The sequence below is a fragment of the Sphingobium agri genome (assembly GCF_023051225.1).
GTDB classification, from domain to species: Bacteria; Pseudomonadota; Alphaproteobacteria; order Sphingomonadales; family Sphingomonadaceae; genus Sphingobium; species Sphingobium agri.
The window spans coordinates 53906-164769 of the sequence record NZ_JALKHS010000021.1 but is presented as its reverse complement, the minus strand read 5'-3'; the positions used below and the strand labels follow the sequence as shown (position 1 = coordinate 164769).

At 63.8% G+C, this 110864-nt stretch carries 120 protein-coding genes, 1 other RNA gene and 1 riboswitch (2 of these 122 running past the window's edge); of the genes, 68 read left to right on the top strand and 53 right to left on the bottom strand.

Annotated elements, in window-relative coordinates:
* The 5 genes from MU848_RS18465 to MU848_RS18445 all read left to right on the top strand — a co-directional run.
* Positions 1-136 carry the 3' end of a CheR family methyltransferase gene (locus MU848_RS18465; RefSeq protein ID WP_247234764.1) on the top strand. The gene continues 731 nt to the left of window position 1, outside the view, so 136 of the gene's 867 nt are visible here — the last part of the coding sequence; its start codon lies off the left edge, out of view; the stop codon is at positions 134-136.
* A 146-nt stretch (positions 137-282) separates the two neighbouring features.
* Positions 283-981 carry an N-acetylmuramoyl-L-alanine amidase gene (locus tag MU848_RS18460; RefSeq protein ID WP_201514992.1) on the top strand — a complete coding sequence of 233 codons (699 nt, stop codon included), beginning with the start codon at positions 283-285 and terminating at the stop codon, positions 979-981.
* Positions 982-1023: 42 nt separating this feature from the next.
* Positions 1024-1411, top strand: an RNA gene (gene rnpB, locus MU848_RS18455) — RNase P RNA component class A.
* Between the two features lie 166 nt (positions 1412-1577).
* Entirely contained in the window at positions 1578-2126 is a 549-nt protein-coding gene (locus MU848_RS18450; protein WP_247234762.1) for a J domain-containing protein, read from the top strand.
* A complete protein-coding gene (locus tag MU848_RS18445) occupies positions 2099-2452 on the top strand; it encodes a (2Fe-2S) ferredoxin domain-containing protein (protein ID WP_247234760.1) in 354 nt (117 codons plus the stop codon). The genes MU848_RS18450 and MU848_RS18445 overlap by 28 nt, the downstream gene beginning before the upstream one ends.
* Here MU848_RS18445 and MU848_RS18440 read toward each other — a convergent pair.
* Positions 2435-2866: a hemerythrin domain-containing protein gene (locus MU848_RS18440; protein ID WP_247234758.1), complete on the bottom strand. Its 432-nt coding sequence runs from the start codon at positions 2864-2866 to the stop codon at positions 2435-2437. The two genes, MU848_RS18445 and MU848_RS18440, sit on opposite strands and share 18 nt — an antisense overlap.
* Before the next feature lie 122 nt (positions 2867-2988).
* The gene (locus tag MU848_RS18435; protein WP_097090989.1) at positions 2989-3600 is read right to left on the bottom strand and encodes a superoxide dismutase; all 612 of its coding nucleotides are present in this window, start codon (positions 3598-3600) and stop codon (positions 2989-2991) included.
* A gap of 210 nt (positions 3601-3810) precedes the next feature.
* On the opposite strand from MU848_RS18435, the gene MU848_RS18430 reads away from it, so the two are divergent.
* Entirely contained in the window at positions 3811-4374 is a 564-nt protein-coding gene (locus MU848_RS18430) for a urate hydroxylase PuuD (RefSeq protein WP_247234756.1), read from the top strand.
* A gap of 163 nt (positions 4375-4537) precedes the next feature.
* Here MU848_RS18430 and ispZ read toward each other — a convergent pair whose 3' ends face one another.
* From ispZ to dapF, 4 genes are all read right to left on the bottom strand, one after another.
* Positions 4538-5185 (bottom strand): septation protein IspZ, encoded by a 648-nt coding sequence (gene ispZ, locus MU848_RS18425; RefSeq protein ID WP_247234754.1) that lies wholly within the window; start codon positions 5183-5185, stop codon positions 4538-4540.
* 102 nt (positions 5186-5287) lie between these two features.
* Positions 5288-6226: a signal recognition particle-docking protein FtsY gene (gene ftsY, locus MU848_RS18420; protein ID WP_097090992.1), complete on the bottom strand. Its 939-nt coding sequence runs from the start codon at positions 6224-6226 to the stop codon at positions 5288-5290.
* Positions 6223-7554, bottom strand: coding sequence for a tRNA (N(6)-L-threonylcarbamoyladenosine(37)-C(2))-methylthiotransferase MtaB (gene mtaB, locus MU848_RS18415; RefSeq protein ID WP_247234752.1), 1332 nt, complete (start codon positions 7552-7554; stop codon positions 6223-6225). Before mtaB ends, ftsY begins: the two co-directional genes overlap by 4 nt.
* A 3-nt stretch (positions 7555-7557) precedes the next feature.
* Complete coding sequence (gene dapF, locus MU848_RS18410) at positions 7558-8358, bottom strand: diaminopimelate epimerase (RefSeq protein ID WP_097090994.1); 801 nt, start codon at positions 8356-8358, stop codon at positions 7558-7560.
* A 380-nt stretch (positions 8359-8738) separates the two neighbouring features.
* Between dapF and ffh the strand changes: the two genes are divergently transcribed.
* The 6 genes from ffh to rplS all read left to right on the top strand — a co-directional run bounded on the left by ffh (position 8739) and on the right by rplS (position 12842).
* On the top strand, positions 8739-10211 hold the full coding sequence (ffh, locus tag MU848_RS18405) for a signal recognition particle protein (RefSeq protein ID WP_247234750.1): 1473 nt from the start codon (positions 8739-8741) through the stop codon (positions 10209-10211).
* 103 nt (positions 10212-10314) lie between these two features.
* The gene (gene rpsP / locus MU848_RS18400) at positions 10315-10779 is read left to right on the top strand and encodes a 30S ribosomal protein S16 (RefSeq protein ID WP_097090996.1); all 465 of its coding nucleotides are present in this window, start codon (positions 10315-10317) and stop codon (positions 10777-10779) included.
* A 153-nt stretch (positions 10780-10932) separates the two neighbouring features.
* A complete protein-coding gene (gene rimM / locus MU848_RS18395; RefSeq protein WP_247234836.1) occupies positions 10933-11391 on the top strand; it encodes a ribosome maturation factor RimM in 459 nt (152 codons plus the stop codon).
* 69 nt (positions 11392-11460) lie between these two features.
* On the top strand, positions 11461-11733 hold the full coding sequence (locus MU848_RS18390; protein WP_247234748.1) for a hypothetical protein: 273 nt from the start codon (positions 11461-11463) through the stop codon (positions 11731-11733).
* Complete coding sequence (gene trmD, locus MU848_RS18385; protein ID WP_247234747.1) at positions 11730-12461, top strand: tRNA (guanosine(37)-N1)-methyltransferase TrmD; 732 nt, start codon at positions 11730-11732, stop codon at positions 12459-12461. Before MU848_RS18390 ends, trmD begins: the two co-directional genes overlap by 4 nt.
* Before the next feature lie 12 nt (positions 12462-12473).
* On the top strand, positions 12474-12842 hold the full coding sequence (rplS, locus tag MU848_RS18380; protein WP_022681436.1) for a 50S ribosomal protein L19: 369 nt from the start codon (positions 12474-12476) through the stop codon (positions 12840-12842).
* Positions 12843-13061: 219 nt separating this feature from the next.
* Here rplS and MU848_RS18375 read toward each other — a convergent pair whose 3' ends face one another.
* The 8 genes from MU848_RS18375 to MU848_RS18340 all read right to left on the bottom strand — a co-directional run bounded on the left by MU848_RS18375 (position 13062) and on the right by MU848_RS18340 (position 19711).
* Positions 13062-14351 carry an MFS transporter gene (locus MU848_RS18375; RefSeq protein ID WP_247234745.1) on the bottom strand — a complete coding sequence of 430 codons (1290 nt, stop codon included), beginning with the start codon at positions 14349-14351 and terminating at the stop codon, positions 13062-13064.
* 65 nt (positions 14352-14416) lie between these two features.
* Positions 14417-15217 (bottom strand): TrmH family RNA methyltransferase, encoded by an 801-nt coding sequence (locus MU848_RS18370; RefSeq protein WP_097091001.1) that lies wholly within the window; start codon positions 15215-15217, stop codon positions 14417-14419.
* A 65-nt stretch (positions 15218-15282) separates the two neighbouring features.
* Positions 15283-15555 (bottom strand): HPr family phosphocarrier protein, encoded by a 273-nt coding sequence (locus MU848_RS18365; RefSeq protein WP_097091002.1) that lies wholly within the window; start codon positions 15553-15555, stop codon positions 15283-15285.
* Positions 15552-15956 carry a PTS sugar transporter subunit IIA gene (locus tag MU848_RS18360; RefSeq protein WP_097091003.1) on the bottom strand — a complete coding sequence of 135 codons (405 nt, stop codon included), beginning with the start codon at positions 15954-15956 and terminating at the stop codon, positions 15552-15554. Before MU848_RS18360 ends, MU848_RS18365 begins: the two co-directional genes overlap by 4 nt.
* A gap of 23 nt (positions 15957-15979) precedes the next feature.
* Positions 15980-16918 (bottom strand): RNase adapter RapZ, encoded by a 939-nt coding sequence (rapZ, locus tag MU848_RS18355; protein ID WP_247234743.1) that lies wholly within the window; start codon positions 16916-16918, stop codon positions 15980-15982.
* Positions 16915-17349, bottom strand: a complete 435-nt coding sequence (locus tag MU848_RS18350) for an HPr kinase/phosphorylase (RefSeq protein ID WP_201514978.1) — start codon at positions 17347-17349, stop codon at positions 16915-16917. Before MU848_RS18350 ends, rapZ begins: the two co-directional genes overlap by 4 nt.
* 93 nt (positions 17350-17442) lie before the next feature.
* Entirely contained in the window at positions 17443-19038 is a 1596-nt protein-coding gene (locus tag MU848_RS18345) for a sensor histidine kinase (protein WP_247234741.1), read from the bottom strand.
* Entirely contained in the window at positions 19007-19711 is a 705-nt protein-coding gene (locus MU848_RS18340) for a response regulator transcription factor (protein ID WP_097091007.1), read from the bottom strand. Before MU848_RS18340 ends, MU848_RS18345 begins: the two co-directional genes overlap by 32 nt.
* 283 nt (positions 19712-19994) lie before the next feature.
* Between MU848_RS18340 and MU848_RS18335 the strand changes: the two genes are divergently transcribed.
* The 3 genes from MU848_RS18335 (at position 19995) to MU848_RS18325 (ending at position 23026) form a co-directional block, all read left to right on the top strand.
* Complete coding sequence (locus MU848_RS18335) at positions 19995-21590, top strand: phosphoenolpyruvate carboxykinase (RefSeq protein ID WP_247234739.1); 1596 nt, start codon at positions 19995-19997, stop codon at positions 21588-21590.
* Positions 21591-21719: 129 nt separating this feature from the next.
* Positions 21720-22037, top strand: coding sequence for a hypothetical protein (locus tag MU848_RS18330; protein ID WP_247234737.1), 318 nt, complete (start codon positions 21720-21722; stop codon positions 22035-22037).
* Between the two features lie 173 nt (positions 22038-22210).
* Complete coding sequence (locus MU848_RS18325; RefSeq protein WP_247234735.1) at positions 22211-23026, top strand: ferredoxin--NADP reductase; 816 nt, start codon at positions 22211-22213, stop codon at positions 23024-23026.
* A gap of 80 nt (positions 23027-23106) precedes the next feature.
* On the opposite strand, the gene MU848_RS18320 is transcribed toward MU848_RS18325, so the two are convergent.
* From MU848_RS18320 to MU848_RS18310, 3 genes are all read right to left on the bottom strand, one after another.
* Positions 23107-24015, bottom strand: coding sequence for a phosphotransferase (locus tag MU848_RS18320; RefSeq protein WP_247234733.1), 909 nt, complete (start codon positions 24013-24015; stop codon positions 23107-23109).
* Positions 24016-24176: 161 nt separating this feature from the next.
* Positions 24177-24620, bottom strand: coding sequence for an NfeD family protein (locus MU848_RS18315; protein WP_247234730.1), 444 nt, complete (start codon positions 24618-24620; stop codon positions 24177-24179).
* The gene (locus tag MU848_RS18310) at positions 24620-25591 is read right to left on the bottom strand and encodes an SPFH domain-containing protein (RefSeq protein WP_097091010.1); all 972 of its coding nucleotides are present in this window, start codon (positions 25589-25591) and stop codon (positions 24620-24622) included. The genes MU848_RS18315 and MU848_RS18310 overlap by 1 nt, the downstream gene beginning before the upstream one ends.
* Positions 25592-25691: 100 nt before the next feature.
* Between MU848_RS18310 and MU848_RS18305 the strand changes: the two genes are divergently transcribed.
* The gene (locus MU848_RS18305) at positions 25692-26507 is read left to right on the top strand and encodes an HpcH/HpaI aldolase/citrate lyase family protein (RefSeq protein WP_247234728.1); all 816 of its coding nucleotides are present in this window, start codon (positions 25692-25694) and stop codon (positions 26505-26507) included.
* Positions 26508-26670: 163 nt separating this feature from the next.
* Here MU848_RS18305 and MU848_RS18300 read toward each other — a convergent pair whose 3' ends face one another.
* Positions 26671-27291 carry a hypothetical protein gene (locus MU848_RS18300; RefSeq protein ID WP_097092684.1) on the bottom strand — a complete coding sequence of 207 codons (621 nt, stop codon included), beginning with the start codon at positions 27289-27291 and terminating at the stop codon, positions 26671-26673.
* A gap of 88 nt (positions 27292-27379) precedes the next feature.
* Positions 27380-28828 carry a sigma-54-dependent transcriptional regulator gene (locus MU848_RS18295; RefSeq protein WP_097091012.1) on the bottom strand — a complete coding sequence of 483 codons (1449 nt, stop codon included), beginning with the start codon at positions 28826-28828 and terminating at the stop codon, positions 27380-27382.
* A 156-nt stretch (positions 28829-28984) separates the two neighbouring features.
* Here MU848_RS18295 and MU848_RS18290 point away from each other — a divergent pair, with 156 nt between their 5' ends.
* The 5 genes from MU848_RS18290 (at position 28985) to MU848_RS18270 (ending at position 32046) form a co-directional block, all read left to right on the top strand.
* Positions 28985-29110: an aa3-type cytochrome c oxidase subunit IV gene (locus MU848_RS18290; RefSeq protein ID WP_176502167.1), complete on the top strand. Its 126-nt coding sequence runs from the start codon at positions 28985-28987 to the stop codon at positions 29108-29110.
* Between the two features lie 26 nt (positions 29111-29136).
* On the top strand, positions 29137-30255 hold the full coding sequence (locus MU848_RS18285; RefSeq protein WP_247234726.1) for an NAD(P) transhydrogenase subunit alpha: 1119 nt from the start codon (positions 29137-29139) through the stop codon (positions 30253-30255).
* A 152-nt stretch (positions 30256-30407) separates the two neighbouring features.
* Positions 30408-30644, top strand: a complete 237-nt coding sequence (locus MU848_RS18280) for a hypothetical protein (RefSeq protein WP_247234724.1) — start codon at positions 30408-30410, stop codon at positions 30642-30644.
* A complete protein-coding gene (locus MU848_RS18275) occupies positions 30641-31294 on the top strand; it encodes a hypothetical protein (RefSeq protein WP_247234722.1) in 654 nt (217 codons plus the stop codon). Before MU848_RS18280 ends, MU848_RS18275 begins: the two co-directional genes overlap by 4 nt.
* 59 nt (positions 31295-31353) lie before the next feature.
* Positions 31354-32046, top strand: a complete 693-nt coding sequence (locus tag MU848_RS18270; protein WP_097091016.1) for an aspartate/glutamate racemase family protein — start codon at positions 31354-31356, stop codon at positions 32044-32046.
* Between the two features lie 55 nt (positions 32047-32101).
* On the opposite strand, the gene MU848_RS18265 is transcribed toward MU848_RS18270, so the two are convergent.
* Genes MU848_RS18265 through MU848_RS18235 form a run of 7 tightly spaced genes read right to left on the bottom strand, consistent with a single transcriptional unit; the run spans position 32102 to position 39159 of the window.
* Complete coding sequence (locus MU848_RS18265) at positions 32102-33091, bottom strand: type II secretion system F family protein (protein ID WP_247234720.1); 990 nt, start codon at positions 33089-33091, stop codon at positions 32102-32104.
* A gap of 15 nt (positions 33092-33106) precedes the next feature.
* Positions 33107-34102, bottom strand: a complete 996-nt coding sequence (locus tag MU848_RS18260; RefSeq protein ID WP_097091018.1) for a type II secretion system F family protein — start codon at positions 34100-34102, stop codon at positions 33107-33109.
* Positions 34103-34160: 58 nt separating this feature from the next.
* Positions 34161-35444, bottom strand: a complete 1284-nt coding sequence (locus MU848_RS18255; protein WP_247234718.1) for a pilus assembly protein CpaE — start codon at positions 35442-35444, stop codon at positions 34161-34163.
* A 2-nt stretch (positions 35445-35446) separates the two neighbouring features.
* Positions 35447-36094 (bottom strand): CpaD family pilus assembly protein, encoded by a 648-nt coding sequence (locus tag MU848_RS18250; RefSeq protein ID WP_097091020.1) that lies wholly within the window; start codon positions 36092-36094, stop codon positions 35447-35449.
* A gap of 17 nt (positions 36095-36111) precedes the next feature.
* The gene (locus MU848_RS18245; protein ID WP_247234716.1) at positions 36112-37617 is read right to left on the bottom strand and encodes a type II and III secretion system protein family protein; all 1506 of its coding nucleotides are present in this window, start codon (positions 37615-37617) and stop codon (positions 36112-36114) included.
* Position 37618: 1 nt separating this feature from the next.
* A complete protein-coding gene (cpaB, locus tag MU848_RS18240) occupies positions 37619-38635 on the bottom strand; it encodes a Flp pilus assembly protein CpaB (protein ID WP_247234714.1) in 1017 nt (338 codons plus the stop codon).
* Between the two features lie 50 nt (positions 38636-38685).
* The gene (locus tag MU848_RS18235) at positions 38686-39159 is read right to left on the bottom strand and encodes an A24 family peptidase (protein WP_247234712.1); all 474 of its coding nucleotides are present in this window, start codon (positions 39157-39159) and stop codon (positions 38686-38688) included.
* 50 nt (positions 39160-39209) lie between these two features.
* On the opposite strand from MU848_RS18235, the gene MU848_RS18230 reads away from it, so the two are divergent.
* The 3 genes from MU848_RS18230 to MU848_RS18220 all read left to right on the top strand — a co-directional run bounded on the left by MU848_RS18230 (position 39210) and on the right by MU848_RS18220 (position 41835).
* On the top strand, positions 39210-40166 hold the full coding sequence (locus MU848_RS18230) for an alpha/beta fold hydrolase (RefSeq protein ID WP_247234710.1): 957 nt from the start codon (positions 39210-39212) through the stop codon (positions 40164-40166).
* Entirely contained in the window at positions 40163-41266 is a 1104-nt protein-coding gene (locus MU848_RS18225; protein ID WP_247234708.1) for an NAD(P)/FAD-dependent oxidoreductase, read from the top strand. Before MU848_RS18230 ends, MU848_RS18225 begins: the two co-directional genes overlap by 4 nt.
* Positions 41267-41427: 161 nt before the next feature.
* A complete protein-coding gene (locus tag MU848_RS18220; protein WP_097091025.1) occupies positions 41428-41835 on the top strand; it encodes a UrcA family protein in 408 nt (135 codons plus the stop codon).
* Positions 41836-41868: 33 nt separating this feature from the next.
* Here the strand turns inward: MU848_RS18220 and rnhA are convergent, their stop codons facing one another.
* From rnhA to ispH, 3 genes are read right to left on the bottom strand one after another with little or no spacing between them, the layout of a single operon-like run.
* Entirely contained in the window at positions 41869-42315 is a 447-nt protein-coding gene (gene rnhA, locus MU848_RS18215) for a ribonuclease HI (RefSeq protein ID WP_247234706.1), read from the bottom strand.
* Positions 42312-43289: a homoserine kinase gene (thrB, locus tag MU848_RS18210; RefSeq protein ID WP_247234704.1), complete on the bottom strand. Its 978-nt coding sequence runs from the start codon at positions 43287-43289 to the stop codon at positions 42312-42314. The genes rnhA and thrB overlap by 4 nt, the downstream gene beginning before the upstream one ends.
* A gap of 4 nt (positions 43290-43293) precedes the next feature.
* A complete protein-coding gene (ispH, locus tag MU848_RS18205; protein ID WP_201514959.1) occupies positions 43294-44241 on the bottom strand; it encodes a 4-hydroxy-3-methylbut-2-enyl diphosphate reductase in 948 nt (315 codons plus the stop codon).
* 154 nt (positions 44242-44395) lie between these two features.
* On the opposite strand from ispH, the gene MU848_RS18200 reads away from it, so the two are divergent.
* From MU848_RS18200 to tatC, 10 genes are all read left to right on the top strand, one after another.
* Entirely contained in the window at positions 44396-45004 is a 609-nt protein-coding gene (locus tag MU848_RS18200) for a hypothetical protein (RefSeq protein ID WP_201515469.1), read from the top strand.
* 122 nt (positions 45005-45126) lie between these two features.
* Positions 45127-46854: an arginine--tRNA ligase gene (gene argS, locus MU848_RS18195; RefSeq protein WP_247234702.1), complete on the top strand. Its 1728-nt coding sequence runs from the start codon at positions 45127-45129 to the stop codon at positions 46852-46854.
* Positions 46855-46874: 20 nt separating this feature from the next.
* Positions 46875-47585: an SPOR domain-containing protein gene (locus tag MU848_RS18190; protein WP_247234700.1), complete on the top strand. Its 711-nt coding sequence runs from the start codon at positions 46875-46877 to the stop codon at positions 47583-47585.
* A 94-nt stretch (positions 47586-47679) separates the two neighbouring features.
* A complete protein-coding gene (locus tag MU848_RS18185) occupies positions 47680-48090 on the top strand; it encodes an endonuclease domain-containing protein (protein WP_247234698.1) in 411 nt (136 codons plus the stop codon).
* A gap of 51 nt (positions 48091-48141) precedes the next feature.
* Positions 48142-49155, top strand: a complete 1014-nt coding sequence (gene nagZ, locus MU848_RS18180) for a beta-N-acetylhexosaminidase (RefSeq protein ID WP_247234696.1) — start codon at positions 48142-48144, stop codon at positions 49153-49155.
* Between the two features lie 235 nt (positions 49156-49390).
* Positions 49391-50188 carry a segregation and condensation protein A gene (locus tag MU848_RS18175; protein WP_201514954.1) on the top strand — a complete coding sequence of 266 codons (798 nt, stop codon included), beginning with the start codon at positions 49391-49393 and terminating at the stop codon, positions 50186-50188.
* Positions 50185-50778, top strand: coding sequence for an SMC-Scp complex subunit ScpB (gene scpB / locus MU848_RS18170; protein WP_247234694.1), 594 nt, complete (start codon positions 50185-50187; stop codon positions 50776-50778). Before MU848_RS18175 ends, scpB begins: the two co-directional genes overlap by 4 nt.
* A gap of 29 nt (positions 50779-50807) precedes the next feature.
* Positions 50808-51050: a twin-arginine translocase TatA/TatE family subunit gene (locus MU848_RS18165; RefSeq protein WP_097091035.1), complete on the top strand. Its 243-nt coding sequence runs from the start codon at positions 50808-50810 to the stop codon at positions 51048-51050.
* Positions 51051-51079: 29 nt separating this feature from the next.
* A complete protein-coding gene (gene tatB, locus MU848_RS18160) occupies positions 51080-51505 on the top strand; it encodes a Sec-independent protein translocase protein TatB (RefSeq protein WP_247234692.1) in 426 nt (141 codons plus the stop codon).
* Entirely contained in the window at positions 51502-52290 is a 789-nt protein-coding gene (gene tatC / locus MU848_RS18155) for a twin-arginine translocase subunit TatC (protein WP_097091037.1), read from the top strand. Before tatB ends, tatC begins: the two co-directional genes overlap by 4 nt.
* A gap of 52 nt (positions 52291-52342) precedes the next feature.
* Here the strand turns inward: tatC and MU848_RS18150 are convergent, their stop codons facing one another.
* Both MU848_RS18150 and MU848_RS18145 read right to left on the bottom strand, forming a co-directional pair.
* Entirely contained in the window at positions 52343-52471 is a 129-nt protein-coding gene (locus MU848_RS18150; RefSeq protein ID WP_247234690.1) for an entericidin A/B family lipoprotein, read from the bottom strand.
* A gap of 343 nt (positions 52472-52814) precedes the next feature.
* Positions 52815-53750, bottom strand: coding sequence for a cell wall hydrolase (locus tag MU848_RS18145; protein WP_247234688.1), 936 nt, complete (start codon positions 53748-53750; stop codon positions 52815-52817).
* A gap of 165 nt (positions 53751-53915) precedes the next feature.
* On the opposite strand from MU848_RS18145, the gene MU848_RS18140 reads away from it, so the two are divergent.
* The 28 genes from MU848_RS18140 to MU848_RS18005 all read left to right on the top strand — a co-directional run bounded on the left by MU848_RS18140 (position 53916) and on the right by MU848_RS18005 (position 85356).
* Complete coding sequence (locus MU848_RS18140; RefSeq protein ID WP_097092688.1) at positions 53916-54911, top strand: cysteine synthase A; 996 nt, start codon at positions 53916-53918, stop codon at positions 54909-54911.
* Between the two features lie 40 nt (positions 54912-54951).
* Positions 54952-55257 (top strand): hypothetical protein, encoded by a 306-nt coding sequence (locus MU848_RS18135; RefSeq protein ID WP_097092689.1) that lies wholly within the window; start codon positions 54952-54954, stop codon positions 55255-55257.
* Positions 55258-55282: 25 nt separating this feature from the next.
* Positions 55283-56521, top strand: a complete 1239-nt coding sequence (locus tag MU848_RS18130) for a Gldg family protein (protein ID WP_247234686.1) — start codon at positions 55283-55285, stop codon at positions 56519-56521.
* 182 nt (positions 56522-56703) lie between these two features.
* Positions 56704-57201 (top strand): division/cell wall cluster transcriptional repressor MraZ, encoded by a 498-nt coding sequence (locus tag MU848_RS18125; protein ID WP_315862483.1) that lies wholly within the window; start codon positions 56704-56706, stop codon positions 57199-57201.
* Entirely contained in the window at positions 57198-58166 is a 969-nt protein-coding gene (gene rsmH, locus MU848_RS18120) for a 16S rRNA (cytosine(1402)-N(4))-methyltransferase RsmH (protein ID WP_247234682.1), read from the top strand. The genes MU848_RS18125 and rsmH overlap by 4 nt, the downstream gene beginning before the upstream one ends.
* Complete coding sequence (locus tag MU848_RS18115) at positions 58163-58813, top strand: colicin transporter (protein WP_097091042.1); 651 nt, start codon at positions 58163-58165, stop codon at positions 58811-58813. The genes rsmH and MU848_RS18115 overlap by 4 nt, the downstream gene beginning before the upstream one ends.
* Positions 58813-60522, top strand: a complete 1710-nt coding sequence (locus MU848_RS18110) for a peptidoglycan D,D-transpeptidase FtsI family protein (RefSeq protein WP_247234680.1) — start codon at positions 58813-58815, stop codon at positions 60520-60522. Before MU848_RS18115 ends, MU848_RS18110 begins: the two co-directional genes overlap by 1 nt.
* A 1-nt stretch (position 60523) precedes the next feature.
* Entirely contained in the window at positions 60524-61966 is a 1443-nt protein-coding gene (locus MU848_RS18105) for a UDP-N-acetylmuramoyl-L-alanyl-D-glutamate--2,6-diaminopimelate ligase (RefSeq protein WP_247234678.1), read from the top strand.
* Positions 61963-63342, top strand: a complete 1380-nt coding sequence (locus tag MU848_RS18100; RefSeq protein ID WP_247234676.1) for a UDP-N-acetylmuramoyl-tripeptide--D-alanyl-D-alanine ligase — start codon at positions 61963-61965, stop codon at positions 63340-63342. Before MU848_RS18105 ends, MU848_RS18100 begins: the two co-directional genes overlap by 4 nt.
* A complete protein-coding gene (mraY, locus tag MU848_RS18095) occupies positions 63342-64415 on the top strand; it encodes a phospho-N-acetylmuramoyl-pentapeptide-transferase (RefSeq protein WP_097091045.1) in 1074 nt (357 codons plus the stop codon). Before MU848_RS18100 ends, mraY begins: the two co-directional genes overlap by 1 nt.
* 5 nt (positions 64416-64420) lie before the next feature.
* Positions 64421-65743, top strand: a complete 1323-nt coding sequence (murD, locus tag MU848_RS18090; protein WP_247234674.1) for a UDP-N-acetylmuramoyl-L-alanine--D-glutamate ligase — start codon at positions 64421-64423, stop codon at positions 65741-65743.
* Between the two features lie 35 nt (positions 65744-65778).
* The gene (locus MU848_RS18085) at positions 65779-66981 is read left to right on the top strand and encodes an FtsW/RodA/SpoVE family cell cycle protein (RefSeq protein ID WP_247234672.1); all 1203 of its coding nucleotides are present in this window, start codon (positions 65779-65781) and stop codon (positions 66979-66981) included.
* A complete protein-coding gene (gene murG, locus MU848_RS18080; RefSeq protein ID WP_247234670.1) occupies positions 66978-68144 on the top strand; it encodes an undecaprenyldiphospho-muramoylpentapeptide beta-N-acetylglucosaminyltransferase in 1167 nt (388 codons plus the stop codon). The genes MU848_RS18085 and murG overlap by 4 nt, the downstream gene beginning before the upstream one ends.
* Positions 68145-68253: 109 nt before the next feature.
* Positions 68254-69675 (top strand): UDP-N-acetylmuramate--L-alanine ligase, encoded by a 1422-nt coding sequence (gene murC / locus MU848_RS18075; protein ID WP_097091049.1) that lies wholly within the window; start codon positions 68254-68256, stop codon positions 69673-69675.
* Positions 69676-69700: 25 nt separating this feature from the next.
* Positions 69701-70618 carry a UDP-N-acetylmuramate dehydrogenase gene (gene murB, locus MU848_RS18070; RefSeq protein ID WP_247234668.1) on the top strand — a complete coding sequence of 306 codons (918 nt, stop codon included), beginning with the start codon at positions 69701-69703 and terminating at the stop codon, positions 70616-70618.
* Positions 70619-70718: 100 nt separating this feature from the next.
* The gene (locus tag MU848_RS18065; protein ID WP_247234666.1) at positions 70719-71678 is read left to right on the top strand and encodes a D-alanine--D-alanine ligase; all 960 of its coding nucleotides are present in this window, start codon (positions 70719-70721) and stop codon (positions 71676-71678) included.
* Entirely contained in the window at positions 71671-72609 is a 939-nt protein-coding gene (locus tag MU848_RS18060) for a cell division protein FtsQ/DivIB (RefSeq protein WP_201514939.1), read from the top strand. Before MU848_RS18065 ends, MU848_RS18060 begins: the two co-directional genes overlap by 8 nt.
* A gap of 5 nt (positions 72610-72614) precedes the next feature.
* Positions 72615-73901, top strand: coding sequence for a cell division protein FtsA (gene ftsA / locus MU848_RS18055; protein ID WP_201514938.1), 1287 nt, complete (start codon positions 72615-72617; stop codon positions 73899-73901).
* Positions 73902-74010: 109 nt separating this feature from the next.
* Positions 74011-75471 carry a cell division protein FtsZ gene (gene ftsZ / locus MU848_RS18050; protein ID WP_097091053.1) on the top strand — a complete coding sequence of 487 codons (1461 nt, stop codon included), beginning with the start codon at positions 74011-74013 and terminating at the stop codon, positions 75469-75471.
* Positions 75472-75590: 119 nt separating this feature from the next.
* Positions 75591-77312 carry an SPOR domain-containing protein gene (locus MU848_RS18045; protein ID WP_201514937.1) on the top strand — a complete coding sequence of 574 codons (1722 nt, stop codon included), beginning with the start codon at positions 75591-75593 and terminating at the stop codon, positions 77310-77312.
* A gap of 10 nt (positions 77313-77322) precedes the next feature.
* Positions 77323-78480, top strand: a complete 1158-nt coding sequence (locus MU848_RS18040) for a deoxyguanosinetriphosphate triphosphohydrolase (RefSeq protein ID WP_201514936.1) — start codon at positions 77323-77325, stop codon at positions 78478-78480.
* A 44-nt stretch (positions 78481-78524) separates the two neighbouring features.
* Positions 78525-78818, top strand: a complete 294-nt coding sequence (locus tag MU848_RS18035; protein ID WP_201514935.1) for a hypothetical protein — start codon at positions 78525-78527, stop codon at positions 78816-78818.
* 67 nt (positions 78819-78885) lie between these two features.
* Positions 78886-78985, top strand: a riboswitch (glycine riboswitch).
* 175 nt (positions 78986-79160) lie between these two features.
* Positions 79161-80312 (top strand): glycine cleavage system aminomethyltransferase GcvT, encoded by a 1152-nt coding sequence (gcvT, locus tag MU848_RS18030; protein ID WP_247234664.1) that lies wholly within the window; start codon positions 79161-79163, stop codon positions 80310-80312.
* Between the two features lie 46 nt (positions 80313-80358).
* Complete coding sequence (gene gcvH, locus MU848_RS18025; protein ID WP_097091058.1) at positions 80359-80730, top strand: glycine cleavage system protein GcvH; 372 nt, start codon at positions 80359-80361, stop codon at positions 80728-80730.
* A gap of 135 nt (positions 80731-80865) precedes the next feature.
* Positions 80866-82224, top strand: a complete 1359-nt coding sequence (gcvPA, locus tag MU848_RS18020; RefSeq protein ID WP_247234662.1) for an aminomethyl-transferring glycine dehydrogenase subunit GcvPA — start codon at positions 80866-80868, stop codon at positions 82222-82224.
* Entirely contained in the window at positions 82221-83792 is a 1572-nt protein-coding gene (gene gcvPB / locus MU848_RS18015; RefSeq protein WP_247234660.1) for an aminomethyl-transferring glycine dehydrogenase subunit GcvPB, read from the top strand. The genes gcvPA and gcvPB overlap by 4 nt, the downstream gene beginning before the upstream one ends.
* Positions 83789-84433 carry a DUF938 domain-containing protein gene (locus MU848_RS18010; protein ID WP_201514931.1) on the top strand — a complete coding sequence of 215 codons (645 nt, stop codon included), beginning with the start codon at positions 83789-83791 and terminating at the stop codon, positions 84431-84433. The genes gcvPB and MU848_RS18010 overlap by 4 nt, the downstream gene beginning before the upstream one ends.
* Before the next feature lie 47 nt (positions 84434-84480).
* Positions 84481-85356 (top strand): hypothetical protein, encoded by an 876-nt coding sequence (locus MU848_RS18005; protein WP_247234658.1) that lies wholly within the window; start codon positions 84481-84483, stop codon positions 85354-85356.
* Here MU848_RS18005 and MU848_RS18000 read toward each other — a convergent pair.
* The 7 genes from MU848_RS18000 to MU848_RS17970 form a co-directional block, all read right to left on the bottom strand.
* A complete protein-coding gene (locus MU848_RS18000) occupies positions 85313-87286 on the bottom strand; it encodes an ATP-binding protein (protein ID WP_380801217.1) in 1974 nt (657 codons plus the stop codon). The genes MU848_RS18005 and MU848_RS18000 overlap by 44 nt on opposite strands.
* A 138-nt stretch (positions 87287-87424) precedes the next feature.
* Positions 87425-88687 carry a serine palmitoyltransferase gene (spt, locus tag MU848_RS17995; RefSeq protein WP_097091063.1) on the bottom strand — a complete coding sequence of 421 codons (1263 nt, stop codon included), beginning with the start codon at positions 88685-88687 and terminating at the stop codon, positions 87425-87427.
* Positions 88688-88818: 131 nt separating this feature from the next.
* Positions 88819-89061, bottom strand: coding sequence for an acyl carrier protein (locus MU848_RS17990; RefSeq protein ID WP_247234654.1), 243 nt, complete (start codon positions 89059-89061; stop codon positions 88819-88821).
* Positions 89062-89181: 120 nt separating this feature from the next.
* A complete protein-coding gene (locus MU848_RS17985; protein ID WP_201514928.1) occupies positions 89182-89460 on the bottom strand; it encodes an ETC complex I subunit in 279 nt (92 codons plus the stop codon).
* A gap of 59 nt (positions 89461-89519) precedes the next feature.
* Positions 89520-91967 (bottom strand): ATP-dependent helicase HrpB, encoded by a 2448-nt coding sequence (gene hrpB / locus MU848_RS17980; RefSeq protein WP_247234653.1) that lies wholly within the window; start codon positions 91965-91967, stop codon positions 89520-89522.
* A 57-nt stretch (positions 91968-92024) separates the two neighbouring features.
* Positions 92025-92804: a TSUP family transporter gene (locus tag MU848_RS17975; RefSeq protein ID WP_097092695.1), complete on the bottom strand. Its 780-nt coding sequence runs from the start codon at positions 92802-92804 to the stop codon at positions 92025-92027.
* A gap of 90 nt (positions 92805-92894) precedes the next feature.
* Positions 92895-93935 (bottom strand): polyprenyl synthetase family protein, encoded by a 1041-nt coding sequence (locus MU848_RS17970; RefSeq protein WP_201514926.1) that lies wholly within the window; start codon positions 93933-93935, stop codon positions 92895-92897.
* Between the two features lie 104 nt (positions 93936-94039).
* On the opposite strand from MU848_RS17970, the gene MU848_RS17965 reads away from it, so the two are divergent.
* Positions 94040-94318: a chorismate mutase gene (locus MU848_RS17965; RefSeq protein ID WP_097092697.1), complete on the top strand. Its 279-nt coding sequence runs from the start codon at positions 94040-94042 to the stop codon at positions 94316-94318.
* Positions 94319-94475: 157 nt separating this feature from the next.
* Here MU848_RS17965 and MU848_RS17960 read toward each other — a convergent pair whose 3' ends face one another.
* From MU848_RS17960 to MU848_RS17945, 4 genes are read right to left on the bottom strand one after another with little or no spacing between them, the layout of a single operon-like run.
* Entirely contained in the window at positions 94476-95366 is an 891-nt protein-coding gene (locus MU848_RS17960) for a DMT family transporter (RefSeq protein WP_247234651.1), read from the bottom strand.
* The gene (locus tag MU848_RS17955) at positions 95360-96001 is read right to left on the bottom strand and encodes a heme exporter protein CcmB (protein WP_281494550.1); all 642 of its coding nucleotides are present in this window, start codon (positions 95999-96001) and stop codon (positions 95360-95362) included. Before MU848_RS17955 ends, MU848_RS17960 begins: the two co-directional genes overlap by 7 nt.
* Before the next feature lie 5 nt (positions 96002-96006).
* The gene (ccmA, locus tag MU848_RS17950) at positions 96007-96609 is read right to left on the bottom strand and encodes a heme ABC exporter ATP-binding protein CcmA (protein WP_247234649.1); all 603 of its coding nucleotides are present in this window, start codon (positions 96607-96609) and stop codon (positions 96007-96009) included.
* On the bottom strand, positions 96606-97013 hold the full coding sequence (locus MU848_RS17945) for a metallopeptidase family protein (RefSeq protein ID WP_201514922.1): 408 nt from the start codon (positions 97011-97013) through the stop codon (positions 96606-96608). The genes ccmA and MU848_RS17945 overlap by 4 nt, the downstream gene beginning before the upstream one ends.
* Before the next feature lie 40 nt (positions 97014-97053).
* Here MU848_RS17945 and MU848_RS17940 point away from each other — a divergent pair, with 40 nt between their 5' ends.
* Positions 97054-97347, top strand: a complete 294-nt coding sequence (locus MU848_RS17940) for a 4a-hydroxytetrahydrobiopterin dehydratase (RefSeq protein WP_247234648.1) — start codon at positions 97054-97056, stop codon at positions 97345-97347.
* An 8-nt stretch (positions 97348-97355) separates the two neighbouring features.
* Here MU848_RS17940 and MU848_RS17935 read toward each other — a convergent pair whose 3' ends face one another.
* The 3 genes from MU848_RS17935 to MU848_RS17925 all read right to left on the bottom strand — a co-directional run bounded on the left by MU848_RS17935 (position 97356) and on the right by MU848_RS17925 (position 100996).
* Positions 97356-97835 carry a hypothetical protein gene (locus MU848_RS17935; protein ID WP_315862482.1) on the bottom strand — a complete coding sequence of 160 codons (480 nt, stop codon included), beginning with the start codon at positions 97833-97835 and terminating at the stop codon, positions 97356-97358.
* Positions 97783-100176, bottom strand: coding sequence for a patatin-like protein (locus MU848_RS17930; RefSeq protein WP_247234647.1), 2394 nt, complete (start codon positions 100174-100176; stop codon positions 97783-97785). The genes MU848_RS17935 and MU848_RS17930 overlap by 53 nt, the downstream gene beginning before the upstream one ends.
* A 124-nt stretch (positions 100177-100300) precedes the next feature.
* Positions 100301-100996 carry an endonuclease/exonuclease/phosphatase family protein gene (locus MU848_RS17925; protein ID WP_247234646.1) on the bottom strand — a complete coding sequence of 232 codons (696 nt, stop codon included), beginning with the start codon at positions 100994-100996 and terminating at the stop codon, positions 100301-100303.
* Positions 100997-101142: 146 nt separating this feature from the next.
* Between MU848_RS17925 and radA the strand changes: the two genes are divergently transcribed.
* On the top strand, positions 101143-102510 hold the full coding sequence (radA, locus tag MU848_RS17920) for a DNA repair protein RadA (RefSeq protein ID WP_201514918.1): 1368 nt from the start codon (positions 101143-101145) through the stop codon (positions 102508-102510).
* A gap of 10 nt (positions 102511-102520) precedes the next feature.
* A complete protein-coding gene (locus tag MU848_RS17915) occupies positions 102521-103042 on the top strand; it encodes a CvpA family protein (RefSeq protein WP_247234645.1) in 522 nt (173 codons plus the stop codon).
* A gap of 4 nt (positions 103043-103046) precedes the next feature.
* Here MU848_RS17915 and MU848_RS17910 read toward each other — a convergent pair whose 3' ends face one another.
* From MU848_RS17910 to rplU, 6 genes are all read right to left on the bottom strand, one after another.
* Complete coding sequence (locus MU848_RS17910; protein ID WP_247234643.1) at positions 103047-103961, bottom strand: NAD-dependent epimerase/dehydratase family protein; 915 nt, start codon at positions 103959-103961, stop codon at positions 103047-103049.
* A gap of 6 nt (positions 103962-103967) precedes the next feature.
* Positions 103968-105098: a glutamate 5-kinase gene (proB, locus tag MU848_RS17905; protein ID WP_247234641.1), complete on the bottom strand. Its 1131-nt coding sequence runs from the start codon at positions 105096-105098 to the stop codon at positions 103968-103970.
* Positions 105099-105149: 51 nt separating this feature from the next.
* Entirely contained in the window at positions 105150-106244 is a 1095-nt protein-coding gene (gene obgE, locus MU848_RS17900; RefSeq protein ID WP_247234639.1) for a GTPase ObgE, read from the bottom strand.
* Positions 106245-106359: 115 nt separating this feature from the next.
* The gene (locus MU848_RS17895) at positions 106360-106935 is read right to left on the bottom strand and encodes a GNAT family N-acetyltransferase (RefSeq protein WP_247234637.1); all 576 of its coding nucleotides are present in this window, start codon (positions 106933-106935) and stop codon (positions 106360-106362) included.
* Between the two features lie 272 nt (positions 106936-107207).
* Positions 107208-107477, bottom strand: a complete 270-nt coding sequence (gene rpmA / locus MU848_RS17890) for a 50S ribosomal protein L27 (RefSeq protein WP_007683600.1) — start codon at positions 107475-107477, stop codon at positions 107208-107210.
* Positions 107478-107507: 30 nt separating this feature from the next.
* Positions 107508-107804 carry a 50S ribosomal protein L21 gene (gene rplU, locus MU848_RS17885; RefSeq protein WP_097091078.1) on the bottom strand — a complete coding sequence of 99 codons (297 nt, stop codon included), beginning with the start codon at positions 107802-107804 and terminating at the stop codon, positions 107508-107510.
* A 218-nt stretch (positions 107805-108022) separates the two neighbouring features.
* On the opposite strand from rplU, the gene MU848_RS17880 reads away from it, so the two are divergent.
* Positions 108023-108394: a hypothetical protein gene (locus tag MU848_RS17880; RefSeq protein WP_201515525.1), complete on the top strand. Its 372-nt coding sequence runs from the start codon at positions 108023-108025 to the stop codon at positions 108392-108394.
* An 11-nt stretch (positions 108395-108405) separates the two neighbouring features.
* Here MU848_RS17880 and MU848_RS17875 read toward each other — a convergent pair whose 3' ends face one another.
* Complete coding sequence (locus MU848_RS17875) at positions 108406-108699, bottom strand: hypothetical protein (protein WP_236575092.1); 294 nt, start codon at positions 108697-108699, stop codon at positions 108406-108408.
* On the opposite strand from MU848_RS17875, the gene ybaL reads away from it, so the two are divergent.
* Complete coding sequence (ybaL, locus tag MU848_RS17870; protein WP_247234635.1) at positions 108622-110262, top strand: YbaL family putative K(+) efflux transporter; 1641 nt, start codon at positions 108622-108624, stop codon at positions 110260-110262. The genes MU848_RS17875 and ybaL overlap by 78 nt on opposite strands.
* Before the next feature lie 3 nt (positions 110263-110265).
* Here ybaL and MU848_RS17865 read toward each other — a convergent pair whose 3' ends face one another.
* Positions 110266-110864 carry the end of a cryptochrome/photolyase family protein gene (locus MU848_RS17865; protein ID WP_247234633.1) on the bottom strand. 937 nt of this gene lie beyond the right edge of the window, so only the last 599 of its 1536 coding nucleotides appear in the window; its start codon lies off the right edge, out of view — the gene reads right to left on this strand; the stop codon is at positions 110266-110268.

Here is a 110864-nt window from a genome sequence, read left to right as displayed (position 1 = left end):
GGTCCTGCTGCTGGGGGCGGGCGAAACCGTCATCGGCCATAGTGACGATTTCATCCCTCATCCGGAATTTCGCGGCGGCTATGGCAGGCGTCCGGAAGCGGCGCAGAGCAGCGAAGGCATCCGCCGGGCCGTCTGACGGCGGGACTTCGCTCATCGGTTCGCTGGGTCCAGGATCAGCGCCAAGCGCTTGTGCTTGATCGGCCCTGTTCTCTCCGCCATGGTTGGCGGAAGCTGCGCATCTTTTTGGATGCGGTCAGGACAGGTGGTGGTTACGGTTTTCCGATGAGCGACATTCCGATGATCGAGACTCCGTCGCCCAATTTCGACGATCGCAAGCTCCCCATATCGATGCTGGTGCTGCATTATACGGGGATGCACGACGCCCAGAGCGCGATCAACTGGCTGGCGAGCCCGGAATCCAAGGTGTCGGCCCATTATGTCGTGACCGAAGAGGGCGAAATCGTCCGCATGGTCGATGAAGCCAAACGGGCGTGGCATGCGGGCCGATCGCACTGGCGCGGCATGGATGACGTCAATTCGGCCAGCATCGGAATAGAGATCGTCAATCCGGGGCATGAATGGGGTTATCGCGCATTTCCGGATGCGCAGATCGGCGCGCTCATCCCGCTGATGCACGACATCGTAAAGCGGCACGGCATCACGCGCGGCAATATCGTGGGCCACAGCGACGTGGCCCCCGCACGCAAGCAGGACCCGGGCGAGCTTTTTCCATGGGGGCAACTCGCCCGGCTGCGGCTTGCGCTGCCACGGCCGACCCGCAACCTCATGGACCCGCTCTGGTCGGACAGTGCCTTCATGCTGGCGCTGGAACGGTTCGGCTATGACATCGCCGAGCCACAAGCAGCGGTCGTCGCTTTCCAGCGCCGATTTCGCCCCGAACTGATCGACGGCGTCATCGATGGCGAATGTCGTGCGATCCTGCTCGCCCTGCTGCTGCCAAAGCCGAGGGGTGACGAATAAGCGGGGATGACGGACGGCGGCGAGCCGTGTATAGCGCCCCTGCCAGAGGGCCGGGCGGCCGCGGCGTGGCGGGTAACTTCCACGGCGAGGAAAGTCCGGGCTCCACGAAATGACGGTGCCGGCTAACGGCCGGCTGGAGTGATCCAAGGGACAGTGCAACAGAAAGCAGGTCGCTAACGCTTCGGCGCAGCGAAATTGAAAGGGTGCGGTAAGAGCGCACCGCGTCTCCGGCAACGGAAGGCGGCACGGTAAACCCCACCGGGAGCAAGACCGAATAGGGGCGGCGCGCAGCTTTGACTGCTAGGCCAGTTTCGGCTGAGACCGCCCGGGTTGGTTGCTTGAGGGACGGAGCAATCCGTCTCCTAGAGGAATGGCCGCCCATCCATGGTGACATGGTGGACAGAACCCGGCTTACAGGCCCTCTGGCATCGGATCGGGAGAAAGCGTCGTCCGGAGAGGGCGGGGATCGCAGGCCATGCCGCGCATATTATCCTGAGATGCCCAGCCTGCGCTGGCATAGCGGCAAGGGCTTTCAACCGATCGAATTTTAACTCGCCGGGGTGGCGTTCCGCCTGCGGCTTACCTAATTTGGACCGATGGCAAGAAGCAGCCGATCAAATGACTGGGGCTTTCCCCGCTGGCGCAGCTATGGCGCATCGCGTGAGGCGCAGCAGGTGCGCATGTGCGACCGCTATGGCTGCGACAAGCCGGGCGATTGTCCCGCGCCCAAATCGCCCAATAGCCGCGAGCGCTGGTATTTCTGTAGTGATCATGCGGCGGAATATAACCGCAATTGGGACTATTTTCAGGGGCTCGACCAGGAAGAGCGGGAGCAGCGAGAGCGCGCGGAACGGCGCGACGCGGGCGGTTATCAGAGCAGCGCCTATCATGGCTGGGGCGGCCCCGGCGACGGCAGCCGATCGCGCGACGAACTACATGCTCTGAAAGCCCTCGATCTGGAAGATGACGCCGATTTCGAGGCGGTGAAGAAGAGCTGGCGGCGGCTGGCCAAGGAAAACCATCCCGACGTCAAGCCGGGAGATGCGGATGCTGCCGTCCGTTTCCAGACGATCCAGGCCGCTTATGAGGTGCTGCGATCGGCGGAAGAGCGGCGGACATGGAAGCCACGGGAGACCGTGGATTGAAGGATCATATCCGGTCCAACTGGCAGAATGCGGTGCTGGTCTGCCGCAAATGTTCAAAAAAGCTCGACGGCGGCTTTGGCGCTCAAGGGGACGAGCGGCTGGCCAAGGCGCTCCGCAAGCAGCTTTCGCTGAAGAAGGGGCGGAAAGCCGCGGCTGGTATCATCGAGGTGAATTGCCTTGGTGTATGTCCCAAGGGAGCTGTGACGGTCGTGAATGGCGCCCAATCGCGTGATTGGCTGCTTGTGCGGCGCGGCGCGGATCTGGATGAACTGGCACAGACGCTGGGCCTTGCGGCGGAGAATGACGGGTCAGCCAGCGTGCCTTAGCGGCTGCTCCAGCCCTGCTTCCGCCAGAAGCGGCATCAGCAGCTGTTCCTCCTTGCGCATCCTGTTGAGGATGGTTTCCATCATATAACGGCTTTCCCGGCAAAATTCCGGCCACTCTCGGGCGATGCGATCGTCGCTCCAGCGTGCCATATAGTGGGAGAAGCTCAGGGCCAACGGGGCCATCTCGGTCTGTAGACGTGCGGCCATCTCTTGTAGCGGAACATGAGGCTGCCGCTGCATGGCCGGATAGAAGAACTGATCTTCCAAGGCCAAGTGCGCCATCAGTTCGCGGGCAAATTGCCAGCGCAGTGTGCCCAGCGGACGAGCAACGCCATCATCATCGACCAGCGTCAAGAACCGCCCGGCGAGCAGATCAAGCGCATCATGCTGGCTTTGTAGCTGTTGCAGGTCCATCGGCCAATTCCATGCATCGCCTTATGATGCTTGTGGCAGAATGGCGTTAAGAAACTGTTCTGGCAGGGTTTTCACCCGTCGGCACCATCCGCCGCCCGATGAGCGGCGGATGGCATAACGGATCAGCCCGGCTGGTCAGCGCGGCTGGCGCCTTCGCCGTCGAGATTCTGGGCGACGAAGTCCCAGTTGATCGCTTCCTTCAGCACGCGCTCGGCATAGTTGGGACGCAGATTGCGATAGTCGATATAATAGGCATGCTCCCACACATCGAGGATCAGCAGCGGCGTGTGGCCATGCGCGACGGGGGTGTCGGCGTCATGATAGCTGGTCACTTCGAGCTTGCCGTCCTTCAGGATCAGCGCAGCCCAACCGCTGGCGAAATGGCCGACGGCCTCCGCCTTCAGCTTGTCGAGCAGGGCATCGACCGAACCAAAGCCTTCGTTGATGAGGTCGAGAAGCTGGCCCGAAGGCTGCTTCTTTTCCGGGGAAAGCGAATGCCAGTAGAAGGTGTGGTTCCAGATCTGGCCAACCTGGTTGAACAGCGCGCCCTTGCTGCTCTTGATCAATTCGACGAGCGACTTGCCCTGAAGCGCGGGATCGGCCGCGATCAGCTCATTGGCCTTCACGACATAGGCATTGTGGTGCTTGCCATGGTGATAGTCGAAGGTTTCGGCTGACAGAATGTCGCCAAAGGCATCCTTGGAATAGGGCAGGTCAGGCAGAACAAAGGCCATGTCGGAACTCCTCGGGTTCATGGATGGATGGCGGCATAACGGTCATGCCACCGGAAGTGTCCCGGCCCCGTAGCAGCCTTATTGCACTGCGGAAAACAGGATATTTTCGTTTAGCTGCATGGAAATATCCGTGTGACAGCAGCGTAACGATGCCTTAGAATCGCCGGTTAGGCCGTGCAAAAGCAGCGGCTGATAATAGGGGACGGATCAATGGCAAAATTCTTCGGCAATTTGCATCTTGTGCTGGTGGTGGGGCTTGTCCTCGCGCTCGCCATCATCTTCGCTATTCCCGCCAATACCGTGCCGGAACAGGCTATATTGCGGTGGCTTCACTTGTTCTTCGGCATCACCTGGATCGGCCTGCTTTACTATTTCAACTTCGTCCAGATCCCGACGATGCCGAAGGTTCCGGCGGAATTGAAGCCCGGCGTGTCCAAGTTCATCGCGCCTTCGGCCCTGTTCTTCTTTCGCTGGGGCGCGGCGCTGACGGTGCTGACCGGGGCGATCATCGCCTGGCGCAGCGGCTATCTGGTGGAAGCACTGACGTTGACGCCCGGTTTCGTGCTGATCGGCATTGGCATGTGGCTGGCGCTGATCATGGCGTTCAACGTGTGGTTCATCATTTGGCCGAACCAGAAGAAGGCGCTGGGCATCGTTCCCGCCGAGGATGCGGTGAAGGCGAAAGCGGCGACGACGGCGATGATCTTCTCGCGCACCAATACGCTGCTGTCTTTGCCGATGCTGTATTGCATGGTGAACTTCAACGGCGGTTGAATCGAGGTTTGGGCGGGGCTGGCCAAGGCTGGCTCCGCCTGCGTTTTCCGACTGACTTCTCCTCCGTTCGCCCCGAGCTTTTCGAAGGGCTATCTTGGAAGAAGGGAAGGGCTTCGACAGGCTCAGCCCGAACGAAAATAATATGCGTGGCGCCAGATCCGCATCACCCCTGGGGTGGCGTAGTCTCGCCGACTTCCTCGCTGTCGAGATTGTTGCCCAATGTTAGTCCGTGACGCGTGAGCATCGGGATGTTGGCGAGGGCGAAGAGCAATGAAACCACTGTCACGCCCCAGACCTTCACCGAAAGCCAAGCGTCGAAGCTCATCGAATGGCGCATCACTTCATTGGCGACGGCCATGGCGGCGAAGAAGATGCCCCAGTTGCGCGACAGCTTGCGCCAGCCTTCGTCGGTCAGGCCGTCATAGGCGGCCTGCAGCAGATATTTGAGCAGCGCCCTGCCACGCAGAAGCCCGCCGAACAGCATCAGGGCGAAGAAGCTGTAGATGATCGTCGGCTTCACCTGGATGAAGCTTTGATCCTGGAAATAGATGGTGAGGCCGCCGAAAAAGAGCACGAGCATCGCCGACAGCCACAGCATGGGCGACACGCGGCCGAGCTTCACCTTCGAGATGATGACCGCGATGACGATGGCGGCCATGAAGGCGGCCGTGCTTAAGCTCATCGCGGTGATCGGGTTGCCCGGGCCCCAGATCCAGCCCACGCCCTTGTAGGTCAGGAAGAAGACGAGCAGCGGGCCGAAGTCGAGCGCGAGGCTGAGGTTGCCGCCATGGGCTGGTTTGGAGTCAGTCATTGGGCACCTGCGTCATGCCAGCGGAAGCTGGCATCTTGTAAGGTTGGGCCGTTCTGTGCCCGCATGATTCCAGCTTCCGCCGGGATGACTAAGATGGTGATCTCAACGCGCATAGGCCGTTCCCGCGATCGCGCGCGCCATGTCGCCGGGGTCGAAGGGGCGCAGATCCTCGATCTTCTCTCCCACTCCGATCGCATGGATGGGCAGGCGATATTTCTCGGCCGCCGCGACCAGTACGCCGCCACGCGCGGTGCCGTCCAGCTTCGTCATGACGAGGCCGGTGACTTGCGCGACTTCCTTGAAAACTTCGATCTGGCTCAACGCATTCTGTCCGGTGGTGGCATCCAGCACCAGCACAACGTCATGGGGTGCAGCCGGGTTCAACCGGCCGAGCACGCGGCGGATCTTGGCCAGTTCATCCATCAGCTCGGTCTTGTTCTGCAGGCGGCCGGCGGTGTCGACGATCAGCACGTCGATACCGGTGGCGGTCGCCTGCTTGACCGCATCGAACACGATGCCCGCTGCGTCGCCGCCTTCCTTGCCCGCGACGATGGGGATGCCAAGCCGGTCGGCCCAGACCTTGAGCTGTCCGATGGCGGCGGCGCGGAAGGTGTCGCCCGCCGCCAGCATCACGCCATAATCCTGCTCCAGGAAATTATTCGCGAGCTTGGCGATGGTGGTGGTCTTGCCGGAACCATTGACGCCGATGACCAGGATGACTTGAGGACGGGGAAAGGCTTCGATCTCCAGCGGGCGGGCGACCGGAGCGAGGACCTTCTCGATCTCTTCCGCGATGATCTCGCGCAGATAATCTTCGGTCAGTTCGCGATTGTAGCGGCCTTCGGACAGACGATCGCGCACGCGGGCGGCCATGGCGGGCCCTAAGTCGCTGACGATCAGCGCTTCCTCGATCTCGTCGAGCGTCTGGTCGTCAAGCGCGGCCTTCGTGAAGAGGCCGGTGAGGTTCTCGCCAAGCTTGTCGGAGGTGCGCTTCAAGCCGCCGAAGAGGCGGTCGCGCCAGCTGGTGCCGGGTTCAGTCATTGACGAGCCTCTTGCGCGATCAGCACGCCATTCTCAAGGCCCGTGATCGTTGCGGACGTGACGGAGGAGGGGGATTGAGGCGCCTCGAAGCGAACCGGGGCGAAATTTTCGGCGTGGCCCGAGAGGGCGTTGCGCTCGACCAGCACGGACTGGGTGCTGCCGATGAGGCTTTGCAGCCATTCCCGGCGTTGCGCCTCGCAGGCCGAACGGAGGCGGGCGGCGCGCGCCTTGATGATGGCGCGGTCGACTTGCGGCATACGGGAGGCGGGCGTGCCTGCGCGCGGGGAGTAGGGGAAGATATGGCCGTGGACGATGGCGCATTGCTCGACCAGCCTCAGGCTGTTTTCAAACATCGCTTCATCCTCTGTCGGGAAACCGGCGATGATATCCGCGCCGATGCTGATGGCAGGGCGGGCGGCCTTGATGCGCTCCACGATACGGATGGCGTCGGTGCGCATGTGGCGGCGCTTCATGCGCTTCAGGATCATGTCGTCGCCCGCCTGGAGCGAGAGGTGCAGGTGCGGCATCATGCGCGGTTCATGAGCGAGAAGCTCGAAGAGCCGGTCGTCGATTTCCACGCTGTCGATCGACGAGAGCCGCAGGCGGAGGAGGGCTGGCACGGCTTTCAATATGCGTTCGACCAGCAGGCCGAGGGAGGGCGATCCGGGGAGGTCGGGGCCGTAGCTGGTGACGTCCACGCCCGTCAGCACGATCTCCTGATAGCCTGCATCGACCAGCTCGCGCGCCTTGTCGATGACGGCGCCTGCGGGGACGGATCGGCTATTTCCCCGGCCATAAGGGATGATGCAAAAGGTGCACCGATGGTCGCAGCCATTTTGCACTTCGAGGAAGGCGCGGGCATGCTCCGCGAAGGCGCTGGCCATGTGCGGCGCTGTGTCGCGGACGGCCATGATGTCGGAGACTTGGACTTTCTCCGCTGCCTTCAACACTTCCGTCACCCCAGCGGAGGCTGGGGTCTCATGCGGTGGCGCACGGCGTTGGGCCTGAGATCCCAGCTTCCGCTGGGATGACGGGTAGTGGGCGGGGTCGAGCTTCTCCCGATTGCCTATTACCGCGTCGACTTCCGCCATTTGGGCGAAGGTTTCCGGTTCCGTCTGTGCCGCGCAGCCGGTGACCATGATCCTCGCTTCTGGCCGTTCGCGGCGGGCGCGGCGGATGGCCTGACGGGTGTGGCGCACGGCTTCGGCGGTTACCGCGCAGCTGTTGACGACGATAAGGTCGTCCTGTTCGCCCGCTATTTCGCGGATGGCTTCGCTTTCCGCGATGTTGAGGCGGCAGCCGAGGGTGATGATCTGCGGCCCGCTCATGCTCTAAAAGCGCGTCCAGTCAGCCTCGCCATCGAAGACGTGGGTGGCGGGGCCGGTCATCATGATGTGACCGCCGGGCTGCCAGTCGATGACGAGATCGCCGCCGGGCAGCGTGACGCGCGTCGGCCCGCTGACGAGCTTGCGACGGACCGCTGCGACGGCTGTCGCGCAGGCTCCTGTGCCGCAGGCGCGGGTGAGGCCAGCGCCGCGCTCCCATACGACCAAGCGGATATGATTGTCGCCGATGACCTGCGCGAAGTTCACGTTGACGCGGGCAGGGAAGAGCGGATCGGTCTCGATCATCGGCCCCAAATGGTCGAAGTTCACACCGTTCATATCGTCAAGGAAGAAGACGACATGCGGATTGCCGACATTGGCGGCGGCGGGGGCGGGAAGGTCTTCCCAGCTGACGGGCATGGTGAGCGTGTCCATCGCATAGGCGAGCGGAATGGCGTCCCAGTCCAGCCGGGGCGCGCCCATGTCGACGCTGGCGCCACCGTCGACGGCCTTCGCATCAAGCAGGCCCGCCTTGGTTTCGATCAGGACGTCGCGGCCGACGAAAAGGGGCACGCAGCGGGTGGCGTTGCCGCAGGCTTCGACTTCGCTGCCATCGCTGTTGAAGATGCGCATCGATACGTCCGCGCGATCGGATTGCCCGATGAGGATGAGCTGATCGCAGCCGATGCCGGCGTGGCGGTCGGCAATGGCCTGAGCCCGCGTGGATGTCATATCGACCGCGTCCTCGCGCGCGTCGATCACGACGAAATCATTGCCCAGTCCGTGCATTTTGGAGAAGCGTCCCATAGGCGGGCGCATGTAGGGGCTGCGCGGGGAAAAGGCCAGAGTTGCCGTTTTATCCCAGACCCGGGCAAATCATCCGTCATCCCAGCGAAGGCTGGGATCTCGGGCTGCCTCGGGCGACGTCTCCTGAGATGCCAGCCTTCGCTGGCATGACGTTGGGGCGCAGGCTGACGGAGGGAGTTGGCGCGCCGGTTGCATCGCTGCACCCTTTCCGCTAAGGGCCACATCGCAATTGGACGGTTCGCCGTTCGATACCCTGACAGATCCATGGCGCTCACAAGGGAGTACCGGATGGACGCTGGCCGGCGAGGTTTCGCCCGCCGGCGATTTTGTCGTTTGGCGGGGTGGCGCAGTTTTCCGGGCTTTTACGCCCAAATGAGGTGATGATGTTCGATTCGCTAAGCGATCGTCTGAGCGGGGTATTCGACAAGCTGCGTGGGCGCGGTGCGCTGACGGAGGACGATGTCCGCGCCGCGATGCGCGAGGTGCGAATCGCGCTGCTGGAGGCCGACGTCGCGCTTCCCGTAGTGCGCCAGTTCGTTGATCAGGCGACCGAACGCGCCGTGGGCAGCGACGTGCTGCGATCGGTTACGCCGGGCCAGATGGTCGTCAAGATCGTCTCGGACACGCTCACCGAAACGCTGGGCGCCGAAACCAGCGACCTTCTGATCGATGTCAGCCCGCCCGCCGTCATCATGATGGTCGGTCTGCAGGGTTCGGGCAAGACCACCTCTACCGCGAAGATCGCCAAGCGCCTGAAGGAAAAAGAGCGCAAGAAGGTTCTGATGGCGTCGCTCGACGTTCAGCGTCCGGCGGCGCAGGAACAGCTGGCGGTGCTGGGCACGCAGACCGATGTCGCGACCCTGCCGATCGTGCCGGGCCAGCAGCCGGTCGATATCGCCAAGCGCGCGCTTCAGGCGGCGAAGCTCCAGGGCTTCGACGTGGTGATGCTCGATACCGCGGGCCGTCTGCACGTCGATCAGGTGCTGATGGACGAGATGAAGGCGGTGGCGCAAGTCTCCGACCCGGCGGAAATCCTGCTCGTCGTCGACTCGCTGACCGGCCAGGACGCGGTGAACGTCGCGACCAGCTTTACCGCTCAGGTGCCGCTGACCGGCGTGGTGCTGACCCGCATGGACGGCGATGCGCGCGGTGGTGCGGCGCTGTCGATGCGCGCCGTTACGGGCCGTCCGATCAAGTTCGCGGGCACGGGCGAAAAGCTGGACGCGATCGAGCCTTTCCATCCCGCGCGCGTGGCGCAGCGTATCCTGGGCATGGGCGACGTCGTCAGTCTTGTCGAGAAGGCGGCAGAGGCGGTCGATGCCGAGGAAGCCGAGAAGCTCGCCAAGAAGATGGCCAAGGGTCAGTTCGACATGAACGACCTGCGCGCCCAGCTCAATCAGATGCGCCGCATGGGCGGCCTTGGCGCGCTCGCGGGCATGCTGCCGGGCCTCAAGAAGGCGCAGGCCGCGATGGCGGCGAGCGGCGCCAATGACAAGACGCTGATCCATCTCGACGCGATGATCGGCTCCATGACCCCCAAGGAGCGGGAGAAGCCCGGCCTGATCAACGCCAAGCGCAAGATCCGCATCGCCAAGGGTTCCGGCCGCACTGTGCAGGAAGTCAACAAGCTCCTGAAAATGCATCAGGAGATGGAAACGGCGATGAAGAAGATCCGCAAGATGGGCGGATTGAAGGGCCTCGCCAAGATGTTCACCGGCGGCGGCATGGACAAGCTGATGGGCGGCGCGGGCGGCGCGCCGGACCTTGGCGGGCTCGGTGGATTGGGTGGCCTGGGCGGGGGTGGCAACATGCCGAACCTGCCGCCGGGCTTTCAGAATTTCATGAAGAAATAGTCTGTCATCCCAGCGAGGCTGGGATCTCAGGCACAAGATCCCAGCTTCCGCTGGGATGACGAATTGAAGCTAAGTAGATTAGAGTAGAAAGGTCAAAAACAGCATGGCAACGTCCATTCGTCTTTCGCGCGGTGGTTCCAAGAAGCGTCCTTATTACCGCATCGTCGTGGCCGACAGCCGCGCCCCGCGTGACGGCAAGTTCATCGAGCGCATCGGCAGCTACAACCCCGTCCTGCCCAAGGGCGACGAGAAGCGCGTCGTGATCGACGTCGAGCGCGCGAAGCACTGGGTTGCCGCTGGCGCGCAGCCGACCGATCGCGTTGCCCGCTTCCTGGACGCGGCTGGCGTGAAGGAACGCGCTGCCCGCAACAACCCGAAGAAGGCTGAGCCGGGCCAGAAGGCCAAGGATCGCGCCGAAGACCGCGCAGCCAAGGCTGCCGAAGCCGCTGAAGCTGCCGAAGCTGCCAAGGCTGCCGCTGCTGAGGCTGCTGCTGCTCCGGCCGCTGAAGAAGCGCCTGCGGAAGAAGCTGCTCCCGAAGCGGCTGCTGAAGAGCAGGCGGAAGGCTAAATGGGTATTCTCCCCTCCCCTTCAGGGGAGGGGCCGGGGGTGGGGGCTGACAATGGCTCCGCGCCCGGCACCCCCCAGCCCAACCCTTCAACCGAGGCACGTCACTCGGTTGAACCTGAAGGGGAGGGGCCAGCCTCTTCGCGCGCTGTCACTCTGGCCGTCATCATTGGCGCGCATGGGGTGGCGGGCGAGGTTCGTCTGAAGCTCTTCGGGGAGGGGGTGGAAACCCTCAAATCCTACAAGAGCTTCGACGCTGCGGGCGGCACGCTGACGTTGAAGTCGGTGCGCCCCGGGCCCAATGGCGCGGTGGCGCGCTTCGCCGAGATCGGCGACCGCACGCAAGCGGAAGCCTTGCGCGGCACGGAACTCACCGTGCCTCGATCGGCCCTGCCTCCGCTGGAGGAGGGTGAATATTATCATGCTGACCTGTTAGGGCTGCCTTGCTTTTCCAGCGATGGCGATGGGCTGGGCAATATCGTCGCGGTCGAGAATTTCGGCGCTGGCGACATCATCGAGGTCGAGCGGCCGACCGGCAAGCGCTTCATGGCGCCGATGCATGCGGTGACGATCGCAGACGATCGCGCGGTGATTGAGGCGGCTTTTGCGGTTTGAGGGATGGGATACCTCTCCTCAAGCGTCATGCTAACAAGTTCAGCATGACGAAGAACTATCAGGTCCATCATGCCCAAAGCCCTCATCGCCTTCTACATGCTGCTGACGGTCGCCGCTGGATGGCGGCTGTTCGGCATGGGCTGGACGCGGGGGCGGAAAGTCGCGGCGGCCTTGGCATTGGTCGCCCCTTTTCCGATGCTGTTCCTGCTGCCATCGCTGCTGCACCCTGAGCGGCCCTTTGCCGATCTTCAGCGGGGCATCGGCCTATCGCTGATCGCCGGGGGTGCGTTGTCGCTATTGGGCGGCATGGCGGTGGCGTGGATGAGGGCACGTCGCGCATGAGCTTTGCAGCGCAGATCCTGACGCTCTATCCGGAGATGTTTCCCGGGCCCTTGGGCGTGTCGCTGGCCGGGCGAGCGCTCAGCGAGGGGAAGTGGTCGTGCGATCCGATCCACATCCGCGACTTTGCGACCGACAAGCACAGAACCGTGGACGATACGCCCGCGGGCGGCGGGGCGGGCATGGTGCTGCGCGCCGACATACTTGGCCTTGCCATCGACCATGCGGTGGAAAAGCGGCCCGATCTGCCGGTGATCGCCATGACGCCGCGTGGCAGGCCGATCACGCAAGGCCGCGTGCGGGAACTGGCAGGGGGGCCGGGCGCAACGATCCTTTGCGGCAGGTTCGAAGGCTTTGACGAGCGCATTTTCGAGGCGCGGCCCATTGAGCAGATCAGCATGGGCGACATCATCCTGTCGGGTGGAGAGATGGGCGCGTTGATGCTGCTGGACGCTTGCATTCGGTTGCTTCCCGGAGTAATGGGCGCGGCTTCCAGTGGGGATGAAGAGAGCTTCGAAAGCGGCCTTCTCGAATATCCACACTATACCCGGCCCGCTTTGTGGGAAGGGCGCGCGATCCCTGAAGTGTTGCGATCGGGGGATCATGCGAAGATCGCCGCCTGGCGGAAACAAAGGGCGGAAGATGACACACGGCTAAGGCGGCCGGACCTTTGGGAACGTCATATCGGCGTTCGGGACCAGCCGCCCTCTGGTGCGCAACGCGAAAAGTAGGACCTAAGTCAAATGAACTTGATCCAGCAGATCGAGGCCGAGAACATCGCGGCTCTCGCCAAGGATATCCCGGAATTCCGCCCCGGTGACACGCTGCGCGTCGGCGTGAAGGTCATCGAAGGTGACCGCAGCCGCGTCCAGAACTACGAAGGCGTCTGCATCGCCCGCTCCAACAAGGGCATGGGCAGCAACTTCACCGTGCGCAAGATTTCGTTCGGTGAAGGCGTGGAGCGCGTATTCCCGCTCTATTCGCCGAACATCGATTCGATCACTGTCGTCCGCCGTGGCGTGGTGCGTCGTGCGAAGCTCTACTATCTGCGCGGCCGTACCGGCAAGCGCGCTCGCATCGCCGAGCGCCGCGACGTCCGCAGCGAGGATTGATCTTCCTCGCGGCTTGATGGCCGGCGAAAGATTAGCAGGCGGTGCTCGAAAGAGCGCCGCCTGTTTCTGTTTGGAGCAGGCGACGGCGAGTTCCGGCAGGCCGGAGGTTAGGGGTGGAGGCGACGGTGCACTTGCCCACCCCGCTGCGACTAACGCGCTTTGCGCGCAAGTCTCGCTGCCCCTCCCGCCTGCGGGAGGGGAGAAGAGGTTTTATCCCCCTCAGCGGACAGCGTCGCGTTCGTTGGTCCGGCTCGTGAACCACAAGCCGACAAGGCTGACCAGCGCCACGGCGGTCATGTAGAGGCCGACCAGTTCCACCCCCCGCGCAGCAATCAGCCAGGTCGCGACGATCGGCGCCAGCGCGCCGCCGATGATGCCGCCCAGGTTGAAGGCGAAGGACGCGCCGGTATAGCGCAGCTGCACCGGGAACAAGTGCGGAAGATAAGCGCCGAGCGGCCCATATACGAAGCCCATCAGAAACAGCGCGAGGCTGAGTATCAGGAAGATCGGCAACAAGGCTCCCGTGCCCATTGCCGGACCGAAGATCACGCCCATCGCCACCGTGCCCAAGCAACCCCATGCCAGCACGCGGGTCGGGCTGCTGCGGTCGGCCCACCATCCTGCCAATATGATGCTGAACGCCATGAACAGGATCGCGCCCAACTGGATGGCAAGGAATGTCTCGCGGTCGATCTTCAGCGCGGTCGTGCCATAGCCCAGCGCCCATGCGGTCGCGATATAGTAGACGGCAAAGCAGGCCGCGCACGCGAACGTCCCCGCGATCGCCGCGCCAAGATGGTTCTGGAACAATGTAGCCAGCGGGACGGCGGGCGGCGGCGCTTCGGCCTTGGCCGCGGCGAATTCCGGCGTTTCAGTGAGCTTCAGCCGTATCCAGAGGCCGAGGATGACCAGCACCGCGCTGCCGAGGAAGGGCAGGCGCCAGCCCCAGGCGAAGAAATCCTCATCGGTGAGGAACATGCCGAGGATCAGGAACAGGCCGTTGGCGGCGATGAAGCCGACCGGCGCGCCCAGTTGCGGGAACATGCCGAAGCGCGCTCGCCAGCCGGGAGGGGCATTTTCGACCGCCAGCAGCGCCGCGCCGCCCCATTCGCCGCCAAGTCCCAAACCTTGCCCGAAGCGCAGGATGCAGAGGATGAGCGGCGCCCACCAGCCGATCATCTGGTAAGTCGGCAGGAAGCCGATAGCGAGCGTCGATCCGCCCATCAGCATGAGAGAGGTAACGAGCGTCGCCTTCCGGCCGATACGGTCGCCATAATGGCCGAACACTGCTGCGCCCAAAGGCCGGGCGAAGAAGGCGAGGGCGAGGGAGCCGTATGACGCCATCAACTGCGCCGTGGGCGAGGATGAGGGGAAGAAGAGCGAGGGAAAGATGAGGCTTGCGGCGGTGGCGTAGATGTAGAAGTCGTAGAATTCGACCGCCGTGCCGATGAGGCTAGCCGCCAGCACCCGTTTGTGGCGCAGCATTGCGCCTATTCCCTCGCTTGCCATCTTTCTCTCTATCCCCCGCATTCTGGATCACCTCGCCCCCGTTGAGGGGAATGGTTTGCTTATCGTTATCGTTTCGCTCGCCTCTGGTTCAGCAGTTCATAGGCCATCACGGCGCAGGCGACGGCAGCGTTGAGGCTGTCGGCTTTGCCAAGCATCGGCATCTTCACCAGCTGATCGCATTCCGCCTCATACGCCTCGGGAAGGCCCTGCGCTTCGTTGCCGACCAGCAGGAAGGAGGGGCTGGCATAGCGCGGTTCCTGATAATCCTGCGTCGCTTTGAGGCTGGTGCCGATCAGTTCGCCCGGCCCTTGCCGCAGCCAGTGCATGAATTCGCCCCAGCGCGCCTGGGTGATCGACTGGGTGAAGAGCGCGCCCATCGATGCGCGGACGGATTCGACCGAAAAGGGATCGACGCAATCGTCGATCAGGATGAGGCCGCCAGCCCCCACCGCATCGCCAGTACGCAATATGGTGCCGAGGTTGCCGGGATCGCGGAGCGACTGGGCGACGATCCAGATGTCGGCCTTGCTCCGGTCGAGCTTCGCCAAGGGGGTCAGCCGGTCGCGATAGACGCCGACGACCGCTTGGGCATTATCCTTGCCGGAAATCTTGGACAGGATGTCGGGCGTGGTTTCGATGACGTCGCCGCCTGACGCCTCCATCGCGGCGATCAGCTCTGCGGCGAGCGGGTGGGTGGACCCGGCGTGGAAGAGCATTTCCGGCAGCACGCCTTCCTCGCGCGCTTCGGTGAGGATGCGGAGGCCTTCTGCCAGGAACAGCCCCTCGGCCTTGCGGAACTTCTTTTCGCGCAAGGAGCGGACGCGCTTGACCAGCGGGTTGGAAAATCCGGTGATCTCGCGTGCCACTGCGCCTGCTTTCCTCCTGAGGATGAGGCGGCCTCTCTATCGGGCCGGGGCGGAGCGCGGAAGAGCTATTCTTCGCCGAACTTGTCTTCGACCAGCGTCACCAGCTTGCCGAGCGATTCTTCGGCATCGGGCCCCTGGGCGCTGATGGTGATGGAATCGCCCAGCGCCGCGCCCAGCATCATGAGGCCCATGATCGACGTGCCGGTCACTTCGCTGCCGTCCTTGCGCACGGTGATCTGGGCGGGAAGGCCGCTTGCCAGCGTCACGAACTTGGCGCTGGCGCGCGCGTGCAGGCCGCGCTTGTTGCTGATCAGAACTTGCCTGCTGATTTCGCTCATGTGGTGCTGCCCAACAATTCGGATGCGACGCTGATATATTTCTGGCCCGCTTCGCGCGCGGCGGCGACGGCCTGGCGCACGTCCATGACCTTGCGCGCGCTTTCCAGGCGGATGAGCATGGGCAGGTTGATGCCCGCAATCACCTCGATCTCGCCTGCCTTCAGCAAAGAGATGGCGAGGTTGGACGGGGTGCCGCCGAACAGGTCGGTGAGCAGGATGACGCCCGAACCGTCATTCACCCGCTCCACCGCCGATGCAATATCGGCGCGGCGAACCTCCATGTCGTCTTCCGGGCCGATGCAGATGGTCGCGATCTGCTGCTGCGGACCGACCACATGCTCCATCGCCACGACGAATTCCGTCGCCAGCGATCCATGCGTGACGAGAACAAGTCCTATCATCTACCTACCCGGCCCAGATTGTTTCATGATTTAGCTTTCGGGCCTCCCGGTTCGCGCTTCTCCAGACTGTCCTGGGGCGCTGATTCCATATTGCGGTGCGAGACCGTGGGCGAAAAGCCCGCGTCTTGCAAGTATTTGGCGACCCGCTCGGCGACATGGACCGACCTGTGCCGTCCCCCGGTGCAGCCGAAGGCGACGGTCACATAGGATTTGCCGCTTTCCTCATAGCGCGGGATCAGGAGCGCGAGCAGTTCCTCTATGCGGTGGACGGTGTCCTCATAGGCGGGATCTTCGATGATATAGGCAGCGACCCCAGGATCGAGCCCGGTATGGGGGCGCAAATCCGCTTCCCAATGCGGATTGCGCAGGAAGCGCATGTCGAACACCAGATCGGCATTCAGGGGCACGCCGCGCGAAAAGCCGAAGGACATGATCGTCAGCGTCGGGGCGGACAGGCCGTCACGCGAAAAACGGTTGCGGATTTCCTGCTGCAGCCCGTTGCTGGTCAGGCTGGTCGTGTCGATGACATGGGTCGCCCAGCGGCGTAAGGGATCGGTAAGCTCGCGCTCCCGCGCCAGCCCGTGCGCGGCCGGACGGTCGGACGCCAGCGGGTGGCGGCGGCGCGTTTCGGCAAAGCGGCGTTCCAGTTCCATGTCGGAACAGTCGAGGAAGAGCGTTTCGACATCATGGCCGCGCCGGGTGCGCAGCGCCTTGATCCGCTGGACGATCGCCTGCGCGTCGAAGCCACGGGTGCGCGCGTCGATGCCGAGCGCCAAAGGCCGGTCGTCCAGTTCCTCGTGGCCCGCAGGCACGGGCGTGTCGAGCAGCCGCTCCAGCAGGAGGAGCGGGAGGTTGTCGACGACTTCCCACCCCATGTCCTCCAGCGTCTTGAGCGCGGTCGTCTTGCCCGCCCCGGACAGGCCCGACACCAGGAGGATGGTCTTGGGCGTGGGCGCGCTCATGCCAGCCTCACCGCGCCCAGCGCCAGTTCGACCTTGATCGGGGCGGACGCTTCGAAAGGCGAAAGCTTGATGACGGGCAGCGGCGCGCCGGCGATGATCCATTCGTCCGGATCACCCGGCATGCGGTCGACATGCTGCGCAAGGTCGACGACCAGCGCCAGCGGTGCCTCGCTGGCAAAGGGCATGTCCACGACTCCCAACCCGCGCACCTCCATCTTTCCAGCGATGGTGGCGGGTGCGGACGCGGTCAGTTGCCCCCCGTTACGCTCCACGATCGTATAGTCGTCGCTGATGAGCATGGCGCCACGATCGATCAGGCGCAGCGCCAGATCGGATTTCCCTGCGCCGCTTGCGCCACATAGCAGAATGCCGCGCCCACCTATCGCGACGCTCGTTGCGTGCACTGTTTCGGTTGAGTCTTGCGCCGCCATGTCCCTGACCTCTTCTTAGACCTTGCGGCGGTGCGTGTGAATCGAATTGACGAAGGAAATTAACGCAAACGTCAAAAACTTAAGCGCTTTGTCCTATTCCGAGACAATGCCGGGATCACGCTCAACCCCCATGGGCAGGCGCAGCATGAAACAGGCGCCACGCTGGTTGTCCTCGCGGTCGGCGATGCTGATCTTGCCTTGATGGCCTTCGACGATCGACCGGGCGATGGCAAGGCCAAGGCCCGAATGCTTGCCGAAGCTTTCCGTTTCCGGACGGACACTGTGAAAGCGGCGGAAGACATGTTCGCGCTGGGACTCGGGCACGCCGGGCCCTTCATCCTCCACGCTGACCAGCACTTCATGATCGGCCACGGTCGCGACGATCTGCACGAGCCCGCCGTCGGGCGAGAAGGAGATGGCGTTGTCGATCAGGTTGTCGAGCACGCGGAGCAGGCGCTGCTCTTCGCCGAGCACGACGGCGACATCCTTGCGCGGGCGGGCGAAGGCGAGCCGGACGCCCCGTGGAACGCCCCGTGCCTCGCGCGCCACGACCATGCGCTCGATCAACAAGCCAAGGTCGATGGGTTCGAACCGCGTGCGGGAAAGCTGGGCATCGATGCGGGACGCTTCGGCGATGTCGGTGACCAGCCGGTCGAGCCGCCGCACGTCGTCCTGCGCAATCGCCATCAGCTGATCACGCAACTCCGGCTTGTCGATCCGTTCCATAGCGTCGAGGGCAGAGCGGAGCGAGGCGATGGGGTTCTTGAGCTCATGGCTGACATCGGCCGCGAAGGCGTCGGTGGCGTCGATCCGCTGCCTCAATGCGTGGCTCATGTCGGAAAGCGCGCGGGCGAGCATGCCGATCTCGTCGCGCCGCTCCGGCAGGCGTGGCACCGTCACCTCGCGCGCGCGGCCAAGGCGGACGCGCACGGCGGCGCGGGCCAGGCGTTGCAGCGGCTGGACGATGGTCCGGGCGAGGAACAGCGAGAGCAGAACCGACGCCAGCACGGCGGCGGCGATGACGATGCCTAGCCTCAGCCGCTCCGCCCGCACCGTTCGGGTGATGTCGCGCGCATTTTCGGTCGCAAGCAGGCTGCCGCCATCCTTCATGCCCGTCGCCGCCGAGATCATGAAGGTGCGATCGGGGGCATAGCGGTTCGTCGCCTGCGGCTGGCCTGTCTTGCGCGCGAGCAGCACCTCCGGCCAGGCATCCGCCCGGTCCACGGCAGGTTCTTCGAAATTGGGCGGGCGATCGGCGAAGACGACGCGGTCCACCGCCTTGTCGAGGAAACGCGCGGCATGCCGCCGCCAGCCTTCTTCCGAAGGCAGGCGCAGCCGGTAGCGGGGCGCATCCATGGCGAAACTGTCCGCGATCAGCCGCCCGTCCGGTCCATAGCGGCGAACGCGATCGTGCGTTTGCCGGGCGTAGGCGGCGATCAGGGCGTTATGTTGTTCGGCCGGGGCCGTCTCCAGCCCGATGGCGAGCAGCTTCAATTCGCGCGCGGACTGCTCCAGCCGCGCGTCCACGATGCGGGTTCGATAGCTGTCCAGATAGAAGAAGCCGCCCGCCAGCAAGGCGAGCGCGAACACGTTGACCGCCAGGATGCGCGGCGTCAGGCTGATGCGGCCCGACCAGCGCAACCCGCCGTCCCGCGGATCATTCTTCGGAGAATCGATATCCGGCGCCATAGAGCGTGTCGATTGCGTTGAATTCAGGATCAACCTCGCGGAATTTGCGGCGGAGCCGCTTGATGTGGCTGTCGATGGTGCGGTCGTCGACATAGACGTCATCCTGATACGCAGCATCCATCAACTGGTTGCGGTTCTTGACGACGCCGGGCCGCGACGCGAGCGTTTCGAGGATCAGGAACTCCGTGACCGTCAGCGTGACGTCCTGCCCCATCCATTTGACGCGATGGCGGGCCGGATCCATTTCCAGGCGGCCGCGTATGATCGGTTCGGCGGCGGGCTCGTCACTCGCATCGGTCGCCCGTCCGACTTCCGAGCGGCGCAGGATGGCGCGGATGCGGGCGATCAACAGGCGCTGGGAAAAGGGCTTGGCGATATAATCGTCCGCACCCATGGCAAGGCCCAGCGCCTCGTCCAGCTCATCGGTCTTGGACGTCAGGAAGATCACCGGCATCTGGCTCTTTTCCCGCAGCCGCCGCAGCAGTTCCAGGCCGTCCATGCCCGGCATCTTGATGTCGAACACAGCAAGGTCGGCGGGATTGTCGAGCAGCGCCTTCAGCGCCGCCTCCGGATCCGAATAGAGGCGCGTCAGGAAGCCTTCGGCCTGCAGCGCGATGGACACGGAAGTCAGGATATTCTTGTCATCATCCACAAGGGCGATGGTTGGAGTCATGCTTGTTCCCAAAGATCGTGGCCGCCCTGCTCAGGCCTTCCCATCCAGCGTTAGACGATGCCTGCCCCGCTCGCAAGAAAGGGGTAGGCGGGCGATTATGCGGTTTACCCGTGTTAATCTGGGATAAAGTGCGTGCGGGCGGGATTTGACGCTGGGGGTGCAAAGGCTTATTGCCCCCCCATCTGCAGGAATGTTGCCGCCCATATGAGGCCGGCGACGCTAGGAGCGGATCGGTCGCGAGCGCGAGTTGGCGGGCCGGAGTAATCACATCAGGAGCTAAGGCGTGCAGGCCAAATCCTCAATTACCCTGGATCAGCAGGGCATTTCCACGACCGCTGAATTGCATTGGAATCTCGGCACCGCGCCGCTCGTCGAAGCTGCCATCGCAAATGGCGAAGGCATGCTGTCCAAGGATGGCCCGCTGGTCGTCAAGACCGGCAAGCACACCGGCCGTTCGGCCAACGACAAGTTCATCGTCAAGGACGCCGAGACCGAATCCACGGTGTGGTGGGGCAAGACCAATGTCCCGATGACGCCCGAACATTTCGCCGCGCTCAAGGAAGATTTTTTCAAGGCGCTGGGCCAGAAGGAAAAGCTCTACGTCGCAGATCTGTTCGGCGGTTCGCAGCCCGAGCATCGGGTGAACGTCCGCGTCATCAACGAACTTGCCTGGCACAACCTGTTCATCCGCACGCTGCTGGTGCGGCCCAAGGCGGAAGAGCTGAGCGGCTTTGCCCCTGAATATACCATCATCGACCTGCCGTCTTTCCAGGCTGATCCGGCCCGTCATGGTTCGCGCAGCGAAACGGTGATCGCGGTCAATTTCAGCGAAAAGCTGATCCTGATCGGCGGCACCAAATATGCCGGCGAAATGAAGAAGTCGGTCTTCGGCATCCTCAACTATCTGCTGCCGACCAAGGGCGTGATGCCCATGCACTGTTCGGCCAATATCGGCCCGAACGGCGACACGGCAGTCTTCTTCGGCCTGTCCGGCACCGGCAAGACGACGCTGTCGGCCGATGCCAGCCGCACGCTGATCGGCGACGATGAACATGGCTGGTCGGACACGGCGGTCTTCAATTTCGAAGGCGGCTGCTATGCCAAGATGATCAACCTGTCGGCCGAAGCCGAGCCGGAGATCTTCGCGACGACCAAGCGCTTTGGCACGGTGCTGGAAAATGTGGTGATCGACGAGGATACGCGCGAGATTGACCTCGACGACAACAGCCTGGCTGAAAACAGCCGTGGTTCCTACCCGATCGACTTCATTCCGAATGCGTCGGAAAAGAATCTGGGTCCGGTGCCGAAGAATATCATCTTCCTGACCGCCGACGCCTATGGTGTGCTGCCTCCGATCGCGCGGCTGACCCCGGATCAGGCGATGTATCACTTCCTGTCCGGCTACACCGCGCGCGTCGCGGGCACGGAAATCGGCGTGACGGAGCCTTCGGCGACCTTCTCCACCTGCTTTGGCGCCCCCTTCATGCCGCGTCATCCCTCGGTCTACGGCAATCTGCTCAAGGACCGGATCAACAAGGGCGGCGTCACCTGCTGGCTGGTCAACACCGGCTGGACCGGCGGCAAATATGGCGTTGGCAAGCGCATGCCGATCAAGGTGACCCGCGCCCTGCTGAACGCGGCGCTGGACGGCAGCCTCAACGATGCCGAGTTCCGGGTCGATCCCAATTTCGGCTTCCAGGTTCCCGTCGCGGTGCCGGGCGTTGACGCGACCATCCTCGATCCGCGCGCGACCTGGGCTGATCAGGCCGCCTATGACGAGACGGCTGGCAAGCTGGTGAAGCAGTTCGTGGACAATTTCGCCCAATTCGAAGAACATGTGGATGCATCGGTGCGTCAGGCTGCGCTGACGGCTGCCTGATAGCAGGGCCGACGATCGCAAAGGTGAAGGAGCCGGGGGCATGTGCCTTTCCGGCTCTTTTGCTTTCGGCCCCTTTAGCTTTCGGGTAGCGGCTGGCGGTGCTATCCTGCGGCTTGATATAACGGGATGATGACGATGTTTGACCAACTGATAAACAGCGTGGGCGGATTGGAAGCGGTGGCCGCGAAGCTGGGGCTTTCGGCCGAGGAGATGCAGGCGCTGATGGCGGAAATCGGCGGCAAGATCGCGTCGGGCGAAACCGATGTCGCGGCGCTCGCCACCACGGCGGCGGAGCATGGCGTTTCCGCCGACAAGTTGCAGGAACTGTTCGCCCAATTCGGCGGGCCCGAAGCGGTGCTGGGCAAGCTGGGCGGCCTGTTCGACAGCGATGGCGACGGCAGCCCGATCGGCGAACTCAGCAGGTTGGCCAAGGGATTGTTCGGCTGAAAAATCCGGCTGACGCGTGCAGGCATGATCGTCAGCTATCGGCCATGAAAGTTTTTTCACCTTGCCTTGGACGGGCCGAAAAGGCATTCGCGCCGCCATCACTTATTGCGAAAGCCACGCAACTGGCGTCCTGACCGGGCGTTGGCGAGGTGGATTTGGCAGGAGACAAGGTTTTGAGCGACGTGACGATCGAAAAGCCGGTACTGGAACCGACCGGCGCCCTGACTGTCGAAACCGTGCTGTCGGTCCGGCATTGGAACGAGCATCTGTTCAGCTTCCGCATCAGCCGCCCGGCAAGCTTCCGCTTCCGTTCGGGCGAGTTCGTGATGATCGGGCTTCAGGGCGACAATGGCAAGCCGCTGCTGCGCGCTTATTCCGTGGCCAGCCCGGCTTGGGACGAGGAATTGGAATTCCTGTCGATCAAGGTGCAGGACGGGCCGCTCACCTCCAAGCTTCAGCTGATCCAGCCGGGCGACCAGATCTATCTTGGCCGCAAGCCAACCGGCACGTTGGTGACCGACGCGCTGCTGCCTGGCAAGCGCCTCTTCATGCTGTCGACCGGCACGGGCCTCGCGCCCTTCCTCAGCCTGGCGCGCGATCCCGACGTCTATGACTTTTATGAAGAGGTCGTCGTCGTCCACTCGGTCCGCCGGGTCAGCGACCTTGCTTTCCATGACGAACTGACGGGCAAGCTGGCGGAAGATCCGCTGGTATCGGAACAGGCCGCGAACCAGTTCCACTATGTGCCGACCGTCACGCGCGAGCCGTTCCGCAACAATGTGCGCATCGACAAGCTGGTCGAAAGCGGCGCGCTGTTCGAAGGCATAGCGGGCGACAAGAAGTTCAACCCGGAAACCGACCGCATCATGATGTGCGGCAGCATGGAGATGATCAAGCAGTTCGCCGCCTATTTCGAGGGCGAAGGCTTCACCGAAGGCTCCAACGCGGCGCCCGGCGCCTTCGTGATCGAGCGGGCGTTCGTGGGGTAAGCGGGCGAAGAGTTTTGGTGCAAGAGGGGCTGGCGGCGACGCTGGCCCTTTTTGGTTGTGGGCGGCGGCCAGTGCTGCTCCTAAGCCAGCGCATTCAGCGCAGATAATTTATCCATGCCGCGCCTTAACGCTATAGACAATTCCGTGAGTGTCAGGGCGAACTGTTCGCATATCTTCTCGGCACCAGGAAACTGAGCGATCCGATAATTTTTGGTCTCTCGCCCCAATATATAGAGCAGATTGCAGAGGAAGGCATCGAGTTCGCGGTCGCCCCAGTGCTGAATCTGGCGGTGAATATGTCGGCGGTATTCCCGCGCACCTTGGCTCATTGCCCAGACAACCGCCAAGTCGAAGCCGGCAAGTCTCGATCCGCAGTGCTCCCAGTCGAGTAGGGCGACGTTCCCATCACTTAATCTTATGACGTTCGACGGTACGGGATCACCGTGGGCAAACTCGATCGGCAATTCTTTGCTTGAGAGAAGCGCCAACGGCTCAATCATCATGTTCTTTGGAACAAAACCAGCTTCCTCGTAGGAGCGACATGATGAGAGGAGGTCTGGAACTGTAGCGCCGGGATGAAGGACGGACCAATTGGTATATTCTCTCGTCCGTTGGAGTGCGTCGAACAGTGGCACACCGGCAGTGATGTCGGTGCGAGGATAAAGTCGATCTTTGGCTACTGGTTCTCCCTCGATACGGCTCAACAGCAAGAAGCCGGTCTCCCGACTTCCGGCCAACATCCGAGGAGTTGTTACATCAACAGGGGCAGTTCGCTGCATGGAGTAGAAGTTCAACTCATTGGCGAACCAGCGCTCGCACTCACCTCCCCGATTCAAGAGAATCTTCAAGATGGCAGACTCACCTTCGACGGAACCGTCGAGAACCATCGATTTGGCGTTGCTCCTTAGTATAGAGCTTATTTCAAATGCCGTGCCAGTCCGGCGGATGAGAGCATCCACCTCCTGTAGATCAAAATCTGGCAGCCCCATGCGTACCTTCTTTAAAGCCACTTGCCTGCGGGTGGGGGGAGCCTCCGGGCGTGCCGTTTAAGAACGTCCTCGGGCGCTGCGCTGGCCCACCCCCGGCCCTTCAAACGAGTCACGTGCCTCGTTTGAACGCCTGCGGGAGGGGTGAGGACTGAACTTCCCTCTCAGGCCGGTTCCACTTGTAGTACCGATGCATCCGCACCGATGACGCGCACGTGGCTGCCCGCAGGTGCGTCGGGGCCTCGGCAGGACCAGACGCTGTCGCCGACCTTCACGCGGCCCCGGCCTGCTTCGATGGCTTCGACCACCAGCACGACTTCGCCGATCAGGCGGGCGGTGCGATCATTGAGCAGCGGGTCCTGCGAGTTCACCGGATTGGCCGCATACCAGCGGCGGCCGCCCCAGACCGAAAGCAGGCACAGCAGGGCGAAGATCAGCAGTTGCGCGGGTACCGAGACCGGCAGCGTCAGCGCGATCAGTCCCGTCACCGCCGCCGCCAGCGCGACCCAGATGAGGAACACGCCGGGCAATAGCACTTCACCGACGCCAAGCAGGGCGGCGAAGACCAGCCAGCCCCAATGATCATCCAGCATGCCGAGCCAGTCCATCAGCCCTGACCCTGCGCGAAGGGGCTGCGGCGGGGCGCGGCGGGGGGAGGGGTGGGTGTGCCGTCGCTGCCCAAGGCCTCTTTCGCCAGCGCGCCGATGCCGCCCAGCGTACCGATCAACTGCGTGGCTTCCACGGGGAAGAGGATGGTCTTGGCATTGGGCGAATTGGCGAACTGGCTCACCGCCTCGACATATTTCTGCGCGACGAAATAGTTGATCGCCTGCGCGTTGCCCGATGCAATGGCTTCAGATACCATCTGCGTTGCCTTGGCTTCCGCCTCCGCCTCGCGCTCGCGGGCTTCGGCGTCGCGGAAGGCGGCTTCGCGGCGGCCTTCGGCTTCCAGGATCTGGCTTTGCTTCTGCCCCTCGGCCTTCAGGATTTCAGAGGCGCGCAGACCTTCCGATTCCAGGATCAGCGCACGCTTTTCGCGCTCCGCCTTCATCTGGCGGCCCATGGCATTGACGATATCGGCGGGCGGGCGGATGTCCTTCAGCTCGACACGGGTGATCTTGATGCCCCAGGCGTTGGTGGCGTGATCGACCACGGACAGTAGGCGCGCGTTGATCTCGTCGCGCTTGGACAAAGTTTCGTCTAGGTCCATCGATCCCATGACGGTGCGCAGGTTGGTGGTCGCCAGCTGCATGATGGCGACGTAAAGCTCCGACACTTCATAGGCGGCCTTGGCGGCGTCCAGCACCTGGAAGAAGACGACGCCGTCGACCGACACCATGGCATTGTCCTTGGTGATGATCTCCTGCCCCGGAATGTCGACCACCTGCTCCATCATGTTGATCTTGCGCCCGACGGCGTAGAAGAAGGCGGGGTAGAAATTGAGGCCGGGCTTTGCCACTTCGGTGAACCGGCCGAAGCGTTCGATGGTATATTGATAGCCCTGTCGCACCACCTTGACGCTCACGGCCAGGTAGAAGAGCACCAGGAAAGTCACGGTCAGCGCGAAGGTCGTCAGCATCTTTCTCTCCCCCGAAGAAGCGCTTGACTATGACGCGAAATCATTAACGGGAAAAGTCAAACCGTCACCGCTGCCGCCCGGCCCGAAGAGGAGACCTGTCATGTTGCTGCGCCACGCCCGATCGCTGCTGTTCCTGCCCGCATCGAACAGGCGCGCCATCGCCAAGGCGCGCACCCTGTCTTGCGATATGGTGATGCTGGACCTGGAGGATGCGGTGGCTGACGGCATCAAGGAGGAAGCGCGCGCGAATGCCGTGGAGGCGGCGGCGGAAGGCTTTGGCAAACGGCTGTGCGCAGTCCGCATCAATGTCGAAGGGACGCCGTGGCATGGGCCGGAAATGGTCGCCGTCAAGAAGTCAGCGGCGAACTATGTCATCCTGCCCAAAGTCGAAAGCGGCAGGCAGGTGCGTGACGTGTTCAGCGTCTGCCAGAAGCCCGTGCTTGCCATGATCGAGAGCGCGGCCGGGGTTCTTGCCGCTGCGTCGATCGCGGCGGAAGAGGGGACGGCCGGGATCTTCATGGGCACCAACGACCTGCGGCAGGACCTTGGCATTCCTCCATCGGCGGGGAGGGAAGGGCTGAGTTTCGCTCTCCAGTCGGTGATCCTGAGCGCGCGGGCGGCGCGGGTCGCCGTGTTCGATGGCGTGTTCAACCGGTTGGACGATGAAGCGGGGTTCGAAGCGGAATGCGCGGCGGGGCATGCGCTGGGCTTCGACGGCAAGACGCTGATCCACCCGAGCCAGGTGCCCGTCGCCAACCAGGTGTTCGGGCCGGACGCGCAGGCGGTGGCCGATGCGCGGCGGCTGATCGAGGCGGCGACGGGCGGGGCCGAGCGGTTCGAGGGGCGAATGATCGAGGGAATGCATGTCGAGGAGGCGCGCGCGCTGATCGCTCGGGCGGAGGCGGTTATGCCTTGAGGGGAGCTTGTTCCCCTCCCGCAGGCGTTCAGACGAGGCACGTGACTCGTTTGAAGGGTTAGGGGTGGGGCGAGCGGAGCGAGCTTCTACGGCTCAGATTGGGAAATCTGACTTTGCGCAGGCCCACCCCCGGCCCCTCCCGCTTGCGGGAGGGGAGATGAGGTTACTCCACCGCGTTCGCAGCGGTCGCAGCGTTTGCTGCCTCGGCCTCCGCCCCCTTCGGCGCGAAGACACGCAGGCTGTCCAGCACCCTTTTCGCGATCGGCTGATATTGTTCGCTCAGCATTTCGGGATAGACGAACGTCACGGTGACGATGCCCCCGTCAGGCTGGCGCAGCAGGCGGACGGCGACATTATTGCCTTCGCCGTCATTGGCGGTGCCGCGATATTCATTGTCGCCGATGAAGTCGCCATCCACGCCTTCCGAACCGCTGCTCATCGCCTGGACGACCTGCTGGAGCGATTGCTTGTCCTCGTTGCGCTGCCAGAAGACGCGGACGTCGGCCCCTGCGCCCGGGTCCTGATAGACGGTGCCGTCAGGCGTGCTGGCGCCGCTGTCCTTTTCCCAGCCTTCCGGGAAGCTGATGGAAAAGCCGCGTTCGTCATTCACATAATTGCGATTCTCGGCCGCTTCCGCCTTGCCCTCCGCAAGCGCCTTGGCAGCGGCGGCATTGGCGGCTGCGGCCAGTTCTTCCTGGCTCGGCATATCTTCCACCGGCTCGGCGCGCCCGCAGGCTACCAGCAGGAGGAGTGGAAGGGCGGTCGCCAGGCTGAGTTTTTTCATGCCCAGTCCAAAGCATAGCCAGCCCGACATTTCAACGGCGCAACGATATCCGCAGCGGCAGGATGAGCGTTGCGTTGCGCCGGTGCGTTCAAGCGGCGCTGTCGATCCCAAGCTCGGCAAGCTTGCGGTAGAGCGTCGAGCGACCGATGCCCAGGCGGCGGGCGACCTCCGTCATGCGGCCGCGATAATGGCCGATCGCGAGGCGGATGACATCCGCTTCGATCTCCGCAAGCTGGCGGACATGGCCGTCGCCTTCGAACAGGGTGATGCCCGCCGCTTCCCGGTGAGTCGCGGGCACGGCGCGCAGGCGCGGCTGGAGCGGCTCGCCACTGGCGCGCGTCCGGATCTGCGCGGCGATCTGCGGAAAGTCCTGCGGCGTCAGCGCATCGCCCTCGCACAGAACGGCGGCACGGAAGAGAGCGTTTTGCAGCTGGCGCACATTGCCCGGCCATTCATGCTGCATCAGCAGCGCGAGCGCATCGTCGGTCAGGCCCAGGCTGCGCAGCCCCGGCTGATTGGCGATGCGGGCGAGCAAATGACGGCAAAGCGCGGGAACGTCACCAATGCGTTCGCGCAGCGGCGGAATCGTCAGTTGAACGACGTTCAGGCGGTAATAAAGGTCTTCGCGGAACCGCCCCGCCTCGATTTCATCGACCAGCCGCTTGTTGGTGGCGGCGATGATCCGCACATCGACATGGACCGGCCGCCGTGCACCGATGGGCTGCACCTCGCCATCCTGAAGGACGCGCAGCAGCTTCACCTGGGCGTCGAGCGGCATTTCGCTGACTTCATCGAGGAAGATGGTGCCCATGTCGGCGGCGACGAACTTGCCGACCTGGCGCTCGAAGGCACCGGTAAAGGCGCCGCGCTCATGGCCGAACAGGTCCGATTCGACGAGGTTCGCGGGGATGGCGCCGCAGTTCACCGTCACCATCGCCTGCTTGTGGCGGGGGGAGGCCGCGTGGATGGCGCGGGCGATCACATCCTTGCCGACGCCGCTTTCGCCTTCGATCAGGACGGGGACGCGGGCGCGGGCCGCTTTGGCTGCGATCGCGAGGGCGGCGCGGAATTGCGGCGCGGCGCCGACCACATCTTCGAAAGAAAGGGCAGCGGATATCTTTTCCGTCAGCGGGCGCAGCTCACCCTTGCCATGCTCCTGCGACAGGGTGGCGTTGAGCGCGGAGAGCAGCCTTTCCGGCGCGACCGGCTTGGCAAGATAGTCGGTCGCGCCAGCACGCATGGCGTCCACGGCAACGGCGACACTGTTGTGCGCGGTCAGTATCAATATGGGAAGCGCAGGCCGACGGCTGCGCAATTCGCGGACGAGGCCGGTCGCATCGGGGCCGGGAATCCACTGGTCGAGCAGGACCGCGTCCAGCCGCATCCCGTCCTGCGTGCCGAGCATGGCGATCGCCATGTCGCCGTCATTGGCGAAGATCGTGCGCCAGCCAGCGCGGGCGGCCAGCGCGGACACAAGCCTGCGTTGCGCGGGCTCTTCGTCGATCAGCATCAGCATGGGAACGCCGTCGCGCGCCATCTTACCCCTCTTCTTGTTCCGTGGCGCCAGCCTAGACCAAGGGGGTAAAGGCGCCCTTAACCGGAAAGTTTTTCTTCATCCGTTTCGAGGTTGAGGGGGGAGAACCTTGTCGATAAGAGGGGCCCGCTCAAAAACACAGGCGACAAGGGAATGGACATGGCGTCAGAAGGAAATATGGAGAGCGCGACCCAGACCTACACAGGGTTCGTGGCCCTCGTGAAGTGGGGCACTATCGCAAGCGTGATCGTCGCTGCGATCGTCGTTCTGCTGATCTCCAGCTAAAGACCGGCGCCACCAGGGGGATGTCGATGAAGATCGCTATTATCAAGGAGCTCGCCGAGGGTGAGCGCCGCGTTGCCGGTACGCCGGAAACCGTCAAGAAGTTCAAGGCGCTGGGCGCCGATGTTGCCGTCGAAGCGGGCGCGGGCCTTACCGCCGCCATCGCCGACGCCGACTATGCCGCCATGGGCGCGACTATTGCGGACCGCGCGGCGACGGTCGCGGGCGCGGACATCATTCTGGGCGTCCAGGGTCCTGACGTCGCCAGCATCACGGGCGCGAAGCCGGGTTCGTGGATCGTCGCTGGCCTCAACCCCTTTGTCGAGCGCGCGCGCGTTGACGCCTATGCGCAGGCGGGCTATGAGGCGTTGGCGATGGAGTTCATGCCGCGCATCACGCGCGCGCAGTCGATGGACATCCTGTCTTCGCAGTCGAACCTGTCCGGCTACAAGGCGGTGCTGGACGCAGCGTCCGAATATGGCCGCGCTTTCCCGATGATGATGACGGCTGCGGGGACGATCTCCCCGGCCAAGGCTTTTGTCATGGGCGTGGGCGTCGCCGGGCTTCAGGCGATCGCGACGGCCAAGCGCCTGGGCGCGCAGGTGTCGGCGACCGACGTGCGCTCTGCGACCAAGGAACAGATTGAAAGCCTGGGCGCAAAGGCGGTCTTCGTCGAAAGCGTCGCTGGCATCGAGGGCGAGGGCAAGGGCGGCTATGCCACCGAAATGTCCGAGGATTACCAAAAGGCGCAGGCCGAACTGGTGTCCAGCCACATCGCCAAGCAGGACATCGTCATCACGACGGCGCTGATTCCGGGCAAGCCCGCGCCGCGCCTTATCACCGATGCGCAGATCGCGACGATGAAGCCGGGCAGCGTGATCGTCGACCTCGCCGTCGAACAGGGCGGCAATGTAGAAGGCGCAGTGCTGGGCCAGGTGGTCGAGCGTCATGGCGTGAAGATCGTGGGCCACAAGAATGTGCCCTCGCGCCTTGCCGCCGACGCCTCGGCGCTGTTCGCGCGCAACCTCTATAATTTCCTCTCGGCCTTCTGGAACAAGGAACAGAATGCGCCGGTGCTGGACGAGGAAATCGGCAACGCCATCCGCGTGACGCAGGGCGGCAAGGTCGTCAGCGACCGCCTGCTGTAAATCGGCATGCTCCTCCCCCTCTGGCAAAGCCTGAGGGGGAGGGCTTCGGCGTCGTATCGCGCCTTTCCATGGATCAGGCAGGACCGGACGATCGCGTCTGAAGGGTAGGAATGAGCGCGCTTCTCCTCCTCTGTTTCCTTCTGGCCTGTTCAATGGGGGCGATCTCTGCCTGGCGTTTGCGCCTGGACGAAACCGGCGCTGTCCTCCCGCTGTTTCTGCTGCCGCCTGCAGCCATCGCCGCAACGCTGACCATCGCGGCTGAGGTGAGTAGTCCCGTCGCCCGCTATGTGAGTTTGGTCGCGGTCATGTTGGCGAGCGCATCCTTCTTCGGCGGCGCCATCGCGGCGCGCCGGAGCGCCAAAGCCGGGCAGGCGGCGAAACGTCCATGATTGCCAGCTTTGACCTGATCCTGATCGGGCAGGCCCTCGCGGCGCTGCTTTTCCTGGGCGCTTCTTGGCCCTTTACAATCCTGACGAGCGACAGGCGGCGGCATGCGGCTCTTGCTGGCACGATCATCCTGTCTGCCGTGGCGGTGTATGACATGGACGTCATCAACGGACCCGATATCATCGGCGCGTTGATCGTGGGCGGCGGCTTAGGCTTGCTGCTGGGACGGGAATGGCCGCGCGGCCGATGGATGCCGCTGTTGACGATATTCACCGGGTTCTCGGCAGCGGCGATGCTGTTTGCAGCAGCGGCGGCCTGGCTCAACCCTTATGCTTTCGGGCTGGTCGACGAGGGAAGCACCGGCGTTGCCGCGCGGCATATGCTGGCGCTGGCAGTCGTCACCATGGGTGGCATCGGTGCGTCGACCTGCGCGCTTATCGTGCTGTTTCGGCTGGAGCGGCCCGCCATGCTGCTGCTCGTCCTCGCCATCGCTATGGCGGGCTGGTCCGCCGCCGCGCTCGCATTCCTGCTGGAAAATGTGGGGCTCCTGGCTGCGGGAGGGCTTTCAGCTGCTGCCGGAACGGGCGTTGCGCTGCGCATATGTGGCGGAGCGCGCGGGAAGGGGCTTGCCGATGCGGGGTCCCGTCCGTAACGCTGGAGCGGACGGACGCCGGGGCAGTTTCCGGGCGGCAATTGGGGTAAAGACGCACCATGCAGAAGCTCGGCCTGATCGGCGGTCTCAGCTGGACATCCACAGCACGCTATTATCAGATCATCAATCAGGCGGTTTACCGGGCAAAGGGCGGGCAGCACAGCGCCCCGCTGCTGATCGAGAGCCTCGACTTCGCCGAAATCGGCCGCTCCACCACCGAAGAGGAATGGGCCTATGCAGCGCAGGTGCTAACGGCATCCGCCCGGCGGCTGGAGCAGGCAGGCGCCAAGGCGCTGCTGATCTGCGCCAACAGCATGCACCGTGTCTATGACGAGGTGCAGGGCGGGGTGGACACGCCGATCATCAACATCGCCGATGCGGTCGGCCGCAAGATGAAGGCCGATGGCGTGCAAAGGGCCGCGCTGATCGGCACCCGCAACGTCATGACGGAGAAATTCTACCGCCAGCGGCTGGTCGGCCACGGCATCTCGCTGCTGCCCCCAGACCTGGACCTCGCCGAGCGGATCGACCGCATCGTCTATGAGGAACTGACGATCGGCAAGGTGAGCCGCGAGTCCGAACGCTATATGCGCTCGGAACTGACGGACATCGCGAAGGAAAATGTTCAGGCGGCGATCCTGGCCTGCACCGAACTGGAAATGATCGTCGATGTGAAGGCGAACGTGCTGCCCATCTACGACGGCACCGCCATCCATGCTCGGGCCGGGGTCGATGTGATCCTGGGGGATTGAGCACAAAAAAGGGGACGCCCCCCGGACGTCCCCTTCCTCCCCTTTTTAGCCTGTTTCAGAATGACGAGCTGATCGAGCACGCCGCTGGCCCAAGGATCACGACGAACAGCGTCGGCAGGATGAAGAGGATGAGCGGCACCGTCATGATGGCGGGCAGGCGCGCGGCCTTTTCCTCGGCGCGCATCATGCGTTCATGGCGGAATTCAGCGGATAGCACGCGCAACGCGGATGCCAGCGGGGTGCCGTATTTTTCCGTCTGGATCATGGTCGTCACCACGCCCTTGACCGCGTCGAGCTTTACCCGATTGGCCAGGTTTTCGAACGCCATGCGCCGTTCGGTGAGGAAGCTGAGCTCGATCGCGGTCAGCTGGAATTCGTCGCCCAGCTCCGGATAGGCCTTGCCCAGTTCCTTGGCGACGCGGGCGAAGGCGGCGTCCACCGTCAAGCCAGCCTCGGCGCAGATGACGAGCAGGTCGAGCGCGTCGGGCAGGCCCTTGCGAATGGCGGCGGAACGCTTCTGAATCTTGTTGTCGATGAAGATGTCGGGCGCCTTGTAGGACAGCAGCAGCGCCACGGCGAACGCCATGAAGCGCTTTGCACCGCCCCAGTCGGGATAGATGCCTACGCCATAGAGCAGCAGCGCGGCCAGGCCGCCGATGACGATCGGCAGCACCATGCGGCCGAAGATGACGGCGACCGCCAGATCCTTCGACCGGATACCGGCCTGCGCCAGCTTGGTTTGCGAATCCTTGAGCTGATCGTCCTGCAGCACCTTCAGGCTGGACAGGAAGGCCCGCATCTGATCGGTCGTCTGGTTCTTCTTGACCAGCTTGGCGCGGCGGCGCGCGGTGGAGGCGGTGATCCCGGCCTTCAGCTGTTCACGCCGTTCGTTGAGCGCCTTGACGCGCTTGGCCATCGGGTCGCGCACGGTCATCACCGTGTAGAGCACAAACAGCATGGCGAGCGTCGCCATCGCGGCGAGCAAGGTGCCAAAGTCCGTGGCGGACATGCCGAAGAGAGTGCCTGCGGGGGAAGCGGTTTCCATGTCTCTTATCCCCCGTCAGATTTCGAAGTTGATCATCTGCGACATGATGAAGACGCCAATGCCCATCCAGCACATGCCGCCGAGGCCAATGACCTGCATCAGCGACATGCCGAAAAGGCCCGCGGGATCAGGCGTGAAGAATGGCGACATATATCCGTAGTTGATGTAGCAGATCATGCCGAAGACCAGGAACGGCAGGGCGCCGATGATATAGGCCGACGCCTTGGATTCCGAAGACATGGCGCGGATCTTCAGCTTCATCTGTGCGCGCTGACGCAGCACGGTGGCGAGGTTCGACAAGGTTTCGGCAAGGTTGCCGCCCGTCTCGCGCTGAATCGCCAGGCTGATGACGAAGAATTGGAATTCCGGCGTGCCGAGGCGATCGGCCGTTTCCTGCAGGGCCTGGTCCATCGTCTTGCCGATCTTGATGCGTTCGGTGATCAGCTTGAATTCCTCACCCACGGGGCCCGGCACTTCGCCCGCGACGACGCCCAGCGTCTCGGTGATCGGCAGGCCCGAGCGCAGACCGCGGGTCAGCAGTTCGAGCGCGTCGGGGAATTTCATGGTGAACTGCATCACCCGCTTCTTGATCAGGCGGCTGACCCACATGTGCGGCAGGGCAAGGCCGCTCGCGAGGCCCATCATGATGGCGAGCAGCGGCGCAAAGCCGCGCAGCATCAGAAAGGCGGCCATGCCAAGCGCTGTGAAGGCGCAGCTGGTCATATATTGGCTGACCGTCCATTTCTTGCCGGTCATGCGGAGGCGCTTGGCCAGATTTTCCGGGTTGGGCACCAGCGACACGAGCATCTTCATGTCGTTGCCGGGCTGCCGGTTGGAGATGGCCTTGCGCATGCGCGCTTCCATCATCGCATCCGCCGATCCGCTGTGACGTTCGCGGATCAGGGCGACACGGCGCTTGCTGGCCTTTTCAGCCGACGGCCCGGCAAAGGCCACGACAGCCAGACCAGCCAAGGTCATCAGCAGCATGATCAGCAATATCGAATTGCTCATGGTATCGCCCGTTTCCTATAGGTGCACCCCGCCCGATGGCGGCATGCCCGCCGTATTCTCACGCCTTGACCTTGTCCTTGCGTGCCGGGATCAGCCCCTTGAGGTCACCGATCTTGCCAAGCAGGGAGTCGCCTTTCTTCTTCTTTGCGGGCTTGCCATCGGCGGCATCGCCATCCTCGGCGGCCCCGATGACCGCGTCGAGCAGCGAGACGCAAGCCGCGCCGACCTTGTTGCCCTTGGCGGTTTCGGCCAATGTCTTGCCGAGCTTTGCGGACTGCGCCGCGATCCGCAGGTCGAAGGGGACGAGGACGTCCACCTTCCGCTCGATCGACGTCTCGAAATCCTTGCGGCTGATTTCCTGCGCGCCTGCATGGACGCGGTTGGCGACTACGATCACGCGCGACTGGGGCGCGTTGCTTTTCAGCCAGGACAGGATGCGGATCGAATCGCGCGCCGCCGCCAGCGTCAGTTCGGTGACGACCACGGCGACATTGACGTCGGCCATCAGGTGCGGATGCTGGATCAGCATATGGCGCGGCAGATCGACGACGCTGCATTCGAACGCGGCGCGGAATTCTTCCAGCAGCTGGTAAAAGGCGCCCCCATCGGTCAGCATCGGCTGGCTGATCGGCGCTTCGGCCGACAGGATCGCCAGCGTATCGCTTGCCCGCACCATCGCGCGTTCGATGAACAGGCCATCGATGCGGCTCGGGTTATCGATCGCGTCGGTGAGGCCACGGCCCGGTTCAAGGTCCATCGCCAGCGCGTTGGTGCCGAAATGGACGTCAAGATCGAGCAGTGCGGTCGGCCGCTTCTGCTTGTCGCTGAGCAGCCAGGCGAGCGAGGTCGCGATGCTGGACGCGCCCACGCCGCCACGGGTGCCGATGACGGCAGTGGTGAGGTGCGGCCGTTCGGGCCCCGCGTCGCGCGGGGCGAAGAACACCGCCTGCGCCTGTGCCAGCGCGTCGCGCAACTGGTCGGCGCCGAAGGGCTTCAGCAGATAATCCTGAATGCCGCTGGCGATGAGGTCGCGATAGAGGCGGACGTCATTCACCTGACCAGCGGCGATCACCACCGTGCCGGGCTCGCACACTTCGGCCAGGCTGTTGATGTCATTGAGCGGGTCGCCGCTTTCGGACATGTCGACGAACAGGATTTGGGGGCTGGCGCTGACCGACAGGCTCTGCACGGCGTTGCGCATGCCGCCCTTGTTCACCTTTTCCGGGGCCCAGCCCATTTCAGCGGCAACCATCGCCAGCAAGTCGTGGCTATGATCGTCGCAGACGAAGGCGTGGAAGGGATCGCGCTGTCCAGACATGGCGGGTTTCCAGGGTGCGTTCATGATCAGCGGCCTCCCGACAGGGACTTGAGGTCACCCGAACCGGTCGGGGTCTTTTCGCGATAGGTCGAAATGGCGCGGTTGGACGTGGCGGTGCGCAGGTCGCTTGCGCTGCTCTGGCCGCGCACCAGATCCTCCGGATTGGCGACCATCGCGGCAAGGTTGCCGTTCACGCCGCAGCCGAAATTGGAGGTAGTGCCAAGCTGGGATTCGGTTTCCTGCTTGCTCGACCAGTCAGGGCAGCCGGGCACGCGCGCGGTCGCGCGGCGCACGACCATCCGGACGCTGCCGGAAGGCGCAGCGCCTGCGGCGGCGGAGCTGTCCTCACCCACCAGCATGCCGTGGCGGGCGACGACATCGGCGATGCCTTCGCGCAGTTCAGGGCTGTAATAGGCATCGGTCACGATCGCGACCTGATCGCCATAGCCAAGGCCGATGGAGGCGAACCAGTCTTCCAGGCGGCGGGCTTCCGAAGCGCTGAGGCCGCCGTCCGGGCCAGCCTGCACATCATAGGTGTAGGTGTCGTGGCCGACGACTGGTTGATGCACCGATTCGACCCCGCGATTGACGGCGGGATTGCAGGCGGCGAGCGGCAGCGCCATCAGGGCGAGCGCGCCGAAGCGGACGATGGTGTTGGCGGAGAGGGAAGTCATGACTGTCGTCCTTCCGATCAGAAGCTGAAGCCGGGCGCGGCGGCGGTCTTCGCCGAACGCTTGCCCGTGTCGCGAGGGGCGGCCGCCTGCGGGCCGGGCGCGGGAGCCGGGCTGCCGGGATCGCGGCGCGGCATCGGCGCGCGGGCACCGCTTACGCCGTCGCTGCCCTGTTGGAGCAGAAGGCCCTGTGCGACATTGGCATTGCGGAAACCGTCGGTGGGCAGGCGCACGTCCGACGCATTCATCGGCTTCACCAGATAGGGGGTGACGACGATGACCAGTTCGGTTTCGTGACGCTGGAACCGGCGCGACTTGAAGAGGCTGCCAAGGATCGGGATCTCACCGAAGCCCGGCGTCTTGCTGATCGAGTTGGCGGTGTCGTTGTTGAGCAGGCCCGCGATCATGAAGGCCTGGCCCGAACCCAGTTCGACGGTGGTTTCCGCCGTGCGGCTCTTGAGGGCCGGGACGGTCGTGTTCACCGAGAAGTCGAGGCTCGACACGGTCGGGCGCACGCGCAGCGAAATGCGTCCGTCCGCCAGCACCGTCGGCGTGAAGGCGAGCTGCACGCCATATTGTTTGAATTCGATGCTGTTGCCCTGCGTGCCGTTGCTGACGGTATAGGGATATTCGCCGCCTGCCAGGAAGCTGGCGGTTTCACCTGACAATGCGGTCAGATTGGGCTGGGCCAAAGCGGTAGCAAGGCCGCTCGATTCGGCAAGGTCCAGCGCGCCTGCCACGTCCATGCCGAGCAGGTTGGCGACGAAGCCGAGCGAGGTCGTGCCGTCCGTCGGGTTGTTGAAGGTGTACGTCGTGCCGCCCGTAGAATTGGTGCCGCGTGTCACGAAGTTGCGGTCGGCCCGGCCGATGCTGTCGATGATCCGGCCATTGCCATTCGCCAATGCCGAGATGTTCACGCCGATCTGGTGCCCAAGGTCGCGGCTGACTTCGGCGATCTTGACCTGCAGGTTGACCTGAAGCGGGGTCGCGGTGCGCAGGCGGCTGACGACGGTGACGTCCTTGCCCACGAAGGCCTGCGTCAGCCGCTCGGCTTCGGCGGCGTCCTCGGGAGCAGCGACGGTGCCGGTCAAGAGAACCATGCCGTTCATCTTGTTGACCGCGATCTGCGCGTTCGGCATTGCCAGCCGCAGCATGTCGTCGATGTTCGACAGATTGTTGCCGACGCGGACGGTGCCGGAAAACAGCACCTTGCCGTTGGTGGCGGTGGCGAACACGGTGGTTTCGCCCGCTGCCTTCGCGATCAGGTAAAGCTGGTTCTGCGCACGAACATGGACGTCGACGACCTCGGGATTGCCGATGACGACGTCCGACATTTTCGCGCCCAGGTTGATGACCTTGCTGCCGCCCACCGACATCAGGATCGCATTGTCCTGCATCGAGGAAGGGGCTGCGTTGAGCGCGGTCGTGGGCGTGGCGGCCATGGCGGTGGCGAGGCCGAGAGCGATGGCGGGGCCAATGAGCGGTTTCACCGCCTTCTTGCCCGCCTGAAGGTTGATAGACTTCATCTTACTTCCCCCCGACCGGAACGACGGTCACATTGGTGCCGCGCGCGATGCGGATTACAGGTCCGCTGACGCCGCCCGGTGCTGCCTGAGCGCCCCCCCCTGCGGGCACTTCGACGCCGGCGGTCTGCAACGGCTTGGCGGGGACGGAGCTGCGCTGGTAGCGAGACACGTCTGCGCCGGTTGAAAAGGTGCTGCCCTTGTCGACCGGGCGAGCGGCGAGTCTTGCGATGATCTTCTTTTCCGCGTTCGGGCTGGCGCCATCGGGCAGGTCGACGTCGGAGCCGGCGATGGCGGCGTCGAGGTCCGACGCATTGTCCGCAATGGAGCGCAGCGTCAGCGAAAGCGATCCGATGGTCTGCGCCACCGCGATCTTCTCCGCGATCTTGGGCGTCACTTCGATCGTGACGTTGGAATAGGTCTGAACGACAGGCTTGCCGTCATCGCCCATGGCATCCATGCGCTGGTCGGTGGCGAGCACGCGCAGGTTGCGCAGGATGGTTTCGGAGACCTTCAACGGCTCCCCGTCGCCGCCTCCCGATACGCTCTGCGTCAGCATCAGGTCGACGCGGTCGCCCGGGAAGACGAAGCCCGCGACCGAGTTTTGCGCAGACACCGGTACGGTGACAGCGCGCATGCCCGGCCCGAGCGCCGCGGCGAGGAAACCGCGCTCGCCCGGCTTGATCACCGAACCCACGGTCATCGGCTGACCAGCCGAGATGGCGGTGCGCACGACGCTGCCCACCAGCTTCGCCGGATCGGCCTGGCCCTGGATATAATAGGCCTGTTCGACCAGATCCTTGGGCCATGGCTGAAAGCGGAAGCTTTCCGCGTCGAGGATGGTGCCCACCGGCAATGCCTTGGTCGCGACCAGCACATGGGGCTGGTCGGCCGCTACTGGCATGGAAGAGGCACTGGCCTGGGGCGCGCTAGACGAACTCAGCATGTTGCGCGCGAGAAGAGCTGTTGTGACCGCTATGACAAGCGCCCCCACCAGCAGCACGATTTTCTTGCCGTCCATGATGAAATTCGTCTCCCTCAATCAGGCGAGTTGCGCCCGAGCCCCGAATTTTACGCAAAATGGTTAAGATATCGTTCGCCAATCAGCCAAAGGGCGGCGAAGGATATTGCGATACCGTAAGGAATCTGGGGTTGTCCGAGCCGTCGGGTCATCCGGTGATGGACCACGGTGACGATCGTCACCACGCCCCCGGCCATGGCCATCATCATCAGCATTGCCAGGACGGCTTCCCATGGAAACCACAGCGCCAGCGCCCCCAGCAGCTTGACGTCGCCCCCGCCCATGCATCCCATCGCAAAGAGCGCGGCAAACAGCGCGAACACGGCTAGGCCAAGCGCCACCTGCAACAACATGCCCGGCCAGACCGGCAAGCCGTTGGTGATCCACCACAGCGGCGCCAGCGCCGCGATGGCAAGGTTCAGCCGGTTGGAGATGATCCGCGACCGCCAATCGGTCACGCACGCGATGACCAGCAGCACGCCAAGGGCGCATAGCAGCGCCAATTTGAAATATTCCCCCGTCATGAATCTAAACCCTAGACCGCATGGCTTACTAAACCGTAACCATCCGCCCCATGGATTCGCCCCTGTCTGTTCCCCCGGCCTTTGACCGTCGTGCATGGCCGATGGATGGGCGGCTCGATTTCTGGACAGCGCCCGATGGCTGGCCGCTGCGCCGCTACCGGCTGGGCGACGGGCAGCGCGGGCAATTGCTGATGCTCGGCGGGCGCGGCGACATGATCGAGAAATATCTGGAAGTCATCGCCCATTGGGCAAGCCAGGGCTGGGCCGTCACCGCTTTCGACTGGCGCGGGCAAGGCGGATCGGGCCGCGTCGGGGCCGATCCGCTGTGCGGCCATATCGAGGATTTCGCGCAGTGGGTTTCGGACCTCGAAGCGTTCGTTGCCGACTGGCGGGCGCAATCGACGGGGCCGTGCGTGATCATCGCCCACAGCATGGGCGGGCACCTGCTGCTGCGCGCCTTGGCCGAGGGGATGCCCCCGCCTGATGCAGCAGTCGCCGTCGCGCCGATGATGGGTGTTCATACCGCCCCTTTGCCGCGCTGGCTGGCGGTGCTGATCGCCCGGACCATGTGCGCGCTTGGGCGTTCCGGTCGGCAGGCCTGGACCCAGAAGGAGAATTCCGATCGGCAGCGCGCGATGCGGCAGAAGCGGCTGACGCATGATCCGGAACGCTATGCCGATGAGCTCTGGTGGCGCGACCACAGCCGGGACGTGGCGCTGGGCGCGCCAAGCTGGCGCTGGGTGGTGGAGGCCCTGCGATCAACCTTCATGCTGGAGCGGAGCGGGAAGCTGGAGCGCATAGCGGTGCCGCTGCTCATCCTCGCCACCAAGGCCGACCGGCTGGTGTCCACGCCTGCGATCCGCCGCATCGCCGCGCGCATTCCCGGCGCTCGCCTGCATGTCTATGGGCCGGAAGCGGCGCATGAGATATTGCGGGAAATCGACCCGGTTCGCCTCGATGCGCTGCGGCGGATCGACGCTTTCCTGGATGAGGCCGCCGGGCCATGAGCCGTTTCGACATGGTGATCGTCGGTGGCGGCATAGCGGGCGCAAGCCTTGGGGCGCAGCTTGCGGGCGAGGCATCCGTGCTGATCCTGGAACAGGAGGAGAGCGCCGGCTATCACGCCACCGGCCGATCCGTCGCCTTCTGGGAGGAGACCTATGGCGGCCCACAGGTGCAGCCGCTCACCACCGCGTCCGGGCCGTTGCTGCACGCCCCCGATCCTGCCTTTGCCGACCGATCCTTCCTCACCCCCCGGCAGACGCTGTTTGTCGGGCGGGACACTGATCGTGCGGAGCGGGATCGGCTGGTGCGGGACTTTTCCGGCCGGGTCGATCTGCGCCCGGTCGACCCTGCGAGCCTGTTGCCCGGACTGCGGCCGCAATGGACGGTCGGCCTGCTGGAGCCAGGCGTGTGCGACATCGACGTCGCGGCGCTGCATCACGCCTATCTGCGGCGCTTCCATGCGCAGGGTGGCCAATCGCAGCTGGGAACGGCGCTCCACAAGGCTGCCCAGGAGCCGGGTGGCTGGCGTATCCAGACCAGCAACGGCGTCATCCATTGCGGCATCATCGTGAATGCCGCAGGCGCATGGGCCGACGATGTCGCGCGGCGCTGCGGCGTCGCGCCCATCGGCATCACCCCTTTGCGGCGCACCGTCGTGCAACTGCGCGTACCCGCGATGCCATCAGCCGACCTGCCGCTCGTCATGGACCTTTCCTCCCGCTTCTATTTCAAGCCGGAAGGGGAGGGACGCATCTGGCTGACCCCGCATGATGAGGAGCCCTCGCTCCCGTGCGACGCGGCACCCGAAGAACTGGCGGTGGCCCAGGCGATCGCCCGGTTCGAAGATGTCGTGGACTGGCCGGTCGAGGCGGTCGAACGCAAATGGGCAGGGCTGCGCAGCTTCGCGCCGGATCGCGCGCCGGTCTACGGCTTCGACTCCGCCGCGCCCGGCTTTTTCTGGTTCGCGGGGCAGGGCGGTTTCGGCATACAGACAGCGCCCGCCGCCGCCTTGCTGGGGTCGGCGCTACTGACGGGTGGTCCCATGGCCGAAGCGGTCAAGGGCATAGATCCCGCCGCCTATTCGCCTGCACGGTTCACATAGGCGCAGTCGGAACGAAGCGGCGTCCGTGACGTTCAAAAAAACGTGCCAGGTATCTGGATGACCGTTCGCCCTGAGCCTGTCGAAGGGCTCAGCCCGAACAGGGTGATCATGAAAAGATGTGGTGTTCCTGGGCACGATCCATGGAGTAGGAGGATGCCGTCATGAAATGCTTTTCACGATCGGCCTTGATCCTGTCAGGGCTAATGATGGCGAGCAGTAGCATCAGCTTTGCCCAGCCGACCGAAGAAATCACCGTCACGGGCCGATACAACAACGCCCAATCGCTGTCACAGGGCGTCAGCTATGCCGATCTCGACCTCAGCACAAAGGCCGGGAAGGACGAATTGCGCCACCGTGTCGCGCTGACTGCGCGCTATTTGTGCGGCAAGTTGGGCGAATCGGACAATGCCTCGCCGGTCGTGCCCAGCTGCCGCGATGCCGCGGTGAGGGACGCGATGACGCGGGTCGGCACAGTCGAGGAAGGCTTCGCGCCGCGCGGCACCACATGGGTCGCGGGGACGCGCTGGCAGCCGCCTTATCCCGCTGATTGGGTCGAACGCTATCCCTGACGCCGTCAGGGGGAGTGGCCTGCCGCTCCCCCGTCAGGCGCGGAAGAGTTCCGCTGCGGCGCAGGCCAGTTGATCGGCCCGCTCATTTTCCGGGTGACCGGCATGACCCTTTACCCATTGCCAGTTGACCTTGTGCGGCGCGGCGGCGGCGAGCAGCGCCTGCCATAGCTCGGCATTCTTGACCGGCTTGCGGTCAGCCGTCTTCCAGCCATTCTTCTGCCAGCCGAAAACCCATTTGGTGATGCCGTCCATCACATATTTGCTGTCGGTGTAGAGCGTCACCTGGCAGGGGCGCTTCAGCGCATTCAGCGCTTCGATCGCGGCCATCATCTCCATGCGGTTGTTCGTGGTCTGCGGCTCTCCGCCGGAAATTTCCTTTTCCGTCGTGCCAAAGCGCAGCACCGCGCCCCAACCGCCGGGGCCGGGATTGCCCTTGCACGCGCCGTCCGTGAAGATTTCGACCTGAGACAGCGCGCTCACGCCCGCAGCAACTCCGCCGGTGCAGTCTGCGCATAAAAATCCAGCCGCCGTAGATAGGCCAGCGGGTCCTTGCGCGTCACCAGCGCGTCGGCGGGCGTGTTGATCCAGTCATAGGCGCGGGTCAGCAGGAAGCGCAGCGCCGCGCCCCGGCACAGGATCGGGAAGGCGGTCTGCTCCGCGTCGGAAAGGCCATGCGCCGCCTGATAGCCAGCGAGCAGCGCCGTCGAACGATCGGCAAAGAAGTGCGCGCCGTCATTGCTGAACACCCATGCGCTGTGCGTGACGGCCAGGTCATAGGCGCGAATGTCGGTGCAGCTGAAATAGAAGTCGATGAGGCCGGTCACTTCGTCGCCCAGCATCAGCACATTGTCGGGAAAAAGATCGGCGTGGATCACCGCGCGCGGCAGTCCAGCGGGCCAATGCGCGTCGAGATAGGCGAGCTCATCCGCCACCCGCTGGCCAAGGCCCGGCGCGATATCGTCGAAATGGTCGCCGCACTTGGCCGCCAGATCATGCCAGCCAGCGATGTCGAGCGCGTTGCGGCGCTCGCCCGCAAATCCTTCCGCCGCTCGATGCAGTTGGCCCAGTGCAGCGCCTGCGGCTTGCGATTGGGCAGCGGTGGGTTCAGTGACCGATATGCCGGTCAGGAACTCGATCAGGCAGGCAGGCCTTCCGCCCAGCTGCTGCAGGCGCTTGCCCTCCCGGTCGGCGATGAAGCGCGGCACCAGGCATCCACGCGCGCCCAGATGATCGAGCAGGTCCATGAAGAAGGGCAGGTCGGCCTCATCCACCCGCTTTTCATACAGGGTCAGGATATAGCGATGGCCCTTCCCGTCGGCACCGGTGGTTTCCAGCAGATAATTGCTGTTCTCCACCCCTTCGGCGATGCCTTTCGCCGATACCAGCCGTCCGGCATCATAGCGGGCGAGGAACGCGTCAATCTCTTCGGCGGGAACATGGGTATAGACTGCCATCGCCTTATGCCGCTCCCAGTTCGCGGGGCAATTTGAAGGAGACGGTTTCCCGCGCCGTCTCCACCTGCTCCTCCGTCACGTCGAAACGCGCGGCGAGCCGGCCCACCACTTCGCGCACCAATATTTCCGGGGCCGATGCGCCTGCGGTCAGGCCAAGCGTGCGGACATTCTCCAGCCATGCAAAATCGATGTCGTCGGCACGCTGGATCAGCCGGGCTGGCGTGCCTTCGCGTTCGGCCACCTCGACGAGCCGCAACGAATTGGAGCTGTTGGGCGCGCCGATCACGTAAAGCGCGTCGCACTGGGCCGCGATCGCCTTCACCGCCGCCTGACGGTTCGACGTCGCGTAGCAGATGTCTTCGCCCTTGGGCGCATGGATCGTCGGGAAGCGGCGCTGAAGCGTTTCAACGATGGCGGCGGTGTCGTCCACCGACAGCGTGGTCTGCGTCAGGAAGGCGAGATTGTCGGGATCGGCAGGCACAAAGCTTTCCGCATCCTCGACCGTTTCGATCAGGGTCATGCTTCCCGCGTCCACCTGACCAAAGGTGCCGATGACTTCGGGATGCCCCTTGTGGCCGATGAACAGGATATGACGGCCTGCCTCGACCTGCCGTTCGGCCTGCCGGTGCACCTTGCTCACCAGCGGGCAGGTCGCGTCCAGATAGTCGAGGCCGCGCTCTTCCGCCTTCGCGGGCACCGCCTTGGGCACGCCATGGGCGGAAAAGACGACCGGCACGCCGTCCGGCACCTGATCCAGTTCCTCGACGAAGATCGCGCCCTTCGCCCGCAGGCTGTCCACCACATATTTATTGTGGACGATTTCATGCCGGACATAGACGGGCGCGCCATATTTCTCGATCGCCCTTTCGACGATGACGATGGCGCGGTCCACGCCAGCGCAAAAGCCGCGCGGGGCGGCGATCAGGAGCTTCAAGGGGAGGCGGGCGGTCATGCCAGCCGCTTAGGCCAATGTGACGCCGGAAGGAAGGGGGAGGCGCGCGCTCTGCGTTCCTTTCGGTTGCGTGAGCGGCGGGGTGCGGATAAGAAGCCCCAGCCTGTTCCCAAGGGATTGCCTCGTGACCTTTTCTCGACTTGCGCTGACTGGAATGATCGCCCTTGCCCTTGCGGGCTGTTCGCGCCGGGGAGAAATCGATCCCACCGGCGGCATCGTCGCCGTCCGCTCGGCCTGCCCGACGGCTGCGATCCCGGCCTATACGGGGGACATCACGCTGTTCAATCCGGCTGGCAGCACCGACGCTCGCGCGATCGACGTGGTGGCGAACATCACCGATTTGCGCGCCACTTGTTCGGAAGGCGCGCAATTCTACAGCGAGGCGACCTTCGTCGTGAACGCCCGCCGTTCCGACGCCACCGCCGCGCGGCAGGTGACGCTGCCCTATTTCTCCGCGGTCGTGCGTGGCGGCAACGCCGTCGTCGCCAAGCGGGTGGGCCAGGTCGTGCTCGACTTCCCGGCTGGCCAGTATCGCGCGAGCGCTAGCGCCAAGGCGGGCTCCTTCGTCGACAAGGCTGCGGCGACGCTGCCCGCCGATATCCAAGCGAAGATCACGCAGAAGCGCAAGGCGGGCGACGAGGACGCGGCGATCGATCCCTTCGCCCAGCCCGACGTCCGCGCGGCGCTGCAACGAACCAGCTTCGAGTTGCTTGTGGGTTTCAACCTGACCCAGGACCAGCTCCGATACAACGCGACACGTTAAGAGCGAACCTTAATCTTCCGTTCGCCCTGAGCTTGTCGAAGGGCTCTACTTCTTGCAGGGAAGGATGAGGCTTCGATTTCAGCCCAGCCCGGACGGGTCTTGTGCTTTTCGAGGAAACACCCTTGTCCCTTTACATTCGTTTCACCGCCCATCTGAACGCCGTGCTGGACGCGCTGGAGGCGGACGGCACCCTGCCTGCTGGCCTCAACCGCAAGCCGGTGACGGTAGAACCCCCGCGTGACCCCAGCCATGGCGACCTCGCCACCAACGCCGCCATGGTCCTTGCCAAGCCCGCGGGCACCAACCCGCGCGCGCTGGCGGAAAAGATGGTCGCGGGCCTGCAAAAGCTCGAAGAGGTGGAAAGCGCCGCCATCGCTGGCCCCGGCTTCATCAACCTGACGCTGACTGACGCCACCTGGCGCGCGGAACTGGCCGCGATCCATGCCGAGGCCGCCGACTATGGCCGCTCCGACGCGGGCGCGGGCGTTACCGTCAACGTCGAATATGTCTCCGCCAACCCCACCGGCCCCATGCATATGGGCCATTGCCGGGGCGCGGTGGTCGGCGACGCGCTAGCCACGCTGCTCGAGTATGCCGGGCACAAGGTCATCCGCGAATATTATATCAATGACGCGGGCGGCCAGGTCGACGTGCTCGCCCGCTCCGCCCATGTCCGCTACCGCGAAGCGCTGGGCCAGGATGTGGGCGACATTCCCGAGGGCCTCTACCCCGGCGATTATCTCGTCCCCGTGGGCCAGGCGCTCGCCGCCGAATATGGCGACGCTTACGTAAACGCACCCGAGAGCGAGTGGCTCGTCCCCTTCCGCACCAAGGCGGTCGCCGCGATGATGGAGATGATCCGCAGCGACCTTGCCCTCCTCGGCATCCACCACGACATCTTCGCCTCCGAAGCCGAACTGCAGGCCGCCGGAAAGCCGCAAGCCGCGGAGCAATGGCTGCGCGACCATGACCTCGTCTATGATGGCGTCCTCGAAGCACCCAAGGGCGAGACGCCCGAAGATTGGGAGCCGGTCGAACTCCCTCTGTTCCGCTCCACCAGGTTCGGCGACGATCAGGACCGCCCGATCAAGAAGTCGAACGGCGCCTGGACCTATTTCGGCGCTGACATGGCCTATCATTTCCAGAAGGCGCAGACCGCCGACCAACTGATCGACATCTGGGGCGCGGACCATGCCGGTACGGTGAAGCGCATCCAGGCCGCCGTCGCCGCCTTGACCGAAGGGCGCGCGCGCTTCGACGTCAAGTTGATCCAGATGGTCCGCCTGCTGCGCGATGGCGAGCCGGTGAAGATGTCCAAGCGCGCGGGCAATTTCGTGACGCTCGCCGACGTGGTGCGCGAAGTGGGCAAGGATGTCGTCCGCTTCACCATGCTGACGCGCAAGGCCGACGCCCAGATGGACTTCGACTTCGCCAAGGTCGTGGAAGCGTCGAAGGACAACCCGGTCTTCTACGTCCAATATGCCCATGCCCGCATTTCCTCGCTCGGCCGCCGGGCGGAGGAAGCCGGAATGGATCTTCCTGCGCCCGACCTGTCCCGCCTTGGGACGGAGGAACTTAACCTTGTTAAGTTGGCCGCACAGTTCCCACGGGTGGTGGAAGGGGCTGCGTTCGCGCGCGAACCGCACCGCATCGCCTTTTATCTCAATGACTTGGCTTCTGCATTCCACAGCTGGTGGAATTTGGGGAACGACAATCCGCGCGCCCGCGTGATCCTGGCGGACGATCCGGGGATAACTTCTGCGCGCCTTTTCTTAAGCCGCGGAATCGGGCAAATCATCCGTAATGGCCTTGCCCTTATGGGCGTGGCTGCGTTGACGGAAATGCAATAGCCAGGCGGAGGCACGGACACATGGGCGACTTTGCGAGGGGGCGGCTCGATCTCGACGATGACGAGCGTCTGCCTTGGCTTGAGCCTGGCATTGAAGATGAGGAGGATGAAGGGCTCTCCCCCGTCCGTCTGCTCGGCTTCATACTGGTCGCCCTTGTCCTGCTAGGCGGCGTGGTCGCTGGCGTCTGGTTCCTCAACAACCGTTCGAGCGGCGGCGGCGAAGGCAAGCTGATCGCCGCGCCCGCTGGCGACTACAAGGTGCCCGCGCGCGAGGCCGATGCCAAGAAGTTCGAAGGGGAGGGCGACGCCAGCTTCGCCGCCAGCGAAGGCGTACTGCGCGACGGCCGCATCGATCCCAGCCGTGTCCCCGAAGCGCCCGTAACCGCCACTGCGCCCGCCAAGCCCAGCCAGCCAGTGCCGGGCAAGCCTTCGCAGAGTGTGACCGCGCGCGTGGCGGACGAAACCAACGTCCGGCCAGCAACCGCGCAGCCCGTCCGCAAAGGCGGCGCGGTGATCCAGCTCGGCGCCTATGGCAGCCAATCCGGCGCCCGCGACGCCTGGACCCGCCTGTCCAAGCGCTTCGCCTATCTCGCGCCGCTCACCATGGCGATTGAACCCACCGAAGTCGGCGGCAGCACCCTCTACCGCCTGCGCGCGACGGCCGGAGCCCAAGCCAGCACCCTCTGCGGCAGACTGAAAGTCGCCGGCGAAAGCTGCATCGTCGTGAACTAAGCCGTCTATCTCCTCTCCCCTTTAGGGGTCGGCCAGAGGCACGTGACTCTGGCCGAGGTGCCGAGCGCAGCGAAGGCGGGAGAGGGGAACGCAGGTGCGGCACAGAAAATCGCTCAAATTCGCGAAGCAACTCCGCCGCGATCTCACTCCCGCAGAAACCCGCCTCTGGTATCATCTCCGCGCCAAGCGCTTCTCCGGTGCGAAGTTCCGCCGCCAAACCGTCATCGGCCCCTTCATCGCCGACTTCACCTGCCGCGCGGCCATGCTGGTCATCGAGATCGACGGCGACACCCACGGCGCAACCGCTGAGTATGACGCCGAGCGCACCGCCTATCTCGAACAGCAAGGCTGGCAAGTCCTCCGCTTCACCAACACGGACGTCATGCGCAATCTCGAAGCCGTTCTGTCCTCGATAGCACAGCGCCTCCCCCTCTCCCTAACCTCGATGAGAGTCACGTGCCTCTCATCGACCCCTAAAGGGGAGAGGGGATACGCCACTCCTTGATCCCAACAACCCCTTCGACACAGCGCCCCACAGCCGCTACCATCCGCCCTCATGAAACCGGTAATCTTCGGCCTCTCCGGCGAGACCCTCACGGCGGACGAGCGCGCCTTCTTCGCTGATGCGCAGCCTGCGGGCTATATCCTCTTCCGCCGCAATATCGCGGACCGCGTCCAGCTCCGCGCCTTGACCGACGATCTGCGGGCGCTTCACGGCCGCGACGACCTGCTCATCATGATCGATCAGGAAGGAGGCCGCGTCGCCCGCATGCAGGCGCCCGTCTGGCCAAGCTTCCCCCCCGGCGCCGTGTTCGACCGCCTCTATGACATCGCGCCGTCTAGCGCGATCGCCGCCGCGCGCGCCAATGCCCATGCGATCGCTTTGACCCTGGCCGAAGGCGGCATCACCGTGGATGCGCTCCCGCTGCTCGACGTGCGGCAGGATGGCGCAAGCGACATCATGGGCGACCGCACGCTCGGCGCGGAGCCCATGCGCGTCGCCGCGCTCGGCCGCGCAGTCATCGAAGGGCTGGCGAGGGGCGGGGTCGCGGGCATCATCAAGCATATGCCCGGCCATGGCCGCGCCATGGTGGACAGCCATCATGAACTGCCCATCGTGACCGCGAGCGAAGAGGAACTCGCCACCGACCTCGCGCCTTTTCAGACGCTGAAGGACACGCCCATCGGCATGACCGCCCATGTCGTCTATACGGCCTGGGACCCCGATCTTCCCGCCAGCCTTTCCGCCTCGATCATCGACACGATCATCCGCCAGCGCATCGGTTTCGACGGCCTCCTCATGTCCGACGATCTCGACATGAAGGCGCTGAACGGCAGCATCCCGGAACTGGCGGCAGGCGTGGTCGCGGCGGGTTGCGACCTTGCGCTCAATTGCTGGGGGAGGATGGATGACATGGTGGGCATAGCTGATCTGCTCCCCGACATCAGCGACCGGTCGCGGGCGCGCCTGGATCGCGCGATGGCCTCGACCAGCCTGACCGCCGAAAGCCCACCCCTGGAACAGCTGCTGGCGACCCGCGACAGCCTGCTCTCCGTGGTGGCTGCGTGAGGGCAGGCGTGATCCTGTCCCTTCCGGCAAAGCTATACGGAATTAAATGCTCACGCGGAGTCGCGGAGCCGCGGAGATATCGCGCCTTCGGCGAAGCCACTTGTCATTTTGAACCCACCCCCACGGGCCAAGCCGATTTTTTGGTGCTGCGCGGGCGCCTGGTCACCCTCCGCGTCTCCGCGTCTCCGCGTGAACAACTCTTCCCACCGTCAGCGCGTCAAAGAGCCGCCTGACCATGGAAGACCTCTTTACCCCTCCGCCACAGCCCCGCGCCGACATGCTGACCGTCAGCTTCGGAAGCTGGGAAGGGCCGCTCGATCTCCTCCTGGCGCTCGCCCGTTCGCAAAAGGTCGACCTGCGTGAAATCTCGATCCTCGCGCTGGTCGAACAATATCTCGCTTATGTCGAAGGCGCGCGGAAGCTGAAGCTGGAACTGGCGGCCGACTATCTGGTGATGGCCGCCTGGCTCGCATATCTCAAATCCTCGCTGCTGCTGCCGAAGCAGGCTCAGCCTGACCCTAGCCCGGACGAACTGGCCCTGCGCCTGCAATTGCGGCTCCAGCGCCTGCACGCCATGCGGGAGGCGGGAGCACGCCTGATGGCCCGGGACCGTATCGGCCGCGACGTGTTCGTCCGCCCTCGGCCCGAAGGACTGCGGCTGGTGCGCAAGGCAAAATGGGCCGCCAGCCTCTATGATCTGCTGCAATCCTACGGACAGCTGCGCGCGCGCACGCAACCGGCCGTCCATATGGTCGCCGCCCGTCCGGTGATGACGCTGGATGAAGCGATCCAGCGCGTCGGCACGCTGGTTGGGTCCGCGATCGACTGGACCACGCTCGAATCCTTCCTGCCCGATGGTCAGGACGGACCGATGGCGCGATCGGCGCTCGCGAGCAGCTTTGTCGCGGCGCTGGAACTCGCGCGGCAGGGGCGGCTGGAAATACAGCAGGATGGCATATATGAGCCCATCTATCTGCGCGCCGCGCTGCCAGATCAAAATGGGGCGGACCAGGGTGGGAGGCGTCTGTTGTGATGCAGGAACCGGACGATTTCATGCGCGCCGTGGAGGCCGCCCTGTTCGTCGCCGAACATCCGCTGACGGCTGCCGAGTTGCGGCAGCATGTGGGGGAGGCCGGTGATCTAAGCGCTGCCTTGGCCACGCTCTCGGATCATTATGCCGGGCGTGGCATCAATCTGGTCGAGCGTGGCGGGCGCTGGCATTTCCAGACGGCGGCGGACCTTGCGCATATCCTGCGGCGCGAGAAGGATGAGACGCGCAAGCTGTCCCGCGCGGCGATGGAAACGCTGGCCATCATCGCCTATCATGAACCTGTCAGCCGCGCGGAGGTGGAGGCCATTCGCGGCGTCCAGGTGGCGAAGGGGACGCTCGACGTTCTCATGGAAGCAGGCTGGGTCCGGCCAGCGGGACGGCGGGAAGTTCCGGGCCGTCCGCTTATTTATGCGACGACGCACGAATTTCTGTCACATTTCGGACTTAGCAGCCGCCGGGATTTGCCGGGACTGGATGATCTGCGCGCTGCCGGATTGCTCGATCCGGTCGATCTTGCGCTGGAGGGCCTCGGCGCTCAATCCGTTCTGGAAAATGATGAGGAAGAAGCCTAAAAAGGGCTTCCTTTCAGGAGAAAGTTAAAATGGGTTCCTTTTCTTTGATGCATTGGGTCATCGTTCTCCTGGTGGTCATGCTGCTGTTTGGCGGCGGCCGTATCTCTGGCCTGATGGGCGACGTGGCCAAGGGCATCAAGAGCTTCAAGAAGGGCATGGCGGACGATGATGACGACATCGCCCCGGCCAAGCCTGCCACGCGGATCGAAGGACATCGCGTGCCTGAACAGGACGCGCCCACCGCGACCACCGAAGAAAAGACCAAGGCCTGACCTTCGTCACCCTCCAGCGGTAGGCGCGCATGTTCGATATCGGTTCGTCCGAACTTCTGCTGATCGTGATCGTCGCGGTTGTCGTGATCGGTCCCAAGGATCTGCCGCGCGCCCTGTACAAGGTCGGGCAGATCGTCGGGAAGGCACGCGGCATGGCGCGTCATTTCCGCACCGGCATCGACGCGATGGTGCGCGAAGCGGAAATGGAAGAGCTGGAAAAGAAGTGGGCGGACCAGAACCGGCGCATCATGCAGGAACATCCGCCCGAAGCGTCGTCCGCCCCAGCGATGGAGCCCTTGCCGGACTCCTCCGTTGCCCCCGCGCCGGGCGCATCGTCGCCGCCCCCGGCCTTCGTCGCCCAATCGGCGCCCGTTGCTCCCGCCCCTGCGTCCGACGGCCCGCCCTATATCGCGGCCCAGTCCAGTCCTGCGGTCAAGGGTGATGCTCAGGCATGAGAGATATCGATGAGACAAAGGCGCCGCTGCTCGACCATCTGATCGAACTGCGCGGGCGGCTGTTGAAGTGCGTCTGGGCGCTCTTCCTGACGGGCGCGGTCTGCTTTTATTTTTCCGACAAGCTTTTCGCGTTCCTGGTTCATCCGCTCAAGGAGGCCTTTGGCGACGGCGGTGGGCGGCTGGTCTATACCAAGCTCTACGAAGCCTTTTTCGTCCAGGTGAAGGTCGCGATCTTCGGCGCTTTCTGCCTGTCCTTCCCGATCATCGCGAACCAGCTCTGGGCTTTCGTGGCGCCGGGTCTTTATGCGAAGGAAAAGAAGGCATTATTGCCCTTTCTGGTGATGACGCCGGTGCTTTTCCTGATGGGCGCGAGCCTCGCTTACTATGTCGTGATGCCGACCGCTTTCCACTTTTTCCTGCAATTTCAAGGAAGTAGTGGAGGCCTCGCGGTCGAGGCACTCCCCAGCACCGACGCCTACCTCACTTTAGTCATGCAGTTCATTCTTGCATTCGGCATCAGCTTCCTGATGCCCGTCCTGCTGATGCTGCTGAACCGCGCCGGTTTCGTCACCCGTGCTCAACTCATCGGCCTGCGCCGCTACATGATCGTCGCCGCGTTCGTCCTCGCCGCCGTCTTGACCCCGCCCGACGTCGTATCGCAGCTGATGCTCGCCATCCCCCTGCTGCTGCTCTACGAAATCACCATCGTCGCGATCTGGTTCACCGATCGGAAACAAGCCCGCGACGCCGCAACAGCGGACGGAGCAGACACTTCCACCAGCTAAAAAAAGGCCCGCCAATGGCGGGCCGCTAGGGTGGGAGCCTGTTTTTCGCTGCTTACTTGGCTGCGTCTTCCACGGCCGCGCCAGCGCTCTGCACGTCTTTGCCCGCGCCTTCGACGGTATTGCACGCGGCCACCATCAGCGAACCGGTAAGCATCAGGGCAGCAAAAATCTTCTTGGTCATGGTCGTCTCCTGAGGAAAAAACTCGAGCCGGATGGCCGCGCTATCCAGCGGCTGAGGGGGAGAACCCGCAGAGGCGAAATACGTTCCGCAACCGGAAATATCTGAGACTCGAAGGAGGCTGCCCCACAAAATCTGAGCCCGGAACGCGTCGGGGGGGGAGATGCGTTCCGGGCTCATGTTTTTTTGGATAGCAAGAGCGGGGGGCAAAAGATTTGCTATCCGGTATGCAGAACCACCGATCGCGGCATTTGGTTCCGCCGTTCCTCCACTTCCTGAAGTTTTTTATTATGACCAAGAATCAGTGATTTAGGAAAGGCCGCCAATAAATTGCGCGCCCCGCTATTCAGATGAGCGGGCGGCCGCTGTTCCGATATTCGGGCCGGATCGTTGATTGTGGCAGCATGTCCTGAGCAGCTGGTGGAGGGACGGCAAGGGGTACGGTGACGTCCACCCCCGCTGGCGGCAAGGGATGCTGCATCGCAGGTGGCCTCACCGTCCAAGCTCTGGTTGATGGGCCCGATTGCCACTCCCGCCCCGCATAGGGGATGCGGAAGGCTGCCTCTGTCCCGTTGAAGCACGGCATCTGGTAGAAGATGTGCGCCCCGATTACGGCGACGGGCCGCTTCGATGCCGCCCATCCGGGACGCACGGCCAGCGTATGGTAGAATGTGGCGAGCCCAACGGGCGCGTAGACGCGGCCCGCAAGCGCCTGTTCCGCGATCCGGCGCGCACGTGCCCAGCTTTGCGCATGATTGGCCCGCCCCATCGATCCGTCGCAGCTGAACGTGAACTGGCAGAGGGAGTCGGTGCGTTCCGATCCTTGATAGACGACGCCGCAGACGCTGCGCGGCCACAGCGGATTGCGGACGCGGTTCAGGACGACCTGGGCAACCGCGCGCTGGCCGTCTTCCGGCTCGTTGGCTGCTTCATAATAGATGGCCGAGGTGAGGCAGTTGACCGCCCTGTAGCTATCGAGCGGGGTCTTGCCGCGAAACGCAGCGGCCGGGGCAGCGTCGATGGTGGCGAGTTTCAGGACGTGTCGGCTGTTCCCAACCGAATCGGGGAGATCCTGGAAGATATCGTCAGCGAAAAAATAGGCGGAACCAGGGAAATTTTCTCCCGCCCGCTCGGCAACATCGTCGCGCGCCCTCACATCCGCGAGCATGTCCAGCGGCGCGGCGGTGATCAGGCGTGGCAGAGCAAGCGCCGTCAGCGCCAGAACGGCCAATATCAGATGCCAGGATCGTCCACGCGTCATCTCGAAGCTGTCTGTACTCATCAATGGATCGCGGCTTAACGCCGCACGGCGCCACTCCTAGCGCAAAAGCCTTGCCACTTTCTTCCCGGCGGCGGCGATTATCGCGCACGGATTGCAATCAGGTCTTTGGGTGGATCAGCATTCCCTTGCTTGGCAAGCGTGCATTCGCTCCGCTATGCGGGGAACATGCTGGTTCAGAATGATAGCCTCGCCCTGATTGGCAACACGCCGCTGGTGCGCCTTGCCGGTCCGTCGCAAGAGACGGGCTGCGATATTTTCGCCAAGTGCGAATTCGCCAATCCCGGTGCGTCGGTCAAGGATCGCGCGGCGCTCTTCATCGTCAATGATGCGGAAGAAAAAGGGCTGTTGCAGCCGGGTGGCACGATCGTCGAAGGAACGGCGGGCAATACTGGTATCGGCCTGGCGCTGGTCGCCAATGCGAAGGGCTACAGGACGATCATCGTCATGCCCGAAACGCAGAGCCGCGAGAAGATGGACACGTTGCGCGCGCTGGGCGCTGAACTGGTGACGGTGCCTGCCGCTGCCTATTCGAACCCGGGGCATTTCGTCCATACGTCCCGCCGCATCGCGGAAGAAACGGAGAATGCGATCTGGGCGAACCAGTTCGACAATATCGCCAACCGGAAAGCGCATATCGTCGGTACGGCGGAGGAAATCTGGCAGCAGCTGGACGGGCAGATCGACGGCTTCACCTGCGCGGCGGGCACTGGCGGCACGATCGCGGGCGTGGGGCTGGGCCTCAAGGCGCATGACGAGAATATCACGATCGCGCTGACCGATCCGCATGGCGCGGCGCTCTATAATTATTACGCCCATGGCGAGCTGAAGGCGGAAGGGTCATCCGTGGCCGAGGGGATCGGGCAAGGCCGGATCACCGCCAATCTGGAGGGTGCGCCTATCGATACCCAGTTCCGCATTTCCGATGAAGAAGGATTGCACTGGGTCGAGCGCCTGCTGGCGGAAGAAGGGCTTTGCCTTGGCCTGTCGTCGGGGATCAATGTGGCGGGCGCGGTGGCGCTGGCGCGCGAACTGGGCCCGGGCAAGCGGATCGTCACCATCCTGTGCGACACCGGTTTCCGCTATCTCTCCACCCTCTACAATCGCGAATGGCTGGAAGCGAAGGGCTTGACGGTGTTCCCCTGGCTCGCGCACAATCGCTGATCGCCGCACGGGTCGCGGCGGCAAGATAAAGAGCGCTTTGATGGCTGAACATCCCCGCCGGCAGGAAGGGTTGCAGCGTGTCCAGATCGGCCTGACGGGGCTGGCGGGCGTGGTGCTCCTTGTGGGCCTTGCGAACATTGTGATCGAAAAGGCGCGGATCGACGATCCGGCGGTGCCGCCGCCGACCGTGCCCACGCTGGACGTCAATGCCGTCGCGCCCAAGGAGCCGCTGGCGGAATTGGGCGTGCAACCGGCGCCCGAGCAGCAGCCGATCGTGCCCGACCTGCAGCCGGACCCAAATTTGCGCAAGCCGATGGATCGCGATCCGCAAGCGTCCGGCCGCTGATCATCTTGATCGAACCGCGCATTCCATGAAGGCGTTGCGCACATTCCTGATGCTTGGCCTTGGTCCGGTGCTGGTTGTGCTCGGCGGTCTTCCTTCCTTGTTGCAAACGGGGCAGGTGGACCTGCAGAGCTGGACCTGGCCTGTCCTGATGCTCATGCCCGTGGCGCTGTTGCTAAGCCTGAAGCGCGGCTTGCCCTATGCCCTATGGGCTGGGTTGGGAAGTTTGGGGACGGTCCTGATCTTCGATGTTCTTGCGGCGTCTTCCTATCCAGCAATAGGGGGCGTTGGCGGGTTAGCGCTCGTTGCCGCACTGGCGGTCGTGGCCGGCGTCTGCCTTCCTCGCCGGAAGTGGACAGGGCTTGCATTCTGCGCTGCTGCTCTGTTTTCCTGCTGGCTTGCGCGGGAGGCGCCTCTCCCGGAAACGCCATCACCCCGGCCCAAGCTGGCGGTCATCAGCGCGCTGCCCTTATTCTGGAAGGAAGGAGAAGCGGGTTTCGGTGCGCGGAGCGATGCGCCGATCGTCACTCTCCTGCGGCGGCGCTTCGATGTGCAAGCCGTTGACAGCCCGCTTGGTCCGGCGATGAGGGATGCCAACGCCCTGCTGCTCGCGCAGCCGCGCGTCTTTTCCCCGGCAGAGTTGGTCGTGCTGGATAATTGGGTCCGCAACGGCGGACATGTCTTGCTGCTGGCTGATCCTCTGCTGCGCTGGCCATCGTCCCTGCCGCTGGGAGACAGGCGCAGGCCGCCTGCCGTCAGCATGATTGGGCCGCTGCTGAATCATTGGGGCCTCGCGCTTCTGCCGCCGGTCGCCGTGGCGGAAGAGCGGCGCATATTGGAGGATGGCCGCGTGCTGACGACCATGGGCAGTTCCGGCTTCGCGCTGCAGCCCGGGACATCATGTCACATCGAAGAGGAGGGGCTGGCCGCACGATGCGCGATCGGCAGAGGGAACGCCGTGCTGGTTGCCGACGCGGACCTGATCGACGACCGACTGTGGCTGGCCGATGCTGCTGCGCCTTTGGATGCGCGGCACTGGTCCGCTGATAGTCCGGGGTTCGTGATCGAGGCGTTGGATGGCGGCATGGTCGAAGGGCGCCGCTGGCTCCGATCGGCGGCCGACCTTGTGATGGCCCTCCGCTGGTCGATTCTTGTCGGGATTGGCTGGGCGATCCTGGGAAGCGTCTTCCTCGGCTGGTTTTACCGCGACGATCGGGTGCGCGACATCTCATCCCATCCGCCTTGGGAGGCTGTCGAACCGGGTTAGACCAGAACAAAACAGGATTTCCCGGCTTCTCCCGACTTTTCCCTTTCCATGCACCTCTCGCCTTGGTATCTAAGGCGCATAGGGGTTTGTCAGGCTTTGCTAGTCCTGCGCACCGGCCGCGATGATGCGGGTTGGTGAGCGACGGCCTGCGCCCCTACGAACAGAGGGGCAGCAGTCCGTACGTGTCGGATATCATTCTCTTTACAGGCAACGCGTTCAGCGTGGCGGACGGCAAGGGCCGTTTCGTCCTGCCTCTTGAGATGCGCCGACAGGTCAAGCTGTCCAGCGGCGGCGAAACGCGGCTTTATCTCTCGGTCCATGGCGACAACCCCTGCGCCACCGGCTTTGGAGAATCGCACCGCCGCTTCCTGTTTACCGAGGTCGAGGAACTGTCTCGCGAAGCGCGCGCTCAAGGCCGCGACTATAATGCCGACCTGGAACTGGAACGCCGCCTCGGCACGATCGAGGAGGTGAATTTCGACGAAGGCGGCCGCTTCGCCATGCATCCGGACATCAAGGATGAATATGGCATCACCGACGCGGTCTTCTTCTACGGCGTCGGCCGCTACATCCAGATCTGGAAGCCCGAAACGCTTGCCGAGAGCAAGGATCGCCCCGAACTGATCCGCAACAAGGTGCGGCGCTGGCTCGACCAGCGGGCTGCGGGAGGCGGCAAGTGACCGCTGCTGTCGACCCCGATCGTCACGTCCCGGTTCTGCTCGATGAAGTGCTGCATGCCCTCGCCATCAACCCCGGCGAAGTGCATGTCGACGGCACGTTCGGTGCGGGTGGCTATTCCAGCGCGATGGCGAGAAAGGGCGCGAAAGTGTTCGCCTTTGACCGCGACCCCGACGCGATTCGCGAAGGCGAGGCGTTGGCGGCGGAAAAGGGCATCACCCTGATCGCCGGGGAATTTTCCCGGATGGAGCAGTTGCTGGCCGATCGCGGCATCACCTCGGTATCGGGCGTGACGCTCGACATCGGCGTGTCGTCGATGCAGCTCGACCGGCCAGAACGCGGCTTTTCTTTTCAAGCTGACGGTCCGCTCACCATGACCATGAGCCAGAGCGGGATGAGCGCTGCCGATTTCCTGAACAATGCCCCTGAGCAGGAGATTGCCGACGTCCTCTATCGCTATGGAGAGGAGCCGCGCTCGCGCCGTGTGGCTCGCGCGATCGTGGAGGCACGTCCGCTGGAGCGTACAGGCCAGTTGGCCAGCGTCGTTCGCCGGGCGCTTGGACATAAGCCGCATGACAAGAAGGATCCGGCCACCCGCACTTTCCAGGCGATCCGCATCCATGTGAACCGCGAGCTTGAGGAACTGGAGCGCGGATTGGAGGCGGCGGAGGCGATGCTGGAGGAGGGCGGCCGCTTGGCGGTCGTCACGTTCCACAGCCTGGAAGATCGTATCGTCAAGCAATTCCTGCGTCAGCGTAGCGGCGGCGAAGGCGCCGGATCGCGCCACCTGCCTGAGCGCAAGGCGGCTGCCGCACCCACCTTCCACAAACCGGCCAAGGCTGTTCGCCCCGGCGAGGTGGAACTGGCCCGCAATCCGCGCGCGCGCTCCGCGACCCTGCGCAGCGCCGTTCGTACATCAGCCGCCATTCCTTCCCGGCAAAGTTCTTCGAGGAGCCCTCGCCCATGATCGCGGTGAAAAGGTTGCAGAGCCTGATCTGGATCCTGCTCGTCGCGCTGGGTGCGCTTGGCGCTTATCTGGTGTCGCTGAAAGTCGCGACCGAACGCAACGAATTGATGAAGGTGCAGGCGCAGATCGCGCGGGCGCGGGCGGACATCCGCTATCTGGAAACGGAGTTCAGCGCGCGGGCGAGCATGCGGCAGCTTGAACGCTGGAACCAGGACGACTTCATGTACGCCACCCCGACCGCCCAGCAATATCTGGGCGGCGAGCGGGCGCTGGCGAACCTCGACGGTATTCAGCCCAACGGACCCGACTATGTCGCCCCGCCGGTGATGGTGGCGATGGTGCAGAGCCCCGCCGACCTTCCCTCTGCCGCGCAGGCTGCCCCGGCAAGTCCGGCCGCCACGCAGATTCGCAGCGACATCGCCGTGATCCGTGAAGCCCATGCCGCCGACAATGTCGAGAAGATCGCCAAGCCCGCGGCCAAGAGCGCTGCCGAAAAGGCGAAGGACGATGCCGACGTGTCGAAGCCCAACCCGCTCGCCCGCCGTGCTGAGCGGATGGCGATGCTGGACGCCAAGCTGCTCGATGACAGCACCATGGGCGACATAAGCGACAAGGCGGCGCGCGAGCGCAAGAAGGGGGCGCGTTGATGGCGACGATCATCGTTCAGCCCGGTGGCGCAAGGGCAGGCAAGCAGCGGGTCGACCTGACTGCTGTCGCACATAACCGGCTGATGCTGCTGCTCATCCTGTTCATGGCCATCACGGCGGTGGTGATCCTGCGGCTGACCTGGGTCGGCATCTTCGCACATGGCGCCAGCGGGAGTGGCGATGCTTCGGGCTTCCTTCCCGCGCGCGCGGACATTGTCGATCGCAATGGCGTTCCACTCGCCCGCACGATGGACGCCTATTCGATCGCCGTGCGTCCCTCGAAGCTGATCGGCGAGCCGGCGGAGCTTTCCCGCAAGCTGCACGAGATATTCCCCGATGAACCCGAAGCGGCTTTCTACAAGAAGCTGACGGGCAAGGGCTGGGCCTATCTGCGCCGCCGCGCGCTGCCGGAGGAAGTTGCAGCGGTGAACGCGCTGGGCGAAATCGGCATCGAATTTCCTCGCGAAAAGGAACGCCTCTATCCGCAGCGCAGCCTCGCCGCGCATGTGCTCGGCTTCGCGCCCAACGCCGATGGGCAGGGCGGCATGGGGGTGGAGGCCGCGTTCAACGAACGGCTGACCGACTCGGCGCTGCGCGGGCAGCCTTTTGCCATTTCGATCGACAGCCGGGTCCAGGGCGCGCTGGAAAGCGAGCTTTACGCCCAGATGGTCGCGCAGAATGCCAAAGGTGCGGGCGGCATCATAATGGACGCCAACACAGGCGAACTGATCGCTATGGCGTCGATCCCCGTGTTCGATCCCAACAAGCTTCAGAATTATGCGGGCAAGAAGTGCAGCGAATCGCCGCTCTGCAACCATATGGTTCAGGCGCGTTACGAGCTTGGTTCGACCTTCAAGCCGTTGTCGATCGCCGCAGCGATGGATCGGGGCGTCGTAACGTCCATGGCAAAACGCTATGACGCGACCGCGCCGCTGGCAGTGGCCGGGTTCCGGATCAAGGACGACCACTCGCTCGGCCGCTGGATCAACGTGCCGGAAATATTGGTGCACAGTTCCAATATCGGCACGGCTAGGATTGCCGATGAAATGGGCGCCGCGCCGATGCAGGAGCTGTTCCGCAATCTTCAATTCGACCAGCGCGCGCCGATCGAGCTCAAGGAGCGCGCCAAGAGCCTTTGGCCCTATAATTGGGGTCGCATAACCACCATGACCGTATCCTATGGCCATGGCATCGCGGTGACCCCGCTGCACCTCGCCAGCGCCTATGCGGCGCTGGTGAATGGCGGCATCTGGCGGCCCGCCACCTTGCGCAAGCTGCACGCCAATGAAGTGCCCGAGGGCCATCGTGTCTTTTCCGCCGCCACCAGCGCACGGATGCGGCAGCTGTTGCGGATGATTGTCGCGGCGGGTACAGGTCGCAGCGCCGACGCCAAGGGATTCCGGGTGGGCGGCAAGACGGGTTCAGCCGAGAAGCCTGAAGAAGGCCGGTACAACAAGAGTTCACTGGTGACGACTTTCGCGTCCGCATTCCCGATGGATAATCCCCGATACGTCGTGCTGACGATGATGGACGAGCCCAAGGGTAACGCGCAGACTTTCGGCCTGCGTACCGCTGCCTGGACCGCCGCGCCCGTGGTGAAGCGCGTAGTCGAGCGCACCGCACCGATGCTGGGCGTGCTGCCCGACGAGCGGCGGGACGTGGATATATCGGACCTCATGCCCCTGCTCGGGCAGAAGGAAAAGCATTGAGATGCGCCTCGGGTCGCTCATCGAGGGGCTGGATGTGAAGCTCGACGCTGCGGTGCCGCTTGACGCCGCAGTGTCGGGCTTCGCGATCGATAACCGGAAGGTTGCGCCTGGCACGGTCTTCGGCGCCTTTCAGGGGCTTCGGGTGAATGGCGAGGACTTCATTGCCGATGCCGTGCGCGCCGGGGCCGTCGCAGTGGTCGCCCGGCCGGAAGCCAAGGTGAAAGGGGCGGCGCATATCGCGCATGACAATCCCCGCCGCCTCTTCGCGCTGCTCGCCGCCCGCTATTTCGCGCCCTTCCCGGAGGTGACGGTCGCCGTCACCGGCACCAATGGCAAGACGTCTACGGTCGAGCTGGCCCGCCAGCTTTGGCGGATGCTCGGCCATCATTCGGCCTCGATCGGGACGCTGGGCGTCACCACCTCCGTCGATCAGGTATCGACCGGGCTGACGACGCCGGACATCGTTACCTTCCTCTCCAACATGTCCGGCCTGAAGCGTGAGGGCATCACCCACGCCGCCTTCGAAGCGTCTAGCCATGGTCTTGCGCAATATCGAACCGAGGGCCTGCCCGTGTCCGCGGCTGCCTTCACCAACCTGTCGCGCGATCATCTTGATTATCATGGCGACATGGACAGCTATTTCGATGCCAAGATGCGGCTGTTCGACGAGGTGGTCGCTCCCGACGGCGCGGCGGTCGTCTGGGCCGATGACTTATGGTCCGGCAAGGTTATCCAGCGAGCTACGAAGCGGGGGCTTCGTGTGCTGAGCGTCGGGGTGCAGGGGCAGGCATTGCGTCTTGCCAACCGCACCCCGACCCAGTTGGGCCAGACGCTGGAAGTCGAGGTCGAGGGCAGCCTCTACAAGGTCAATCTGCCGCTGATTGGTGCCTATCAGGCCGCCAACGCCTTGACTGCCGCGGGGCTCGTCATCGCTGGCGGCGAGGATGCGGCGAAGGTCCTGGAACTGCTTGGCCGGGTACAGCCGGTTCGTGGTCGCCTGGAACGCGCGGTGATTACCAAGGCGGGTGCGCCCGTCTATGTCGATTACGCCCATACGCCAGAGGGCTTGCGGGCCGCCATCGAAGCGCTGCGGCCGCATACGCGCGGCAAGCTGATCGCACTGTTTGGCGCTGGCGGCGACCGTGATGCCGGCAAACGTCCGCAGATGGGCAAGGTGGCGGCCGAGTTGGCCGATCATGTCATCATCACTGACGACAATCCCCGGTCGGAGGATCCTTCCGCCATTCGCGCTGCCGTCATGGCTGGGGCATCAAGCGCCGAGGAAATCGGCGGACGCCGCGCTGCCATCGCCGCAGCGATCGCGCAGGCCGGAGCCGATGACATCGTGCTGCTGGCAGGCAAGGGGCACGAACAGGGACAGATTATCGGCGACCGGGTGCTGCCCTTCGACGATGTCACCGTTGCCCGGGAGTGCGCAGGGTGAGCGACCTCTGGACCTCCGAGGAAATAGCGCAAGCCATAGGGGGCGTCGCTTCGGCGCCCTTCGCCGTTTCAGGTGTCGCCTTCGACAGCCGCGAAGTGACGGGCGGTGACCTGTTCGTCGCGATGAAGGGCGAGACGACGGATGGCCATCGCTTCATCGACAAGGCCTTTGGTCAAGGCGCGGCTGGGGCGATCGTCAGCGAACCGGTTTCGCAGCCTCATATCCTCGTTCCCGACAGTGCTGCCGCGCTGGAAGCATTGGGCCGCGCCTCCCGCGCGCGCATGCAGGGCAAGGTCGTCGGGGTGACGGGCTCGGTCGGCAAGACGGGAACCAAGGAAGCGCTGTTCCATGCGCTCGATCGCATCTGTCCGGATCAGGTGCATCGTTCGGTCAAGAGCTACAACAACCATGTCGGCGTGCCGCTCAGCCTTTCGCGCATGCCTCGTGCGTCGGCCTTCGGCGTGTTCGAGATGGGCATGAACCACGCAGGCGAACTGGCGCAGCTGACGCGGCAAGTCCGGCCCCATGTCGCCATCGTCACTGCCATCGCCCCCGCGCATATCGAATTTTTCGGCACTGAAGAGAAGATCGCAGAGGCCAAGGCGGAGATATTCGAAGGGCTCGAGCCTGATGGCACCGCCGTCATTCCCTATGACAGTCCGCATGTAGCGACGCTCTACGCCAAGGCGGAGCAGCATGCCGCCCGTATCCTGACCTTCGGTTTCGATGAAGAGGCGGATGTACGCGCGCGTGACATGGTTCCGGCGGCAAATGGCGGGACGTTGGTCACGGCCACGCTGCCGAGCGCCGAACTCTGCTTCACCGTGAGCGCGCCGGGTGAACATTGGGTATCGAACGCGCTGGCGGTGTTGGCGGCGGTCGAAGCATCGGGCGGCGATCTTGCGGCTGCGGGACTTGCGCTGGCCGAACTGCCGGGCCTGCCGGGGCGGGGCGAACGGCGGATGATTGCCGTTGCGGGCGGAGAAGCGCTGCTCATCGACGAAAGCTACAATGCCAATCCGCTCAGCATGGCAGCCACGCTCAAGCAGTTGGGCAAGGAAGACGCCAGCCGTCGCATTGCGGTGTTGGGCGGCATGCGCGAATTGGGCGACCGCAGCTACGAACTTCACGCGGGGCTTGCCGGCTCCCTCGCGGCCGGGAAAGTCGATTATGCCATTCTGGTGGGCGATGAAATGACACCGCTGGCCGACACACTGGAGGGGCAGCGGTTGGCCTTTGCTCATGTGCCGGATACGGCGGCCGCCACCAATCTCATCCAGACGGAAATGCGCGCTGGCGACGCGATCCTGGTCAAGGGCTCGAACGGCATCGGCCTGTCGCGCCTGGTAGCCGCGCTTGGGGAACATAAGAACTAATGCTCTACTGGCTCGCCCAGACGATGGATTTTGCGGGGGTGTTCAACCTTGTCCGCTATTTGAGCTTTCGCGCGGGCGCGACGATCGCCACCGCTCTCATCATCGGCCTGCTCCTTGGCCCCCGGTTCATTGGTTGGCTGCGGGTTCGGCAGGGCAAGGGCCAGCCAATCCGCGATGATGGGCCGCAGAGCCATCTTGCCAAGCGCGGTACGCCAACCATGGGCGGCCTGATGATCCTCACGTCGATGATTACATCGGTGCTGCTCTGGATGGACCTGTCGTCCATCTATGTCTGGGCTTGCCTGTTCGTGACGCTGGGCTTCGGCGCGATCGGCTTCCTCGACGATTATGACAAGGTGACGAAGGCGAGCCACAAGGGGTTGTCAGGCAAGATGCGCCTTGCGTTCGAATTTCTGATTGCTGGCGTGGCGGCCTGGTTGATCGTCAATCAGCATGGCAACACTGCGCTTTATCTGCCCTTCTACAATGGGCCTGCGATCGAACTTGGCCCCTTCTATTTCCTCTTCGCAGCCTTTGTGATCGTGGCGTTTGGCAATGCCGTGAACCTAACCGATGGGCTCGATGGGCTGGCGACCATGCCGGTGATCATCGCCTGCATGGCCTTCATGGCGATCGTCTATCTTGTTGGCCGCGCCGACTTTGCCTCTTATCTCGGCATTCCACATGTGCCGGGCGCGGGCAATCTCACCATATTGTGCGGCGCGATTATCGGGGCGGGTCTGGCCTTCCTCTGGTTCAACGCCCCGCCTGCCGCCGTCTTCATGGGCGACACTGGTAGCCTGGCGCTCGGCGGCACGATCGGCGTGATCGCGGTCACCGCGCATCATGAAATCGTGCTCGGCGTCATCGGCGGCCTGTTCGTCGTTGAAGCGATGAGCGTCATCATTCAGGTCTTCTTCTACAAGCGGACGGGCAAGCGGGTGTTCAAGATGGCGCCGATCCACCATCATTTCGAGCAGCTGGGCTGGGCCGAGCCGACGGTCGTGATCCGTTTCTGGATCATCTCCTTCGTGTTGGCGCTTGCCGGTCTTGCAACGCTGAAGCTGCGGTGAGCGTTATGGCACTTACCTCTTCAGCCTTTGCTGGCAAACGCTATGCGGTCCTGGGCCTAGCGCGGTCCGGCCTTGCCACCGTCGAAGCGCTGGTGGCGAGCGGGGCGCGAGTGGTCGCCTGGGACAATCGCGATGAAGCGCGCGCCGCTGTCGCTGATAAGGCTGAACTGGCGGACCCGCTGGAGATCGACCTTGCCGGTTTCGCCGGCGTGGTTGTTTCGCCGGGCGTACCCCTCAACAAGCACCCGATCGCGATGCATGCGAAGCTCGCGGGCGTGCCGGTCATCGGCGATATCGAGCTGTTCGCACTGGCCCGTCCAACACTTCCTCCCCATCGCGTCGTCGGGATCACGGGCACTAATGGCAAGTCGACGACGACGGCGCTGGTGCACCACATTATCGAGGCGGCGGGCATTCCGACCCGGATGGGCGGCAATATCGGATTGCCGATCCTGGGACAGGAGCCGCTGCCGGAAGGCGGCGTCTATGTGCTGGAACTATCAAGCTACCAGATCGACCTGACGCAGAGCCTGGACTGCGATGTTGCGGTGTTGCTCAACATCACGCCGGATCATCTTGATCGCTATAACGGCTTTGAAGGCTATGTGGCGTCCAAGGCGCGGCTATTCGGCATGCAGTCGCCCGGCCATATTGCGGTGATCGCGACCGAAGATGAGCCGAGCCGGTCGATTGCCGCCCAAGCAGGCGCCCAGCGGGTCGAGGTAAGGGCGGACGACATCGATCCTGCGGAGCAGGCGCGCTGGCCATCGCTTCAAGGGCCGCACAATGCGCAGAATGCTGCTGTCGCCATTGCGGTCGCCAAAGCGCTCGGCATTGACGAGGGGACGATTGAGGCCGCGCTGCAAAGCTATGCCAGCCTGCCCCACCGCATGCAGCGCGTTCGCGAGCTGAATGGCGTCCTCTATGTCAATGACAGCAAGGCGACCAACCCTGCCTCCACGGCGCCCGCGCTCGCGGCCTATCCACCTGTCGACGGCCGGCAGCGTCTGCATTGGATCGTCGGCGGCCTTGCAAAGACGGACAATCTGGATGAATGCGCCCCATGGTTCGGCAATGTTGCTGCCGCTTACACCATCGGTGAAGCGGGCCATATGTTCGCTGATCTGCTGAAAGATCATATGGCGGTGGATGATAGCGAGATGCTATCGGCCGCCGTCCGCCGGGCCGCTCGCGTGGCACAGCCTGGAGACGTTGTGCTGCTTTCGCCAGCCTGTGCCAGTTTCGACCAATTCCGGGATTTCGAGGCGAGAGGCGATGCCTTCGTTGCCGCGGTCGCGGCGCTGGAAGAAGGGGGCGTGGACGGCTAAAGGCAGGGCAGGGGCGAAGAAGGGGCGACAGAAAAATGTTCAGGGCAGGCGAACTGGTGAAGGGGTTCAAGAACCGCACCGTTCCGCGCGAGCGTACGGCCCTGGCCATCTGGTTCTGGGAGATCGACCGCGTCCTCCTCTCGCTCATCGTGGCGCTGATGGCGATCGGCTTGGTTGCCGTCGCGGCGGCGTCCCCCGTCGCGGCGATCGATCGGTCGACCAGCAGCGTGTCGGTGACGCCGCTTATCTATTTCTACCGCCAGTTGATCTGGGTGTTCATCGGCCTGCCCATCATGCTCGTCATATCAATGCTGCCCCGGCAGCAGGCGCGCCGGCTCGCCATATTCATGACGATCTTCTTTGCCTTGATGTTGCTGTGCGTGCCCATATTGGGATCGACCGTGAACGGCGCGCGGCGCTGGATCGACTTGCCCGGTTTCCGCTTCCAGCCGTCCGAGTTTTTGAAGCCGGTCTATGTCGTGACCATGGCCTGGCTTTTGTCTCTGCGCGGCAAGGACATGAGCTTGCCGGTCATCCCGCTGACGGGCGCCCTGACGCTGCTGATAGCGGCAATCCTGATGAAGCAGCCGGATTTCGGCCAGACGGTGATCTTCCTCGCCTGCTGGGGATGCCTGCTTCTGCTCTCGGGCGTGTCGATGCGGTTCATCGGCATGATGGGCGGGGTGGCGCTGGCGGGCCTGGTCGCCATGTACATGTTCTACGAAAATGGCCGTCAGCGCATCAACGACTTCCTTGGCATCGGTGTTGCGCAAGACACGGGGCCTGATCAGACGGAGCTGGCTTTCCGCACAATCACTCATGGGGGCTTCACCGGCGTGGGGCCGGGCGGTGGCCAGCAGAAGTTCCGCCTGCCCGAAGCGCACACTGATTATATCTTCTCGGTGATCGGGGAAGAATTCGGGCTTCTCGCCTGCATCGGCATCGCCTGCGTCTATCTGGCGGTCATCGTCCGCGTGCTGCTGCGCATGCTCGACGAGGACGATAATTTCACGATCCTCGCGGCTGCGGGCCTCACCACGCAGTTCGGGTTGCAGGCGATCATCAACATGGGCGTCAATGCTCAGATATTTCCATCGAAGGGCATGACGCTGCCCTTTATCAGCTATGGCGGCTCCTCTATGCTGGCGCTTTGTATCGGGGTCGGCCTGCTGCTTGCGTTCACACGGCGCAATCCCTTCATGGGGCGGCATACCGTCGTCAAATGGAGTGGTCGATGAGCATTTCCCGTCACTTCGTCCTGGCCGCGGGTGGGACGGGTGGTCACATGATCCCGGCGCATGCCGTCGCCGAAGAGTTGATGGCGCGCGGCCATCATGTCGCGCTGGTCACCGACGGGCGTGGGGCGAAGATCCCGGGCATTTTCGATCGCGCGCAGGTCCATGTCCTCCCTGCCGGGCGCATGACGAAGAACCCGAAAAGCTGGCCGGGCGCGCTGAAAGCCATCCTTGCAGGCCGCGCCATGGCGCGTCGCCTCAACGAAACCTTTCGCCCCACCGCTGTCGTCGGTTTCGGCGGCTATCCCGCGATGCCTGCGCTGTTGGGCGCGCTGGCTGATGGCATCCCCACCGCCATCCATGAGCAGAACGCCGTCCTGGGCCGGGTGAACCGCCTGCTCGCGCGCCGCGTCGATGCGATCGCGACGGCTTATCCGAAGGTCGAGCGCCTGCGCGACAGATATGCGGGCAAGGTGCATCTGGTCGGCAATCCGGTCCGCGAGGAAGTCAAGGCGCTGCGAGATGAGGAATTTCCTGCACTGACGGATGAAAGCGTCTTTCGCGTGCTCGTCATCGGCGGCAGCCAGGGCGCCAGCATCCTTTCTTCCGTGGTGCCGGATGGCCTTGGCATGTTGCCGCTCAGCCTGCGCCGCCGGTTGCAGGTCACGCAGCAATGCCGGGCGGAGGATATCGAGCGGGTGCGGCGCTTCTACGCGGAGCTAGAGATACCCGCTGACCTCGCGACCTATTTCAACGATGTGCCGGAAAAGCTGAGCTGGTCGCATCTTGTGATCGCGCGCGCTGGCGCATCGACGCTGGCGGAACTGACTTGTGCGGGCCGTCCGGCCATCCTTGTCCCGCTGCCGAGCGCAATGGATGATCACCAGACGGCCAATGCCCGCGAAATGACGGAGGCGGGCGGCGCGCGGACGATAGCGCAGTCGCGTTTCACTGCCGTCGAACTCGCCAAGCAGATGCAGAAGATGGCGATGGAGCCCGGCGCGCTTCAGAACGCCGCCAAGCGCGCCAGAGCCTGCGGTCGCCCGAATGCCGCGCGCGACATGGCCGACCTGCTCGAAAGCATCGGTCCTGCGCCGATCATGAACGATCCGCTCAAGGTTGGTCCGGTGCCGACGAGCTTGAACTTGCAGGGTGTTCCTGCATGAACATGAACCCCTCACGTCATCCCAGCGAAAGCTGGAATCTCATTCCTTCTCGCGCCGTCGCTCCCAAGGGACCGGGAGGCGGTGCTGTTCGCATTCTGGAGACTATCGCATGAAGGGTGTCGGCACCGACATCGGCACGATCCATTTCATCGGCATTGGCGGCATCGGCATGTCCGGCATCGCCGAGGTGATGCACAATCTGGGTTACAAGGTTCAGGGTTCCGACGTCGCCGAGGGCTATGTCGTTGAAGGGCTGCGCAAGAAGGGCATCGACGTGATGATCGGCCATAAGGCTGAAAATCTGGGCGACGCCGCCGTGGTCGTGACCTCCACCGCGATCAAGAAGGGCAACCCGGAAGTCGATCTGGCGCTGGAACGCCGCGTTCCCGTGATCCGCCGCGCGGAAATGCTTGCCGAACTGATGCGTCTCAAATCCACCGTCGCGGTCGCAGGGACCCATGGGAAAACCACGACGACATCGATGGTCGCGGCCTTGCTCGACGCGGGCGGAGTTGATCCGACCGTGATCAATGGCGGCATCATCAACAGCTATGGCTCGAACGCGCGCCTCGGCAAGAGCGACTGGATGGTTGTCGAAGCCGACGAGAGCGACGGCAGTTTCCTGCGCCTCGACGGTACGCTCGCGGTCGTCACCAACATCGATCCTGAGCATCTCGACCATTATGGCAGCTTCGAGAAGGTGAAGGATGCCTTTGTCGAATTTGTCGAAAATGTGCCCTTCTACGGCGCTGCGATGCTCTGCCTCGATCATCCGGAAGTGCAGGCGATCCTGCCGCGTGTGCAGGACCGGCGCATCGTCACCTATGGCTTTTCGGCGCAGGCCGACATTCGCGGCGAGAATGTTCAGCCGATCCCCGGCGGCAATCGCTTTGATGTGCAGATCCGCGAGCGGGACGGTTCTCTCCGCCGCATCGAGGGCATCGAAATGCCGATGCCGGGGCGGCACAATGTGCTGAACGCCATGGCGGCGATTGGCGTGGCGTTGCAGATGGGCATCGACGACGCGACCATCCAGACCGGCTTCGCGAAGTTCGGCGGCGTGAAGCGTCGCTTTACCAAGGTTGGGGAGATCCCGGCGGGGCAGGGGGTCGCGACGGTGATCGACGATTATGGCCACCACCCGGTCGAGATCAAGGCCGTGCTGGCGGCCGCGCGTGAGGGCGCCAAGGGCCGTGTCATCGCCGTGGTGCAGCCGCACCGTTATACCCGGCTTCGCGACTTGATGGACGAGTTCCAGCAGGCGTTCAACGATGCCGACATCGTTTATGCCGCCCCGGTCTATCCGGCGGGCGAGCAGCCGATCGAGGGCGTGGACAGCGCTGAACTGGTAGCGGGCTTGAAGCGGCGCGGACATCGTTCGGCCGCCACAGTCGAGGGCGCGGACGATCTTGCCCGCGTAATTGCCAGCGACGTTCAGGCCGATGACATGATCATCTGCCTGGGCGCGGGCGATATCACCAAATGGGCTGCGGGCCTGGCTCCGGCTATAGCAGCCAAAGAAGCGGCGTGATGGCGCAGTCGGCCCGATCTTCTGCATGGAAAGCGCTGGAGTGACCACCGCGCTCGCCTCCCTTCCTCCGGTTCGCGGGTCATTGAAGGCTGGCGCCCCGCTGGCTCCGCTAGTCTGGTTCAAAGCGGGCGGTGCGGCGCAATGGCTGTTCGAACCCAAGGATGCAGAAGATCTGTCGGATTTTCTGGTGCGCCTCGATCCGGCGATACCGGTGATGGCGCTCGGCCTCGGCTCCAACCTGATCGTGCGGGACGGCGGCGTTCCCGGCGTCGTCGTGCGTCTGGGCAAGCCCTTCGCGAAGGTCGAGCAAGCCGACGCCACCACACTTCGTTGTGGGGGCGGGGCGTCGGGCATTCTGGTTTCCTCGACCGCGCGGGATGCTGGCATCGCAGGGATGGAGTTCCTGCGCTCGATCCCGGGCACGGTCGGCGGTTTCGTGCGGATGAATGGCGGCGCTTATGGGCGCGAGACATGCGATATTCTGGTCGAATGCGACGTCATACTGCGCTCTGGTGAGCGGGTGACGCTGCCGCTTGATGCGTTGGGCTATACTTACCGTCACAGCAGTCTGCCCGAAGGGGCGGTTGTGGTCAGCGCCCTGTTCCGAGGTGTTCCCGGCGAGCCTGCCGAGATTCAGACGGAAATGGACCGGATCGCCGCGGCGCGAGAGGAGAGCCAGCCGCTCCGCAGCAAGACTGGCGGGTCGACCTTCAAGAATCCCGAAGGCCATAAGGCTTGGGCGCTGGTCGATGAGGCCGGCTGCCGGGGGCTGCAACTGGGCGGTGCACAGGTTTCGCAAAAGCATACCAATTTCCTCCTCAACCTGGGCGACGCCAGCAGCGCCGACATCGAAGCGCTGGGTGAGGAAGTCCGCCGCCGCGTGAAGGCGAAAAGCGGCATCGAACTTGAATGGGAAATCCAGCGGGTGGGAGTGAAGAGGTGATGCTCTCCACTCTCATGTCACCTCAGCAAAAGCTGGGTTCTCGCTTTCTTTACAAGACCAACCAGATCCCAGCTTCCGCCGGGATGACGGAGATAATGGAATGACCCGTGGCCCCTGGCATGTCGCCGTTCTCATGGGAGGCTGGTCCGCCGAGCGCCCGGTGTCGCTGATGAGCGGCGAGGGCGTGGCCAAGGCGTTGGAATCGCGCGGGCACAAGGTCACTCGGATCGATATGGATCGCAACGTTGCTGCCCGGCTTGCCGAAGCCAAGGCCGATGTCGTGTTCAACGCGCTCCATGGTGTTCCGGGGGAGGACGGGACGGTTCAAGGCATGATGGACCTGATGGGTCTCACTTACACCCATTCGGGTCTCGCCACCTCCGTCATCGCGATCGACAAGCAGCTGACGAAGCAGGCGCTGGTGCCTCATGGCATTCCGATGCCCGACGGTCATATCGTGGACAGCGCCAGCCTGTTCGAAGCCGATCCCCTGCCGCGCCCCTATGTGGTGAAGCCCGTCAATGAAGGCAGCTCCGTCGGCGTCGCCATCGTCACTCAGGATGGTAACTATGGTTCGCCCATCGGCCTTGACGTAGAAGGGCCTTGGCAGCATTTCGATCAGCTGCTTGCCGAACCATATATTCGCGGGCGCGAACTGACGACAGCCGTTTTGGGTGACGAGGCGCTGCTGGTGACGGAACTGCGCCCCAAGAGCGGCTTCTATGATTTCGACGCCAAATATACGGACGGCATGACAGAGCATGTCTGCCCGGCCGAAATCCCGAACGAGATCGGTGAAGCCTGCAAGGCCATCGCCCTTCGCGCGCATCAGCTTTTGGGCTGCAAGGGGGCTTCGCGGTCCGATTTCCGCTGGGACGACACGCAGGGGGTGGATGGACTCTACCTGCTGGAGGTGAACACGCAGCCCGGCATGACACCGCTCAGCCTCGTGCCCGAGCAGGCGGCGAAACTGGGCATTGACTATGCCGAGCTGGTCGAGCGTATTGTCGAGGATGCGCTGACGCAGAAACAGGGCGCAAAGGGGGCAGGGCATGGCTGAAGCACGCATCCGGCGCGGAGGGACGGCGCGACTGACGCGGACGACCGGACCGCGCGGCCGCACCGGCCCCGGCCGGGGAAAGCCAGGCAAGCGCCGCTCCTGGTTCGGCCGTATGCTGCACGCGCTGCCGGTCAGCGACGACACGCTTCAGCGCATGGCGAGCTGGGCGATCGTCGGTATCGTCGTCATCGCACTTGGTGGCATCGCCATGCTGATGGGCGTCCCCGCCACGGCCGGGCAGAAGGCAGCCGAAGTCGCCGCCAGCGCCGGGTTCGAGGTGCAGAAGGTCGAAGTGCGCGGCGTCGAGCGCATGGACGAGTTGCCGGTCTATAATATCGCGCTCGGCCAGGTGGACCGCTCGATGCTGTCGCTCGATCTGCCCAAGGTCCGCTACGAAATGCTGAAGCTCGGCTGGGTCAAGGACGCGCGCATTTCGCGCCGCCTGCCTGACACTTTGGTGGTCGATATCGTCGAGCGCGACCCGGTGGCGGTCTGGCAGCATGACGGGCAATTGCACCTCATCGACGTACAGGGCGTGGTGCTTCAGTCCGTATCCACCGACGCGATGCCGGACCTGCCGCTGGTCGTCGGCCCCGATGCCAATCGCCAGACTGCGGGCCTCAACAAGCTCATGGAAAATGCGCCCGCGCTGAAACCCATGCTGGCCGGTGCGACCTGGGTCGGGAACCGTCGCTGGGACTTGCGCTTTCAGTCGGGTGAAACGCTTTCGCTGCCTGAGGGAGACAGGGCCTCTGCAACCGCGCTGGTCAATTTCGCGCGCATGGATGGCGTCAATCGCCTGCTGGGGCGCGGCATCGTGAAGTTCGACATGCGCGACCCTGACCGCTTCGTGCTGCGGCTCCCGCAAAATCAGGTGAACGACAAGGCTGCGGCGAGCGCCGAGCCCCAGCCTCAGGGCGAGGAAGGCTGACGCGCATGGCCCAGCCCAAGGTCGACAAGCTCGTCACCGCGATCGACATTGGATCGTGGAAGGTTTCGGCCCTCATCGCAGGCCGGACCGAGACGGGCGAACTGGCGATATTGGGGACGGGCCAACGGGAAAGCCGTGGTGTCCGGCGCGGCTTTATCGCCGACATGGAGCGCACCGAATTGGCCGTGCGCGAAACCGTCGAGCAGGCAGAGCGGGTGGCGGGCACCAACATCGAGGATGTGTGGGTCAGCTTTTCCGGCGGTAGCCTGGTTAGTGACGTAGTGACGGTCGAGCGCGACATGGGCGGCTATCGCGTCGAACAGGCCGACATCGACGATCTGCTTGCGACAGGGCAGCAGGGGATCGATCCTGATGGGCGCGTCGTGCTGCATGCCCAGCCCACTTGCTTCACTATCAATGGCAAGGTGCCCGTCAAGAAGCCGCTCGGCATGCATGCCGACTTGCTCGGCGTGGATATTCATGTCGTGCTGGCGGATGGCGCGCCGCTCGCCAATCTCGACCTGTGCGTTCGGGGCGCTTACCTCAACGTCAATTCGATTGTCGCCTCGCCGATCGCGACCGGCCTTGCCTGCCTGTCGGAGGAGGAGCGTGATCTGGGTGTTGCGCTGGTGGAACTGGGCGCGGGCGTGACCAACGTATCCCTCTACGCGGGCGGCATGCTGGTCGGCCTGCACAGCATACCTATCGGCGCGTCCGACATCACGGACGACATTGCGTCGGCCTTCGGCATCCGCCGCAGCCAGGCCGAGCGGATCAAATGCTTCTATGGGTCGGCGATGCAAAACCGTCGGGACTTCCGCGAAATGATCGAGATCGCGCCCCCTCATGGGGATGTCGCCGTGCCGGGACAGAGCGCAGGCCCGAACGCCGATGGTGGCAAAATCACACGCGCTGCGCTGGTCGCCGTCATCTGCGAACGGCTGAACCAGTTGATGACGGAAATCAACGCGGCGCTTGCGGGCATGGGCTTCAATACGCCTACGGGACGCCAGGTGGTGCTGACCGGCGGCGGCGCGGAGATGAAGGGCATTGCCGATTATGCGCAGGGCGCGTTGGGCCGCGCCGTCCGCATCGGCAGGCCGCGTGGCCTTGCCGCTCTGCCGGAGGCGCATAGCGGCCCCGCTTTCGCTACGCTGGCCGGGCTAGCGCTTTACGGCGCATCGAACCCGGTTGATCTTAGAACGATAGCGCCTGCGCCACAGACCGTTCATCGTATCAACGCGCCGCAATGGTGGCAGCGCATGGTGCGGGCGATGAAGACGAACTATTGAACAAATCTAAGCCAGACGAAATTTGCTAGTGAAATACGCTATTTTCTGTTGCATTAACTTTCGATGACAGTTTCGCTCATGTCGCCGAAGCTGGAGGGAGCTAGAATTTATGAGCATTGAGATCAGCCCGCCGCATGTAGACGAGTTGAAGCCTCGCATCGCGGTGATCGGCGTCGGCGGCGCGGGCGGCAACGCCATCGCGAACATGATCGCCGCGTCGGTTGAGGGCGTGGATTTCATCGTCGCCAATACCGACGCGCAGGCGCTGAACGCCTCGCCTGCCGAGCGGCGCATTCAGCTCGGGCCGCAAATCACCGAAGGTCTTGGCGCTGGTTCGCGCCCTGAAATCGGCAAGGCGGCTGCTGAAGAAACGATCACCTCGGTCGAAGAGGCGCTGAATGGAGCGCATATGTGCTTCATCGCTGCTGGCATGGGCGGCGGCACCGGCACCGGCGCTGCGCCTGTCATTGCGAAGGCTGCGCGTGAACGGGGCATCCTGACCGTCGGCGTCGTGACGAAGCCTTTCACCTTCGAGGGCAATCGCCGCATGAAATCGGCGGAGAGCGGGATCGAGGAGCTGCAGAAGCATGTCGATACCCTCATCGTCATCCCGAACCAGAATCTGTTCCTGATCGCGAACCCCAACACCACCTTCAAGGAAGCCTTCCAGATGGCTGACGAGGTGCTGCAGCAGGGCGTTCGCGGCATCACTGACCTCATGGTGATGCCGGGCCTCATCAACCTCGACTTCGCGGACGTCCGCTCGGTGATGGGCGAGATGGGCAAGGCGATGATGGGCACGGGCGAAGCCGAAGGCGACGGCCGCGCGCTTCAGGCGGCGGAAAAGGCGATCGCCAACCCGTTGCTCGACGGCGTGTCGATGCGCGGCGCGAAGGGCGTCATCGTGTCCATCGTCGGCGGCGACGACATGCGTCTGATGGAAGTCGACGAAGCCGCCAACCATATCCGCGAGCTGGTCGATCCCGATGCGAACATTATCTGGGGTTCGGCCTTCAACGATGGCCTCAACGGCAAGATTCGCGTCTCGGTCGTAGCGACTGGCATCGACAGCGAGGCCACGGGTGCCGCTGCTCCGCTGACCCAGCCGTTCAGTTTCGCGAGCCGTCCCGCTGTCGCTGTTCCTGCTGCTGCCTCGCGGCCGGTGCCGCAGGCCGCTCCGGCTGCAGCACCTGAGCCCGAGCCGGAAACGCTGGAACTGGATGTTCCGGCGGCTCCAGCGCCCGCGCCCATTCCGGCTCCGGTCGAAGAGCGGGCGGCTGCTCCTGCTCCCAAGCCTGCTGCTGCCGCGCCTGCGCGGCCAGCCGCCGTATTTTCGGATGAAGACCCATCACAGGATGAACTGCTGCTCGGCGCCGAGGAAGCCGAAGCGCAGCCCGCTCCAGCCCCTGCTCCCGCACCTCAGGCTGCGCCGCGCGTCGCTTCGGGCGGGACTTTGTTCGAACGCATGGCCGGTCTTACCCGGGGTTCAGACAAGAATGCTGGCCTCAGCGATGATGCGGCATCGACGCCGGACATCCCGCGCTTCCTCAACCGCCAGAGCAACCAGTAAGACGGCGGATCGAAGCTCGATTTGATATGAAAGCGCGCCATCGGCTGCATCGGGCGGCCGGGCGCGCTTTTTACTTCGATAAATTTCCCATTCACCCATCGATCCGGTAAAGGGCTAGTGTGAAACGCTCAGCTTTATGGATCCTTGGCGGCCTGCTTGTTGCGGGAACCGCGCAGGCACAGCCCGCTCAAATCCAACCGCTCCGCCCCTCGGGCGCTGAAAATCTCAGCCGCAACCTATCCCGTCTGGCATCCAATCCGCGCGATGTTGATGCGCTGATCGGGGCGGGTGAGGCGGCGATCGACATGGATGACACCCGGGCCGCCGCAGGCTTCTTCGCGCGCGCCGATGCGATCCAGCCCAATAATGGACGAGTGAAGGCGGGGCTTGGACGAGTAGCGCTCAAGGCGCAGAATCCTGCCGAAGCGCTTCGCTTGTTCGATCAGGCAACCCGCCTTGGTTTTGGCGAGGCCACACTGCTCGGAGATCGAGGGCTTGCGCGCGACATGACCGGTGATCAGGCCGGAGCGCAGCAGGATTATCAGGCGGCGCTCAAGCGTGCTCCGGCAGATCCGGATCTTATCTACCGCTATGCCGCGTCGCTCGGTATTTCGGGCCAGGTTGATGCGGCCGAGAAGGTGCTTCAGCCGCTGCTTTACAAGAGTGACCGCGCTGCATGGCGTTATCGCGCTTTCATCCTGGCCATGAACAACAAGCAGGCCGATGCGCGAAAGATCGCCAGCCAGACTTTGCCAGCGCAGCTCGCATCTGCGCTCACGCCTTACATGGAGAAGATGCCCTATCTGACTCCCGCGCAAAAAGCCGCAGCGGTGCATTTCGGTCATTTCCCGACCACCGTCGGCACATCCTTGGCAGCTGCAACTCCCAGGGCGGCGCCCGCGCCTGCGCCGATGGCTGCACCGGCGCCAAGGCCAACTCCGGCTCCAGCCCAGGCCGTGCCGTCCACTTCCGCGCGGCCAGCGATGCCCTTACCAAGCGCGCAAACGCAACAGCCGGGCAGGCCTTCCTTCACGGCAACGCCCTCATCGCCTCAGTCCTCCGCAACAGTTGCCCGTCCCGTTCCACCCAATCCTGCGCCATCCACCCTCGCGCAGACGACGGAAACGCGCCCGGCACAGGTGCAGGGGCCGCCTGCGCCATTTTCCGCTCCTGTCGCTCGCCCGGCTGCTTCGCTGCCTGCACAGCAAAACCTGCCTAGTGCGGCGACGCCAGCGCCAACATCCGCGCCAACGCCACAGCCGCCCGCTATTGCACCAGCGCCGCGTCCGCAACCCAATCCGGAAGCGACACGAACCTTGGCCGACATCATCCACGCCATCGATGTTCCTGCGTCGGAACGCCAGGTGAGCGTGGCAGCGGTCGATCTTTCCGAAATCGAAGCGCTTCAGGCTGCGCGCCGTGCGGAGCGGCAGGCGGCAGCGGACAAGGCGAAGAAGGCGGCCGCCGCAGCCAAGGAAAAGGCTGATGCAGCGGCAAAGGCCAAGGCGAAAGCGGAAGCGGATGCCAAGGCGAAGAAAGCGGCCGAGGAAAAAGCCCGGCTTGCCGCCAATCCGGCACGCAGCTGGGTGCAGATCGGCACGGGTGCGGATCGCAGCGCCCTTGGCTTCACGCTCAAGAGCCTTCGCCGCAAATATGATGATGTGAAGCCGCAGGATGGCTGGGTTGCCAGCTGGGGCCGCACCAACCGCCTGTTGATCGGCCCATTTGCCAGCTTCACCCGCGCCAAGGCGGTGGAGGCCAAGCTGAAATCCGCCGGCGCTGACGCCTTCGCGTGGCAAAGCGACGCGGGCGAGGTGGTCGAACGGCTGGGAGGGAAGTAAGGGCGTCCTCATGACGACCCTTGCCCCTTATGCTTCGCACCCCAGCCGCAGCCGCGGCCGCCTGCATCCTGAACCTGGCGGCGAATTGCGTGGCCCGCGTGACATCTTTCAGCGGGATCGTGATCGCATCATTCACTCGATCGCCTTTCGAAGGTTGCGGCACAAGACGCAGGTGTTCGTTTCCCCGGATGGCGACCATTTCCGCGTCCGCCTGACCCACAGTCTGGAAGTCGCGCAAATCGGCCGGACAACGGCGCGCACCCTCGGCCTCAATGAGGATCTGACCGAAGCGCTGTGCCTTGCCCATGACATAGGCCATCCTCCCTTCGGTCATGCGGGTGAGGAGGCGCTGGAGGCGGCCTTGGAGGATCATGGCGGTTTCGACCACAATGCGCACACCCTCCGCACGCTCATGCTGCTGGAGTCGCCCTATCCCTGTTTCGCCGGGCTCAACCTCAGCTGGGAAATGCTGGAAGGGCTCGCCAAGCATAATGGCCCGGTCGATCGGCCCGGCTGGGCAATGCGGGAAGTGGATGGGCTATTTCCGTTGGAACTGTCCTCCCACGCCTCGCTGGAGGCGCAGTTGGCCGCGATTGCCGACGATATCGCCTATGACAATCATGACATCGACGACGGCCTGCGCGCTGGCTTGCTGACGCTCGAGCAACTGATGGAGGTCGCGGTCGTCAGGCATTGCTGGGAGAGGGTGCGTGCGCGCTATCCTGATATTCCGCAGGAACGGCTGCTGCGCGAGTTGGTGCGTGAACAGATCGGCCTCATGGCGAATGACCTCATCGCGTCCACCCGCCGGAACATCGCGGACGAACGCATCGAAACGGTCGAGGATGTGCGCAACGCCGGACGCGCGCTCGTCTGCTTCTCCCCCGAACTGGCGGCGCAGGAACGTGAACTGAAGCGCTTCATGTACGCTTCGCTCTATCATCATCCATCCCAACTGGCCGCCGCCGACCGCGCCCGCATCATCGTGCGGGATCTGTTCCGGGCTTATCAACAGGAGCCGCAACTGATGCCAGCCGAGTGGCAGGATGATCGCCTGCTCGATGAGCCGCGCCGGAGCAGGCACATCGGCGATTTCATCGCTGGCATGACTGACCGCTATGCGGAAAAGCGGCATGCGGAGATTTTCGGAGAAGTGGCGCTCGCCTGAAGAGCCGGTTGCGCTGGCCCTGAACGCGCCCTAGCCTCTGCCATATGGCCCTTCATCCGCAGATCGCCGCCCTTGCGGCACAACTCGAAGATCTCGCCGCATTTCTGCGCAGCCGGGGCGATCGCAAATGGTCGGGCAGGGTGGAGCTATGCGCTCATCTGGTGGCGGACTCCAATTTCACCGGCGTCGACCATTTCCTGCGTCTGTTCGAAGGCGATGACAGCCTGGAGCATCTCGTTCTGGGCGACCCGGCAAGTGACAATCGTCTCGACGAGCTGCGCAAGGTGACCCGTGCATTGGCGCAACGACTGGCGCGCGAAGAAGGTGCAGCCGATTGAGCAATTGACGGCGCACGTCATTTCCCGCAATGCAACGGGGTCACCGGCGCCCGACAGATTCGGGTCCGGACATGATGCGGGAGAGCATGGGAAGCCTTTCAGGCCACCCCGTCGCCGAAGGAGCAACCGCCCCGGAATCTCTCAGGCCAAAGGACCGCATCATGGGCAGGCACTCTGGAAAGCGGACGGCTCGCGCCGTCCCACCGAAGGGGTAAGCCATCCGGCCGCGCGGCTGGTGGTCAAAGCTCTCAGGTTCCGTGACAGAGGGGGTGGCAGACGTCGCGAGTCCGTTTCCGGACCCACGCGTTTGTCGCCATATCCTTGCCACGAAAGGCCGCTCTCATGTCCGGCAATGACGACATCGCCCATATCGAAGAAGAATTGCCGCTGCAGGACCTGCCGCTCGATACCTGGCATCGTGCGCGAGGCGCGCGGATGGTCGGCTTTGCGGGCTATCACATGCCGATCCAATATGAAGGCATCATGGCCGAACATGGCTGGGTCCGCGAGCATGCCGGGCTGTTCGATGTCAGCCATATGGGCCAGCTCACCTTCTCCGGTGACGGCGTGGACGAAGCGCTGGAATATCTGCTGCCGAGCGATATCAAGGGGCTGAAGCCTTTTCGCCAGCGTTATTCGATGCTGCTTGATGAAGAAGGCGGTATTCTCGACGACCTCATGGTCTCTCGCCTGGGCGCGGGCGCGTTCGACGGTGCGGACATCTACATGGTCGTCAACGGCGCGACCAAATATGACGACATTGGCTGGATGATCGAGCATCTGCCGGACGAGGTCGTCATGAACCATATGGACGAGCAGGCGCTGCTCGCCCTTCAGGGTCCTGAGGCAGGCGAGGCGCTGGCCAGCCTGATCCCCGAAACAGGCGATCTTGTTTTCATGCAGTCGGGTCTTTTCACCTGGCGCGGCGTCCCACTGTGGATCAGCCGGTCGGGCTACACGGGGGAGGACGGCTTTGAGATCAGCGTGCCCGCAGACAGCGCTGTGCTGCTGGCGGACGCTCTGTGCGCTTTGCCGCAAGTGAAGCCGATCGGCCTTGGCGCGCGGGACTCCTTGCGGCTTGAGGCCGGGCTTCCGCTCTACGGCCACGACCTGACACCCGCCGTCAGCACGATCGGCGCGGATCTCGGCTTCGCCATCCAGAAGCGGCGTCGCGAGGAGGGCGGTTTCATCGGCCATGCGCGTGTGATGAAGGAACTGGCCGATGGCCCAGGTTCGAAGCGCGTGGGATTGAAGATTGAAGGTCGCCTGCCGGTTCGCGAAGGCGCGCCGATCTTTGCCGACGGGATCAGGGTGGGAGAGGTGACCTCCGGTGGTTTTGCGCCGACCGTTGGCGCGCCTATCGCCATGGGCTGGGTCAGCTTGCCCCACAGCGCGATCGACACCGCATTGGAGATCGAAGTGCGTGGCAAGCGCGTGGCGGCGACCGTAGCGCCCATGCCGTTCGTGCCACACCGCTACCGCCGCAAGGCCTGATTTCCTGATTTTATGGTCAAGCAAGCACTCCGAGGGGAGCAGTAAGATGAGCCGTTACTTCACCGACGAACATGAATGGATCGACGTAGAGGGCGAAATCGCCACGGTCGGCATCACGGACTATGCGCAGGAACAGCTGGGCGACATCGTATTCGTGGAGTTGCCTGCCGAAGGCACGACCTTCGAAAAGGGCGATGATGCGGCCGTCGTGGAATCGGTCAAAGCTGCGTCTGACGTCTATGCGCCGATTTCGGGTGAGGTCGTGGAAACCAACGGCGCGCTGGAAGACGAGCCCGCCCTGGTCAACAGCGATGCGGAAGAAGATGGCTGGTTCTTCAAGCTGCGCGTGACGGATGCGAGCGAGCTCGAAGGCCTGATGAACGAAGCAGCCTACAAGAAGTTCGTGGCTTCCCTTTGAGCAATATTCCCCTCCCGCTTGGGGGAGGGGCTTGGGGGAGGGCGAGTGTTGCCGTCTCCTCAACAAACCGTCCCCCCGGCCCCTCCCGCACGCGGATGGGGAGATCAAAAGGGGGGAGGGCGGAGTTTACGGAATATGCGCTACCTACCCCTTACCGACTCAGACCGGCAGGACATGCTGTCCGTCATCGGCGCGTCTTCGATCGATGACCTGTTCATCGACGTCCCCGCTGAAGCCCGTCTTTCCGGCAAGATCCCCGGCTTGCCGGATCATGCCAGCGAACTGTCCGTCGAACGGCATATGGCGGCGTTGGCTCGGAAGAATTTGTCGGCAGGGGAAGCGCCCTTCTTCCTCGGCGCCGGGGCCTATCGTCACCATGTTCCCGCCAGCGTGGATCATCTGATCCAGCGCGGCGAGTTCCTGACGGCGTACACCCCCTATCAGCCGGAAATCGCGCAAGGCACGTTGCAGGTGCTTTTCGAATTTCAGACGCAGGTCGCGCGCCTGCTCGGCTGCGACGTGGCCAATGCGTCCATGTATGATGGCTCCACCGCCTGCTGGGAAGCGATCGGCATGGCTCGCCGCATCACCAAGCGTGGCAAGGCGATCCTGTCATCGGGCCTACACCCCCACTATGTCTCCGTCGCAAAGACCATGGCGAAGTTCACCGGTGATGCGCTTGTGCATGAGGCGCCGACGTTGGACGCCGCGACCGACATCGACGCGCTGATTGCCGGGATCGACAAGGATACGAGCTGCGTCGTCGTCCAATATCCAGACATTCTGGGCCGCATAGCCGATCTCACCCCACTTGCCGACGCCGCGCATGAAGCGGGCGCGTTGCTAGTCGCAGTCGTGACCGAGCCTGTGGCCTTGGGGGCGATCAAGGCGCCGGGTCATATGGGCGCCGACATCGTCGTAGGCGAGGGTCAGTCGATCGGCGTCGGCCTGCAATTTGGCGGCCCTTATCTCGGCCTCTTCGCGTGCAAGCAGAAATATGTCCGCCAGATGCCCGGCCGCTTGTGTGGCGAAACGGTGGATGCCGCGGGCAAGCGTGGTTTCGTGCTGACCCTCTCCACCCGTGAGCAGCATATCCGGCGTGAGAAGGCGACGTCCAACATCTGCACCAATTCAGGCCTCTGCGCCCTGGCGTTCAGCATCCACATGACGCTGCTGGGTGAGAAGGGATTGCGCGAATTGGCGATGTTGAACCATGGCCTTGCCGTTCAGGCGGCCGAACGGTTGGCGCAGGTGCCCGGCGTCGAGCTGCTCAACGGCAGCTTCTTCAACGAATTTACGCTGGTGCTTTCCAAGGATGCCCGCGAAACCGTGCGCAATCTGGCCGACAAGGGCGTGCTTGGCGGCGTGTCGTTGGGACGCCTGTTCCCGGATGCTCCGGAGATCGGAAACGGCCTTGTCGTCGCCGTGACGGAAACCGTGACCGCCGAAGATATCGAAGCCCTGGCCAGGGCGCTTGAGGAGGAACTGGCATGACCATGCTCAAGGAAGGCCGCCCCACCGCGCCGCAAGCCGTAACCGAAGAAGCTGGGATTGCTGCAACCGCCACCGGCAACCGCGCGTTGATGCTGGAGGAGGCGCTGATCTTCGAGATTGGCTCCCCCGATACCACCGGCGTCGATTTCGCAGAAGCGCCCAAGGTGGAAAGCCGCCTCGGCAACCTTGCTCGCACTGACGGGATCGGCTTGCCCGGCTTGTCCGAGCAGGAGACGGTGCGCCATTACACCCGCCTCAGTCGCCAGAATTACGCCATCGACCTTGGCCTGTTCCCGCTTGGCAGCTGCACGATGAAGCATAACCCGCGCCTCAACGAAAAGGTCGCGCGGATGCCCGGCTTCGCTGACCTTCACCCGCTTGCGCCGCAATCGACGGTGCAGGGTGCGCTCGCGGTGATCCATGAGCTTGCCGAATGGCTGGTCAAGCTGACCGGCATGCACTCGGTCGCGATGAGCCCCAAGGCGGGCGCGCATGGCGAGCTGTGCGGCCTGCTCGCGATCCGCGCGGCATTGGAAGCCCGCGGCGACGCGCGCAGCGTCATCCTCGTGCCCGAAAGCGCCCATGGCACCAACCCCGCGACAGCGGCCTTCTGCGGCTATAAGGTCGAGGATATTCCGGCGACCCCGGACGGCCGCGTCGATCTGCAAGCCTTGAAGGCCCGGCTCGGCCCGGACGTCGCGGCGGTGATGATCACCAACCCCAACACTTGCGGCCTGTTCGAGCGTGACATGAAGACGATTTCCGACGCGGTGCATGCCGCCGGAGCCTTCGTCTATTGCGACGGCGCGAACTTCAACGCCATCGTCGGTCGGGTCCGCCCCGGCGACCTTGGCGTCGATGCCATGCACATCAACCTGCACAAAACCTTTTCGACGCCCCATGGCGGCGGTGGTCCCGGCTCCGGGCCGGTGGTGCTCAGCCAAGCGCTCACCCCTTTCGCGCCGCTGCCCTTCGTGGAGCGCCAGGGCGACAGCTTCGTGCTGGTCGAAGAAGAAACGGCGGACGAACATCATGCCAGCAGCTTCGGCCGCATGGTCGCCTTCCATGGCCAGATGGGCATGTTTACGCGCGCGCTGACCTACATCCTCAGCCATGGCGCGGACGGTCTGCGCCAAGTCGCAAGCGACGCGGTGCTGAACGCCAATTACATTCTGCGCAGCCTGGACGACGTGCTGGATGCCCCGTTCGGCCAGAGTGGCCCGTGCATGCATGAGGCGCTGTTCAGCGACAAGGGCCTGGCCGAAGGCTTCACCACGCTCGACATCGCCAAGGGGCTGATCGACGAGGGCTTCCATCCGATGACCATGTATTTCCCGCTGGTCGTCCATGGCGCGATGTTGGTCGAGCCCACCGAAACGGAAAGCAAGGCAGCGCTCGACCAGTTCATCATGGCGCTGCGCAGCCTCGCGGAACGCGCCAAGGCCGGGGACGAGGCGTTGAAGGGCGCGCCCTATTTCGCCCCTCGCCGCCGTCTCGATGAAACGCTGGCCGCCCGCAAGCCGGTCCTCAGTTGGACGGACCCGGCGCTGGCGCAGGCGGCGGAGTGAGCGTCTGGGTTCCGGGGGACGCGGGGGCGGCGAGCAACAAGCTTCACGCCCCCGCAACGCTGCGGAACCGCGACGCCATCCTTGCGGTGCTCCGTGACGCGCTGCCATCTTCCGGACTTGTGCTGGAGGTGGCGAGCGGCAGCGGTGAGCATGCCGCTTACTTCGCCGCCGCTTTGTCTCACCTCGATTGGCAGCCCAGCGATCCTGACTCTTCGGCGCTGGCATCGATCGACGCATGGCGGGCGGAGGCCAAGCTTCCCAATCTCCTCCCGCCGGTCATGCTCGATGCGACTGCTCCCTGGCCGTTCAACAGGGCCGATGCGATCCTCTGCATCAACATGACGCACATCAGCCCTTGGTCCGCGACGCTCGGCCTGATGGAAGGTGCCGGGAAAACGCTTCCCGCAGGCGGTCTCCTCTACCTTTACGGCCCCTTCATCCGGGACGAGGTGGAAACCGCACCTAGCAATCTCGCCTTTGATGCTTCGCTCAAGGCGCGCGACCCACGATGGGGCTTGCGTCGCATCGATGAGGTTTCGGCTGCCGCCGAGGCGCGAGGCTTCTCGCTGGACAAGTTGATCGAAATGCCCGCCAATAATCTGTCGCTGCTGTTCCGAAAGGTGGCGCCTGACGGCCTTTGATGGCTGACCCTTCGACAAGTTCTGCTGGACCGGATATGGGGAACGCGATGCCCAGCCCGCTCCTCCGCCTTGTGACAGCCGAACTCACAGCATCCGCCGACCCGCGCGCGGCGGCGATGGCCGGGGCGCTGGCGGCGCAATATCCAGAAGCGGCGCGGGCGGTGCTGTTCTATGGCTCCTGTCTGCGGGAGCGCAATCTCGACGGGTTGATGCTCGACTTCTACCTCATCGTGTCCAGCTATCGCGCCGCTTACGGAAGAAGCTGGCTTGCCACCGCCAACCGGCTGATCCCGCCCAATGTCTTTCCGTTCGAACATAATGGCCTGATCGCCAAATATGCCATACTCTCGGAAGCTGACTTCGCGCGCCTGAACAGCCTCGCCGCCGACAATGTCTCGGTCTGGGCCCGCTTTGCGCAGCCTGCGCGGTTGCTCTGGGCCGCAGACGATCTCGCCCGCCAGCGCGCGATCAGCGCGGTCGCGGGCGCCGCCCCTACGCTCTTGTCGCTTGCTCGTCCGATGACCCAGGCGCAGGACGCGCTGTCGCTTTGGAAGGCGGGTTTCACCCTCACCTATAACGCCGAACTGCGGGCCGAGAAGAAGGGGCGTTCGGTTTCGATCGTCGATGCCGATCCCGATCGCTATCGCCGCTTCGGAGAGGCCGCCCTGGCTCAAGGCCTGCCGCCTTCACCGCCAGATCCGGCCAAGCATTGGCGCGCTCTGCAAAGGCGCGGCAAATATCTCTCCGTCATCCGCCTCGCCAAAGCCAGCTTCACCTATGCGGGCGGCATCGATTATCTGGCGTGGAAGATCAACCGTCACGCAGGCACAAGCATCCAGATCAAGCCCTGGCAGCGGCGCTGGCCGCTTGTCGGCGCGCTTACTCTGCTGCCGCGGCTGTTCCGGGGTGGTGCGATCCGCTGAGCGCGTTGGAGAGCGCGTGCGACAGACCCATCAGAGTATAGGGCTTGCGCAGCACCTCATGCCCGCCAAAGTCCGTACCTTCGGCGATGTCGCCCGCATAGCCGGTGACGAACAGCACGGGCAGGCTGGCAAATGCCGGGGGCAGGGTGCGGATCATTTCCGGACCCGTCATGTCGGGCATCAACACGTCGCTCATGATCAGGCCGATGTCACCATGGCTGGTCAACAGCTTTGCTGCCTTTGACGGGTGGTCGCAGGCAACGGGCAAATGGCCCAGCTCCGCAAGTGCGGACATGGTCTGGTTCAGTACGCGCGGATCATCTTCCACGACCAGGATGCGGGTGGGCGGATGCAATACCGGCTCACCCTCTGGCAACGACTGTTCAGCGTCGGCGGCTTTCTCCATGCCAATCTTCCGTGGCAGGTAGATGTGCACGCTGGTCCCTTCGCCCGGCTCGGATTCGATACGGATTTCGCCTTGGCTCTGCCGGACGAAGCCGAAAATCTGGCTCAGCCCCAGGCCCGTTCCCTTGCCCACCGGCTTGGTGGTGAAGAAGGGTTCGAACACACGTGCCAACACATCCGGGCTCATGCCGCAGCCATCGTCCTTGACGCTGAGCGTGACATAATCGCCCTCGGCACATTCGCCGATTTCGTGGCTCGCCAGATGCGCTTGTCCGGTTCGGATCAGCAGCCGCCCTCGACCCTCCATCGCGTCACGCGCGTTGACGCACAGGTTAAGCACGGCATTTTCCATCTGATGCTGATCGACGAAAATGCGCCAGCCCTTCGCCTGCCTGTCGATCGACACGATGATCTGGTCGCCGATCGACCGGTCGATAAGCTCGCCCATACCGCCGACCAGCATGTCGAGATCGACCGCGCTCGGCAGCAGCGGCTCTGATCGGGCAAAGGCAAGCAGGCGGCGGGTGAGGGCGGCGGCACGGTTCGCCCCTTCCATCGCATTGTCCAGATGGCGCGCCGCCTCCTGCGGCTTGAGGCGCAGCCTGCGCTTGGCCAGTTCCAATCCGCCGACCACCACCGCCAGCATATTGTTGAAGTCATGGGCAATGCCGCCGGTCAATTGTCCGACGGCGTCCATCTTCTGCATCTGGCGGAGATTTTCCTCTGCGGCAGCGCGCTCCGACGTTTCCTTCTTCAACTGCTCGTAAGCATCCGACAGTTCGGCCGTTCGCGCCGCCACGGCTTCTTCCAACCGGTCGGCGCGCTCCGCCTCCGATTCGGCCATGCGCCGCGCCATGCGCCGCTCGCTATAGGCAGCATTCGCGACCCACAGCGCGAAGAGCACGCAGACCAGCAGCACCAGCCCGAACAGCCGGGACGTACGATCGACAAATTGCGTCCGGTTGCCCGCCAGCTTCACGGCCAGGCTCCGCTCCTGCAGCCGGGCATTTTCCGCCTGGATCACCCGGTCAAGCAAGGCCGTGATATGCTTCAAATCTTCCGACCGGCCCGCACGGTGAAACTGCGCCAATGCCGCCATCTTCTGGTCATAAGTGGTGCGCAGCCCGATTTCGCTCAGCGTCTTGCCCCGCTGCTGAAAGGCGTCCTGCAATTCCCGCACATTGGCGCGTTGCCAACCGGATCGGCGCGTGGCGTAGTTCAGCAGCTTGAGCTGACTGGACGCGGTGCGCCACTGATCCTGGAAAAGGCGGCCTACGTCTGGGTCCAGGCTGATTACATAGCGCGCCAAGGTCACCTCTGCGCGCGCGGTCTTGGCCTCGAACGCACGCGCGAGCGCGATGATCTCGAAGCTGCGGCGTTGTTCCTGCAGCGCCCGCTCATGATCGCGCGACGCGCTGCTGGCGCTGTAGAGCAGGGTTCCCAAGGACCCTATCAGCAATATCACGAGGACCAGCGGAAGGGAGCGTCGCACCGCAGCCCGCCAGCCAGACTCCTGGTCGTCCATGTAATAGCTGTCTGCCATCAACCCCTGATCTTAGACGAACAGCATTACAGCGAAAATATCAAGGCACAAAAGGTTCCAGGGGATGACCCATGTTGCCGCTCGCTCGCCTCTTTTCGCCGACGCAACGGCGTTGCACGATCAGGCGATCGCCCCTGTGGCTTTGCCCGCTGCCTCGAACATGCCGATGATCTGGCCAACCTGTTCGTCGCTATGCTCCGCGCAAAGCGAACAACGCAGCAGGAAGGTTCCTGCCGGAGTGGCCGGGGGACGCGCCATGTTGACGTAAAGTCCGAGCTCAAGGAGAGCCTGCCACATCGCCACGGCCTGCGTCTGGTCGGTCAGGATGACGGCGATGATCGCGGACTGCGGCGTTTCGGTGCCCAGCTTGAAGCCAAGATCGGTAAGGCCCTTGTGCAGCCGCTGGCTATTCTTCCACAGATGCGCGCGCTTTTCGCCAGCATGCATCAGCTTGCGGATCGATGTCGCCGCGGTTGCGACGACGCTCGGCGGCAGCGAAGCGGTAAAGACATAAGGACGGCAGACGAGGCGCAGAACCTCGAACTTCGGATGGTTCGATACGCAGAAGCCGCCCACGGTGCCGACCGACTTGGAGAAGGTGCCGACGACGAAATCGACATCCTTTTCTACGCCCTGCTCCTCGTACACGCCGCGGCCGTTTGCGCCGAAAAAGCCCATGCCATGGGCTTCGTCCACCAGGATCATGCAATTGGCGTGCTTGCGTACCGCAGCCACCATCTCGGGCAGAGGGGCAACGTCGCCCAGCATCGAATAGACGCCTTCCAGCACCACCAGCTTCTGCGCATCCGCAGGCAGGCGGCCGAGACGCTTGTCCAGATCCTCGACGCTGTTGTGGCGGAAGCGGACGATTTCGGCGTCGCCCAGGAAGCAGCCGTCATAGATGGATGCGTGGCTGTCTGCGTCCAGCACGACATAGTCGCCCTTCCCAGCCAGCGTGGATATCATCCCAAGGTTCGCCTGGTAGCCGGTCGAAAAGACCATGGCGCCCGACGTGCCGTAAAATTCCTTCAGCGCGTCTTCGACTTCCTTGTGGCCCTGGTAGGTGCCGTTCAATACGCGGCTGCCTGTGGTTCCGGCTCCGAATTCGTCAAGCGCCTTCTTGCCCGCCGCGACGACGTCCGGGTCGAAAGTCATGCCCATATAGTTATATGTGCCGAGCAGGATCGTGTCCTTGCCCTTGATCACCGCCTGAGTAGGCGACTTCACCTCATCCATGACGATCGCGAAGGGATCACGCACCCCAGTCGCGAGCAGCGCTTCGCGCTCGGCGATCAAGGGATCGAATTTGGAAAAGAGGTCGCGCGCGCCCGGGACTTCAGCAGGCGTATGGGCGTCGGTGGCGGTCTCTACAGCGTCGGTCATCGCATATTTCCGTTAGGGTTCGAGCAGCGTCGAGCAAGTCGAGATGCGTCAGTCGAAAATTCTTGCTCGTCCTCTTCATCATCCGTCCTGCGCAAGGCGCAGGAGGGGCGAAGTGAACGGGCGGGACTGGATCAGCACTTCAACTTCGCCACAGCGTCCACAAGCTGACCGATATTTTCGATCTCAGCCTGCATGTTCATGGTGATGATGATGTCGAACTCATCCTCGATCGCCGCAACGAAATCCATGACGGTCAGGCTGTCCCATTCCAGGTCGCCTGCGAAGGTCGTCGCTTCGCTGAGGTCGATGCCCTTCTTGTTGAAAGGAGCGATTTGCGCGGCGATGCTGTCGAAAATCTGCTGGCGATCCGTCATGATCTGTTCAAAGCTTTCCCATGAAAGGGCGGTTTTTGCCCCCAAGCCCCGCCTCTTGGCAAGGGAATAAGGCGTCAATCAGGCAGCATCGCGCCCGATTATGAGCTGCCTTGCGCGCTCTTACCGGAAATTGTCGGCGTAAGCCTGAATCTTCAGCGTCTTGGGCGGGGTCGGAATGAAGGTGTAGCCGATTTCATATTTGTCGGCATAGGCACGCGCCGCGTCCAGCGATGGGAAGGTCAGCTTCACCTGGCTCTGCGTATCACCAGATCCGGCCCAGCCCGTCAGCGGGTCTGGCTTCTTCGCCTCGCTCGGCGCAAATTCCAATACCCATTTGTCGGTCCGCGCCTTGCCGGACTGGAGGGCATTTTTTTGAATCTGGTAGATGCGCGCAGCCATTATCGCGTCAAACTCCTGGGAAGGGCGATGGGTCCGTTGCACCAGCGAGCGCCCGGAAGTCAAGGCTTGGCGCGGGCATCGGCGCGTTTCGTGCGGAGCGTGGCGGCGGCGCCTGCCGGATCGTCGGGCCATGGATGCCGGGGATAGCGCCCGCGCATCTCCTTTGCGACCGCGCTCCAGCTTCCCGCCCAGAAGCCCGGCAGGTCTCGCGTCGTCTGTATCGGCCGCCCAGCGGGAGAGGTGAGGGAGAGGACCAGCGGGATGCGCTCGCTACCGACGACCGGATGCTCGGCAAGGCCGAACAGCGCCTGCACCCGAAGCTCCACGCGCGGCCCGCCTTCTGCTGTATAGTCGATCTCATGGCTGCTCCCGGCAGGCGATTGAAATGCCGGGGGAGCCAGGCGGTCGAGCTGTTGCTTGCCGTCCCAGCCGATGATGCCCTCAAGAACGCCGGATAATTGCGACCGGTCGATGTCCGACAGGCGCCTCTTGCCCGCGAGCAGGGGCGCAAGCCAATCTTCGAGCGTCGCAAGCAACGCAGTATCCGACAACGCCTCCACCCCCGCGAAGCCAGCCCGCATCCGCAGTGATCGCGCCGCGTCCGACCAAGGCAGCAGATCAAGTCCACCCTGCCTGACCCCATCCAGCAAAGCTGCTACGACAGCATCAGGGTCCGGCCGGTCATCCGATCCGGACGTCAGCCGCACCGCGCCCAATCGCCTCTCGCGCAGAGCCTCGATACCGCCCGTTGCGGCCCGGAACCGCACCGTCCGATGCTCCTTCAGCCGCGCGCTGAACAGCCGCAACACTTCAGTTTCGCTGATCGGCGCGGCCGAAAGGATACGCGCTCCTGCCGCGCTGCCCTGTACTTCGCCCACCGCAAGCCATTCCTCACGCGCGAGCGGGCTCAGCGGATCAAGCCTAAAACCGCGCCCGCCGACGCTGGTCCATTCCGCGCCGTCGGCAGAGCGCCGCTTGGCAACGCGGTCAGGGAAGGCCAGCGCAAGACATAGCCCCGCATCATGCTCGCCCGCCGCCGCTTTGTGTCCGGAAGCGACCAGCTTCGCCCAGCGCCTGGCCATTGCCTTGGCCGCATCGGCCCGCTTTCCACTTTCCCGCCGCCAGCGTAACCGCCGTTGCGACAGGTCCACATCCTGCCCGCCAATGCCCCGCTCGCCCAGCAGCACCGCGATCTCCGCCGCCACCTCAGCGAGCCCCAATTCGCCCGCGCGCACCAGCATATGGCCGATCCGCGGCTCCACCGGCAGTCGCGCCAGCGCCTTGCCATGCGGCGTTATCCGCCCATCCTCGTCCAGCGCCTCCAAGACCGTCAGCCGCTTGCGCGCCTCATCCAGCGCGGGGCGGGGCGGCGGGTCGAGCCAGCGCAAGCTGGCCGGGTCGCTCACCCCCCACAACGCGCAATCAAGCAGCAGGCTCGATAGATCGCTTTCCAATATCTCGGGCGGATCGAAAGGCGGCATGCCCGCCGTGGCGGCCGCTTCCCACAGCCGATAAGCCACGCCCGGCCGCTGCCTTGCAGCACGCCCCGCCCGTTGGGTCGCGGCTGCCTGGCTCGCCCGTTCCGTGACCAGCCGCGTCACCCCCGCTGCCCGGTCATAACGCGGCCTTCGAGCCAGGCCGGAGTCGATCACGATCCGCACTCCATCGATGGTCAGGCTGGTTTCGGCGATCGAGGTCGCCAGGATCACCTTGCGCTTTCCCTCCCGTGAAGGACGGATGGCGGCACGCTGCGCTGCCGGGTCCAGGCTGCCGTGCAGCCGATGCAGCTCGACGCCTATCCCCTCCAGCCGCTCCGCCGTCCGCTCGATCTCCGCCACGCCGGGCAGGAACGCAAGCAGGTCGCCGTCGGCCTCCTCCGCCAGCGCCCGCCGCACGGCCCCGGCCATCTCATCCTCGATCCACTTTTCCGCGGCGCGGCCGATGTGCCGCAACTCCAGCGGCTGAATGCGGCCTTCGCTCTCCAGCACCGGCGCATCGTCCAGCAACGCGGCAAAGCGCGCGCCATCCAACGTCGCCGACATGGGCACGATGCGCAGATCAGGACGCAGCGCCGCCTGCGCATCCAGCGCCAGTGCCAGCCCGAAGTCGCTGTCCAAACTCCTCTCATGCACTTCATCGAACAGGACCGCCGATACTCCGGCAAGCTCCGGATCATCCTGGATCCGGCGGACGAAAATCCCCTCCGTCAGGACGAGCAGGCGCGTTGCGGCCGACTGCCTGCTGTCCATCCGCGTCGCATAGCCAACGACCCCGCCCGGCACGCCGCCCATCAGCTCCGCAATCCGCTCGGCCGCCGCGCGCGCTGCCAGTCTGCGGGGGGACAGCAGCAGCACCTGTCCCGTACACCACGGCTCATTCAGCAAGGCAGGTGCGACAGCCGTCGTCTTGCCAGCGCCCGGCGGCGCAACCAGCACCGCGCTGTTCCTGTCACGCAGGCTGCTCAGCAAATGAGGGAGAATATCGTGGACGGGCAGGGTGGCGCTCATGATTTGCTCCTCTCGCCCCAATCGTCATCCGGTGCAATGCCGGTGCAATGCCAAGCTTTATCCAAACAGCAGCCTATGGACCGGGTTGTCCGGGTCGAGCAGCATCTTAGCCGTTAGCCCCAGGGACATGATGATCAGCAGGGGCCGTATCAGCTTGCTGCCGAACCGCATGGCCAGGCGCGATCCGATCTGGCTGCCGGTGATGCTGCCGACAGCCATCGTCAACCCTGCGATCCAAAGCACATGACCGCCAGCGACCATCGTCAACAGGCCCGCTACATTGCTGGCAAGGTTGGCCGCCTTTGTCTGCGCCGTCGCGCGGACCAGGCCCAGTCCGCCCAATGCCAGGAAGATGGTGGCATAAAATGCTCCCGCACCCGGTCCAAAGAAGCCGTCGTAAAAACCGATGACGCCGATCGACAGGCTCAGCCCCGCCAGTCCCACCCGGCTGTGCCGATCCATCTCGCTTAAGCGGGGCGAGAAGGTGAAATAGCCTGCGAGCGCGATCAGCAGACCCGGCATCAACCCCGCCAATATGCCGGGGTCCACCCGCTGAAGCAGCCAGGCGCCACCTACCGACCCAACAAATGCTGCGATAATCGGCCAGCGATAGGCCTTCAGATCCATATGCCCGGCGCGCGCGTAAGCGACGCAGGCGCCAAATGTGCCCAGCGATGATTGCAGCTTGTTCGTGCCCACGGCTGCTACGGGCGGCACGCCCGCCGCCAGCAAGGCGGGCAGGGAAATCAGCCCGCCGCCTCCAGCCATCGCGTCGATGCATCCGGAAATCAGGGCCGCCGCCATAAGGAAGGCCAGCGTTTCAGGAGATAGGATGATGTCCATGCGCGTCCGCTTCAGCCTCTGCCGCGCCCTGTCGTCAGAACCACATGCGCCTGCACACCTAGACGACCGGCGCGCGCCTGTTCCTCAATAAGCGCGAGCGATGGCGAATTCGACGGCTTCGGTCAGCGCCGCCTTGGCCTTTCCCGTGTCGAACCGGCCGAGCGCATCGATGGCGCGCTGGCCATAGAGTCTTGCCCGCGCGAGCGTATCGTTGATCGCGCCCGTCTTGCGCAGCAACCCGGTCGCATGCGCCAAATCCTCGTCGCTGACCCGATTGCCCGCGATCGCCTGCTTCCAGAAAGCGCGATCTTCTTCGGAACCGCGGGCATAGGCCAGGATCACGGGCAGCGTCACCTTGCCATCGCGGAAATCGTCGCCTGCGTCCTTGCCCATCGTGGCGCCGTCCGATTCATAGTCGATCGCATCGTCGATCAGCTGGAATGCGATGCCAAGGTTCCGGCCATAGACATCCAGCGCCTTTTCTTCCGTCTCGTCCCGGTCCGCGACGACGGCGGATATGCGGCAGGCCGCGGCGAACAGCGCGGCTGTCTTCGCCCCGATGATGTCCAGATATTGCTCTTCGCTCGTGTCGATGCGGCGCTGCGCGGTCAACTGATTGACCTCACCTTCCGCGATCACGGCCGAGGCGTTGGACAGGATCTTCAGTACCTTCAGCGATTCCGCCTCGACCATCAGCTCAAAGGCACGAGAGAAGAGGAAATCGCCCACCAGCACGCTGGCGCTGTTGCCCCAGATGATATTGGCGGTCTTGCGGCCCCGGCGCAGGCCCGATCCATCGACCACATCATCATGCAGCAGTGTTGCGGTGTGAATGAACTCGACCGCCGCTGCGAGCTTATAGTGGCGGCTGCCCGCATAGCCGACCAATTGAGCGCAGGCGAGGGTCAGCATCGGGCGCATCCGCTTGCCGCCGCCCGCGATCAGGTGGCCGGCCAGTTCCGGGATCAGGGGAATGCGCGACTGCATCCGGTCCAATATGACCGCATTGACCTGGTTCATGCCGTCGGCAACCAGCGCCATCATGGGGGTGAGCGAAGGCTCGCCGTTGGCGCGGCCGATGGGGTGGACATTGCCGGAGATGGGGCCGGGGGCAGGTGCGGTCATGACCCGGCCCATGTGGCGGCGCAAAATGCAGATAGCAAGCGGGAATAGCTTGCACAGAGCGACGGATGGGGCAAAAAGCGCGCGGATATTCGGAAGGGACGAGCGTGGACGACACTTTGAAGCGGTATCGCGAGAGCATCGACAATATCGACGCCGCCCTCGTGTTCATGCTCGCGGAACGCTTCAAGATCACCCAGGCTGTCGGCGAATATAAGGCGACTCACGCCCTGCCGCCCGCCGATCCGGGCCGGGAGGAGCGTCAGATCAGCCGCCTGCGTCAGCTGGCGACGGATGCCAATCTCGATCCCGATTTCACCGAAAAATTCCTGCGCTTCATCATCGATGAAGTGATCCGCCATCACGAGCGGCTAAGGGACGCCTGAGAACCTGCTACGCGAAGGAGGCAGATCGGCGCGCACCCGGCGAGAAGCAGGGCCTTACCATCGCCGTTCGCCCTGAGCTTATCGAAGCCTGTCCTGAGCGCCTGCTGCAAGCAGGCAGTCGAAGGAGGCTTTTCTCCTCGCCTAATCGCCCGCTAGCCTAAGCTGGTTCGTTGACCGTTTCCCGCTTGCCTTGTGACCGGCCCAGCAGCACTCCGCCCAGCGCCAGCGCGAAGCCGGCCAACTGGATCGGCACCAGCTTCTCACCAAATAGCAGCCACGCCTCCACCGCAGCAAGCGGCGGGACCAAGAGCAGCAGCATCGACATCCGCGTCGGACCTTGCGTCCGCACCAGCCATACCAGCAGCGACAGGCCGCCCGCTGACAGGCCCAGCACTGACCATGCGAGCCCCAGCCACAGGATAGGCGCGCCATCCCAGCGGGTCTCCCCAGCGATCAGGGCGGCGGTGATGGCGACGAACGCGCCGCCTGCATTTTGCACCGCGCCGGAAATCCATATGCCATCCCCTGACAGCGAGCCGCGCTGCACCAGCGTCCCTGCCGCCATCGCTACTACCGACAGCAAGCCCGCTACCACGGGGAGCAGCGGCACCGCGCCCGCGCCCGATCGTTCGATCGCTGGCAGCAGCACGCAGACGACGCCCGCAATGGCGATCGCCAGGCCCGCCCACCCGCGCGCGAGCAGGCGGTCGCCCAGCAGGAATGCGCCTGCCACGGCCACCATCAGCGGCTGCAGCGCGCCGAGCAGCGACATGATGCCAGCAGGCATTCCGCGATAGACGGCCCACCAGCTCACGGTCAGATAAACCCCATGCAGCATCGCGCCCGCTGCCAGATGCAGCATCAGCCGCTTGCCTCGGGGCAGCTTCTGCCCGGCACGCCACGCCACAAATCCCAGCAGCAGAGCCGTGAGCGTCATGCGCACGCTCAGGATCAATTCCGGCGCGCCATGCGGCACCGTGCCCCGCGCGACGATGAAGCCGGTCGACCAGATCAGAACGAATAACAGCGAGGCGGCGAACCCTACCATTCCCGTCCCGCCCTGATCGCAGCCCCCGCCGCAAAGGGCGTGATGGCAACCAGCAGCAGCGACGCCGCGCCCAGGAACTTGAGCGCCGCTCCACTGCCGTCGCCCAGCGTCCCCGCACCGAATATCAGCAGCGGCACGGCGAGCGGCAACGCAAGCAGCCCGGCCAGCGCCCCGCTCGACCGCAGCCCCGCCGTCAGGCTCGCCACCAGCAACCCCAATGCCGCGAGCGCAGGCGTGCCGATCAGCAGCCCCAGTTCCAGCATCCACACCGTCGCGGCGTCCAGCTTCAGGAGCGCGCTCGCAGGCAGGGTTGCGATCATTAGTGCGGGCCCGAATCCCAGCCAATGCGCGATCAGCCGCGCCAGCATCAGCGTTTCATCGCCCACGCCGCGCAAGGCGATCTGATCAAGCACCCCTGCGTCCCGGTCAGGCGCGATCAGTCGGTCCACGGGCAACAGGCTCGCCAGCAGCGCCGCGATCCACAGCATCCCGCCACCCGACCGCCGCAACAGCGCCGCGTCAGGTCCCACGGCAAAGGGATACAGGCTCGCCACCAGCAGCAGGAATGCCACCGGCAACCACAGCCCGGCCGATTGCCACGCCTGCCTCAAATCCCGCGCCACCAGCAGCGCCATCACCCTCACGCCGCCTCCTCCGCGACATAGGCGGCAAGGTCGATCACCACGGGCGACTTCATCGGCAGCGGCTGATGCGAAGCCGCCAGCACAATCCCCCCCCGCGCCAGATGCGCCGCCGCCGCCGCGCCCAACAGGCCAAGCGACGCATCGTCCAGCCCATTGCCCGGCTCATCCAGCAGCCACAGCTCAGCGCCGCTCGCAATCACCCGCGCCAGCGCCGCCCGCTTGCGCTGCCCGGTCGACAGCATCCGCACCGGAATTCCCACAAGCGGCCCCAGCGCCATAGCTTCCAATGCACCATCAAGCGCATGTCCGTCCGCACCATCCAGCCGCGCCCAAAAGCCGAGAGCTTGCGCCAAAGGCTCTTCCAGATCGAGCGCCAGCCGCTCGTCCGCCAGCGCGATCCTGCCGCGCCGCTCGATCCTCCCCGCCGTCTGCCGCAGCAGCCCCGCGCAAATGCGCATGAGGCTAGACTTGCCGATCCCGTTCGGCCCCCGAAGCAGAGCGCTCTCCCCCTGTTCCAGCGCCAGGTCCACGCCCCTGAACAGCAACCGCCCGCCACGCGCGCAGGCGATGCCCGACAACCGCAGCGCCACGCCGCTCATGACGCGACCATGTCCTCCAGCACCTGCATGTCGACGTCGGAAAGCCCGAAATGGTGGCCGATCTCATGCACCACCACATGGGTAATCAGCGCATCGAGCGGCACGCCCGTCTCCACCCATTCATCCAGCAGCGGCCGCCGGAAAAGATGCACTGTAGGCGGGCTGTCCCCCGTCTGCTCGGCTTCCCCCACGGGCCGCCCGCTGTAAAGCCCGGTCAGCCCGAACGGGTCATCGATCTCCATCTCCTTCAATATCCGATCGTCGGCAAATTCCTCGACGAACAGGACGACATTGGACAGATGGGATCGGAAAGGGTCCGGCAAACGCCCCAGCGCCTCAAGCGCCAGTCGTTCGATCTGCGCCACGGTTGGCGCGAAAAGAGGGGGTTGACCGGCGTCTGACATGGCTGCGACATAGGCGAAACACTATTATGAGGATAGAGCCATGATTGGTAAACTGTCCGGCGATGAACGGGCGCAGGAGCTCGCTTCCCTCCCGGAATGGACGCTGGTGGCGGAGCCGGAGGGGATCAAGCGGCGCTTCACCTTTTCCGACTTCAGCGAAGCGTTCGGTTTCATGACCAGAGTGGCGCTGCTCGCCGAACAGGCGAACCACCATCCCGAATGGTTCAACGTCTATAATCGCGTCGACATTACCTTGACGACCCATGACGCCGATGGCCTGTCGCGCCGTGACATAGATCTTGCAAAGGCGATCGACGCACTACTCAGCGCCTGATCGGTCGATCAGGGTTGCCCCTCGATGCGATCCTCATAGCCATGCAGCGCCGCGATGACGGCCGAATCTCCAGCATAGCGGCGGCGCAGCATGGCGAGTTTCGCGTCGGTGCCGGTGCATAGTTCGGCGATGCTCTCCATCAGGAACACGCGCCTTTCTCCATCATAGGGCTCTTCCCCCCGGAAATGGTCGCAGCTGTCGCGATCGACCATGAAGCTGGTAACTTCCTGCGGGAAAGGCGTCGCCAGAGCAGCATCGGGAGAAGGGGGCAGGTCGAGCGATCCGCGCGGCGCGGGCTGCGCTTGCACGGTCACTTGCGCAGACGGGCGCTGCGGCGCGGCGACCACTTCGATTAGCTCGCCTTCGATCGCATTGGCGGAAAGCACGGGCTGAGGGATGGAGGCGTTCTCCGAGGACGCAGCATCGCCAGACGCGTCACGGCAGCCGGCGGTCAGTGCCAGCATCACCATCAATGGAAACAGCCCCACCCGTGCGCCCACCGATTTCCTCCCGCAAAATGGCAATGAGATCAGCGACATGCGGCAGTCGCTGTTCCTCCTCATCGAGAATCGCCAAGAATGCGGCTTGCCTATAATCGCGCACACGGTCTTCCGAAAGGCGGCTTGCCGCGGGTAATGTGGAAATTACGATATCCAGCAGCCGCTCGACACCATGAAGGCGTCCCCACAAATAGTCGTTTTCACGATAAGCCCTGCTGAAAAATGCACCAAAGTTGTTGAATTCAATGCCTTTTAAGGTCGCATCCGCGCCTCCCGGCCGAATAGCGCTGCAATCTTCCGGAGAAATGCGGTCCACCTTTACCGGATCATATTCTTCCATGGCGTGGCCTTGGAGCAACGGTAGGGTGGCGATGTCGTAAAAGGGAAAGCCAAGATAGGAGAGCAGCATGATCCGCCGCTCCGCTTTCGGCAGCCCGGCGAGCGCTTCGGCCAGCACCATGTCGGCCACGTCATCCCGCGCCTTCAAATCGCGTGCCTGTGCGATCGCTTCCAGCGCAGCGGCAGGATCGGACGGCACGTCCCTGGCTGCGGCCCGGATCGCGCCGTTATAGAAATCCGTGCCCTCGCATTCCGTATAATGCGCCATCGATTGGTAGATGGCGTCATGCATCTTCTGGATCGCCGCGGCGTCAGCCTGCGAATCGATCTCCAATGTTTCCGCGAGCCGCCGCGCCAGAAAGCGCAGGCGGCGAATGCGGAAACTGAGGTCATGGGTGCGAAAGAAGGCGACAGGTGGCGAGGTCGGCCCCACATCCTCGATCAGCTTGTCCGCACCAATCGCCCGGACATGGGACCACAAGGCCTGACGAAAATTCTCCCGCATCATCGGGCTGTCTTCGCCGCTGAGGCGGAACAGCAGGACGGCAAGATCCTCGACGATGCCCGACAGCTTCAAATGACCATAGGCCGGGAAAGCGAAACCCGCCGAATTCGCGGCGCGCATTTGCGCCTTCGCGCGCCACGCGGACAAACGAGCGGGCGTCGGACGGTCGAGGAACAGCATGCCGCCGATCGTATTTTCGACCTCCGCCTCGATCCCGGGCCTCAGCGCGTTCAAAATCCGGACCATCCGCCGAATGCGCGACGAATGACGATCGATCGCTTCCAGATTGTCGCGGATCGGCTGCTCGCGTGGAATGTCGCTGAGCGCCCCGAAAATGGTGCGGAAAAAGCCGGGCAATTGCGCTTTTTCCTCTGCCGTGGCGTCTTCCTGCTCACCCTCCCGGTTCAGCCGGATGGACCGATGGCCGGGCTTGGGATCGATATAGACGAAGCGCCGGTCGACCTCGCGCCGCGATGGGCGGTTCCGCAGCGCCCCGATCGCCTGAGCGAAGGGCGCGTTCGCCAGTACCGACCCATCGATCAGGATCGCGTCTTCCGCATTGCCGCGCGCCCAGTGGCGGGGCAGGGCATGGGCCAGAAAAGCGTCGCGGGTCGGCCAGGCACGGTGACGCTGCTTCAGCACCCGATCGAGTTCCCGCACGGTGAAGGGCGGGAAGGCGCCCGGGAAGCTCGCTGTCGCGCGCGCGGCGAATACCAGCTCCGCCGGGTCGGCGAAAAGGCGGTCGCCGCGGCCCCGCGCCCGGAAGCCGACGGACAGGCGATGTTCGGTTTCCACCACCTGGGGCGGGCTGTTGAGGTTCAGGCTCTGGGGGTGACCTTCAAAATCAGTGACCGTGACGAACAGGTCGAGCGGGTGCCCGTCCGGCAGCAGGGGCGGCCCGCGCTCGGCCGCCTCCATCGCATCGAATGCATCCAACAGCATCGCCGTGAAGATTTCGCCGCCAAAGGGAGGCTCGAACCATCTGGACCGAATGAAGTGGGACAGCTTCTGCCGCACCTCCTCGCGCGTGTCGGGCGCGACGGTGCGTTCGACCGTGTCGCCCGGCCGCCGCGCCGCCATCCACACCAGCGGGGTTGCCCAGAATTTGCTGATGCGCCTTGCTGGACGGGCATCGGGGTCCAGCAGCCGCTCAACATCGGCATTTTCCAGCCACAGATCGGTGAGCGGCTCCAGCGATTGCCCCGTTTCGATCGCCTGCGCCAGAAAGATCCCGTTGATCCCGCCAGCGCTTGCCCCGGCGATGATGTCCGGCATCACCCGCAACCGCACGCCGCTTGCCGCCTCCAGATCCTCCAGCAGCTTCCTGTAAACGGCCTCGCTACCCTCGCTGCTCGGGGTGCCGTCATGAAACCCCCGGCTCGCCCGCGCCAGCCGCCAGATTTCCTTGGTGATGCCATGCATGTAGACGGCAAGGCTGATCCCCCCATAGCAGACCAGCGCAAGCCGAAGTTCGCGCTCCTTCATGCGGCGCAGCCCCCCGGCCCTAAACCTCTCCTCCGTTCGCCCTGAGCTTGTCGAAGGGGTCTACTTTTCCTCGAGGCGAGCGGGCGATGTTTTTGCACTTTCACCCCCATGAAAACGCGCCACCTCACAACCGAAACTCCGCCCAGATCGGCAGATGGTCCGAAGCCTTGCGGGACGCCGCGCTGTCATGCACGCCGCTGTCCACCAGCTTCAACTGACGGCAATGCATGATCCGGTCGAGCCGCGCCACGGGCCGCCGCGCGTGAAAGCTCCGCCCGCACGGAGCGAAAGCATAGTGCCGGGCAAAGTCCGCCAGACATCCCCGGTTGGCGCTCCATTCATTCAGGTCGCCCATCAACACCGTGGGCATCGCGTCCCGCTGCGCCGCCGCGTGAATGACTGCTGCCGCCTGCTTCCGCCGCCACAGGCCCGAAAGGTCGAGATGCATGCCAAAGATGCGCAGCTTCGCCTTGCCCAGCTCCACCTCCGCCATGGTCGCACCGCGGGGCTCCAGGCAGGGCAGGTGCAGCACGTCATGAGTGCCGATCTCGGCCTCCTTCCGCACCAGGATCGCGTTGCCATGCCATCCCATCGAATCGACCTGCACATTCAGGGGCACAGGCTTGTAGGGGCTCATCGATTCCAGCAGCCAGGGCGGAATGGCCGCGGTGCGCACGCCAAAGCGACGATCCGCTTCCTGAAGTGCGATGACGTCCGCATTCAGTTCTCCCAGCACCTCCAATACTCGCTCGGGGCTGCGGCGGCGGTCGGTGCCAATGGCTTTGCGGATATTGTAGCTGGCGACGCGAAAGGACTTCATGGCGAAACAATGCGCCACATCAGCATGAGTTTCCAGCACCCTCGGGCAGGTTCATCATGTCCGTGCCATGGCGCTGGCAAAGGGAGGAGCGATCCAGGCGCTTCTTTGTTCTTGAAACGTTCACAACTGCAAGCCATAGCTCGCAGATGGCCAAGGCTAAGCGCAAATTCGTCTGCCAGCAATGCGGCACCCTCTCTTCCCGATGGCAGGGGCAGTGCGACGACTGCGGCGAATGGAACAGCATTGTCGAGGAGGCGGCAGAGACAATCTTTTCGGCGCGCCACGATCTGCAAACCGGCGGGCGCGCGCTGACGCTTGTCGGGCTGAACAGCCAGGTCGAACTGCCCCAGCGGACGAGCACCGGGATTGCCGAGTTCGATCGCGCCCTGGGCGGCGGCATCGTTCCCGGATCAGCCACGCTGATTGGCGGTGATCCCGGCATCGGCAAATCGACCCTGCTGCTTCAGGCCGCTGCCCGCATCGCCGCGCGCGGTCTTTCCGTTGCCTATATCAGCGGTGAGGAAGCGGCGGACCAGGTCCGCCTCCGGGCGCAGCGCCTCGGCCTTGGCAACGCGCCCGTGCAGCTCGCCAGCGCAACCTCCGTGCGGGACATATTGACCACCTTGGGGGAGGGGGAGCCGCCTGCGCTGCTCGTCATCGATTCGATCCAGACGATGCACAGCGACCTGATCGAAGGCGCACCGGGCACCGTCAGTCAGGTGCGCGCATCCAGCCAGGAACTGATCCGCTTCGCCAAGCAGCGCGGCACCGCTGTCATCCTGGTCGGCCATGTCACCAAGGATGGCAGCATCGCCGGGCCGCGCGTGCTGGAGCATATGGTCGATACCGTGCTGAGCTTCGAAGGCGAGCGCAGTCACCAATATCGCATCCTGCGCGCGATCAAGAATCGCTTTGGCGGCACGGATGAGATCGGCGTTTTCGCGATGGTGGCGGAGGGGCTGGAAGAAGTCGCGAACCCTTCGGCTCTGTTTCTTACCCATCGCGACGAAACCGTGACCGGCGCGACCGTCTTTCCCGCGCTGGAGGGCACTAGACCAGTGCTGGTCGAGATACAGGCGCTCGTCGTTCGCCTATCCAGCGGCGCCACGCCCCGTCGCGCGGTGGTGGGCTGGGACAGCGGCCGCCTCGCCATGATCCTCGCCGTGCTAGAGGCGCGCTGCGGTCTCAGCTTCTCGACCTGCGAAGTGTATCTGAACGTCGCGGGCGGTTATCGCTTGTCCGACCCTGCCGCTGACCTTGCCGTCGCTGCCGCGCTCATATCGGCGCTCGCGGAACGGCCGGTGCCCGCCGATCTGGTTTTATTTGGCGAAATCGCGCTGTCAGGGGAAATCCGCCCGGTCGCCCATGCGCCGCTTCGCCTGCGCGAATCGGCAAAGCTCGGCTTCGAACGCGCCTATGTTCCTTCCGCGGTCGCCGATGGGGTGAAGGGGATCGCCGTCAGCGGCTATCGCGCCTTAAGCCAACTGGTTGACCAGATGCTCGGCCGCGGATAGCCCGACCCACATGAACGCCGTCGATATCCTCGTCCTTCTCGCCATCGGCGGTTGCACAGTCTTGGGTTTGCTTCGTGGTTTCGTTCTTGAAACCCTGTCGCTGATCGCCTGGGTCCTGGGCATCTTCGCCATCCGCCTCTTCCATCCTTCAGCTACCGAACTCCTCGCCCCCTTCGTCGGTACGACCGGAGGCGCGGCAATTCTTGCATTCATTCTGGTTTTCGGCGTCACTTTCGGCGCAGGAAAACTCCTGGCCCACGCCATCGGCCGCCGCACGCGCCAATCCATCCTTGGCCCTGTCGATCGCGTTCTCGGCGGCGGCTTTGGCGCGATCAAGGGACTAATCGGCGCAACTCTCGTCTTCCTGGCATTCAGCCTATTCTACGACACTTTCTACGGAAGCGGTGAACGCCGCCCCGATTGGCTGTCGGACGCGCGCACCTATCCGCTGCTCAACGCCAGCGGCCAAGCCATCAGTGAATTCGTAGCCGAACGCCGCTCCAGAAAGCCGTCAATCCAGAGCGATCAGTGATGGCTCAAAGCCAACCTTTGACCCGATAGGCTTCGGCGGTCGCCTTGAGCCCTTCCTCTGTCGACACCTGAGGCACCCAAAGCCTCTTGGGAGGCTGCTTGCGCTTGGTTACTACCCAGTCGGGATGGCAGAAATAGCTGACACGATCTTGTGTGAGCTTTGCACCCTTGCCCCGTAGAATGCGGTCCAACCGGGCACCCAGGCCCAATGCCCAGTTCGGGGTGGCAAAGGTTCGCACATCCTTGCCGACCGCCCGGCCAACAGCCTGCCCAAAGTCCAGATGGTCCCACCCTCCGGGCGTGCCATCATCCGCCTCGTAACAGTGGGCAAGGCTTATCTCCGTCTCGCCAGCAAGCCGCAGCAGCAACCGGCCAAGATCGCTCACCTCAATCAGCGACAGCCGTCCACCGGGAGGCAGCAGCATGATGCCGCGCTTGGCCATGCGGAACAGTTCCAGCATTTCCCGATCGCCAGGCCCGTAAATCGCGGGCGGTCGCACGATCGTCCAATCAAGGCCGCTAGCCTTGACATGACGCTCCGCCAAAGCCTTCGACCAGCCATAGTCAGACAGCTTCGGCTCGCGCGCGGCCAAGGACGATACATGAACCAGCCGCCGCACACCCCGCTGCCGCATGGCGTCGACCACCGCCATGGTGCCACGAGCGTTGCCAGCCTCGAACCCGTCGCGGTCCGGGGCGTTCACGACACCCGCAATATGGATCACCACATCAGCGTCCCGCACAAGCGTGTTGAGCGCCGCGCGATCTTCAAGCGAGCCATGCACCCATTTCAGCCGGGCGCGAGGCGGCTGCGCCTTTCGGGTGATAGCCGTCACATGATGACCAGCTTCAAGAGCCTGATTCAGCGTTTCGGCGCCGACGAAACCTGTCGCGCCCGTCATGGCAATGCGTAATTTCATGGGATGTCAGACCATCGCCATCTGATCGCGATGAACAAGCACTGATCGCGGGAGATGCCCAAGCAGCGCCGCGATATCCTCGCTCCGCTTGCCCGCGATCCGCGCCGCTTCCTCACTGTCATATTCGCTGAGGCCCCGGGCGATTACCCGGCCGCCGGGCGCGACGATGTCGACAACATCCCCTCGCACGAAGCTGCCTTCAATCTGGGCCACACCCGCGGGCAGCAAGCTGTTGCCGCGATCCAAAGCCTTTTCCGCGCCCGCGTCAACGACGATGCGGCCGCGAACGGTGAGCCGCCCCGCCAGCCATCCCTTCCGGGCTCGCTTCGCTGGCGCGGCGATGAAGATCGATCCCCTGCCGCCATTCGACCAATGAGACAGCGGTGCATCGACCTTCCCGGATATGATCGCGAGATGGGCCCCAGCCCCGGTCGCGATCCGCGCCGCCTCTATTTTGGACGTCATGCCCCCGGACCCCATTCCTGAGGCTGAACCGCTGTCCGCCATTCCCGCGATCCGCGCATCGATGCGCTCGATTGTCTCTATCAGCATGGCGCTCGCATCGACATGCGGATTGGCGGTGTAAAGCCCGTCAACGTCGGAAAGCAGCACGACTGCGTCAGCCCGTGCTGCCTGTCCGATGCGCGCTGCCAGACGATCATTGTCGCCGAAACGGATTTCGGCCGTCGCGACGCTGTCATTTTCATTGACGACTGGTACGACGTCCAGCGTGATCAGCCGTTCCAGAGTTGCCGACGCGTTGAGATAGCGCCGCCGATGTTCAAGGTCGTCCAGCGTCACCAGCATCTGGGCGGCAGTGATGCCTTTGTCCTGCAACAGGCGCGCCCAGCATTGAGATAGCGCAATCTGGCCCGTCGCCGCTGCGGCCTGCGCATCCTCCAGGCTGCCGCGCCCGCCCTTAGGCAGCTTTAGCCGCCGCGCGCCCAGCGCGATGGCGCCTGACGATACGATGATGATCTGCTGCCCCGCAGCCTTGCGCGCAGCCACATCTTCCACCAGCGTGCGGAGCCAAGCCTCGCGGACCTCTCCGTTTCCATCCACGAGCAAGGCCGAACCGATCTTGATGACCAGCCGCCTTATCTGGGAGGGAGGGAAACCTGACGAAGGGGGAGTCACTGGATCAGTTCCGTTCGGTAACGCTAGGAGGAAATGCGGAACAATGGGCTGTCAAATCGGCGACCATGTCGAGTCGCCTTCATCGCCCGTCTCCTCCTCCTTGTCCGGCTTGTCCTGTAGCAGCGGCAGCACGGCATCCAACAGTGGCTTCACGCCTTCGCCGGTGGCGCCGGAGATGATAAATATCTTCTCCACGCCAGCCTCGCGGTAAAGCTGAGCGGCGATGTCGTCCATCAACTCCTGTCCGAGAAGATCGCCTTTGTTGAGCGCTACGATCTGCGGCTTGTCGGCCAGCCCTTCGCCATAGGCCTCCAGTTCGTCCTGCACGATGCGGAATTGTTCCACCGGATCGTCTCCGGTGGCATCGATCAGATGCAGCAGCACCCGGCAACGCTCGATATGGCCCAGGAACCGGTCGCCAATGCCTGCGCCCTCCGCCGCGCCCTCGATCAGGCCGGGGATATCCGCCAGCACGAACTCCCTGTCACGATGCGTTACGACACCAAGCTGGGGCTTGGTCGTGGTGAAAGCGTAGGCTCCGACCTTGGCTTTGGTGTTGGTAACCTGATTGATGAAGGTCGATTTGCCCGCATTCGGCATGCCGACCAAACCAACATCAGCGAGCAGTTTGAGGCGCAGCCACACCCACATTTCCTGCCCCGGCCAACCGGTTCCATGCTGTCGCGGCGCACGGTTAGTGCTTGTTTTGTAGGACAGGTTGCCACGGCCGCCGTCGCCGCCGCGCAAGAAGACGAGGCGCTGCCCTACCTCGGTGAAGTCGGCGAGCAGTTCCTGTTCCTCATATTCCGGATAACCATCCTCGTCCTCCGTCCCCTCTATAGGCTGGGGATCGGACAGGATTTGCGTTCCGACAGGAACTTTGATGACCAGATCATTACCACCCGCGCCGTAACGATTCTTGCCTGCGCCCGGCAGGCCGCGCTGTGCCTTGAAATGCTGTGTGTAGCGGAAGTCGATCAGGGTGTTGAGGCCGGCTACCGCTTCGAAAATAATATCTCCACCCTTGCCGCCGTTGCCGCCGTCGGGCCCGCCATATTCGACATATTTCTCACGCCTGAAACTGACCGCGCCGGGGCCGCCCCAGCCGGACTTGATGTAAATCTTCGCCTGATCCAGAAAATGCATGGGCTGGCCCATAGCCGCTTATGGTGCGGAATTAAACCTCGCCGTCTGCTGTCGACCTCAAACTGATAATTCACCAGCGTGGACGGCGTATAGAAACGCCATCCACGCCCTTCATTCAGGCCGCAAGTGCGGGCAGTGCATCCTCATAAAGGTCCATGGCCGGGTCGATCGTCATTCGTCCGGCCACACCTTCTTCGAAGACCAGGCAATCGGCCATTGCGCCCCGCGCGGGACTATAGCGTTGCTCGACCCGGCCCGTATGGCGGAAACCGATCTTGCGGAGGACGTTGCCCGATGCAGGGTTATCGGCAAAATGCACGGCCTGAATTCCACTGACGCCCCCAGCCCGTGCCATGCTGAATACAGCGCGCGCCGCCTCGGTCGCGAAGCCGAGGCCCCAATAGGGTCGTGCTATCCAGTAACCCAGCTCCGGCGTGCCATCTTCGCCCAAGTGAACGCCGCAGCCGCCGACAAGGCGCGGGGCGCCGCGAGTACGGGAAAAGGCCAGAAGGCTTGGCAGGCAGTTGTCCTGGGGAAGCGAGAGGAAGTGGCGCGCGTCATCAATGCCGTAGGACGCCGGGGCCCGGGTCAGGTTGCGCAGAACCGCCGGATCGCCGAACGCCTCGGCCAGCGCGGATGCGTCTTCCATCCAACCGGGTCTCAGGAGCAAACGGGGGGTGCGGGCGAACATTTTAAAATCTCTCCTCTGATCGACACGCCAATGGCCGCAAAAAGTTACGGCTTGACGACTTCTTCCTCTGGCTGAGCCCCGGCCGCATGACGCGCGAGAAGCCCCAGGGTTCCAGAGGTTTGAGGGAAAATGAGGGGAGGTGCCGCCGAACAGAAAAAAGGGCGCTCCCTAATGGGGCGCCCTTTTTTCCCTCGGATTACCGAAGACGGTTTGAAACCAATCTCCGGAAGGATCGCCCCGATGATGAGGGACGATCCGTCATTGATCGTCCGTTATTCGGCTGCTTCAGCCATCGCATCGACCGACACATATTTGCGGCCGAGCTTGCCAGTGTGGAATACCACGCGACCTTCGCCAAGGGCGAAGAGGGTATGGTCCTTACCCATGCCGACATTGCGGCCAGGATATACGCGGGTGCCACGCTGGCGGATGATGATGTTGCCGCCGATCACTTCCTGACCGCCGAACTTCTTCACGCCAAGGCGCTTCGATTCTGAATCGCGACCGTTACGCGATGAACCGCCAGCTTTTTTATGTGCCATGACTCAAACTCCTCGAAACTGGACTGCGGCTCAGGCGATCGACACGATCTTCAGGATCGTGTGATTCTGGCGGTGGCCGTTGCGGCGGCGGTAGTTATGCCGACGACGCTTCTTGAAAACGATAACCTTTTCGCCCTTCGCCTGCGCGATGATCTCCGCAGCGACGGTCAGCTTGCTGGCATCCTTCACGTCGCTGCCTTCGCCGGCGAACAGGACGTCATCCAACGTCACCTTGTCACCAGCCTCACCGGCCAGCTTCTCGACGACGATCTTGTCTCCGGCGGCGACGCGATACTGCTTGCCGCCCGTGCGCACGACTGCGAACATGGCTCTTCTCTTCTCGTTCAAATCTGCTTTACGCAGATCGTCGAGGACATGAAGTCCTGTTGACCCGCGCGGGAATTTGGCCCGGTAGTGGACTGACTCGCTTCTGTCAACCGGGATGCCCCATTCTAGGGGGTGGTTTTTGCGCGGGCTAGAGCCTATCTTCGGTCCCGGAAGGAAACTCGCCGCGCATGATGCCTAGATCTGACAGGACAGAAAGCATGAGCGGCAGGCTGCTCTTCATGCTGACCCTGTGGATGGCGATCAGCGTCGCGTTGTTGAGCGCCCTTACGCCCCTGGGCCCCCCGTCCAGCAAGATAACCGGTTCCGCCTTCAATCCGGCAACTACGGACGTGGTTTTGAAAGCGCGGGCTCTGTCGATCCCGCCAGGCGAGCGCGTGAGCGCCCCAGGCGACAATGACAGCATTGCGCCCGTGACTTCAGTCATACAATGGCTGGTCTTCGCTACGGCGATATTGGTCGTCGCCTGGCTGTTGCGCCCGCTTCCCGTAGCCAGTCCTGCCATCACGCAACGCGTGCAAAGGCACTTTCCCAATGGCTTCCACGCCCGCGCGCCACCTGCCCTGATCTAACGTATATTCCGTTAAATCGTCAGGACAGGAGATTTTTTGATGGTCCGGAGACGGTCGCGCCGCAGCAAACGCCGTCCGCCATGGTGGTTCATGCCCACAGTATTGGCTGGACTGGGTGCTGCTGGAGCCTTGTTGTCGGCCGCCATGCTGGCGGTTGCAGAATGAAAATATGATATGCTGCCGGTGGAGGCGATAAACGCTCCGCCGGCAGACAGGGAAGGACGTTTATGCCTCACCACACGCCCCTGATCGGAACAATCGTCGCGGGCCTTGTTGTTGCTTTCATAATGGGTGCCATTGCGCATCGCCTCAAATTATCGCCGCTCGTCGGCTATCTCATCGCCGGGATCATGGTTGGCCCCTTCACGCCAGGCTTTGTAGCCAACACCAGCTTGGCTAACGAACTGGCCGAGATTGGCGTCATCCTTTTGATGTTCGGGGTCGGGCTACATTTTTCTCTGCGTGACCTGCTTTCGGTCAGGAATATCGCGGTGCCGGGAGCCATAGGGCAGATCGCGGTCGCGACGCTGCTTGGCCTGGGGCTATCGCACTATATGGGCTGGCCGGTTATGGGCGGTATCGTGTTCGGCCTTGCCCTATCGGTGGCGAGCACGGTCGTGCTGCTGCGCGCCCTGCAGGGCGCCGACCTTGTCGAAACGCGGCGCGGACGCATAGCCGTGGGCTGGCTGATCGTGGAAGACCTTGTGATGGTGCTGGCGCTTGTGCTGCTGCCCGCGCTGGCAAAGGTAATGAACAACGCTGATGCTTCAGCCGGAATGGGCGATCTGTTGGCGCCTCTCCTCAGCACCTTGCTGAAGGTTGCCGGGTTCGTGGCTTTGATGCTGCTCGTGGGCCGCCGGGTCATTCCCTGGGCGCTGCATTGGGTGGTTCACACGGGGTCGCGCGAGCTGTTTCGTTTGGCTGTGCTTGCCATCGCTCTGGGCGTCGCCTTCGGCGCAGCGGTTGCGTTCGACGTGTCGTTCGCTCTTGGCGCCTTCTTCGCAGGCATGATCCTGGGTGAGACGCCGCTCAGCCGCCGCGCGACGGAGGAGACATTGCCATTGCGCGATGCCTTCGCCGTGCTGTTCTTCGTATCGGTTGGCATGCTGTTCAACCCGGCGGTGCTGATCGAGCAGCCTCTACCGCTGCTCGCCACCGTGGCGATCATCATCGTCGGCAAGTCCATTGCCGCCTTTGCGATAGTGCGTGCGTTCGGATATCCAGGTGACACGGCTCTGACCATTGCAGCAAGCCTGGCTCAGATCGGCGAGTTTTCGTTCATCCTCGCGACGCTCGGCACGGGGCTTGGTGTGCTTCCGGCGGAGGGACGCGACCTGATTCTAGCGGGGGCGATCGTGTCGATCTTCCTCAACCCCTTCATCTTCTCGATGATCGTGCGGGGACATAAAAAGGAGGAAATCGAGGAGGAAGAAGAAGCGGAAAAGGCACGCCAACGGCCGCATATCGGCCATGTCATCCTGGTCGGCTATGGACGTGTCGGCAAGTTGATCGCGGAACGGCTGGCCGAACGCAAAGCGCATTTCGTGGTTCTGGAGGCGGATGCCGAGCGAGCAGAGGAGGCCGAGGAAGCCGGGCACCCTGTCGTGCGGGGAAGCGCGCTGGAGGACCGCCATCTGATGGCGGCAGGCATTTGCGAGGCGCGGCGATTGCTGATCGCAGTACCCGAAGGGTTCGAGGGCGGCGCGATCCATGAGCATGCGCGGCATCTTAACCCCAAGCTGCAGGTGATCGCTCGGGCGCACAGCGATGCGGAGGTCGCGCATCTCGAAGGGATGGGCGTGCCGCATGTCGTGATGGGTGAACGAGAATTGGCGGCGCGGATGCTCCAGCTTTCCGGCGCGGGTTGAACGTCAACCTAAGCTGTTGAGGAACCGTGCCGCCTGATCCCGGATGGCGGCGCGGTCTTCCTCAGTCATTTTTTCCCAATTGCGATAAGGCATGCCGAGGCGCGGGTTCTGGCGAAGCTTGCGTTCATTACGGGCGAGGAAGTCCCAGTATAGGGCGTTGAACGGGCAGGCATCCTCGCCTACCCGCTGCTTCACGTCATAGCGGCAATGGCGGCAATAGTCCGACATGCGGTTGATATAGGCTCCGCCCGCCGCGTAGGGCTTCGATCCCAATAGCCCTCCGTCAGCGAAGAGCGCCATGCCGAGCGTGTTGGGCATCTCGACCCACTCATAGGCGTCGGCATAAACCTCCAGATACCAGACATGGACCTGGATTGGCTCGATTCCGGAGAGCAGCGCGAAGTTGCCCGTGATCATCAGCCGCTGAATATGATGGGCATAGGCGTGGTCGATGGTCTGGCCAATCGCCTGGGCCATGCAATGCATATCGGTGTCGCCAGTCCAGTAAAAGCCGGGCAGATCGCGTCGGGCTTCCAAGGCATTGCGGCTGCCATAATCTGGCCCTTCATGCCAATAAACGCCGCGCACATATTCGCGCCAAC

Bases quoted from the DNA above. Each gene is read 5' to 3' on its own strand.
- MU848_RS18460 (WP_201514992.1), top strand. From the start codon at position 283: ATGAGCGACATTCCGATGATCGAGACTCCGTCGCCCAATTTCGACGAT.
- MU848_RS18450 (WP_247234762.1), top strand. From the start codon at position 1,578: ATGGCAAGAAGCAGCCGATCAAATGACTGGGGCTTTCCCCGCTGGCGC.
- MU848_RS18445 (WP_247234760.1), top strand. From the start codon at position 2,099: ATGGAAGCCACGGGAGACCGTGGATTGAAGGATCATATCCGGTCCAAC.
- MU848_RS18440 (WP_247234758.1), bottom strand. From the start codon at position 2,866: ATGGACCTGCAACAGCTACAAAGCCAGCATGATGCGCTTGATCTGCTC.
- MU848_RS18435 (WP_097090989.1), bottom strand. From the start codon at position 3,600: ATGGCCTTTGTTCTGCCTGACCTGCCCTATTCCAAGGATGCCTTTGGC.
- MU848_RS18430 (WP_247234756.1), top strand. From the start codon at position 3,811: ATGGCAAAATTCTTCGGCAATTTGCATCTTGTGCTGGTGGTGGGGCTT.
- ispZ (WP_247234754.1), bottom strand. From the start codon at position 5,185: ATGACTGACTCCAAACCAGCCCATGGCGGCAACCTCAGCCTCGCGCTC.
- ftsY (WP_097090992.1), bottom strand. From the start codon at position 6,226: ATGACTGAACCCGGCACCAGCTGGCGCGACCGCCTCTTCGGCGGCTTG.
- mtaB (WP_247234752.1), bottom strand. From the start codon at position 7,554: ATGAGCGGGCCGCAGATCATCACCCTCGGCTGCCGCCTCAACATCGCG.
- dapF (WP_097090994.1), bottom strand. From the start codon at position 8,358: ATGGGACGCTTCTCCAAAATGCACGGACTGGGCAATGATTTCGTCGTG.
- ffh (WP_247234750.1), top strand. From the start codon at position 8,739: ATGATGTTCGATTCGCTAAGCGATCGTCTGAGCGGGGTATTCGACAAG.
- rpsP (WP_097090996.1), top strand. From the start codon at position 10,315: ATGGCAACGTCCATTCGTCTTTCGCGCGGTGGTTCCAAGAAGCGTCCT.
- MU848_RS18390 (WP_247234748.1), top strand. From the start codon at position 11,461: ATGCCCAAAGCCCTCATCGCCTTCTACATGCTGCTGACGGTCGCCGCT.
- trmD (WP_247234747.1), top strand. From the start codon at position 11,730: ATGAGCTTTGCAGCGCAGATCCTGACGCTCTATCCGGAGATGTTTCCC.
- rplS (WP_022681436.1), top strand. From the start codon at position 12,474: ATGAACTTGATCCAGCAGATCGAGGCCGAGAACATCGCGGCTCTCGCC.
- MU848_RS18375 (WP_247234745.1), bottom strand. From the start codon at position 14,351: ATGGCAAGCGAGGGAATAGGCGCAATGCTGCGCCACAAACGGGTGCTG.
- MU848_RS18365 (WP_097091002.1), bottom strand. From the start codon at position 15,555: ATGAGCGAAATCAGCAGGCAAGTTCTGATCAGCAACAAGCGCGGCCTG.
- MU848_RS18360 (WP_097091003.1), bottom strand. From the start codon at position 15,956: ATGATAGGACTTGTTCTCGTCACGCATGGATCGCTGGCGACGGAATTC.
- rapZ (WP_247234743.1), bottom strand. From the start codon at position 16,918: ATGAGCGCGCCCACGCCCAAGACCATCCTCCTGGTGTCGGGCCTGTCC.
- MU848_RS18350 (WP_201514978.1), bottom strand. From the start codon at position 17,349: ATGGCGGCGCAAGACTCAACCGAAACAGTGCACGCAACGAGCGTCGCG.
- MU848_RS18345 (WP_247234741.1), bottom strand. From the start codon at position 19,038: ATGGCGCCGGATATCGATTCTCCGAAGAATGATCCGCGGGACGGCGGG.
- MU848_RS18340 (WP_097091007.1), bottom strand. From the start codon at position 19,711: ATGACTCCAACCATCGCCCTTGTGGATGATGACAAGAATATCCTGACT.
- MU848_RS18330 (WP_247234737.1), top strand. From the start codon at position 21,720: ATGACGATGTTTGACCAACTGATAAACAGCGTGGGCGGATTGGAAGCG.
- MU848_RS18320 (WP_247234733.1), bottom strand. From the start codon at position 24,015: ATGGGGCTGCCAGATTTTGATCTACAGGAGGTGGATGCTCTCATCCGC.
- MU848_RS18315 (WP_247234730.1), bottom strand. From the start codon at position 24,620: ATGGACTGGCTCGGCATGCTGGATGATCATTGGGGCTGGCTGGTCTTC.
- MU848_RS18310 (WP_097091010.1), bottom strand. From the start codon at position 25,591: ATGCTGACGACCTTCGCGCTGACCGTGACTTTCCTGGTGCTCTTCTAC.
- MU848_RS18305 (WP_247234728.1), top strand. From the start codon at position 25,692: ATGTTGCTGCGCCACGCCCGATCGCTGCTGTTCCTGCCCGCATCGAAC.
- MU848_RS18300 (WP_097092684.1), bottom strand. From the start codon at position 27,291: ATGAAAAAACTCAGCCTGGCGACCGCCCTTCCACTCCTCCTGCTGGTA.
- MU848_RS18295 (WP_097091012.1), bottom strand. From the start codon at position 28,828: ATGGCGCGCGACGGCGTTCCCATGCTGATGCTGATCGACGAAGAGCCC.
- MU848_RS18290 (WP_176502167.1), top strand. From the start codon at position 28,985: ATGGCGTCAGAAGGAAATATGGAGAGCGCGACCCAGACCTACACAGGG.
- MU848_RS18285 (WP_247234726.1), top strand. From the start codon at position 29,137: ATGAAGATCGCTATTATCAAGGAGCTCGCCGAGGGTGAGCGCCGCGTT.
- MU848_RS18280 (WP_247234724.1), top strand. From the start codon at position 30,408: ATGGGGGCGATCTCTGCCTGGCGTTTGCGCCTGGACGAAACCGGCGCT.
- MU848_RS18275 (WP_247234722.1), top strand. From the start codon at position 30,641: ATGATTGCCAGCTTTGACCTGATCCTGATCGGGCAGGCCCTCGCGGCG.
- MU848_RS18270 (WP_097091016.1), top strand. From the start codon at position 31,354: ATGCAGAAGCTCGGCCTGATCGGCGGTCTCAGCTGGACATCCACAGCA.
- MU848_RS18265 (WP_247234720.1), bottom strand. From the start codon at position 33,091: ATGGAAACCGCTTCCCCCGCAGGCACTCTCTTCGGCATGTCCGCCACG.
- MU848_RS18260 (WP_097091018.1), bottom strand. From the start codon at position 34,102: ATGAGCAATTCGATATTGCTGATCATGCTGCTGATGACCTTGGCTGGT.
- MU848_RS18255 (WP_247234718.1), bottom strand. From the start codon at position 35,444: ATGAACGCACCCTGGAAACCCGCCATGTCTGGACAGCGCGATCCCTTC.
- MU848_RS18250 (WP_097091020.1), bottom strand. From the start codon at position 36,094: ATGACTTCCCTCTCCGCCAACACCATCGTCCGCTTCGGCGCGCTCGCC.
- MU848_RS18245 (WP_247234716.1), bottom strand. From the start codon at position 37,617: ATGAAGTCTATCAACCTTCAGGCGGGCAAGAAGGCGGTGAAACCGCTC.
- cpaB (WP_247234714.1), bottom strand. From the start codon at position 38,635: ATGGACGGCAAGAAAATCGTGCTGCTGGTGGGGGCGCTTGTCATAGCG.
- MU848_RS18235 (WP_247234712.1), bottom strand. From the start codon at position 39,159: ATGACGGGGGAATATTTCAAATTGGCGCTGCTATGCGCCCTTGGCGTG.
- MU848_RS18230 (WP_247234710.1), top strand. From the start codon at position 39,210: ATGGATTCGCCCCTGTCTGTTCCCCCGGCCTTTGACCGTCGTGCATGG.
- MU848_RS18225 (WP_247234708.1), top strand. From the start codon at position 40,163: ATGAGCCGTTTCGACATGGTGATCGTCGGTGGCGGCATAGCGGGCGCA.
- MU848_RS18220 (WP_097091025.1), top strand. From the start codon at position 41,428: ATGAAATGCTTTTCACGATCGGCCTTGATCCTGTCAGGGCTAATGATG.
- thrB (WP_247234704.1), bottom strand. From the start codon at position 43,289: ATGGCAGTCTATACCCATGTTCCCGCCGAAGAGATTGACGCGTTCCTC.
- ispH (WP_201514959.1), bottom strand. From the start codon at position 44,241: ATGACCGCCCGCCTCCCCTTGAAGCTCCTGATCGCCGCCCCGCGCGGC.
- MU848_RS18200 (WP_201515469.1), top strand. From the start codon at position 44,396: ATGATCGCCCTTGCCCTTGCGGGCTGTTCGCGCCGGGGAGAAATCGAT.
- MU848_RS18190 (WP_247234700.1), top strand. From the start codon at position 46,875: ATGGGCGACTTTGCGAGGGGGCGGCTCGATCTCGACGATGACGAGCGT.
- nagZ (WP_247234696.1), top strand. From the start codon at position 48,142: ATGAAACCGGTAATCTTCGGCCTCTCCGGCGAGACCCTCACGGCGGAC.
- MU848_RS18175 (WP_201514954.1), top strand. From the start codon at position 49,391: ATGGAAGACCTCTTTACCCCTCCGCCACAGCCCCGCGCCGACATGCTG.
- MU848_RS18165 (WP_097091035.1), top strand. From the start codon at position 50,808: ATGGGTTCCTTTTCTTTGATGCATTGGGTCATCGTTCTCCTGGTGGTC.
- tatB (WP_247234692.1), top strand. From the start codon at position 51,080: ATGTTCGATATCGGTTCGTCCGAACTTCTGCTGATCGTGATCGTCGCG.
- tatC (WP_097091037.1), top strand. From the start codon at position 51,502: ATGAGAGATATCGATGAGACAAAGGCGCCGCTGCTCGACCATCTGATC.
- MU848_RS18150 (WP_247234690.1), bottom strand. From the start codon at position 52,471: ATGACCAAGAAGATTTTTGCTGCCCTGATGCTTACCGGTTCGCTGATG.
- MU848_RS18145 (WP_247234688.1), bottom strand. From the start codon at position 53,750: ATGAGTACAGACAGCTTCGAGATGACGCGTGGACGATCCTGGCATCTG.
- MU848_RS18140 (WP_097092688.1), top strand. From the start codon at position 53,916: ATGCTGGTTCAGAATGATAGCCTCGCCCTGATTGGCAACACGCCGCTG.
- MU848_RS18135 (WP_097092689.1), top strand. From the start codon at position 54,952: ATGGCTGAACATCCCCGCCGGCAGGAAGGGTTGCAGCGTGTCCAGATC.
- MU848_RS18130 (WP_247234686.1), top strand. From the start codon at position 55,283: ATGAAGGCGTTGCGCACATTCCTGATGCTTGGCCTTGGTCCGGTGCTG.
- MU848_RS18115 (WP_097091042.1), top strand. From the start codon at position 58,163: ATGATCGCGGTGAAAAGGTTGCAGAGCCTGATCTGGATCCTGCTCGTC.
- MU848_RS18110 (WP_247234680.1), top strand. From the start codon at position 58,813: ATGGCGACGATCATCGTTCAGCCCGGTGGCGCAAGGGCAGGCAAGCAG.
- MU848_RS18105 (WP_247234678.1), top strand. From the start codon at position 60,524: ATGCGCCTCGGGTCGCTCATCGAGGGGCTGGATGTGAAGCTCGACGCT.
- mraY (WP_097091045.1), top strand. From the start codon at position 63,342: ATGCTCTACTGGCTCGCCCAGACGATGGATTTTGCGGGGGTGTTCAAC.
- murD (WP_247234674.1), top strand. From the start codon at position 64,421: ATGGCACTTACCTCTTCAGCCTTTGCTGGCAAACGCTATGCGGTCCTG.
- MU848_RS18085 (WP_247234672.1), top strand. From the start codon at position 65,779: ATGTTCAGGGCAGGCGAACTGGTGAAGGGGTTCAAGAACCGCACCGTT.
- murG (WP_247234670.1), top strand. From the start codon at position 66,978: ATGAGCATTTCCCGTCACTTCGTCCTGGCCGCGGGTGGGACGGGTGGT.
- murC (WP_097091049.1), top strand. From the start codon at position 68,254: ATGAAGGGTGTCGGCACCGACATCGGCACGATCCATTTCATCGGCATT.
- murB (WP_247234668.1), top strand. From the start codon at position 69,701: ATGGAAAGCGCTGGAGTGACCACCGCGCTCGCCTCCCTTCCTCCGGTT.
- MU848_RS18065 (WP_247234666.1), top strand. From the start codon at position 70,719: ATGACCCGTGGCCCCTGGCATGTCGCCGTTCTCATGGGAGGCTGGTCC.
- MU848_RS18060 (WP_201514939.1), top strand. From the start codon at position 71,671: ATGGCTGAAGCACGCATCCGGCGCGGAGGGACGGCGCGACTGACGCGG.
- ftsA (WP_201514938.1), top strand. From the start codon at position 72,615: ATGGCCCAGCCCAAGGTCGACAAGCTCGTCACCGCGATCGACATTGGA.
- ftsZ (WP_097091053.1), top strand. From the start codon at position 74,011: ATGAGCATTGAGATCAGCCCGCCGCATGTAGACGAGTTGAAGCCTCGC.
- MU848_RS18040 (WP_201514936.1), top strand. From the start codon at position 77,323: ATGACGACCCTTGCCCCTTATGCTTCGCACCCCAGCCGCAGCCGCGGC.
- MU848_RS18035 (WP_201514935.1), top strand. From the start codon at position 78,525: ATGGCCCTTCATCCGCAGATCGCCGCCCTTGCGGCACAACTCGAAGAT.
- gcvT (WP_247234664.1), top strand. From the start codon at position 79,161: ATGTCCGGCAATGACGACATCGCCCATATCGAAGAAGAATTGCCGCTG.
- gcvH (WP_097091058.1), top strand. From the start codon at position 80,359: ATGAGCCGTTACTTCACCGACGAACATGAATGGATCGACGTAGAGGGC.
- gcvPA (WP_247234662.1), top strand. From the start codon at position 80,866: ATGCGCTACCTACCCCTTACCGACTCAGACCGGCAGGACATGCTGTCC.
- gcvPB (WP_247234660.1), top strand. From the start codon at position 82,221: ATGACCATGCTCAAGGAAGGCCGCCCCACCGCGCCGCAAGCCGTAACC.
- MU848_RS18005 (WP_247234658.1), top strand. From the start codon at position 84,481: ATGCCCAGCCCGCTCCTCCGCCTTGTGACAGCCGAACTCACAGCATCC.
- MU848_RS18000 (WP_380801217.1), bottom strand. From the start codon at position 87,286: ATGGACGACCAGGAGTCTGGCTGGCGGGCTGCGGTGCGACGCTCCCTT.
- spt (WP_097091063.1), bottom strand. From the start codon at position 88,687: ATGACCGACGCTGTAGAGACCGCCACCGACGCCCATACGCCTGCTGAA.
- MU848_RS17990 (WP_247234654.1), bottom strand. From the start codon at position 89,061: ATGACGGATCGCCAGCAGATTTTCGACAGCATCGCCGCGCAAATCGCT.
- MU848_RS17985 (WP_201514928.1), bottom strand. From the start codon at position 89,460: ATGGCTGCGCGCATCTACCAGATTCAAAAAAATGCCCTCCAGTCCGGC.
- hrpB (WP_247234653.1), bottom strand. From the start codon at position 91,967: ATGAGCGCCACCCTGCCCGTCCACGATATTCTCCCTCATTTGCTGAGC.
- MU848_RS17970 (WP_201514926.1), bottom strand. From the start codon at position 93,935: ATGACCGCACCTGCCCCCGGCCCCATCTCCGGCAATGTCCACCCCATC.
- MU848_RS17960 (WP_247234651.1), bottom strand. From the start codon at position 95,366: ATGGTAGGGTTCGCCGCCTCGCTGTTATTCGTTCTGATCTGGTCGACC.
- MU848_RS17955 (WP_281494550.1), bottom strand. From the start codon at position 96,001: ATGGCGCTGCTGGTGGCGCGGGATTTGAGGCAGGCGTGGCAATCGGCC.
- ccmA (WP_247234649.1), bottom strand. From the start codon at position 96,609: ATGAGCGGCGTGGCGCTGCGGTTGTCGGGCATCGCCTGCGCGCGTGGC.
- MU848_RS17945 (WP_201514922.1), bottom strand. From the start codon at position 97,013: ATGTCAGACGCCGGTCAACCCCCTCTTTTCGCGCCAACCGTGGCGCAG.
- MU848_RS17940 (WP_247234648.1), top strand. From the start codon at position 97,054: ATGATTGGTAAACTGTCCGGCGATGAACGGGCGCAGGAGCTCGCTTCC.
- MU848_RS17930 (WP_247234647.1), bottom strand. From the start codon at position 100,176: ATGAAGGAGCGCGAACTTCGGCTTGCGCTGGTCTGCTATGGGGGGATC.
- MU848_RS17925 (WP_247234646.1), bottom strand. From the start codon at position 100,996: ATGAAGTCCTTTCGCGTCGCCAGCTACAATATCCGCAAAGCCATTGGC.
- radA (WP_201514918.1), top strand. From the start codon at position 101,143: ATGGCCAAGGCTAAGCGCAAATTCGTCTGCCAGCAATGCGGCACCCTC.
- MU848_RS17915 (WP_247234645.1), top strand. From the start codon at position 102,521: ATGAACGCCGTCGATATCCTCGTCCTTCTCGCCATCGGCGGTTGCACA.
- MU848_RS17910 (WP_247234643.1), bottom strand. From the start codon at position 103,961: ATGAAATTACGCATTGCCATGACGGGCGCGACAGGTTTCGTCGGCGCC.
- obgE (WP_247234639.1), bottom strand. From the start codon at position 106,244: ATGCATTTTCTGGATCAGGCGAAGATTTACATCAAGTCCGGCTGGGGC.
- MU848_RS17895 (WP_247234637.1), bottom strand. From the start codon at position 106,935: ATGTTCGCCCGCACCCCCCGTTTGCTCCTGAGACCCGGTTGGATGGAA.
- rpmA (WP_007683600.1), bottom strand. From the start codon at position 107,477: ATGGCACATAAAAAAGCTGGCGGTTCATCGCGTAACGGTCGCGATTCA.
- rplU (WP_097091078.1), bottom strand. From the start codon at position 107,804: ATGTTCGCAGTCGTGCGCACGGGCGGCAAGCAGTATCGCGTCGCCGCC.
- MU848_RS17880 (WP_201515525.1), top strand. From the start codon at position 108,023: ATGAGCGGCAGGCTGCTCTTCATGCTGACCCTGTGGATGGCGATCAGC.
- ybaL (WP_247234635.1), top strand. From the start codon at position 108,622: ATGCCTCACCACACGCCCCTGATCGGAACAATCGTCGCGGGCCTTGTT.
- MU848_RS17875 (WP_236575092.1), bottom strand. From the start codon at position 108,699: ATGCGCAATGGCACCCATTATGAAAGCAACAACAAGGCCCGCGACGAT.